At 70.9% G+C, this 112,342-nt stretch carries 110 protein-coding genes, 1 tRNA gene and 1 pseudogene (2 of these 112 cut by a window edge); 69 read left to right on the top strand and 43 right to left on the bottom strand.

The annotated features are described in order from the left end of the window. Together ACIG5F_RS14205 and ACIG5F_RS14200 are read left to right on the top strand one after the other, a co-directional pair. Positions 1-1,095, top strand: partial view of a DUF1800 family protein gene (locus ACIG5F_RS14205; RefSeq protein ID WP_396518080.1) — the 3' portion only. It extends 180 nt beyond the left edge of the window; the window shows 1,095 of its 1,275 coding nt (coding positions 181-1,275); the start codon falls outside the window, past its left edge; it ends in the stop codon at positions 1,093-1,095. Next, positions 1,092-2,276, top strand: a complete 1,185-nt coding sequence (locus ACIG5F_RS14200; RefSeq protein WP_396518078.1) for a DUF1501 domain-containing protein — start codon at positions 1,092-1,094, stop codon at positions 2,274-2,276. Before ACIG5F_RS14205 ends, ACIG5F_RS14200 begins: the two co-directional genes overlap by 4 nt. Positions 2,277-2,807: 531 nt before the next feature. On the opposite strand, the gene ACIG5F_RS14195 is transcribed toward ACIG5F_RS14200, so the two are convergent. The 4 genes from ACIG5F_RS14195 to ACIG5F_RS14180 form a co-directional block, all read right to left on the bottom strand. Next, positions 2,808-3,905, bottom strand: coding sequence for a DUF222 domain-containing protein (locus tag ACIG5F_RS14195; RefSeq protein ID WP_396518076.1), 1,098 nt, complete (start codon positions 3,903-3,905; stop codon positions 2,808-2,810). 502 nt (positions 3,906-4,407) lie between these two features. Next, the gene (gene trpD / locus ACIG5F_RS14190) at positions 4,408-5,451 is read right to left on the bottom strand and encodes an anthranilate phosphoribosyltransferase (RefSeq protein ID WP_396518075.1); all 1,044 of its coding nucleotides are present in this window, start codon (positions 5,449-5,451) and stop codon (positions 4,408-4,410) included. Next, positions 5,448-5,852, bottom strand: coding sequence for a hypothetical protein (locus ACIG5F_RS14185; RefSeq protein ID WP_396518074.1), 405 nt, complete (start codon positions 5,850-5,852; stop codon positions 5,448-5,450). The genes trpD and ACIG5F_RS14185 overlap by 4 nt, the downstream gene beginning before the upstream one ends. 26 nt (positions 5,853-5,878) lie before the next feature. After that, positions 5,879-6,277, bottom strand: a complete 399-nt coding sequence (locus ACIG5F_RS14180) for a hypothetical protein (RefSeq protein ID WP_396518073.1) — start codon at positions 6,275-6,277, stop codon at positions 5,879-5,881. Between the two features lie 60 nt (positions 6,278-6,337). Between ACIG5F_RS14180 and ACIG5F_RS14175 the strand changes: the two genes are divergently transcribed. The 4 genes from ACIG5F_RS14175 to ACIG5F_RS14160 are packed head-to-tail and all read left to right on the top strand — an operon-like array spanning position 6,338 to position 10,632. Further along, the gene (locus ACIG5F_RS14175) at positions 6,338-6,946 is read left to right on the top strand and encodes a heme-copper oxidase subunit III (protein ID WP_396518072.1); all 609 of its coding nucleotides are present in this window, start codon (positions 6,338-6,340) and stop codon (positions 6,944-6,946) included. Positions 6,947-6,980: 34 nt separating this feature from the next. Beyond that, positions 6,981-7,826 carry a c-type cytochrome gene (locus tag ACIG5F_RS14170; RefSeq protein ID WP_396518071.1) on the top strand — a complete coding sequence of 282 codons (846 nt, stop codon included), beginning with the start codon at positions 6,981-6,983 and terminating at the stop codon, positions 7,824-7,826. Beyond that, on the top strand, positions 7,823-8,950 hold the full coding sequence (locus ACIG5F_RS14165; RefSeq protein ID WP_396518069.1) for a ubiquinol-cytochrome c reductase iron-sulfur subunit: 1,128 nt from the start codon (positions 7,823-7,825) through the stop codon (positions 8,948-8,950). The genes ACIG5F_RS14170 and ACIG5F_RS14165 overlap by 4 nt, the downstream gene beginning before the upstream one ends. Beyond that, positions 8,947-10,632 carry a cytochrome bc complex cytochrome b subunit gene (locus ACIG5F_RS14160; protein WP_396518067.1) on the top strand — a complete coding sequence of 562 codons (1,686 nt, stop codon included), beginning with the start codon at positions 8,947-8,949 and terminating at the stop codon, positions 10,630-10,632. Before ACIG5F_RS14165 ends, ACIG5F_RS14160 begins: the two co-directional genes overlap by 4 nt. A 74-nt stretch (positions 10,633-10,706) precedes the next feature. On the opposite strand, the gene ACIG5F_RS14155 is transcribed toward ACIG5F_RS14160, so the two are convergent. After that, on the bottom strand, positions 10,707-10,994 hold the full coding sequence (locus ACIG5F_RS14155) for a hypothetical protein (RefSeq protein ID WP_396518066.1): 288 nt from the start codon (positions 10,992-10,994) through the stop codon (positions 10,707-10,709). A 66-nt stretch (positions 10,995-11,060) separates the two neighbouring features. On the opposite strand from ACIG5F_RS14155, the gene ACIG5F_RS14150 reads away from it, so the two are divergent. After that, the gene (locus ACIG5F_RS14150; RefSeq protein WP_396518065.1) at positions 11,061-12,296 is read left to right on the top strand and encodes an MFS transporter; all 1,236 of its coding nucleotides are present in this window, start codon (positions 11,061-11,063) and stop codon (positions 12,294-12,296) included. On the opposite strand, the gene ACIG5F_RS14145 is transcribed toward ACIG5F_RS14150, so the two are convergent. Next, positions 12,248-12,526 (bottom strand): Lrp/AsnC family transcriptional regulator, encoded by a 279-nt coding sequence (locus ACIG5F_RS14145; RefSeq protein WP_396518064.1) that lies wholly within the window; start codon positions 12,524-12,526, stop codon positions 12,248-12,250. The genes ACIG5F_RS14150 and ACIG5F_RS14145 overlap by 49 nt on opposite strands. A gap of 57 nt (positions 12,527-12,583) precedes the next feature. Here ACIG5F_RS14145 and ACIG5F_RS14140 point away from each other — a divergent pair, with 57 nt between their 5' ends. Then, on the top strand, positions 12,584-13,051 hold the full coding sequence (locus ACIG5F_RS14140) for a GNAT family N-acetyltransferase (protein WP_396518062.1): 468 nt from the start codon (positions 12,584-12,586) through the stop codon (positions 13,049-13,051). Here ACIG5F_RS14140 and ACIG5F_RS14135 read toward each other — a convergent pair. Further along, positions 13,044-14,762 carry a DEDD exonuclease domain-containing protein gene (locus ACIG5F_RS14135; protein WP_396518061.1) on the bottom strand — a complete coding sequence of 573 codons (1,719 nt, stop codon included), beginning with the start codon at positions 14,760-14,762 and terminating at the stop codon, positions 13,044-13,046. The genes ACIG5F_RS14140 and ACIG5F_RS14135 overlap by 8 nt on opposite strands. 214 nt (positions 14,763-14,976) lie before the next feature. On the opposite strand from ACIG5F_RS14135, the gene ACIG5F_RS14130 reads away from it, so the two are divergent. The 5 genes from ACIG5F_RS14130 to ACIG5F_RS14110 all read left to right on the top strand — a co-directional run bounded on the left by ACIG5F_RS14130 (position 14,977) and on the right by ACIG5F_RS14110 (position 21,309). Next, a complete protein-coding gene (locus ACIG5F_RS14130; protein WP_396518060.1) occupies positions 14,977-16,341 on the top strand; it encodes an NYN domain-containing protein in 1,365 nt (454 codons plus the stop codon). Between the two features lie 297 nt (positions 16,342-16,638). Further along, a complete protein-coding gene (locus ACIG5F_RS14125) occupies positions 16,639-17,685 on the top strand; it encodes an NlpC/P60 family protein (protein WP_396518059.1) in 1,047 nt (348 codons plus the stop codon). An 88-nt stretch (positions 17,686-17,773) separates the two neighbouring features. Beyond that, positions 17,774-18,823 carry an NlpC/P60 family protein gene (locus ACIG5F_RS14120; protein ID WP_396518058.1) on the top strand — a complete coding sequence of 350 codons (1,050 nt, stop codon included), beginning with the start codon at positions 17,774-17,776 and terminating at the stop codon, positions 18,821-18,823. A 16-nt stretch (positions 18,824-18,839) separates the two neighbouring features. After that, on the top strand, positions 18,840-20,159 hold the full coding sequence (locus ACIG5F_RS14115; RefSeq protein WP_396518057.1) for a peptidase MA family metallohydrolase: 1,320 nt from the start codon (positions 18,840-18,842) through the stop codon (positions 20,157-20,159). Between the two features lie 34 nt (positions 20,160-20,193). Next, positions 20,194-21,309 (top strand): glycosyltransferase family 4 protein, encoded by a 1,116-nt coding sequence (locus ACIG5F_RS14110; RefSeq protein WP_396518056.1) that lies wholly within the window; start codon positions 20,194-20,196, stop codon positions 21,307-21,309. A gap of 339 nt (positions 21,310-21,648) precedes the next feature. Here ACIG5F_RS14110 and ACIG5F_RS14105 read toward each other — a convergent pair whose 3' ends face one another. Next, on the bottom strand, positions 21,649-23,451 hold the full coding sequence (locus ACIG5F_RS14105) for an AMP-dependent synthetase/ligase (protein ID WP_396518055.1): 1,803 nt from the start codon (positions 23,449-23,451) through the stop codon (positions 21,649-21,651). 87 nt (positions 23,452-23,538) lie between these two features. Between ACIG5F_RS14105 and ACIG5F_RS14100 the strand changes: the two genes are divergently transcribed. The 6 genes from ACIG5F_RS14100 (at position 23,539) to ACIG5F_RS14075 (ending at position 27,864) form a co-directional block, all read left to right on the top strand. Next, positions 23,539-23,913 carry a polyketide cyclase / dehydrase and lipid transport gene (locus tag ACIG5F_RS14100; RefSeq protein WP_396518054.1) on the top strand — a complete coding sequence of 125 codons (375 nt, stop codon included), beginning with the start codon at positions 23,539-23,541 and terminating at the stop codon, positions 23,911-23,913. Positions 23,914-24,143: 230 nt separating this feature from the next. Continuing rightward, positions 24,144-24,938 carry a metallophosphoesterase gene (locus ACIG5F_RS14095; protein WP_396518053.1) on the top strand — a complete coding sequence of 265 codons (795 nt, stop codon included), beginning with the start codon at positions 24,144-24,146 and terminating at the stop codon, positions 24,936-24,938. 19 nt (positions 24,939-24,957) lie between these two features. Beyond that, positions 24,958-25,392, top strand: a complete 435-nt coding sequence (locus ACIG5F_RS14090; RefSeq protein ID WP_396518052.1) for an SRPBCC family protein — start codon at positions 24,958-24,960, stop codon at positions 25,390-25,392. Positions 25,393-25,394: 2 nt separating this feature from the next. Next, positions 25,395-26,591, top strand: coding sequence for an ArsA family ATPase (locus ACIG5F_RS14085; RefSeq protein ID WP_396518051.1), 1,197 nt, complete (start codon positions 25,395-25,397; stop codon positions 26,589-26,591). Next, the gene (locus ACIG5F_RS14080; RefSeq protein WP_396518050.1) at positions 26,588-26,920 is read left to right on the top strand and encodes a hypothetical protein; all 333 of its coding nucleotides are present in this window, start codon (positions 26,588-26,590) and stop codon (positions 26,918-26,920) included. Before ACIG5F_RS14085 ends, ACIG5F_RS14080 begins: the two co-directional genes overlap by 4 nt. An 8-nt stretch (positions 26,921-26,928) precedes the next feature. Further along, positions 26,929-27,864 (top strand): ROK family glucokinase, encoded by a 936-nt coding sequence (locus ACIG5F_RS14075; protein ID WP_396518108.1) that lies wholly within the window; start codon positions 26,929-26,931, stop codon positions 27,862-27,864. Between the two features lie 167 nt (positions 27,865-28,031). On the opposite strand, the gene ACIG5F_RS14070 is transcribed toward ACIG5F_RS14075, so the two are convergent. After that, complete coding sequence (locus tag ACIG5F_RS14070) at positions 28,032-28,526, bottom strand: DUF308 domain-containing protein (RefSeq protein WP_396518049.1); 495 nt, start codon at positions 28,524-28,526, stop codon at positions 28,032-28,034. Positions 28,527-28,702: 176 nt separating this feature from the next. Here ACIG5F_RS14070 and ACIG5F_RS14065 point away from each other — a divergent pair, with 176 nt between their 5' ends. From ACIG5F_RS14065 to ACIG5F_RS14035, 7 genes are all read left to right on the top strand, one after another. Then, positions 28,703-29,440, top strand: a complete 738-nt coding sequence (locus tag ACIG5F_RS14065; RefSeq protein ID WP_396518107.1) for a lysophospholipid acyltransferase family protein — start codon at positions 28,703-28,705, stop codon at positions 29,438-29,440. A gap of 34 nt (positions 29,441-29,474) precedes the next feature. Next, complete coding sequence (locus ACIG5F_RS14060) at positions 29,475-29,978, top strand: polyadenylate-specific 3'-exoribonuclease AS (RefSeq protein ID WP_396518048.1); 504 nt, start codon at positions 29,475-29,477, stop codon at positions 29,976-29,978. Between the two features lie 112 nt (positions 29,979-30,090). Then, positions 30,091-31,116: a 6-phosphofructokinase gene (locus tag ACIG5F_RS14055; RefSeq protein WP_396518047.1), complete on the top strand. Its 1,026-nt coding sequence runs from the start codon at positions 30,091-30,093 to the stop codon at positions 31,114-31,116. Between the two features lie 262 nt (positions 31,117-31,378). Next, a tRNA-Arg gene (locus tag ACIG5F_RS14050) sits at positions 31,379-31,450 on the top strand. A gap of 175 nt (positions 31,451-31,625) precedes the next feature. After that, complete coding sequence (locus ACIG5F_RS14045) at positions 31,626-32,342, top strand: response regulator transcription factor (protein WP_396518046.1); 717 nt, start codon at positions 31,626-31,628, stop codon at positions 32,340-32,342. Continuing rightward, positions 32,339-33,790: a sensor histidine kinase gene (locus tag ACIG5F_RS14040; RefSeq protein ID WP_396518045.1), complete on the top strand. Its 1,452-nt coding sequence runs from the start codon at positions 32,339-32,341 to the stop codon at positions 33,788-33,790. Before ACIG5F_RS14045 ends, ACIG5F_RS14040 begins: the two co-directional genes overlap by 4 nt. An 84-nt stretch (positions 33,791-33,874) precedes the next feature. After that, complete coding sequence (locus ACIG5F_RS14035) at positions 33,875-34,312, top strand: hypothetical protein (RefSeq protein WP_396518044.1); 438 nt, start codon at positions 33,875-33,877, stop codon at positions 34,310-34,312. Here the strand turns inward: ACIG5F_RS14035 and ACIG5F_RS14030 are convergent. Further along, positions 34,302-35,699 carry a class II 3-deoxy-7-phosphoheptulonate synthase gene (locus ACIG5F_RS14030; protein ID WP_396518043.1) on the bottom strand — a complete coding sequence of 466 codons (1,398 nt, stop codon included), beginning with the start codon at positions 35,697-35,699 and terminating at the stop codon, positions 34,302-34,304. The genes ACIG5F_RS14035 and ACIG5F_RS14030 overlap by 11 nt on opposite strands. 92 nt (positions 35,700-35,791) lie before the next feature. On the opposite strand from ACIG5F_RS14030, the gene ACIG5F_RS14025 reads away from it, so the two are divergent. From ACIG5F_RS14025 to ACIG5F_RS14005, 5 genes are read left to right on the top strand one after another with little or no spacing between them, the layout of a single operon-like run. Then, positions 35,792-36,835, top strand: coding sequence for a DUF2891 domain-containing protein (locus tag ACIG5F_RS14025; RefSeq protein ID WP_396518042.1), 1,044 nt, complete (start codon positions 35,792-35,794; stop codon positions 36,833-36,835). A 36-nt stretch (positions 36,836-36,871) separates the two neighbouring features. Further along, positions 36,872-37,633, top strand: coding sequence for a DeoR/GlpR family DNA-binding transcription regulator (locus tag ACIG5F_RS14020; RefSeq protein ID WP_396518041.1), 762 nt, complete (start codon positions 36,872-36,874; stop codon positions 37,631-37,633). Further along, positions 37,630-38,514: a 1-phosphofructokinase family hexose kinase gene (locus tag ACIG5F_RS14015; protein ID WP_396518040.1), complete on the top strand. Its 885-nt coding sequence runs from the start codon at positions 37,630-37,632 to the stop codon at positions 38,512-38,514. Before ACIG5F_RS14020 ends, ACIG5F_RS14015 begins: the two co-directional genes overlap by 4 nt. 11 nt (positions 38,515-38,525) lie before the next feature. Next, positions 38,526-39,518, top strand: coding sequence for a 2-hydroxyacid dehydrogenase (locus tag ACIG5F_RS14010; protein WP_396518039.1), 993 nt, complete (start codon positions 38,526-38,528; stop codon positions 39,516-39,518). Next, positions 39,515-40,993 carry an FGGY-family carbohydrate kinase gene (locus ACIG5F_RS14005; protein ID WP_396518038.1) on the top strand — a complete coding sequence of 493 codons (1,479 nt, stop codon included), beginning with the start codon at positions 39,515-39,517 and terminating at the stop codon, positions 40,991-40,993. The genes ACIG5F_RS14010 and ACIG5F_RS14005 overlap by 4 nt, the downstream gene beginning before the upstream one ends. Before the next feature lie 55 nt (positions 40,994-41,048). Here the strand turns inward: ACIG5F_RS14005 and ACIG5F_RS14000 are convergent. Beyond that, positions 41,049-41,294: pseudogene (locus tag ACIG5F_RS14000) on the bottom strand (transcriptional regulator); the annotation flags it as partial. 30 nt (positions 41,295-41,324) lie between these two features. Here ACIG5F_RS14000 and ACIG5F_RS13995 point away from each other — a divergent pair. Then, a complete protein-coding gene (locus ACIG5F_RS13995) occupies positions 41,325-42,068 on the top strand; it encodes an SDR family NAD(P)-dependent oxidoreductase (protein ID WP_396518037.1) in 744 nt (247 codons plus the stop codon). Positions 42,069-42,092: 24 nt separating this feature from the next. Here the strand turns inward: ACIG5F_RS13995 and ACIG5F_RS13990 are convergent, their stop codons facing one another. After that, positions 42,093-42,224: a hypothetical protein gene (locus ACIG5F_RS13990; RefSeq protein WP_396518036.1), complete on the bottom strand. Its 132-nt coding sequence runs from the start codon at positions 42,222-42,224 to the stop codon at positions 42,093-42,095. Positions 42,225-42,238: 14 nt separating this feature from the next. Here ACIG5F_RS13990 and ACIG5F_RS13985 point away from each other — a divergent pair, with 14 nt between their 5' ends. The 3 genes from ACIG5F_RS13985 (at position 42,239) to ACIG5F_RS13975 (ending at position 44,262) form a co-directional block, all read left to right on the top strand. Then, a complete protein-coding gene (locus tag ACIG5F_RS13985) occupies positions 42,239-42,421 on the top strand; it encodes a hypothetical protein (protein WP_396518035.1) in 183 nt (60 codons plus the stop codon). Positions 42,422-42,495: 74 nt separating this feature from the next. Beyond that, the gene (locus ACIG5F_RS13980) at positions 42,496-43,821 is read left to right on the top strand and encodes a ferric reductase-like transmembrane domain-containing protein (RefSeq protein WP_396518034.1); all 1,326 of its coding nucleotides are present in this window, start codon (positions 42,496-42,498) and stop codon (positions 43,819-43,821) included. Between the two features lie 15 nt (positions 43,822-43,836). Beyond that, on the top strand, positions 43,837-44,262 hold the full coding sequence (locus tag ACIG5F_RS13975) for an FMN-binding protein (protein ID WP_396518033.1): 426 nt from the start codon (positions 43,837-43,839) through the stop codon (positions 44,260-44,262). Positions 44,263-44,283: 21 nt separating this feature from the next. On the opposite strand, the gene ACIG5F_RS13970 is transcribed toward ACIG5F_RS13975, so the two are convergent. The 4 genes from ACIG5F_RS13970 to pknB form a co-directional block, all read right to left on the bottom strand. After that, entirely contained in the window at positions 44,284-45,660 is a 1,377-nt protein-coding gene (locus ACIG5F_RS13970) for an FAD-dependent oxidoreductase (RefSeq protein WP_396518032.1), read from the bottom strand. Positions 45,661-45,678: 18 nt separating this feature from the next. Beyond that, complete coding sequence (locus ACIG5F_RS13965) at positions 45,679-47,163, bottom strand: SPFH domain-containing protein (RefSeq protein ID WP_396518031.1); 1,485 nt, start codon at positions 47,161-47,163, stop codon at positions 45,679-45,681. Between the two features lie 342 nt (positions 47,164-47,505). Continuing rightward, positions 47,506-47,715 carry a hypothetical protein gene (locus tag ACIG5F_RS13960; protein ID WP_396518030.1) on the bottom strand — a complete coding sequence of 70 codons (210 nt, stop codon included), beginning with the start codon at positions 47,713-47,715 and terminating at the stop codon, positions 47,506-47,508. Positions 47,716-47,728: 13 nt separating this feature from the next. Further along, on the bottom strand, positions 47,729-49,762 hold the full coding sequence (gene pknB, locus ACIG5F_RS13955; protein WP_396518029.1) for a Stk1 family PASTA domain-containing Ser/Thr kinase: 2,034 nt from the start codon (positions 49,760-49,762) through the stop codon (positions 47,729-47,731). Between the two features lie 93 nt (positions 49,763-49,855). On the opposite strand from pknB, the gene ACIG5F_RS13950 reads away from it, so the two are divergent. Together ACIG5F_RS13950 and ACIG5F_RS13945 are read left to right on the top strand one after the other, a co-directional pair. Continuing rightward, complete coding sequence (locus tag ACIG5F_RS13950; protein ID WP_396518028.1) at positions 49,856-50,221, top strand: Rv2175c family DNA-binding protein; 366 nt, start codon at positions 49,856-49,858, stop codon at positions 50,219-50,221. Between the two features lie 234 nt (positions 50,222-50,455). Continuing rightward, complete coding sequence (locus ACIG5F_RS13945) at positions 50,456-50,725, top strand: hypothetical protein (protein WP_396518027.1); 270 nt, start codon at positions 50,456-50,458, stop codon at positions 50,723-50,725. Here the strand turns inward: ACIG5F_RS13945 and ACIG5F_RS13940 are convergent. Both ACIG5F_RS13940 and mptB read right to left on the bottom strand, forming a co-directional pair. Then, positions 50,722-51,585 (bottom strand): phytoene/squalene synthase family protein, encoded by an 864-nt coding sequence (locus ACIG5F_RS13940; RefSeq protein ID WP_396518026.1) that lies wholly within the window; start codon positions 51,583-51,585, stop codon positions 50,722-50,724. The genes ACIG5F_RS13945 and ACIG5F_RS13940 overlap by 4 nt on opposite strands. Beyond that, on the bottom strand, positions 51,582-53,189 hold the full coding sequence (gene mptB / locus ACIG5F_RS13935; protein ID WP_396518025.1) for a polyprenol phosphomannose-dependent alpha 1,6 mannosyltransferase MptB: 1,608 nt from the start codon (positions 53,187-53,189) through the stop codon (positions 51,582-51,584). Before mptB ends, ACIG5F_RS13940 begins: the two co-directional genes overlap by 4 nt. 150 nt (positions 53,190-53,339) lie before the next feature. Here mptB and ACIG5F_RS13930 point away from each other — a divergent pair, with 150 nt between their 5' ends. Further along, positions 53,340-54,944 (top strand): long-chain-fatty-acid--CoA ligase, encoded by a 1,605-nt coding sequence (locus ACIG5F_RS13930; RefSeq protein ID WP_396518024.1) that lies wholly within the window; start codon positions 53,340-53,342, stop codon positions 54,942-54,944. Here the strand turns inward: ACIG5F_RS13930 and ACIG5F_RS13925 are convergent. Further along, positions 54,922-55,374: a MarR family winged helix-turn-helix transcriptional regulator gene (locus ACIG5F_RS13925; protein WP_396518023.1), complete on the bottom strand. Its 453-nt coding sequence runs from the start codon at positions 55,372-55,374 to the stop codon at positions 54,922-54,924. The two genes, ACIG5F_RS13930 and ACIG5F_RS13925, sit on opposite strands and share 23 nt — an antisense overlap. A 26-nt stretch (positions 55,375-55,400) precedes the next feature. Between ACIG5F_RS13925 and ACIG5F_RS13920 the strand changes: the two genes are divergently transcribed. Further along, a complete protein-coding gene (locus ACIG5F_RS13920) occupies positions 55,401-56,225 on the top strand; it encodes a p-hydroxycinnamoyl CoA hydratase/lyase (protein WP_396518022.1) in 825 nt (274 codons plus the stop codon). A 76-nt stretch (positions 56,226-56,301) separates the two neighbouring features. On the opposite strand, the gene ACIG5F_RS13915 is transcribed toward ACIG5F_RS13920, so the two are convergent. Continuing rightward, positions 56,302-57,075 (bottom strand): crotonase/enoyl-CoA hydratase family protein, encoded by a 774-nt coding sequence (locus ACIG5F_RS13915; RefSeq protein WP_396518021.1) that lies wholly within the window; start codon positions 57,073-57,075, stop codon positions 56,302-56,304. Between the two features lie 49 nt (positions 57,076-57,124). Between ACIG5F_RS13915 and ACIG5F_RS13910 the strand changes: the two genes are divergently transcribed. From ACIG5F_RS13910 to ACIG5F_RS13875, 8 genes are all read left to right on the top strand, one after another. Beyond that, positions 57,125-57,766, top strand: coding sequence for an HNH endonuclease family protein (locus ACIG5F_RS13910; RefSeq protein WP_396518020.1), 642 nt, complete (start codon positions 57,125-57,127; stop codon positions 57,764-57,766). Between the two features lie 180 nt (positions 57,767-57,946). After that, on the top strand, positions 57,947-58,105 hold the full coding sequence (locus ACIG5F_RS13905) for a hypothetical protein (RefSeq protein WP_396518019.1): 159 nt from the start codon (positions 57,947-57,949) through the stop codon (positions 58,103-58,105). 168 nt (positions 58,106-58,273) lie between these two features. Beyond that, entirely contained in the window at positions 58,274-58,765 is a 492-nt protein-coding gene (locus tag ACIG5F_RS13900) for a helix-turn-helix transcriptional regulator (RefSeq protein WP_396518018.1), read from the top strand. Between the two features lie 72 nt (positions 58,766-58,837). Next, entirely contained in the window at positions 58,838-59,668 is an 831-nt protein-coding gene (locus tag ACIG5F_RS13895) for a lytic transglycosylase domain-containing protein (protein ID WP_396518017.1), read from the top strand. A 24-nt stretch (positions 59,669-59,692) separates the two neighbouring features. Continuing rightward, positions 59,693-60,094, top strand: a complete 402-nt coding sequence (locus ACIG5F_RS13890; protein ID WP_396518016.1) for a hypothetical protein — start codon at positions 59,693-59,695, stop codon at positions 60,092-60,094. 4 nt (positions 60,095-60,098) lie between these two features. Continuing rightward, positions 60,099-60,413, top strand: coding sequence for a DUF3817 domain-containing protein (locus tag ACIG5F_RS13885; RefSeq protein WP_396518015.1), 315 nt, complete (start codon positions 60,099-60,101; stop codon positions 60,411-60,413). 34 nt (positions 60,414-60,447) lie between these two features. Then, entirely contained in the window at positions 60,448-61,767 is a 1,320-nt protein-coding gene (locus tag ACIG5F_RS13880; RefSeq protein WP_396518014.1) for a nucleobase:cation symporter-2 family protein, read from the top strand. Positions 61,768-61,795: 28 nt separating this feature from the next. Then, the gene (locus ACIG5F_RS13875) at positions 61,796-62,401 is read left to right on the top strand and encodes a malonic semialdehyde reductase (protein ID WP_396518013.1); all 606 of its coding nucleotides are present in this window, start codon (positions 61,796-61,798) and stop codon (positions 62,399-62,401) included. Between the two features lie 54 nt (positions 62,402-62,455). Here ACIG5F_RS13875 and ACIG5F_RS13870 read toward each other — a convergent pair whose 3' ends face one another. Further along, positions 62,456-63,187: a hypothetical protein gene (locus ACIG5F_RS13870; protein ID WP_396518012.1), complete on the bottom strand. Its 732-nt coding sequence runs from the start codon at positions 63,185-63,187 to the stop codon at positions 62,456-62,458. 222 nt (positions 63,188-63,409) lie between these two features. Here ACIG5F_RS13870 and ACIG5F_RS13865 point away from each other — a divergent pair, with 222 nt between their 5' ends. Then, positions 63,410-63,613 (top strand): cold-shock protein, encoded by a 204-nt coding sequence (locus ACIG5F_RS13865; RefSeq protein WP_211762478.1) that lies wholly within the window; start codon positions 63,410-63,412, stop codon positions 63,611-63,613. Positions 63,614-63,670: 57 nt separating this feature from the next. On the opposite strand, the gene ACIG5F_RS13860 is transcribed toward ACIG5F_RS13865, so the two are convergent. The 6 genes from ACIG5F_RS13860 to ACIG5F_RS13835 all read right to left on the bottom strand — a co-directional run bounded on the left by ACIG5F_RS13860 (position 63,671) and on the right by ACIG5F_RS13835 (position 68,292). Next, complete coding sequence (locus ACIG5F_RS13860; RefSeq protein ID WP_396518011.1) at positions 63,671-64,225, bottom strand: DUF6292 family protein; 555 nt, start codon at positions 64,223-64,225, stop codon at positions 63,671-63,673. A gap of 159 nt (positions 64,226-64,384) precedes the next feature. Next, complete coding sequence (locus ACIG5F_RS13855; protein ID WP_396518010.1) at positions 64,385-65,326, bottom strand: DUF3152 domain-containing protein; 942 nt, start codon at positions 65,324-65,326, stop codon at positions 64,385-64,387. 36 nt (positions 65,327-65,362) lie between these two features. Beyond that, on the bottom strand, positions 65,363-66,679 hold the full coding sequence (locus tag ACIG5F_RS13850) for an MFS transporter (protein WP_396518009.1): 1,317 nt from the start codon (positions 66,677-66,679) through the stop codon (positions 65,363-65,365). Positions 66,680-66,735: 56 nt separating this feature from the next. Continuing rightward, the gene (locus ACIG5F_RS13845; RefSeq protein ID WP_396518008.1) at positions 66,736-67,290 is read right to left on the bottom strand and encodes a hypothetical protein; all 555 of its coding nucleotides are present in this window, start codon (positions 67,288-67,290) and stop codon (positions 66,736-66,738) included. Positions 67,291-67,377: 87 nt separating this feature from the next. Next, positions 67,378-67,752 (bottom strand): VOC family protein, encoded by a 375-nt coding sequence (locus tag ACIG5F_RS13840; protein ID WP_396518007.1) that lies wholly within the window; start codon positions 67,750-67,752, stop codon positions 67,378-67,380. Positions 67,753-67,761: 9 nt separating this feature from the next. Then, positions 67,762-68,292, bottom strand: coding sequence for an NADPH-dependent FMN reductase (locus tag ACIG5F_RS13835; RefSeq protein WP_396518006.1), 531 nt, complete (start codon positions 68,290-68,292; stop codon positions 67,762-67,764). 145 nt (positions 68,293-68,437) lie between these two features. On the opposite strand from ACIG5F_RS13835, the gene ACIG5F_RS13830 reads away from it, so the two are divergent. Genes ACIG5F_RS13830 through ACIG5F_RS13820 form a run of 3 tightly spaced genes read left to right on the top strand, consistent with a single transcriptional unit; the run spans position 68,438 to position 70,070 of the window. Beyond that, positions 68,438-68,797 (top strand): helix-turn-helix domain-containing protein, encoded by a 360-nt coding sequence (locus ACIG5F_RS13830; RefSeq protein ID WP_396518106.1) that lies wholly within the window; start codon positions 68,438-68,440, stop codon positions 68,795-68,797. 54 nt (positions 68,798-68,851) lie between these two features. Continuing rightward, positions 68,852-69,259, top strand: coding sequence for a VOC family protein (locus ACIG5F_RS13825; protein ID WP_396518005.1), 408 nt, complete (start codon positions 68,852-68,854; stop codon positions 69,257-69,259). Between the two features lie 52 nt (positions 69,260-69,311). Next, positions 69,312-70,070, top strand: a complete 759-nt coding sequence (locus ACIG5F_RS13820; RefSeq protein WP_396518004.1) for a class I SAM-dependent methyltransferase — start codon at positions 69,312-69,314, stop codon at positions 70,068-70,070. Between the two features lie 126 nt (positions 70,071-70,196). On the opposite strand, the gene ACIG5F_RS13815 is transcribed toward ACIG5F_RS13820, so the two are convergent. Beyond that, entirely contained in the window at positions 70,197-71,462 is a 1,266-nt protein-coding gene (locus ACIG5F_RS13815; RefSeq protein WP_396518002.1) for an alginate lyase family protein, read from the bottom strand. A gap of 258 nt (positions 71,463-71,720) precedes the next feature. Between ACIG5F_RS13815 and ACIG5F_RS13810 the strand changes: the two genes are divergently transcribed. The 5 genes from ACIG5F_RS13810 to ACIG5F_RS13790 all read left to right on the top strand — a co-directional run bounded on the left by ACIG5F_RS13810 (position 71,721) and on the right by ACIG5F_RS13790 (position 80,469). Beyond that, positions 71,721-74,378 (top strand): lectin, encoded by a 2,658-nt coding sequence (locus ACIG5F_RS13810; protein WP_396518000.1) that lies wholly within the window; start codon positions 71,721-71,723, stop codon positions 74,376-74,378. 239 nt (positions 74,379-74,617) lie between these two features. Beyond that, complete coding sequence (locus ACIG5F_RS13805) at positions 74,618-76,489, top strand: serine/threonine-protein kinase (protein WP_396517998.1); 1,872 nt, start codon at positions 74,618-74,620, stop codon at positions 76,487-76,489. Positions 76,490-76,609: 120 nt separating this feature from the next. Then, the gene (locus tag ACIG5F_RS13800) at positions 76,610-78,109 is read left to right on the top strand and encodes a PKD domain-containing protein (protein WP_396517997.1); all 1,500 of its coding nucleotides are present in this window, start codon (positions 76,610-76,612) and stop codon (positions 78,107-78,109) included. Positions 78,110-78,130: 21 nt separating this feature from the next. Beyond that, a complete protein-coding gene (locus ACIG5F_RS13795) occupies positions 78,131-79,603 on the top strand; it encodes a PKD domain-containing protein (protein ID WP_396517996.1) in 1,473 nt (490 codons plus the stop codon). Positions 79,604-79,767: 164 nt separating this feature from the next. Beyond that, positions 79,768-80,469 carry a siderophore-interacting protein gene (locus ACIG5F_RS13790; protein WP_396517994.1) on the top strand — a complete coding sequence of 234 codons (702 nt, stop codon included), beginning with the start codon at positions 79,768-79,770 and terminating at the stop codon, positions 80,467-80,469. Between the two features lie 3 nt (positions 80,470-80,472). On the opposite strand, the gene ACIG5F_RS13785 is transcribed toward ACIG5F_RS13790, so the two are convergent. Further along, the gene (locus tag ACIG5F_RS13785; protein WP_396517993.1) at positions 80,473-82,269 is read right to left on the bottom strand and encodes an anthranilate synthase family protein; all 1,797 of its coding nucleotides are present in this window, start codon (positions 82,267-82,269) and stop codon (positions 80,473-80,475) included. A 158-nt stretch (positions 82,270-82,427) separates the two neighbouring features. Beyond that, on the bottom strand, positions 82,428-83,399 hold the full coding sequence (locus ACIG5F_RS13780; RefSeq protein ID WP_396517991.1) for a magnesium transporter CorA family protein: 972 nt from the start codon (positions 83,397-83,399) through the stop codon (positions 82,428-82,430). A gap of 62 nt (positions 83,400-83,461) precedes the next feature. Here ACIG5F_RS13780 and ACIG5F_RS13775 point away from each other — a divergent pair, with 62 nt between their 5' ends. Then, on the top strand, positions 83,462-84,832 hold the full coding sequence (locus tag ACIG5F_RS13775) for a serine hydrolase domain-containing protein (RefSeq protein ID WP_396517990.1): 1,371 nt from the start codon (positions 83,462-83,464) through the stop codon (positions 84,830-84,832). A 43-nt stretch (positions 84,833-84,875) separates the two neighbouring features. Then, positions 84,876-85,172 carry a zinc-ribbon domain-containing protein gene (locus tag ACIG5F_RS13770; RefSeq protein WP_396517989.1) on the top strand — a complete coding sequence of 99 codons (297 nt, stop codon included), beginning with the start codon at positions 84,876-84,878 and terminating at the stop codon, positions 85,170-85,172. A gap of 86 nt (positions 85,173-85,258) precedes the next feature. Here the strand turns inward: ACIG5F_RS13770 and ACIG5F_RS13765 are convergent, their stop codons facing one another. From ACIG5F_RS13765 to ACIG5F_RS13755, 3 genes are read right to left on the bottom strand one after another with little or no spacing between them, the layout of a single operon-like run. Then, on the bottom strand, positions 85,259-86,848 hold the full coding sequence (locus tag ACIG5F_RS13765) for a DUF3558 family protein (protein ID WP_396517988.1): 1,590 nt from the start codon (positions 86,846-86,848) through the stop codon (positions 85,259-85,261). A gap of 27 nt (positions 86,849-86,875) precedes the next feature. Beyond that, a complete protein-coding gene (locus tag ACIG5F_RS13760; RefSeq protein WP_396517986.1) occupies positions 86,876-88,435 on the bottom strand; it encodes a PH domain-containing protein in 1,560 nt (519 codons plus the stop codon). Then, entirely contained in the window at positions 88,432-88,935 is a 504-nt protein-coding gene (locus ACIG5F_RS13755; protein ID WP_396517984.1) for a PH domain-containing protein, read from the bottom strand. Before ACIG5F_RS13755 ends, ACIG5F_RS13760 begins: the two co-directional genes overlap by 4 nt. 172 nt (positions 88,936-89,107) lie before the next feature. On the opposite strand from ACIG5F_RS13755, the gene ACIG5F_RS13750 reads away from it, so the two are divergent. After that, on the top strand, positions 89,108-89,782 hold the full coding sequence (locus tag ACIG5F_RS13750; RefSeq protein ID WP_396517982.1) for a helix-turn-helix domain-containing protein: 675 nt from the start codon (positions 89,108-89,110) through the stop codon (positions 89,780-89,782). Positions 89,783-89,820: 38 nt separating this feature from the next. Beyond that, positions 89,821-91,245 (top strand): amino acid permease, encoded by a 1,425-nt coding sequence (locus tag ACIG5F_RS13745; RefSeq protein WP_396517981.1) that lies wholly within the window; start codon positions 89,821-89,823, stop codon positions 91,243-91,245. An 86-nt stretch (positions 91,246-91,331) separates the two neighbouring features. On the opposite strand, the gene nagA is transcribed toward ACIG5F_RS13745, so the two are convergent. The 3 genes from nagA to ACIG5F_RS13730 form a co-directional block, all read right to left on the bottom strand. Continuing rightward, on the bottom strand, positions 91,332-92,501 hold the full coding sequence (gene nagA / locus ACIG5F_RS13740) for an N-acetylglucosamine-6-phosphate deacetylase (RefSeq protein ID WP_396518105.1): 1,170 nt from the start codon (positions 92,499-92,501) through the stop codon (positions 91,332-91,334). Between the two features lie 121 nt (positions 92,502-92,622). Then, positions 92,623-93,477 carry a hypothetical protein gene (locus tag ACIG5F_RS13735; RefSeq protein WP_396517979.1) on the bottom strand — a complete coding sequence of 285 codons (855 nt, stop codon included), beginning with the start codon at positions 93,475-93,477 and terminating at the stop codon, positions 92,623-92,625. A gap of 159 nt (positions 93,478-93,636) precedes the next feature. Beyond that, positions 93,637-94,371 (bottom strand): ANTAR domain-containing protein, encoded by a 735-nt coding sequence (locus ACIG5F_RS13730; RefSeq protein ID WP_396517978.1) that lies wholly within the window; start codon positions 94,369-94,371, stop codon positions 93,637-93,639. A gap of 261 nt (positions 94,372-94,632) precedes the next feature. On the opposite strand from ACIG5F_RS13730, the gene ACIG5F_RS13725 reads away from it, so the two are divergent. The 3 genes from ACIG5F_RS13725 (at position 94,633) to ACIG5F_RS13715 (ending at position 97,594) form a co-directional block, all read left to right on the top strand. Further along, positions 94,633-95,001: a PadR family transcriptional regulator gene (locus tag ACIG5F_RS13725; protein ID WP_396517977.1), complete on the top strand. Its 369-nt coding sequence runs from the start codon at positions 94,633-94,635 to the stop codon at positions 94,999-95,001. A 358-nt stretch (positions 95,002-95,359) separates the two neighbouring features. Then, positions 95,360-96,172, top strand: coding sequence for a hypothetical protein (locus ACIG5F_RS13720; protein ID WP_396517976.1), 813 nt, complete (start codon positions 95,360-95,362; stop codon positions 96,170-96,172). A gap of 69 nt (positions 96,173-96,241) precedes the next feature. Then, positions 96,242-97,594: an FAD-dependent monooxygenase gene (locus tag ACIG5F_RS13715; protein ID WP_396517975.1), complete on the top strand. Its 1,353-nt coding sequence runs from the start codon at positions 96,242-96,244 to the stop codon at positions 97,592-97,594. A 3-nt stretch (positions 97,595-97,597) separates the two neighbouring features. On the opposite strand, the gene ACIG5F_RS13710 is transcribed toward ACIG5F_RS13715, so the two are convergent. Both ACIG5F_RS13710 and ACIG5F_RS13705 read right to left on the bottom strand, forming a co-directional pair. Further along, positions 97,598-100,255, bottom strand: a complete 2,658-nt coding sequence (locus tag ACIG5F_RS13710; protein ID WP_396517974.1) for a BTAD domain-containing putative transcriptional regulator — start codon at positions 100,253-100,255, stop codon at positions 97,598-97,600. Positions 100,256-100,385: 130 nt separating this feature from the next. Further along, the gene (locus ACIG5F_RS13705; RefSeq protein ID WP_396517973.1) at positions 100,386-100,985 is read right to left on the bottom strand and encodes a TetR/AcrR family transcriptional regulator C-terminal domain-containing protein; all 600 of its coding nucleotides are present in this window, start codon (positions 100,983-100,985) and stop codon (positions 100,386-100,388) included. Positions 100,986-101,085: 100 nt separating this feature from the next. Here ACIG5F_RS13705 and ACIG5F_RS13700 point away from each other — a divergent pair, with 100 nt between their 5' ends. From ACIG5F_RS13700 to ACIG5F_RS13690, 3 genes are read left to right on the top strand one after another with little or no spacing between them, the layout of a single operon-like run. Continuing rightward, entirely contained in the window at positions 101,086-102,210 is a 1,125-nt protein-coding gene (locus tag ACIG5F_RS13700; protein ID WP_396517972.1) for a nucleotide disphospho-sugar-binding domain-containing protein, read from the top strand. Positions 102,211-102,241: 31 nt separating this feature from the next. Continuing rightward, positions 102,242-103,636: an AAA family ATPase gene (locus tag ACIG5F_RS13695; RefSeq protein WP_396517971.1), complete on the top strand. Its 1,395-nt coding sequence runs from the start codon at positions 102,242-102,244 to the stop codon at positions 103,634-103,636. An 18-nt stretch (positions 103,637-103,654) separates the two neighbouring features. Continuing rightward, positions 103,655-104,221: a MarR family winged helix-turn-helix transcriptional regulator gene (locus ACIG5F_RS13690; RefSeq protein ID WP_396517970.1), complete on the top strand. Its 567-nt coding sequence runs from the start codon at positions 103,655-103,657 to the stop codon at positions 104,219-104,221. Positions 104,222-104,333: 112 nt separating this feature from the next. Here the strand turns inward: ACIG5F_RS13690 and ACIG5F_RS13685 are convergent, their stop codons facing one another. Together ACIG5F_RS13685 and ACIG5F_RS13680 are read right to left on the bottom strand one after the other, a co-directional pair. Next, on the bottom strand, positions 104,334-105,179 hold the full coding sequence (locus ACIG5F_RS13685) for a fumarylacetoacetate hydrolase family protein (protein WP_396517969.1): 846 nt from the start codon (positions 105,177-105,179) through the stop codon (positions 104,334-104,336). Continuing rightward, complete coding sequence (locus ACIG5F_RS13680; RefSeq protein WP_396517968.1) at positions 105,176-106,051, bottom strand: catechol 1,2-dioxygenase; 876 nt, start codon at positions 106,049-106,051, stop codon at positions 105,176-105,178. Before ACIG5F_RS13680 ends, ACIG5F_RS13685 begins: the two co-directional genes overlap by 4 nt. Positions 106,052-106,295: 244 nt before the next feature. On the opposite strand from ACIG5F_RS13680, the gene ACIG5F_RS13675 reads away from it, so the two are divergent. The 3 genes from ACIG5F_RS13675 to ACIG5F_RS13665 are packed head-to-tail and all read left to right on the top strand — an operon-like array spanning position 106,296 to position 110,465. After that, on the top strand, positions 106,296-107,612 hold the full coding sequence (locus ACIG5F_RS13675) for a glutamine synthetase family protein (protein WP_396517967.1): 1,317 nt from the start codon (positions 106,296-106,298) through the stop codon (positions 107,610-107,612). Beyond that, on the top strand, positions 107,596-108,957 hold the full coding sequence (locus ACIG5F_RS13670; protein WP_396517966.1) for a pyridoxal phosphate-dependent decarboxylase family protein: 1,362 nt from the start codon (positions 107,596-107,598) through the stop codon (positions 108,955-108,957). The genes ACIG5F_RS13675 and ACIG5F_RS13670 overlap by 17 nt, the downstream gene beginning before the upstream one ends. Before the next feature lie 11 nt (positions 108,958-108,968). Further along, positions 108,969-110,465, top strand: a complete 1,497-nt coding sequence (locus tag ACIG5F_RS13665; RefSeq protein ID WP_396517965.1) for a phytoene desaturase family protein — start codon at positions 108,969-108,971, stop codon at positions 110,463-110,465. Positions 110,466-110,474: 9 nt separating this feature from the next. Here the strand turns inward: ACIG5F_RS13665 and ACIG5F_RS13660 are convergent, their stop codons facing one another. The 3 genes in view from ACIG5F_RS13660 to ACIG5F_RS13650 are tightly spaced (at most 60 nt apart) and all read right to left on the bottom strand, a layout consistent with a single transcriptional unit that may run on beyond the window. Next, positions 110,475-110,903: a very short patch repair endonuclease gene (locus ACIG5F_RS13660; RefSeq protein ID WP_396517964.1), complete on the bottom strand. Its 429-nt coding sequence runs from the start codon at positions 110,901-110,903 to the stop codon at positions 110,475-110,477. A 60-nt stretch (positions 110,904-110,963) separates the two neighbouring features. Continuing rightward, positions 110,964-111,773, bottom strand: coding sequence for a GIY-YIG nuclease family protein (locus ACIG5F_RS13655; protein WP_396517963.1), 810 nt, complete (start codon positions 111,771-111,773; stop codon positions 110,964-110,966). A gap of 12 nt (positions 111,774-111,785) precedes the next feature. Continuing rightward, positions 111,786-112,342 carry the final stretch of a DNA cytosine methyltransferase gene (locus ACIG5F_RS13650; protein ID WP_396517962.1) on the bottom strand. It continues 646 nt past the right edge of the window, so the window shows 557 of its 1,203 coding nt (coding positions 647-1,203); its start codon lies beyond the right edge, outside the window — the gene reads right to left on this strand; it ends in the stop codon at positions 111,786-111,788.

The following is a 112,342-nucleotide window of genomic DNA, read 5'->3' as shown; positions in this document are numbered from 1 at the left end:
GTGAGCAAGAAGGCCAGCGCGGCTGAGCGTAAGCAGCGCCAGAAGACGTTGCGGGGCCAGCAGGTCACGGCCGCCCAGTGGTGGCTGGACCGGATGGCCGGCGCCACGTCGGCGCTGCCGGAGCGGCTGACCTGGTTCTGGCACGGGCATTTCGCCACCAGCGTGCAGAAGGTGCGCAGCGCCCGCCTGATGCTGCGCCAGAACCAGGCGCTGCGGGGCATGGGCGGCGGCGACTTCACCGCGCTGGCCAAGGCGATGGTGGTGGACCCGGCGCTGCTGCTGTGGCTGGACGGCCAGCAGAACAAGGTCGGCGCGGCCAACGAGAACCTGGCCCGCGAGTTCATGGAGCTGTTTACGCTGGGCGTGGGCCACTACAGCGAGAACGACGTGCGCGAGGCCGCCCGGGCGCTGACCGGCTGGACGGTGGACCGGGACGCCATGACCTCATCGTTGGCACCCAAACGACACGACAACGGCGTCAAAACCGTGTTGGGAATCACCGGAAATCTCGACGCCGATGGATTTGTCGACATCGTGCTGAATCGTCAGGACTCGCCGCGCTTTGTGGCGGGCCGGCTGTGGTTCCGGTTGGTCAGCGCCACGCCGCCGGCGGCGGACGTGCTCGACCGGCTGGTCGCGGGCTACGGTCCGCAGCGGTCCATCGGGGGGCTGCTGCGGGCCGTGCTCGCCGAACCGGCGTTCCGGGACCCGGCCACGAGTCTGGTGAAGCAGCCGGTGGAATGGGCGGCCGGCCTGATGCGGGCGTTGGGCGTGCAGCCGTCGACACTGCCGGTCACGCAACTGGAAGCCGGGCTGCGGGGCATGGGCCAGGTGCCGTTCGAGCCGCCGAGCGTGGGTGGTTGGCCGGCGGCGCAGTCCTGGCTGACCACCTCGGCCGGGCTGGCCCGCCTGCACCTGGCGCAGCTGATCGTCGGGCACGTCGACGTGTCGCACATCACGTCCGCAGCGGCCGCCGGCGCGGCCCTGGGCGTCGACACCTGGAGCCAGCGGACCACGGCGGCGCTGGCCGGCCTGCGAGGGGCGCAACTGGCCGCGATGGCCGCCTGTGCGCCGGAATACGTGGTGAGTCAATGAGAATCAGCCGACGGGCCTTCATCCTGGCCAGCGGCGTGGTCGGCGCGAGCGCGCTGGCCGTCGGCGCGACCCAGGTGAACTGGGCCGACCTGATGACTGCCGCCGCCCGGGATCCGCTGCGCCCGGACACCGGCGTGTTGGTCGTCTGCACCCTCTACGGCGGCAACGACGGCCTGAACACCGTGATCCCGGCGGCCGACTCGGCGTACCAGAAGGCTCGGCCCGATCTGGCCTACCAGCCGCACGAGGTGCTCGACCTCGGCGACGGTCTCGGCCTCAACCCGGGCATGACCGGCTTGAAGAAACTGTGGGACGACAAGCGATTGGCCATTGTGCGCGGCGTCGGCTATCCCAAGCCCGACCACAGTCATTTCCGGTCCATGGCCATCTGGCAGACCGCGTCGCCCGACAGCCCGCAGCCGACCGGCTGGTTGGGGCGCTGGCTCGACGTCACCGGCGACGATCCGCTGCGGGCCGTGTCCATCGAGCCCGTGCTGCCGCCGCTGATGGCCGGGCAGCGGACCGCCGGCGCGACCCTGCCCGTGACCGGTCTCAAGCTGCCGACCGGGGCGCTGGGCACGTCGTTTTCGCTTCTCGGGCAACCGGAATCCGGCGAAGCACCCGATCAGGCGAGGGCTGCTCGGTCCATCGCCGACCTGCACACCACCGCCACCAAGCTCGGGCCGGCCGTGAAACCCAGCAGCGACAGCAAAGGCCAGCTCGCGGCTCAACTGGATGTGGTCGCCGGCCTGGTCGAGGCCGGCGTGCCGACCCGGGCGTATTCCGTGTCACTGGGCGGTTTCGACACCCACGCCGACGAGAAGAGCACCCAGCAACGGCTGCTCACCGAGCTCGACCAGGCCCTCTCCGCCTTCGTGGATCGCATGCGGGGCAAGCAGGTCGTCGTGCTCGTCTACTCCGAGTTCGGCCGCCGCGTCGCCGCCAACGCCAGCGACGGCACCGACCACGGCACCGCCGGCCCCGTGTTCGTCATCGGCGACGTCGTCAACGGCGGCTTCTACGGCCAGCAGCCCAGCCTCACCGACCTCGACAACGGCGACCTCCGTGAGCACACCGACTTCCGAGACGTCTACGCCACCATGCTCCGCGACGTCCTCGGCGCCGACCCCGGCGAGGTCCTCGCCGGCCACGACGCGACGGTCAACGGTTTGCTCACCTGAAGCTGCTTGGAAGGGGCATTCCTGGCGGTGGAGGCGGGTGGGTGCGGTTGTGGTTCGGGTGCCCGCGCCGCGCGGTTGCCGGGGGGTGGGTGGATCGTTTGTGGTTGGTGGTGGCGGGGTGGAGTCTGCTTTGTGGGGTTGGGGTTGTTGTGTGGTTGGGGTGGGGTGGGGACGTTGTTCGGCTGAGGGGTGGGGTTTGCTTTGTGAGGTTGGGGTTGTTGCGTGGTTGGGGGTGGGGTGGGACGGTTGGTTGGTGGCTCCGGGTGGATTTTGTGTGGAGGCCTCTGGGCGATGGCGTATCAAGGCGCTATCGGGCAGGCTCCGCCTGCCTCGATACGCAAGAAGCTTATGCCATCGCCCCCCTCCACACAAAATCCACCCTCCGATTGTCAAAGCGGAAAGTCTGTGTTGCCGATCGCTTTCCCGGGTCGCCGACCCCGCTTTGTTGGAGAGGGATTTTCGGTTCGCTCTGGAGTTGTCAAAGAACGGTAGCGCGGTGCGGGCGGCGGGTGGGGCGGGAATGCGTGGTGGTCAGTACTGGTGAGGTTGAGTGGTGTAATGCCGGCCCTGCGGCGTGACCCAGTGAAGCGTTCCGTCCTCGTCGAGGGTGACGGTGTGGTCGCCGTGCTTGATGTGGTGATGGTGTTGGCAGTAGCCCTTGAGCTGGTCCGGGTTCGTCTTGCCTTTCGGCCACGGGATGGTGTGGTCGATTTCCTGGATGGGATTGACACAGCCGGGGGCGCAGCAGGTGCCGCCGTCGCGGAGTTTGGTGAACTCCCGGCAGCGGGCTGGGGGCTTGTAGAGGTGGGTGGCCATCGCGGCGGCCCGCTGGTACTCATCGAGCAGGACGCCGCGCCAGGGGCCGAGCATGGCGAGTTCGCGGGCGGAGTCGGCGCTGATGGGGCCGTAGCCGTCGAGCAGGCCCGGGTCCTCGGTCAAGCCCATCAACGTCTCCATCGACAGCGTGACGTGGACCTGCACCTTCCGATCGATGCCATACCCCAGGAACCGGTCCAGGAAGGCGTCCACCCGCTTCTGGTCAGTCGTGCGGCAGTCCTTGCACAGCGCCCGGGCGTCGGCGGTGGCGATGTCGTAGCACTGCCGGGCGTCGATCGCCGACATGCGGATCCGCAGCTCGGCCATGCCGTTGGGCAGCGGGTAGAACTCGATCCGCCGCTCCTTGTCACGGGCCTTCTGGCGGCGCTGCTCATAGCCCAGCGGATCAGCCTCGGCCACCAGCTTGGTGGTCCGACGCGCGAGTTGGGTGCGGGTGAGCTCGGCGGCGACATCCACCAGCTGGTCTTCGATCTGGGGGATCGTGGCGGGGTCGAGGTGGATCACCCGCTCGTCGACGGTCTCCAGCCGGCGTAGGTCGATCTCCCCGCGCCGTAGCTGCTCACACAGCCGAGGCAGGCGGTCTAGGACTTCGGCGCGCTCCTGCTGGCGGAACAGGGATTGTTCGGACTCGTGGGTGGCCATGGACATCTCGGCCAGGTCGTCGAAATTCCGAAGAATGCACAGCCGAGCGTGGTCGGCAACCGCCGTGATCTTGCGGGCAATGACGAATGCGGTGACCTGTTGCTCAGCGGTGAGGGTGGAGAGATCTGCGCCGAGGAGCAGGTCCAGCATCGCTCCCGAAGGCTCAGCGGACTCTAGCTCTCGGGTGATTTCTGACATACCCCAACGATACCCCTATTGAAGATCAAAATCGAACCACTAACGAGTGAACCTGTGTTTCATGCATAATCGCAACGACCCCACAAACAGCATTACGACCCCACCCGCAGCACCACGGCGACAATCATCTTCACCTTCAGGCTCCGGAGGGTGGATTTTGCGCGGAGGGGGGCGATGGCATAAGCTTGTTGCGTATCGAGGCAGGCGGAGCCTGCCCGATAGCGCCTTGATACGCCATCGCCCAGAGGTCTCCGCGCAAAATCCACCCGGAGTCACTAACCATCCCACCCCGCCCCCTAAACCGAACAACGTCCCCACCCCTCACCGCAAACCCCACCCCCGGCAACCGCGCGGCGCGGGCACAAGAACCACAACCACACAACCCCAGAAGCCCACACCCAAAAACAGCCAGCCCAACGTCAAACGCAGTGAAAGGCCCTTTCACCGCATGACGTCAGGCAGTGGCGAGCTTGCTGGAGAGGCTGATCCACCGGTCAAGGAGTTCTGCTGCCGCCCCCGAGTCTATCGCTTCGGCCGCGACGGAAAGGCCAGCACGGAGATCGGCGTGGAGATCAGAGCCAAGCCCGTTGAACACGGCGACGGCGCCGGCGGCGTTGATGAGCACGGCGTCCCGGACGGGGCCGGTGCGGCCGGCCAGGAGGTCCCGCACGACTTGGGCGTTGTACGGGGCGTCGCCGCCGACGAGGTCGGCGGGCAGAGCCGGGGTGACGCCGAGCCGGGACGGGTCGATGCGGTCGGTGCGGACCGTGCCGTCCTGGGCGATCCACACGGACGTCGTGGTGGTCGTGGTGATCTCGTCCAGCCCGTCGTCCCCGCGCACCAGCAGCACATGCGCGCCCCGGGAGGCGAACACGCCGGCCATCACGGGGGCCATGGGTTCCCGAGCGCAGCCGACCAGGCCGTACTTGGGCTGCGCCGGGTTGGACAGCGGCCCGAGGATGTTGAACGCGGTCGGCACGGCCAGCTCACGCCGGGGCCCGGAGGTGAAGCGCAGCGCCGGGTGGTAGGCGGGGGCGAAGCAGAACCCGATGCCGACCTCGGCCACGCAGCGCTGCACGGCGTCCGGCGGCAGCTCGATGGCCACGCCGAGTTCCTCGAGCACGTCACCGGTGCCGCACTTGGACGACGAGGCGCGGGCCCCGTGCTTGACCACGGGCACGCCGGCGGCGGCGGTGACGATGGCGGTCATGGTCGAGATGTTGACGGTGTGGGCCTGGTCGCCGCCGGTGCCGACGATGTCGATGGCCCGGCCGGCGACGTCGACGGTGCGGGCGTGCCGCAGCATCGAGTCGGCCATGCCGAGCACCTCGTCGGCGGTCTCGCCCTTGGCCCGCAACGCGACCGCGAACCCGGCGATCTGCGCCGGCGTGGCCTCGCCGGACATCACCTGGTCCATCGCCCAGCCGGTCTGCGCCGCCGTCAGGTCGTCCCCGGCGATCAGCGTGCCCAGCAGGTCGGGCCAGGTCAGCGTGCTCATCTCGGCACGGGCGCACCGGACCGCAGCACCTCTGCGACGGTCTCGGCCGCGGTCAGCGGGTCCAGCGGGTGCACGATGACGGCGTCCGCCTGCGACCAGGTGGCCAGCCAGCGGTCGTCCTTGCGCCGCACCGCGATCACGATCGGCGGGCAGTTGGTGATCTCGTTCTTGAGCTGGCGGGACAGGCCCATGCCGCCGGTGGGCTGCGCCTCGCCGTCCAGGATGGCCAGGTCGATGCCGCCGCCGTCCACGTGGTAGAGCACGTCCGCCACCGTGCCGACCTCGACGTACTCCACGCGGCCCAGGTCCGGCGCCGGCCGCCGGCCGACGGCGTTGACGATCGCCTCGCGGACCTCCGGCCGGTGGCTGAAGACCAGGACCTTCCACGTCTGCGTGCTCATACCGTGATGCTATCTGTGTCACACCTTCAGGTCTGCAAGCAGTCCCATCCCAGGGCGTCCCCGCCCAGCCGCTGGGCCAGCCCGGCCATCCGGGACCGCTCCTGCGCGCAGCTCAACGCGGTGATCACCTGGGCGCGCAGCGCGTGCAGGCGCACAGGATCACCCGTTTCGACCACCCGCAGCTCCCAGCCGTCCTGCGCCAGCACGGCCCGGGCCCGCTCCACCTCGTCCGCCGGCAGCACCAGATGGTGGCGCAGCACCGCCTTCTCCTCGACCCTCAGCCGGGGCGACCGGGCCAGCACGGCCGAGTCCGCCTCGGCCGGGTCGAAGGCCTCGGCGACGATCTCCAATGCAGGGTTGTCCAGGTCGAACGGCAATTCCGCCCGCCGCCCGAACATCGACCCCAATCGCCCGAACACGCCCATCGCTCTCGATCTCCCCGTGCACCCCACCCGACCGGGCGGCCTGATCCACCGCAGGCAATAATGCGACCCGTGACAACGGCAGCTCCTCCCATCGCTCAGCGGGTCCACTCGCTGAATCGCCCGAACATGGTCAGCGTGGGCACCATCGTGTGGCTGTCCAGCGAGCTCATGTTCTTCGCCGGCCTCTTCGCGATGTACTTCACCGTGAAGGCCCAGAACGTCGGCGTCTGGCCGCCCGAGCCCACCCATCTCGACCTGGCGTACGCGCTGCCGTTCACGATCATCCTGGTGCTCTCCTCGGTCACCTGTCAGATGGGTGTGTTCGCGGCGGAGCAGGGCGACGTCTTCGGCCTGCGGCGCTGGTACGTGCTCACCTTCGTGATGGGCCTCATCTTCGTGTTGGGCCAGGCCAACGAGTACCGGATGCTGGTCGAGGAGGGGACGACCATCCCCAACTCGGCCTTCGGCACGGTCTTCTTCCTTGCCACCGGGTTCCACGGGCTGCACGTGATCGGCGGCCTGATCGCCTTCATCTTCCTGCTCATCAGGACGAGGTTGAGCAAGTTCACGCCGGCCCAGGCGACCTCGGCGATCGTGGTGTCCTACTACTGGCACTTCGTCGACATCGTCTGGATCGGCCTGTTCGCCGTCATCTACGTCATTCCCTGACCCAGCCCCGAACTGACAGCAAGGGTTGCCCACCATGACCACCAAGCCACCCGCCGACGCGGCGGGCACGTCCGCCCCGGCGGGTAAGCGGGGCCGCTCGCGTTCCAAGCTGAAGCGGCGGGTCTCCGGCCTGTTGGCGCTCGGCGTCGCGCTGCTCGGCGCGGGCGCGCTGTACGCCGTCGTCGTGCCCGCCCCGCAGACCGCTCAGGCGTCGGACTCGTCCTCGCTCATCGAGCAGGGCCGGCAGCTGTTCAACAACAGCTGCGTCACCTGCCACGGCGCCAACCTGGAAGGCGTCAAGGACCGCGGGCCCAGCCTGATCGGCGTCGGCTCCGCCGCGTCCTACTTCCAGCTGTCCACCGGCCGCATGCCGCTGTCCGGCGGCCAGACGGCCGAGGCCGCGCGCAAGCCCCCGGTGTTCACGCCGCAGCAGATCGACGCGCTGGACGCGTTCATCCAGGCCAACGGCGGCGGCAAGGAGAAGCCGACCGCCTCGGACGAGCAGCTGACCAGCGGCGACCCGTCGCGCGGCGGCGAGCTGTTCCGCCTGAACTGCGCCAACTGCCACAGCTTCACCGGCCGTGGCGGCGCGCTGTCCTCCGGCAAGTACGCGCCCGAGCTGGACGGCGTCACGCCGAGCCAGATCTACACGGCGATGCTGACCGGCCCGGAGAACATGCCGGTGTTCGGCGACCGCCAGCTCACGCCGGACGAGAAGAAGGACATCATCACGTACATCAAGTCCGTGACCGATGGCAACAACAACCCCGGCGGCAACGCGCTCGGCGGTCTCGGCCCGATCTCCGAGGGCCTCATCGGATGGATCGTGGGCATCGCCGCGCTGGTCGGCGTGACCCTGTGGATCGGAAGCAAGGCATGAGCGGCGAGCACGACGAGAAGCTGCCCACCGAGGCAGAGCTGGACGGCATGAGCCGGGACGAGCTGGTCAAGCTCGGCACCAAGCTCGACGGCGTCGAGCTGATCAGCTACGAGGACCCGTGGCCGGTCAAGGGCACCAAGGCCGAGAAGCGCGCCGAGCGCGCGGTGGCCTACTGGTTCCTGCTGGCCGCCGTGGCCGGACTGGCCTTCATCGTGGCCTTCCTGTTCTGGCCGTGGGAGTACGCGGCCCCGAACACCGACGGCTACTTCCTGTACAGCCTCTACACCCCGGTCATCGGCGTCACGCTCGGCCTGACCGTGGTCGGCCTGGGCGTGGGCGCGCTGAACTACACCAAGAAGTTCATCCCGCACGAGCTGGCCGTGCAGGACCGCCACGACGGCGGCTCGGCCAAGGTCGACCAGGAGACGATCCTGGCCGAGCTGGCCGACGCCGGCGTGCGCAGCACCATCACTCGCCGCTCCCTGGTCAAGCGGACCGCGGGCGCCGCGGCCGGCGTGATGGGACTGGGTCTGGTGGTGCTGCCGCTGGGCGGCATGCTGAAGAACCCGTTCAAGGACACCAACTCCAAGGACTCGCTCTGGCACACCGGCTGGCAGGCCAGCTTCCCGGGCGAGAAGGTGTACCTGCGCCGCAACACCGGTGACGCCGGCGAGGTCGCGCTGATCCGCCCGGAGGACCTGGACGCCGGCGGCTTCGAGACGGTGTTCCCGTTCCGCGAGTCGGAGCGGGGCAACGAGGAGGCGCTGTCCGCGGCGCTGCACCGCAGCGACAACCCGGTCATGCTGATCCGCCTGCGGCCGGACCAGAACGTGGTCAAGCGGGCGGGCCAGGAGAACTTCAACTTCGGCGACTACTACGCGTACTCGAAGATCTGCACCCACCTGGGCTGCCCGACCTCGCTGTACGAGCAGCAGACCGGCCGTCTGCTGTGCCCGTGCCACCAGTCGCAGTTCGACGTGTTCGAGTACGCCAAGCCGGTCTTCGGCCCGGCCGCCCGCGCGCTGCCGCAGCTTCCGATCGAGGTTGACGAGAGCGGATACTTCGTGGCACGCGGCGACTTCATCGAGCCCATCGGCCCCGCGTTCTGGGAGCGTGACTCATGAGCGGCATCACCACGCCGACCAAACCGGCGAACACGGCGACCCGTGTCGCCGGCGGCGCCGCGAAGTGGGCCGACGACCGGTACCACCTGGCCGCCGGCATGCGTCGCCAGCTGAACAAGGTCTTCCCGTCGCACTGGTCCTTCCTGCTCGGCGAGATCGCCCTGTACAGCTTCATCGTGCTGTTGCTGTCCGGCACGTACCTCGCGCTGTTCTTCGACCCCTCCATGCAGGAGGTCACCTACAACGGTGCGTTCGACAACCTGCGCGGCATCCAGATGTCGCGGGCCTTCGCCTCCACCCTGGACCTGTCGTTCGAGGTGCGCGGCGGCCTGTTCGTGCGGCAGATCCACCACTGGGCGGCGCTGCTGTTCATGTCGGCGATCGTCGCCCACATGTTCCGGATCTTCTTCACCGGCGCGTTCCGGCGCCCGCGTGAGGTGAACTGGGTCATCGGCGTCGTGCTGTTCATGATCGGCTCGCTCGAGGGCTTCTTCGGCTACTCGCTGCCCGACGACCTGCTGTCCGGCACCGGCCTGCGCGTCATGTTCGGCCTGATCGAGTCGATCCCGGTGCTGGGCACCTGGGTGGACTGGATCCTGTTCGGCGGCGAGTTCCCGGGCAACGTGATCCTGCCGCGCGTCTACACGCTGCACATCCTGCTGCTGCCCGGCGTCATCCTGGCGCTGATCGCCGTGCACCTGGGTCTGGTGTGGTACCAGAAGCACACGCAGTTCCCCGGCCCGCGCCGGACCGAGAAGAACGTCGTCGGCGTGCGCATCATGCCGGTGTTCGCGGCCAAGGGCGGCGGCTTCTTCGCCCTCGTCGCCGGCCTGCTGGCGCTGATGAGCGGCCTGTTCCAGATCAACCCCATCTGGAACTTCGGCCCGTACAACCCGGCCCAGGTCTCCTCCGGCTCGCAGCCGGACTGGTACATGGGCTGGACCGACGGTCTGGTGCGTCTGTGGCCGGCGTGGGAGGCCTACATCCACCTCCCGTGGGGCCTGAACTTCACCATTCCGGCGCCGTTCCTGCCGTTCATGCTGGGCCTGCCCCTGCTCACCGGCATCGCCGCGGTCTACCCGTGGATCGAGCGCCGGATGACCAAGGACACCGCGCACCACAACCTGCTGCAGCGGCCGCGGGACGTGCCGGTGCGGACCAGCCTGGGCATGATGGCGATCACGTTCTTCATGGTCTGCCTGCTGTCCGGCGGCAACGACATCATCGCCGACAAGTTCGACATCTCGTTGAACGCGACGACGTGGATCGGCCGCATCGGCCTGCTGGTGCTGCCGCCGCTGGTGTACTACGTCACCTACCGGATCTGCATCGGCCTGCAGCGGGGCGACCGCGAGGTGCTGGAGCACGGCATCGAGACCGGCATCATCAAGCGGCTGCCGCACGGTGAGTTCATCGAGCTGCACCAGCCGCTGGGCCCGGTCGACGAGCACGGCCACCCGCACGCGCTGCCGTACCAGGGCGCCCCGGTGCCCAAGAAGATGAACAAGCTGGGTTCGGCCGGCGCCCCGGTGGCCGGCGGCTTCCTCACGCCGGACCCGGCCGAGGAGGTCACCGCCCTGGCCAACGCCCGCGCCGAGGCGCACGCCGAGTCGGCGGCGGCCGAGGCCGAGTCGAAGCGGCAGAAGGAGCTGGCCGGCAAGCCCCAGCAGCCCGAAGCCTGACCGCGGTTTCAGTGTCATGAAGGGCCCCATCCTGACGTTGAACGTCAGGATGGGGCCCTTCATGACGTTCGGGGTCAGGCCTGGGCGGCGAGGTCGTCCTCGACGGTCTGGGTCAGGCCCTGGGGCGTGGGCACGACCAGCGACGCGCCGCCGGTGAGCGACTGCAGGGCCTGCACCGCGCGGAAGGCCGGATCCTGGCGCAGCCGGTGGTACGACGGCGTGATCCGGGTCAGCCAGGGCGTGGGCAGCCGGCGTGAGGGCAGGCCGCCCAGCGAACGGATCAGCCCGTCCAGCTCGAACAGCGGCGACAGCGCGAACCGGCTGCGGGCTAGGTCCTCGCCGCCGACCTCGAACCTGAGCATGCCCCGACCTTACGTCCCTGCACGTAACTGTGGCTCGTGGCCGTGGCCGGATCCCAAGCTCGGTCCATGACCTACGGCGGCGTGTTGTCCGACACTTCGTTCCGGGTGCTGTTCACCACCCGCACCCTGGCCATCAGCGCCGACACAGTGCGCATGGTGGCGTTGTCGGTGCTGGTGTTCAGCATGACCGGCTCGCCGCTGCTGGCCGCGGTGGCGTACGGGATCTCGTTCCTGCCGCAGCTGATCGGCGGCAGCCTGCTCGGCGCCGTGGCCGACCTGCTGCCGCCGAAGCGGCTGATCGCCCTCGGCTACGGCGTGGAGTTCGGCAGCGGGCTGCTGCTGGGCCTGATGCGCCTGCCGGTGTGGCAGGGCATGGCCCTGGTCGCCGCCGTGTCGATGGTCACGCCGCTGGTCAACGGGGCGGTGGGCCGGGTGGTGGCCGATGTGCTGGACGGCGAGAGTTACGTCCTCGGCCGTTCCCTGCTCAACCTGGCCTCGTCGGCGGCGCAGCTGATCGGCATGGCCGGGGCGGGCGCGGCGGTGGCGGTGCTCGGCCCGCAGCACGCCATGTTGGTCACCGCGTTCCTGCACCTCATCGCCTCCGCCTGGGTGCGGCTGCGGTTGCCTGATCGGCAGGTTTCGCCGGGGGAGCGCGGTGCGGTGGCGGCCGTGCGCCGCAGTTGGACCGGCAACCGGGAGTTGTTGCGGGACAACACGATCCGGACGCTGGTGCTGGCCCAGTGGCTGCCGCCGGCCTGCGTGACCGGGGCGGAGAGCCTGATCGTGCCGTACGTCGCCGCGCGCGACCTGCCGGCCCAGACCGGCGGTCTGCTGCTGGCCTGCCTGCCGGTCGGGATGATGCTGGGCAGTCTGGTGGTCGGCCGGGCCGTGCGGCCGGAGACCCGGCGGCGACTGCTGGTGCCGATGATGGCGGTGGTCGGCCTGCCACTGCTCGGCTTCGCCATCGCCGACCTGCCGGTCGTGCTGTGTGGGGCGCTGCTGGTCATCTCCGGCGTCGGCTTCGCCTACGGATTGCCGCTCCAGCAGCGGTTCCGCGACGTCGTGCCGGCCGACGCCCGTGGTCAGGCGTTCGGCCTGCTGTCCACCGGTCTGATGACCGCGCAGGGAATCAGCCCCGTCGTGGCCGGGGCGCTGGCCGGCGCGGCCCCGGCGTCGAACGTCATCGCCCTGTGCGGCGCCGGCGCGGTGCTGACCGTGCTGCTGTTCCGGCTGCGGGCGGTGGACGTGATGGCTCAGTCCAGGCCGGCGGAGAAGGAATCCTCGGCGTCGCGGCGGGAGTAGGAGCGGAAGGCGATGTGGGTGTCGGTGTTGAGCACGCCCGGCACCTTGCTGATCCGGCCCGGCACCAGCTCGGCCAGGTCCTCGTGCTTGGCCACCTTGACGTGCGCGATCAGGTCGACGTCGCCGGCGCAGGAGTAGACCTCCTGCACGCCGTCGATGTCGGCGATCGACTGCGCGGCCTCCGGGATGGACTCGGCGGTGGCCTGGATCAACACGATCGCCGTGATCACGACGGGACCTCCTGTAATGGTTCGACGACGTGCCGATCGTAAGGCAAGGATCGGCCCATGAACTGGACCGTTCGCCCTGCCGTCCCCGCCGACGCCGAGGAGCTGACGCGCCTGCGGGTGGTGATGTTCGAGGCCATGGGCCGCGACATCTCGAACACCGACTGGGAGCGCCCCTGCGTGGATGTGTTCCGGCGCGACCTCGGCGGCCCCGGCCTTGTCGCGACCGTCGTGGACGCCCCGGGTGGCGGCCTGGCCAGCTGCGCCGCCGCCTTCATCCGCCCGGACATGCCCCGGCCCGGCGACCTCGGGACGGCCAGCGCGCACGTGCACAACGTCTGCACCGACCCGGCCTGGAGGCGGCGCGGTCTGGCCCGGCTCGTCGTCGAGGCCCTGGTCGACCAGCTCGACGCCCTCGGCGTGACGAAGTCCGACCTGCACGCCACCGAGGAGGGCCGCGGGTTGTACGAGAGCCTCGGCTACAAGCCCCGCGACGGCGGCGTGGAGATGGTGAGGCATCTCAGTTGAGGCCGGCGTATACCTCCCGCCCGGCGACCGCGCGATCCACCCAGGCCCGCCAGCCGGCGGCCGACTTCGCCGGCTCCGACCAGGGCGTGTCGCAGTAGACCAGCCGCGTGCCGGGGCGGTTGAGCCAGCGCAGCACCACCCCCGTCTCCTCGGCCGGCGCGCCGCGCAGCGGGCCCTCGCCGGGAATGACCGTCTCGGCCGAGGCGACGAGGGCATCGACCACGGGCATCGGCCGCACGCCGCGACGGGCCACCCCGGCCGAGGCCAGACGGCCGTGGCGGACCACGGAGAACTCCCAGCCGCCGCTGCCGTCGGGCCGGGCGGCGACCAGCTCCGGCAGTGCGGCCAACGCGGCCAGCCGCTGGCCCCGGTCGACCGCCCGGACCAGGTCGGCCAGGCGGTCGCGGCGGATGGCGGCCTCCTCGAACCGTTCGGCCAGGGCCAGCTCCTCCAGCTGCGAGGCCAACCGATCGAACGGCGCGAGATCCCGGCCGGCGATGAGGTCCCGGACGGCCGCCGGCGCGTGGCCATAGTCGTCGACGTCCTGCCGCCCGGCACAAGGCGCGCGGCAGCGGCCGAGCTCCGCCAACGCGCACGGCGTGCCGTTGGCCCCCTTCGCCGGAATCCGTTGGCTGCATGTGCGCAGGCCGGTGGCGTCGCTCAGCGCCGTGGCCGCGGTGTCGGCCGACACCCGTGACCGGAACGGCCCCAGCGCGCCGTCGCGAGGCCGGCGCACCACCGACAGCCGTGGGAACGCCTCGTCGGTCAGCGTCACCCACCAGCCGCCCTGCTGGTTGCGGGAACGCCGGTTGTACTGCGGCTTGTGCGCCGTCAGCAGGCGCAGCTCCCGGACCTCCGCCTCCAGGGAATGGGCGCACACCACGGAATCCACGCGGGTCGCCAGCGCCACCATCTCCCGGATACGGCCCCGGCTCTCGCTGCCAGTGAAGTACTGCCGCACCCGTCGCCGCAGGTCCGAGGCCGTGCCGACGTACAGCACCTCCTCCGACGGGCCGCGGAACAGGTACACCCCCGGCTCCGACGGCAGATGCTGGGCCAGGGTCCGCTTGCGCCGCTGCGCCGGCGTGATGTCGGGGAGGTAGTCGAACAGCTCCTCCAGCGACTGCACGCCCATCGGGCCGACCCGCTCCAGCAGGCCGTGCAGCACGTCCACCGTCGCCTTGGCGTCGTCCAGCGCACGGTGGTTCGGCGTCGTGTCCGTGCTGAACAGCTCGGCCAACGCCGACAGCCGGCAGCTCGGGGCCTCGTCCCGGGTCAGCACCCGCCGCGCCAGCCGGACCGTGCACAGCACCGCCGGCTTCGGCCAGGCGTAGCCGTGCTGCGTGCACGCCGCCTTCAGGAAGCCGGTGTCGAACGCCGAGTTGTGGGCCACCAGCACCGCCCCGGCCGCGAACTCCAGGAACGCCGGCAGCACCTCTTCTATAGGCGGCGCCGTGTACACCATCGCCTCGGTGATCCCGGTCAGCCGCACGATCTCCGGCGGGATGCCCCGGCGGGGGTTGACCAGCGTGCCGAACTCGCCCAGCACCACCCCGCCCCGCACCTTCACCGCCCCGATCTCGGTGATCGCGTCCTCGCCGGCCCGGCCCCCGGTGGTCTCCAGGTCGACGACCACGAACGTGGTCTCCCGCAACGGCGTGCCCAGCTCGTCGAACGTCAACTGGCCGAGATCGTCAGCAGTGGCAGTCATGGTGATCGGGATGCTGCCACCCACCCCTGACAGTTCCCGCCCGCCCACCCCGCCTCCGGCGCTTGGAAGGGGGCTTTCCTCCACTCCGAGTGGAGGAAAGCCCCCTTCCAAGCATGGCGGGGTGGGCCAAGTGGGTGACCTGGGTGTTGGCGCCGGCGGCGTGTGGGTCGGTTCCCCGTCAGCCGGGGCGGGCCGCACCTACTAGCCTGTGAGGGTGTCCGCGTCAGCCGAAGCCGATGAGCCGGGTCAGGGGCCCGAGCTGTCCGCCGTGGACGGTGGCGATGATCAGTCCACTGTGGACTGGTCGGCGCTGCCCGACCCGGTGCGGGCCCGGCTGGCCGAGATCAGCGCGGACGCGGTGGGCGTGTTGGCCCGGGTGGACATCCCGCAGCAGGTGAAGGCGGTGGCCCGGTTCGCGCCGGCCAAGCGGGCCCGGCTGGGCGGGGCGGCGCTGATCGCGGGCCTGCGCGACGTGCCGGCGTTCCGCACGGCGGTGGTGGAGTGGTGCCGCGAGCACCGGCCGGCGGCGCTGGACGCGACCGCGCCGGACCCGGTGGCGGCGGCAGCGGCGTCGGTGCTGCTGGGCGAGCCGGCGGCGGTGCATTTCGTGGAGCTGGTGGCCAGACGGGTCGGCGAGGCGCAGCTGCGCGCGGAGCGGGACGCGGCGGTGTCCAAGGCCCAGCGCGCGGACGCGGAGCTGCGCCGGGTGCAGGGCGAGCTGGACGCGAACCAGGGGGCGGAGGCGAAGGTCCTCCAGGAGCGCGACGCCGAGTTGGAGCGGCTGCGCAAGCGGCTGCGGGAACAGGGCGTGAAGCTGCGCGAGGCCCGGGACCGGGCGGACAACGCGATGGCCGAGGCGGAGAAGGTCCGCACGGAGGCGTTGGCCGAGGTCAAGGCCCTGATCGCGGAGCGGGACCGGGAACGCGAGCGGGCCGAGACGGAGCGGGCCAAGGCCCGCCGCGCGGAGAACGACGCGGAGATCGCCCGCCAGTCGGCGCGGGAGGCCCGCCAGGCCGACGAGGTCCGGCTGGCGCTGTTGGTGGACACGCTGGACGGCGCGGTCACCGGCCTGCGCCGCGAGCTGGCCATCGGCGGCGGCACGGGCCCGCGCCCGGCGGACATGGTGCGCGGCGCGACGGCGGCGCAGGGCACGGTCGGCCGCGTGGAGGATCCGGCGGCGCTGGACCGGCTGCTGGCCCTGCCGACGGTGCACATGGTCGTGGACGGCTACAACGTGACCAAGACCGGCTATCCGGAGCTGCCGCTGTCCGACCAGCGGGACCGGCTGGTGCACCAGATGGCGGTGCTCGCGGCCAGGACCGGGGCGGAGGTCACGGTGGTGTTCGACGGCGCGGGCGTGGTGGCGGTGCCCTCGGCGGCCCCGCGCGGTGTCCGTGTCCTGTTCTCCGACCCGGGCGTGCTTGCCGACGACGTGATCAGGGCCTTGGTGACCGCCGAGCCCGAGGGACGGCCTGTGGTTGTTGTCACGTCCGACCGCGCGGTGGCGGACTCGGTGCGCCGCCGTGGCGCGCACCCGGTGCCGTCGGCGGTGCTGCTGGCCCGGCTGGTCCGGGTGTGAAGAGTTAAACCCCCGCGACCTGCCGATTCGGTGAACGGGTCGCCGTCCGCGCCGAACGGGATTCACGCCAGGTCAACCTGCCCGGCGGTGTGATGCTCCGAACGAGTGAGCACGACCGTTCATCGGTCGCCGTCGTCACGCCGGGTGGACGGACCGACCCTCCTTTCGTAACCTACCCGAGACCTTGCGGCGACCAGCCGGCCGACCAGGCCGGCGACGCGGGGTCACCGTCCGTGTCGGCCCGTCGGGGGACCGACCGCCCATGACGGGCTCTACCTCGAAGGAGACACCACCGACGTGGCGTCGAACCGACTCAAGCACGTGGTGCGGGGTGCCATCGCCCTCACGGCCGTGGCCACCGTCGTCGGCCTGAACCCCGGGTCCGCCGTCGCCGATCCGCCGTCCAACCTCCAGGACGCGAAGTCCCAGCTGGACGCGGCCAGCAAGGCCGCGGAGGTCGCCGACCAGGCCTATCTGGCCGCGCAGGACGACCTGAAGGCCAAGCAGGCCGAGGTCGCCAAGGCCGCCGCCGACATCCAGACCTACACCCAGCAGGCCAAGGACGCGCAGGCCAAGCAGGACCAGTACCGCGGGCAGGTCGACCAGCTCGCCTCCGCGGCCTACTCCGGTGTGCAGTTCACCCAGCTGTCCGCGCTGCTGACCGGCAAGTCCGCCCAGGACTTCCTGGACCAGTCCAGCGAGCTGCAGTTCCTGGCGCAGCAGAACGCCATCGTCATGGACGGCTACGACAACGCGATCAAGACGGCCGACAGCGCCAAGGCCAAGGCCGCCGACTCGCAGGTCAAGTCGCAGGCCGCGGCGGACGCGGCGCAGAAGATCCTGGCCGACCTGGACCAGAAGAAGAAGGACGCGGACACCGCCAAGGAGAAGTCCCAGTCCGCCTACAACCAGCTCGACGCGGCGGCCAAGGGCCTGCTGGCCGGGGCCGGCGACATGGGCGTCTTCCTGGGCCCGCCCGGCGCGGCCGGCACCGCCATGGACGCGGCGGTCGGCGAGCGCGGCGTGCCCTACGTCTGGGGCGGCACCACGCCGGCCGGCTTCGACTGCTCCGGCCTGATGCTGTGGTCCTACGCCAAGGCCGGCATCACGCTGCCGCGCTCGGCGGCCGCGCAGTACACGGTGGGCAAGGCGGTCTCGCTGAACGCGCTCATCCCGGGCGACCTGATCTTCTACGGCAGCACCGCGTCCAACATCCACCACGTCTCGATGTACGTCGGCGGCGGCAAGGTGGTGCACGCCCCGACCGAGGGCGAGGTCGTCAAGATCGTGCCGATCGGCAACTCGGGCTCGGACATCTTCGGCGCCAAGCGCATCGTGGGCTGATCCCGACAAGCTGGGCCAACGCGCACGAGGCCGGCACCCGGACGGGGTGCCGGCCTCGTGCGTTCACCCGGTCGGTACCCTGCCTGGCGTGGTGGCCAACAAACTCAGACATGCAGTGCGTGGTGCGGTGGCCCTCTCGGCCGTGACCGCGGTGGTGAGCCTCAACCCCGGCGCAGCGGTCGCGGATCCCACCCCCGGCAACGCCCAGGACGCTCAGAAGCAGGTCGAGCAGCAGACCGCGCAGGCCGACCAGATCGGCCAGCAGTACCTCGCGGCCAAGGACGACCTGGCGGCCAAGCAGGCCGACCTGGCCAAGGCCAACGCCGACATCCAGACCTACGGCAAGCAGCTCGCCGACGCCCAGGCCAAGGAGGAGCAGTTCCGCGGCCAGGTCGACCAGGTCGCGGCGGCCGCGTTCGATGGCGCGCAGTTCACCCAGCTCTCCGCCCTGCTGACCGGCAAGTCCGCCCAGGACTTCCTGGACCAGTCCAGCGCGTTGCAGATGCTGGCCCAGCAGAACGCCTCGGTGCTCGACACCTACGAGGGCGCGGTCAAGCAGGCCTCGGACGCCAAGGCCAAGGCCGCCGAGGCGCAGAAGAAGGCCCAGGACGCCTCCGACGCGGCGGCGAAGATCCTGGCCGACCTGCAGACCAAGAAGGACGCCGCGGACAAGGCCGTCGTCGACGCCAAGGCCGCCGTGGCCAAGCTGAGCGCCGCCGCCAAGGCCGCCCTCGGCGCGGCCGGCGACATGGGCACGTTCATCGGCCCGGCCGGCGCGGCCGGCGCGGCCATGGACGCCGCCCTCGGCCAGCGCGGCACGCCGTACCAGTGGGGCGGCGAAACGCCGAACGTCGGCTTCGACTGCTCGGGCCTCATGCAGTGGGCGTGGCGGCAGGCCGGTGTCAGCCTCCCGCGCTCGGCCGCGGCCCAGTACTCCGTCGGCAAGTCGGTGTCCAAGGGCGCGCTCCAGGCCGGCGACCTGGTGTTCTTCGGCAGCACGGCGTCGAACATCTACCACGTCGGCATGATGGTCAGCCCGACCCAGATGGTGCACGCCCCGACCGAGGGCGAGGTCGTCCAGGTCGTCTCGCTGTCCGTGATGTCGGACTACTTCGGCGCGAAGCGCCTCGTCGGCTGAGGTCTACTCTGTCGCGGTGACCGGAGCAGCCCGGTTCAGGGCATGGCTGGTCGCGGCGATCGCCGCGACCCTGCTCGGTGGCGTGGTCCTGCTTGTCGGGCAGCCCGCCACCGGGCCGGGGACGGCCGCCCGCCTGTCCATCGGCTCCCCGGCGGGGCCGACCGGGCAGGGCGCGCCGACGCTGCCCGAGGCGCGGCTCACCGAGGTCACGGCGCTGCTGCGCGATCGTGCGACGGCGGTGTTGCACAGGGATCGCGCGGCCTTCCTGGCCTCGGTCGACCCGTCGGCGTCCGAGCAGTTCCGGGACGCCCAGGCGGCGATGTTCGACAACCTCGCCGACGTGCCGCTGTCGTCCTGGTCGTACGACGTCGATCCGACCGATTCCACCGCCGTGCCGGCGAACGCGTTCCTGGCCGACGAGCTGTGGGCGCCCGACGTGCAGCTGGACTACGCCCTGGACGCCGTGGACCGTGATCCGACCGGCAAGCCGATGGGCTACCTGTTCGCGCGGCACGGCTCGAAGTGGTACCTCGCGTCGGACACGCTGACCACGCGGCAGACCTGGCGCGGGCCGTGGGACTTCGGCCCCGTGACGGCGTTGCGCAGCAAGTCCGGGCTGGTGCTGGCCCATCCGGCGGAGAACGACCTGGCCACCAAGATCTCCCGCGAGCTGGATTCCGACGTCGCCGCCGTGAGCGCGGTGTGGGACCAGCCGTGGCCACGTCAGGTCGCGGTGCTGGTGCCGGATTCCGAGGACGAGCTGAAGGCCTTCGTGGGCCCCGAGTTCGCCGTCGACGCCATCGCCGCGGTGGCCGTCGCCGATCGGGTGGACAACACCGGCCACACCGCCGTCGGGCAGCGGGTGGTGCTCAACCCCGACAACGCCGACAAGATGCCGACGGCGTCGCTGCGGGTGGTGCTGCGGCACGAGATGACCCACATCGCCGCCCGTGGCTACACCGTGGACGGCACGGCCATGTGGATGCTGGAGGGCTTCGCCAACTACGTCGGCTACCGAGACAGCGGCATCCCGCTGTCGGTGGGCGCGGCCGACGTGGCCGACCTGGTCAAGGACGGCACGCCGCCGACCGACCTGCCGGCCAACGGCGACTTCGCGGCCAGCGGCGAGAAGATCAACCTGGCCTACGACGAGGCGTGGACGCTGACCTCGTTCATCGCCGACACCTTCGGCCAGCACGCGCTGGTCACGCTGTACCTGCGGATCGCCGGTGGCAGCCCGGACGCCCCCGTCGACCAGGCGCTGCACGACGTGCTGGGCGTGGACAAGGCCGGGCTGGTCGCCGGCTGGCAGGACTACCTGCGCCGCAACATCTGATCTTGCCCACAGGTCGGCCGGGTAACGTGTCCCGGTGCGCAGGACGTTGCTGGTGACCAACGACTTCCCGCCGCGCCCGGGTGGCATCCAGTACTACCTGCACGCGCTGGCCGGGCTGCTCGGCGGCGACCTCGTGGTGTACGCCCCGGCGTGGCCGGGCAGCGAGGCGTTCGACGCCCGGCAGCCGTTCCCGGTGGTGCGCCACCCCGATCCGCTGCTGCTGCCCTCGCCCGATGTGCACCGGCGGGTGGCCGGCGTGCTGCGGTCCGAGCGCTGCGACGCCGTCTGGTTCGGCGCGGCCGCCCCGCTGGGGCTGCTGGGGCCGCACCTGCCGGTCGACCGGATCGTGGCCAGCACGCACGGCCACGAGGTCGGCTGGGCCATGGTGCCCGGCGCGCGGCAGGCGCTGCGCCGTATCGGCGACACGGCCGACGTAGTCACCTTCGTCAGCCGCTTCACCCGCGCCCGCATCGCCGCCGCCCTCGGGCCTCGGGCCGCCCTGGAGCACCTGGCCGCCGGCGTCGACATCTCCGTGTTCAAGCCCGACGCCGCCGCCCGGGAGTTCATCCGCGCCCGGCACGGCCTGTCCGACCGGCCGGTGATCCTGTGCGTGTCCAGGCTCGTGCGGCGCAAGGGGCAGGACGACCTGATCCGGGCCATGCCGAAGATCCGGGAACGGGTGCCCGACGCCATGCTCGTGCTGGTCGGCGACGGCCCCGACGGCGGCCGCCTCAGCACCCTGGCCGACGCCGTCGGCCGCAGCGTCGTGTTCGTCGGCGAGGTGCACGCCGAGGAGCTGCCGGCCTACTACGCCGCCGGCGACGTGTTCGCCATGCCGTGCCGGACCTTGGGCCGTGGCCTCGACGTCGAGGGCCTCGGCCTGGTCTACCTGGAGGCCGCCGCCGCCGGCCTACCCGTCGTCGCCGGCCCCGCCGGCGGCGCTCCCGAGGCCGTCCGCGAGGGCGTCACCGGCCACGTCGCCTCCCGTGACGAACTCGCCCACACCCTCGCCGACCTGCTGCTCAACCGCGACCTCGCCGCCAAGATGGGCGTCGCCGGGCGGGAGTGGATGGCCACCTCGTGGCGCTGGGACGACCGCGCCACCAAGCTCTCCGCCCTCATCGACGGCCGCCGCCCGCCAAGCCCCTGAACCGGCCCTCCCGGCGGCGCCGGCGGCGACAGTGAAACGTGAGCGGCTTGGTGAAGGCTGGAGCGAGTGCTGGTCTGGGGCAGGACCGGCACGAGTGGCGCGAGCCGGTGACGCGTGGGGAAGCGCGCATCGAGCTGCGACTCTGGGGGTCGGGTGGCCCGCGCGATGCGCGGGCCACCCGTCACAGTATTTGTGGCGCCGCCTTCGGCGTCGCGGCTCGGCCCCCGGGTAGCCGGTGCTGTGCTCATGCGCCGCGTGCCGCGGCGAGCTTGGTCCCCGGATAGCCGGTGCCTCGCCCAGGGCGAGGCACCGGCGGGGCCCCGCTGCTGCTTCGGTCTGCTACTTGGCGTAGATCAGGGCGATGTCCTCGGCGTAGGTCTTGGCGACGACGTTGCGGCGCAGCTTGAGGCTGGGCGTCATCTCGCCGCCGGCCTCGGTGAAGTCCACCGGCAGGATCCGGTACTTGCGGATCGACTCGGCCTTGGAGACCGCCTTGTTGGCCTCGTCCACCGCGGACTGGATCTCGCGGTTGAGGTCGGGGTCGTCGATCATGCTGGCCACGGTGGCGCCGGCCGGCTTGTTGTTGGCGGCCAGCCAGTCCGGGAAGAACTCGGGGTCGATGGTGACCAGCACGCCGATGAACGGCTGCTTGTCGCCGACCACCATGCACTGGCTGATCAGCGGGTGCACCCGCAGCCGGTCCTCCAGCACCGCGGGCGAGACGTTCTTGCCGCCGGCGGTGACGATGATCTCCTTCTTCCGGCCGGTGATCTTGAGGTAGCCCTCGCTGTCCAGCTCGCCGATGTCGCCGGTGTGGAACCACCCGTCGGTCAGGGCCTGGCCGGTGGCCTCCGGGTTGTTCCAGTAGCCCCGGAACACGATGGAGCCCTTGATCAGGATCTCGCCGTCGTCGGCGATGCGGACGGCGGTGCCGGCGACCGGGCGGCCGACCGTGCCGACCTTGGAGGCGGCGCGGGTGTTCACGCAGGCCGCCGCGCTGGTCTCGGTCAGGCCGTAGCCCTCCAACACGGGCACGCCGATGCCGCGGAAGAAGTGGGCCAGCCGCTCGCCCAGCGGCGCGCCGCCGGAGACCGCCGCGTCGCAGCGGCCGCCCAGCGCCGCCCGCAGCCGGGTGAAGACCAGCCGGTCGAACACCGCGTGCTTGATGCGCAGGCTCAGGCCGGGGCCGCCGGCGTCGAGGGCCTGGCTGTAGGCCACCGCCGTCTGCTCGGCGGCGTCGAAGATGCGGCCCTTGCCCTCGGCGTGGGCGCGCTGCTTGGCCGTGTTGTAGACCTTCTCGAACACGCGCGGCACCGCCAGCACGAAGTCCGGGCGGAACGAGGCCAGGTCCGGCACCAGGTTGCGGACGTCCGGGGTGTGGCCGAGGGTGACGCGGGCGTAGATCGAGCTCAGCGCGATGACCCGGGCCAGCACGTGGGCCAGCGGCAGGAACAGCAGCACCGAGTGGCCCGGCTGCATCAGCTCCGGGAACGCCGCCATCGCCGAGCGCAGCTCCGAGAGCAGGTTGGCGTGGGTGAGCTCGCAGCCCTTCGGGCGGCCCGTGGTGCCCGAGGTGTAGATCAGGGTGGCGGTGTCCGAGGCCTTCACGCCCTTGCGGGCCGCGCGCAGCTGGTCGTCGGTGATGTCCCGGCCCTTGGCCGTCAGCTCGTCCACCGCGTCGTGACCGGAGTCACTGTCGATCTGCCAGATGTTGCCCAGCTCCGGCAGGTTCGCCGTCACGCTGTCCAGCGCCGCGCGGTGAGCCGTGGTCTCCACGATCGCGGCCTTGGCGGCCGAGTCGGACAGGATCCACTCCACCTGCTCGGCCGAGGACGTCTCGTAGATCGGCACCGAGACCAGGCCGGCCGACCAGATCGCGAAGTCCAGCAGCGACCACTCGTAGCGGGTCTTGGACATCAGGCCGATCCGGTCGCCGGGCCGCAGACCCGCCGCGATCAGGCCTTTGGCCACCGCCGACACCTCGTCGGCGAACTGCCGGGTGGTCACGTCCACCCAGGCGCCGTCCACGCGCCGCCGGAGCCCGATCGCCGTCGCGAAGCGCTCGGCGTTCGCCTGCACCATGTCGGTGAGGTTCTCGTCGTCGGCCACCGCGGCGGTGGCGGGGACGCTGAACTCGCGCACGATCAACCTCCGGAACTCCGATGTTACTGGCGAGGAACCTACCGGGCTGTTTGGTGTCGACACCAGCCCAGTGGCACGCTGCCCGCCATGCCCGCGGTTGACGTGGTCGACGAGACCTTCCTGGTAGTGCCCCCGGCGGCCCTGGCCGCCGTCTTCTCCGACCCCGCCAACTGGCCGCGCTTCTGGCCTGACCTGCGCCTTTCAGTCTACGTCGACCGCGGCGACGACGGCATCCGCTGGACCGTGCAGGGAGCCATGACCGGCACCATGGAGGTCTGGCTCGAACCCGTGCTGGACGGCACCCTCCTGCACTACTTCCTCCGCGCCGACCCGCCCACCCCGTTCAAGCGGCTCAAGGACCAGTTGGCGGCGATCCGCGCCCGTCAGATGGCGGCCAAGGCGGTGGCGCTGGACCTGAAGATGCAGCTGGAGGCTGGTCGCGCTCCGGGGGTCGCCCCGTAAGTCCGTGTGCCGTGCACCTTGGGTGTGTCCGGCGTGGGCACCCGAACCACAACCACATCAAGCCAGCAACCCCCACGCCCCGCCCACCTCCGGGGGCTGACCGCCGCACCCACCCTACCGCCGCTCAAGCCAAGACGATCTTGAACCAGCCTCTGCTGTGGACAGCGCTCGAGTTGTCCACAGTGCGGTGAAGGGGGCTTGACATGGGCACTACCCCGTAGGGTTGTGGGGTGCGGGTTCACGTGGTGTCAGACGTCCATGGCAATGCCGAGGCCCTGGCCCGTGCCGCTGTCGGCGCGGATGCCCTGATCGTGCTCGGCGACCTGCTCGACTTCGTCGACTACCACGACCACGGGTCGGGGATCATGGGGGCGGTCTTCGGGGCGGAGAAGGTCGGGGAGTTCGCCAAGTACCGCCGGGGTCCGCGCACGCCGGAGTCGATCGCGTTCGTGCGGACCATGTGGCGGGATCTGGGCACGGACGCGGCAGGCGTGGTCCGGGAGGCGATCCGGGACCAGTACAAGAAGCTGTTCACGGCCATGACCGTCCCCACGTACGCGACGCCAGGCAATGTCGACGCGCCGGAGCTGTGGCCGGAGTTCGCCAACGACGGTGTCCACATCCTGGACGGTGAGACAACCGACATCGGCGGCCTGAAGGCGGCGTTCGTGGGCGGGGCGCTGCTGCCGGACGACGCGGTGCTGCGCAGCAACGGGGTCTGGCGGCCGTACCTGCGCTACGAGCGGGACCTGGAGGCGGCGACCGAGGGCCTGCCGGACGATGTCGACATCCTCTGCTCGCACGTGCCGCCGGCGGCCCCGGAATTGACCTACGACGTGGTGGCGCGGCGGCCGGAGCTGGGGTCGACGAGCCTGCTGGCGTTGATCCACCGGGCCCGTCCCCGCTGGTCGCTGTTCGGTCACGTGCACCAACCCCTGGCCCGCCGGATGCGGATCGGCCGCACGGAGTGCGTGAACGTCGGCCACTTCCAGCGGACGGGCACGCCGTACGTGCTGCGGTTCTGAGTGCGGGTAACCTGCGCGCATGGCCGACGAGTCCACCCAGTCCATCGTGATCGACGCCGAGCCGGCGCGGATCCTGGATGTGATCGCGGATTTCGCCGCGTACCCGCAATGGGCGAACGCGATGAAGGCGACCGAGGTGCTGTCCACCGGCGCCGACGGTCGCGCCGAGCAGGTGCGCTTCCAGCTGGACCAGGGTGTGATCAAGGACGAGTACACGCTCGAGTACAAGTGGGCGGACAGCTCGGTCAGCTGGCGCCTGGTCAAGGGGCAGATGCAGAAGTCGCAGCGCGGCAGCTACGTCCTGGAGCCGGGCTCGGGCGGCACCAAGGTGACCTACACGCTCTCGGTCGAGCTGGGCATCCCCATGATCGGCATGCTGCGCCGCAAGGCGGAGAAGGTGGTCATGGACACCGCCCTCAAGGAGCTCAAGCGTCGCGTCGAGGGCCTGAGCTGAGCGTGCGGGTACTGCTGTTCACCGGCAAGGGCGGGGTCGGCAAGACAACCCTGGCCGCGGCCACGGCCGCCGCGACGGTGGCGGCCGGCCGCAAGGCGCTGGTGGTGTCCACGGACCCGGCGCACTCGCTGGCCGACGCCTTCGGTCACGAGCTGGGCTCGCGACCGTCCGAACTGGACACCGGCCTGTACGGCGCGCAGATCGACACCCGGCGGCTGGTCGACGGCGCCTGGGAGGACATGCGCGGCCATCTGCGCACGCTGCTGGCCGGCGCGGGCATCGACGAGCTGGCGGCCGAGGAGCTGACGGCGCTGCCGGGCGTCGAGGAGCTGTTGGCGCTGGCCGAGGTGCACCGCCTGGCCACCACCGGCCCCTGGGACGCGGTGATCGTCGACTGTGGACCGACGGCCGAGACGCTCCGCCTGCTGGCATTGCCGGAGGCAGTCGGCAACTACCTGGAGCGCCTCTTCCCAACACACCGCCGCGTGGTTCGCGGCCTGCTGGCCGGGGTCGCGGGCAGTGCCGCGCCGGCCCGATGGGACGCGGCGGCGGACGCGATCGGACGGCTGGCCGAGCACCTGGAGGCGGTGCGCTCGCTGCTGGTCGACCACGAGCGGACCAGCGTCCGGCTGGTGCTCACGCCGGAACGGGTCGTTGCCGCCGAAACCCGCCGCACGCTGACTGCCCTTGCCCTGCAAGGGATTCGCGTCGACGGCCTGGTCGCCAACCGGCTGCTGCCCGACCCGGGCGCCGGGCGGGGCGCGGCGGCGAACTGGCTGCGTACGCGCCGAGCCGAGCAGGAGACGGTGCTGGCGGAACTGCGGGCGGCCGAGGTGCCGGTGCAGACGGTCGGCTACCGCGCCTGCGAGCCGGTCGGCGTGCCGGCGCTGCTGGAGCTGGCCCGCGAGCTCTATCCGGAGGGCGATCCGCTGGCCGTGTCCACGACCACCACCGAACCGCTGCTGTCGGTGCGGGCCTCGGAGACTGGCTACCAGCTGCGGGTGTCGTTCCCGCTGGACGTCGACGCGGACCTGGACCTGGCCCGGGTCGACGACGAGCTGGCGATCACCGTGGACGGCCGGCGGCGGCTGGTCGCGCTGCCGGCGGCGCTGCGCCGGTGCGAGGTGACCGGGGCCGAGATCGTCGAGGGCGGCCTGCTCGTCGACTTCGAACCGGATCCAAGGTTGTGGATGCGGTGAGCCAGGACCGGATCGCCGAGGAGCTGCGGCTGCTGATCGACGCCGTGGCCGAGAAGGCCGAGCCGTGGCTGGCCCGGATCGCCGCCGACGGCGCGGACCACGACCCCATGACGTGCGACTGGTGCCCGGTGTGCGCGGTCGCGGCCGTGGTCCGGGGCGAACGGTCGGAGATGGCGGCCAAGGCCGCCGAGCATGCCGCCGGCCTGCTGGCCGTGCTGCGCATGGCCTTGCAGCAGCAGCGGCCCGAGCCGGCCCGGGCCGACGAGCCGCCGGCCCCGCCGCGGGTGCAGAAGATCACCGTCCGCCGCCGTGGGCAGGACCCTTGCTGACCGTCGGCATCGACGTCGGCGGGACCAGTGTTCGAGCGGGCGTCGTGGATCCCCGGGGCGCCGTGCTCGACACCACCCGCGCGCCCACGCCCGCCGGCGGTGCGCCGCTGGAGGACGCGATCGCCTGCGCCGTCGAGGAACTGGGCGCACGGCACAAGATCGACGCGGTCGGCCTGGCCGTCGCCGGCTTCGTCACCGAGGACCGGATGTCGGTGCGGTTCGCGCCGCACCTGGCCTGGCGGGACTCGCCGGTGGCCAAGGCGATGACGCAGCGGTTGGGGCTGCCGGTCGTGCTCGAGCACGACGCGAACGCCGCCGCCCTGGCCGAGCACCGGTTCGGGGCGGCCCGTGGGGCCAAGGTCGCGGTCATGGTCGCCCTCGGCACCGGCATCGGCGGCGCACTGCTGATCGACGGCGAGGTCTTCCGCGGCGCCTACGGCGTCGCCCCCGAGCTGGGCCACCTGCGGGTCGTGCCCAACGGCCGGCCCTGCCCGTGCGGCAAGAAGGGCTGCTGGGAGCGGTACTGCAGCGGCACCGCGCTGAGCGCCACCGCCGTCGAGCTGATGGCCAAGCATCCCGGCGCGTCCACCGTGCTGGCCAGGGAGGCCGCCGGCGACCCGCAGCGGGTGACCGGCCGCAAGGTGTCCGGGGCCGCCCGCGACGGCGACCCCATCGCCCAGCGGGCCCTGGCCGAGCTGGCCAAGTGGCTGGGGGAGGGGCTGGCCCTGGTCGCCGACGTCTACGACCCCGAGGTCGTGGTGATCGGCGGCGGCGTGTCCGAGTCGGCCCCGCTGTTCCTCGACGACGCCCGCGAGCACTACGCCGCCGTGGTCACCGGCTCCGGCTACCGCCCGCTGGCCCGCATCCGCACCGCCCAGCTCGGCGACGACGCCGGCATCGTCGGCGCCGCGACCATGGCCCGGGAGCTGCTGACCAAGCGCTGACTGCCCGAAAGTGCCGGGAAGCCGGGGCACATCCGGACACATCGCCAAGATCAAGGGACCGATCCTGACGTTCAATGCCAGGAAGGGCCCCTTCATGACGTTGAGCAAGATCAAGGGACCGATCCTCTCGTTCAACGAGAGCATGGGGCCCTTCATGACACAAAAAGTCAGAGCTGGGCGCCGGAGCCGTCGTCGGAGCCGGGGGGCGGGCCGTGGCGCATGCGCAGCAGGAGCCAGCCGACGCCGCTGGTCAGCGCGATGATGGCCAGCGGGGTGGCGACTTGCGACTCCAGGCCGATCAGCGCCGGCACGGCCAGCAGGCCGATGCCGAGCACGATCAGCACCACCGCCAGCACGGTCAGCGGGCGCGGGCGGGGGAACGGCGGCGGATCGGGCGGGACGTAGTGCTCCTCGTCCGAGGCGGCGGCCCAGTCCCATTCCCGGTCGGCGGTGCGCCAGCCGGGGGGCGGCGGCGCGGCCGCGGGGGGCGGCTGCGGTGGCTCGATCGGCCGCGTCTCCTCGACGGCGGCGGTGTCCTGTCTGGTCGCGGGCTGGTCGGAGGGCCAGCGCATGCCCACGCCGTCCCGCTCCAGGCCCGCGACGATCTCGGCGAACGCCGCGTCGACGTCCTCCGGCCCATCGGCATTGCCTCGCCCAGTCAAACCCGGCCTCCACACGCACGTGGTCCCCCCATCCTCGCACGAGTGCGCGTGAAACAGCCGTTCCCTCGATCACTATCTGCCCGGGTGGCCGAGCCGGGCGTTGCTCGTTGTGCCGAGCGGCCGCCGCTCCGTAGGCTGATCCGCTCAGGATGCGGCATGAGGAGGCGCACGCCGAGGTGCTGTACTGGCTGATCAAGTACGTCCTGCTGGGGCCGCTGCTGCGGCTGTTCTTCCGGCCGAGGATCGAGGGCCTGGAGAACATCCCGGAGACCGGCGGCGCGCTGCTGGCCAGCAACCATCTCGCCGTGTCGGACTCGTTCTTCCTGCCGCTGATGGTGCCGCGCCGGGTCACCTTTCCGGCCAAGAGCGACTACTTCACCCAGAAGGGCGTCAAGGGCACGCTGAAGCGGCTGTTCTTCACCGGCGTCGGCCAGGTGCCGATCGACCGCTCCGGCGCGGCCGCCGCCCAGAGCGCGCTGGACACGCTGGTCCGGCTGCTCAAGGACGGCCAGCTGGTGGGCATCTACCCGGAGGGCACGCGCTCCCCGGACGGCCGGCTCTACAAGGGCAAGACCGGCATGGCCCGGATGGCCCTGGAGGCCGGGGTGCCGATCATCCCGGTGGCCATGTTCGGCACCGACAAGGCCAATCCGATCGGCTCCAAGATGTGGTACCCGCACCCGATCCGGATCAAGGTCGGCAAGCCGCTGGACTTCTCCCGCTACCACGGCCTCGACGGGGACCGGTTCGTCGAGCGGTCCATCACCGATGAGGTGATGTACGACCTGATGGAGCTGTCCGGCCAGGAGTACGTGGACATCTATGCGGCCAAGCTCAAGGAGGCCAAGCCGGCCGTGACCCCGGCGCCGCGGTCCCCGGTGGAGCCCGCGCCCGCCGACAAGGTGCCCAGCTGAGGGTCCTTCGGGCAAACCGCCTACCCTGCACGGCGTGCGGTTTTTCTACGACTGTGAGTTCATCGAGGACGGGCGCACCATCGACCTGGTGTCGATCGGTGTGGTCGACGAGGAAGGCCGCGAGTTCTACGCCGTGTCCACCGAGTTCGACCCTGAGCGGGCCGGCCAGTGGGTCCGCCAGAACGTGCTGCCCAAGCTGCCGCCGCCGGCCAGCCCGGTGTGGATGAGCCGTGGCCGGATGCGCCAGGAGCTGCTGAACTTCGTCAGCCCCAACGGCGAGAACGCGGAGCTGTGGGCCTGGTTCGCCGCCTACGACCACGTGGCCCTGGCCCAGCTGTGGGGGTCCATGCCGGACCTGCCCCGCGAGTTGCCCCGGTTCACCCGCGACCTGCGCCAGCGCTGGGACGACCTGGGCCGGCCCAAGCTGCCGCAGCCCCCGTCGGACGCCCATGACGCGCTGGCTGACGCCCGGCACAACCTGGCCCGGTGGAAGGCGATGGAGGCCGAGCGGCTGCGCCGCGGGCACGTCGTGCGCTGAGTAACGGGGGGTGCCTTGCTGCACCGATACAGGGCATGACACGCTCTCGTAACACGAGGGTCGCCAGTGACGCCGGCCACATCCTGTGGGAACTGTTGAGAGAGGCAAGCAGATGCGCATCGGTGTGCTGACCGGCGGTGGTGACTGCCCGGGTCTGAACGCGGTGATCAGGGCCGTGGTCCGCAAGGGCATCGAGGCCCACGGCTGGGAGGTCATCGGCTTCCGCAACGGCTGGCGTGGCCCGATGGAAGGCCTGACCAAGGCCCTGGGCCTGGACGAGGTCGAGGAGATCCTCACTCGCGGCGGCACGATTCTCGGCTCCTCGCGCACCAACCCCTACAAGGAGGAGGGTGGTGTCGAGAAGATCCGCGAGGTGCTGGCCCAGCACAAGGTGGACGCCTTGGTGGCGATCGGCGGCGAGGACACGCTGGGCGTGGCCAAGCGGCTGACCGACGACGGCATCCCGGTGGTGGGCGTGCCCAAGACGATCGACAACGACCTGGGCGCCACCGACTACACCTTCGGCTTCGACACCGCGGTGCACATCGCCACCGAGGCCCTGGACCGGCTGCGCACCACCGCCGAGTCGCACCACCGGGCCCTGGTCGTCGAGGTCATGGGCCGGCACGCCGGCTGGATCGCCCTGCACGCCGGCCTGGCCGGCGGCGCCAACGTGATCCTGGTGCCGGAGAAGCCGTTCAGCGTGGAGAAGGTGGTCGAGTGGACGCAGCGCCGCTTCGAGCGCCAGTACGCGCCGATCATCGTGGTGGCCGAGGGCGCGATGCCCGAGGGCGGCGCCGAGCTGCTGCACAACGGTGAGAAGGACGCCTTCGGCCACGTCCGCCTGGGCGGCGTCGGCCAGTGGCTGGCCGAGGAGATCGCCGAGCGGACCGGCAAGGAGTCCCGCGCGGTCGTGCTGGGCCACGTGCAGCGCGGGGGCACCCCCACCGCCTACGACCGCGTCCTGGCGACCCGGTTCGGCCTGCACGCGGTGGACGCCGTGCACGACGGCGACTTCGGTGTGATGGTGGCCCTGCGCGGCACCGACATCGTCCGGGTGAAGCTGTCCGAGGCGACCGCCGAGCTCAAGACCGTGCCGGACGAGCGTTTGCAGGAGGCCGAGGTCTTCTTCGGCTAAAAACAGCTGACAGCGTAATTCGATTGCCCGGGTCGCGAGACCCGGGCATTCTTGTGTTCATGGCGAGCAACGGATTCTCCCGAGTGCTCGGCCGATGGGAGGCCTGCGCACCGTCCCGGTGACGCGGCCCTGGTCGGTCGGGTCACGTGACGTGCATGGCAGTGCCGGCCGGAGCGCCGGCCGCAGCGGTGACGGCCGCGCCCTCTTGCCCCACGGCGCTGTCCCACGCGACCCGACCGATTCCCTTCATCCTCTCTCTTTCCCGCCTGTGGTCCAACGGACACGACACCGGCCTACGAAGCCGGTAATGCAGGTTCGATTCCTGCCGGGCGGACATGTGCCCAGATCCGCTGAAAGGAGGAACAACGATGACGTTTTTCACGTGGGGCGCGCGGTTCCTCCGCGGAGAGCCGACCCCCAAGCCCTGGCCGGTCAACAAGTGAACCTGTGAGTGGCCCCGGAGTCTCGACTCCGGGGCCACTCGCGACGGGTCCTGCTCTAATGGAGGGGTGTCCACCCCACCAGCCCAGCACCGCATCCTGGTCGTCGACGACGAGCACAACATCGTCAACCTGCTGACGACGGCGCTGAAGTTCGTCGGCTTCGACGTGGTCTCGGCGACCAACGGCCGGCAGGCGCTGGAGCAGGCGACCGCCACCCGCCCGGACGTGATCGTGCTCGACGTGATGCTGCCCGACCTGGACGGCTTCGGCGTGTGCACCCGACTGCGCGAGGCCGGCATCGACGCGCCGGTGCTGTTCCTGACCGCGCGGGACGCCAGCGAGGACAAGGTGCACGGCCTGACCCTGGGCGGCGACGACTACGTGACCAAGCCGTTCGACCTGGACGAGCTGGTGGCGCGGGTGAACGTGCTGCTCAAGCGGGGCCGCACCGAGCGGGCCCCGAGCAATCGGCTGCGGGTCGGGCACGTGGAGCTGGACCAGGACACGCACGAGGTGTGGCGCAACGGGGAGCTGGTGCGGCTGTCGGCCACCGAGTTCCAGCTGCTGCGCTACCTGATGACCAACGCGGGCCGGGTGCTTTCCCGGGCCCAGATCCTCGACCAGGTGTGGAACTACGACTTCCAGGGCGACTCCAGCATCGTCGAGACCTACGTCTACTACCTGCGGCGCAAGCTCGACGACCAGGACAACCCGCTGATCCACACCGTCCGCGGCGTCGGCTACCTGCTGCGGGCATCGACCGTGCCGGCGGGCGGGCGATGATCAGACTGCTGCACTGGCTGCGCCTGCGCTCGCTGCGCTCCCGGCTGCTGGCCGGGGTGCTGGCGGTGACCGCGGCCGGCCTGCTCACCGCCGACGTGGTCGGCGTGTTCGCGCTGAGCAACTACCTGCTCAAGCGCACCGACACGCAGGTCGCCGACGCGCTGTCCGCCAACGTGAACAAGGTCAGCCCGGCCGGCACGCTGCCGGTCGGCCAGTCCAACGACGACCTGTGCGCGATGACCGTGATCGATCCGAGCGGGCGGGTGCTGCACCAGTACGGCGCGGCCAACGGCCTGCCGATCCCGCCGCTGAGCACCCTGCAGTCCATCGCCAACTCCCGCGGCACGGTCACGATCAGCGGCGCCGACGACTTCCGGATCATGGTCGGCGCGCTGCCCGAGGGCCGCTACCTGATGGTGTCGCAGTCGCTGCGGCTGTCGGCGGCCACCATCTACCAGCTGGTGGCCATCGAGGCCGTGGTGACGGCGCTGGCGCTGGCCCTGGCCGCGGTGCTGGCGCTGCGGGTGAGCCGGTTCGTGATGCGCCCGCTTGACCGGATGACCGACACCGCGGAGCTGATCGCCGAGGGCGAGATGTCGCACCGGGTGCGGGTGGACGACTCGCCGACCGAGGTGGCCCGGCTGGGCACCTCCCTGAACCAGATGCTGGGGCGGCTGGAGCACTCGTTCACCCAGCGGCAGGCCGCCGAGGAGGGCCTGCGGCAGTTCGTCGCCGACGCCAGCCACGAGCTGCGCACCCCGCTCACCTCGATCACCGGCTACGCCCAGCTGGTCCGGCACGGCGCGCTGGCCGACCCCGACGACCTGGCCGACGCCATGCGCCGGGTCGAGGAGGAGGCCAAGCGGATGGCCGCCCTGGTCGACGAGCTGCTCCTGCTGGCCCGGCTGGACCAGGGCCGTCCGCTGGAGTCCAGCCCGGTCGACCTGGTGGCGCTGGCCGAGGCCGCGGTCGGCGACGCCCGGGCCGCCGACTGCTCCCGCACGGTCCGGCTCGCCGTCGCCGACGACGGCGAGCACCTGGTCCGCGGCGACCGGTCGCGGCTGCACCAGCTGCTGGCCAACCTGCTGGGCAACGTCCGCGCCCACACCCCGCCGGGCACGGCGGCCGAGGTGCGGATCAGCCGGGACGGCGAGCACGAGGTCATCGACGTGCTGGACGAGGGGCCGGGCATCGCCGCCGAGCAGCGGGACAAGGTGTTCGAGCGGTTCTTCCGCGGCGACGCGTCGCGGTCCCGCACGGCCGGGCCGGCCGACGGCAGCGGGCTGGGGCTGAGCATCGTCGCCGCGATCGCCGCCGCGCACGGCGGTCACGCCGGCGTGCAGCCGAGCGAACACGGCGCGTGGCTGCGGGTCACGCTGCCCGCCACGGTGGCCAAATCCGCCCCGGATCTGGCGCTGACCAGGCAGGAAGTTCCCAGCGGACTCTAAGCCGACATCAACATCTTTCCGAGTCTGATGGGTTTCCCTTGTCGTAGCGTGACTTGCGCCAGCCGCCGCAGGGGGAGCACCGCCATGTCCACCAAGTCGCCTACCGGCACGTCCGGACGGGTCAGCCCGCTCCGGTTGCTGGCGGCGTTCTTGCTGTCCCTGGTGGTGATCTCGGCCAGCAACTACGGGCTGACGCTGATCGGGACCGCGATCTTCTCCGCGCCCGACGACTTCTGCGCCTTCCAGCCCCGGTACTCGGTGCCGATGACCCTGGAATGGGTCGCGCTGGCCACCGTCGTGTGGGGGGCGCTTGTCCACTACAACCGCCGGCCGGCGTGGTGGTTCTACCAGCTCAGCCGGGGGTTCGTGGCCGCCGCGGTGCTGTCCAGCCTGTTCGCCCTGGCCACCTGGCGGTCGGTGCTGGGCGTGGTGACGCTGGACATCATGGTGGTGGTCGGCGCGACCGTGACCTACCTGGCGCTGACCAGGATCGCGCCGACCAGTCAGCTCGCTACTGCCTGAGCATCTCGGCGACGAGGAAGGCCAGCTCCAGCGACTGCTGCGTGTTCAGCCGCGGGTCGCAGGCCGTCTCGTAGCGGCCGGCCAGGTCGTCGTCGGAGATCTCCTGCGCGCCGCCCAGGCACTCGGTGACGTCCTCGCCGGTCAGCTCGATGTGGATGCCGCCGGGGTGGGTGCCCAGCTGGCGGTGCACCTCGAAGAAGCCCTGCACCTCGTCGACGATGCGGTCGAAGTGGCGGGTCTTGTAGCCGGTGGTCGACTCGTGGGTGTTGCCGTGCATCGGGTCGCACTGCCAGACCACCAGGTGGCCCGACGCGGTGACCTTCTCCACGATGGCCGGCAGCACGTCGCGGACCTTGTGGTTGCCCATCCGGGAGATCAGCGTCAGCCGGCCCGGCACGTTGTTCGGGTCCAGCCGCTCCACGTACTCCACGGCCATCTCGGGCGTGGTGGTCGGGCCGATCTTCAGGCCGATCGGGTTGGCGATCAGCTCGGCCAGCGCCACGTGCGCGCCGTCCAGCTGGCGGGTGCGCTCGCCGACCCACAGGAAGTGCGAGGACAGGTCGTACAGCTTGGTGTGCTCGCCGTCGCGGTGGTCAAGGTCCAGCCGCAGCATGGCCCGCTCGTAGTCCAGCAGCAGGGCCTCGTGGCTGGCGAAGATCTCCACCGTGTGCAGCGAGGTGTCGGTCACGCCGCAGGCCGACATGAAGCGCAGGCCGCGGTCGATCTCACTGGCCAGCTTCTCGTAGCGCTCGCCGGCCCGGGAGGTGCGGACGAAGTCCTTGTTCCAGTCGTGCACCTTGGTCAGGTCGGCCATGCCGGTCGCGGTGGAGGCCCGCAGCAGGTTCATCGCCGCGCTGGCGTTGGCGTACGCGCGGATCATGCGCGACGGGTCCGGCACGCGGGCCTCGGGCGTCGCGACCAGGGAGTTGACGATGTCGCCGCGGTAGACCGGCAGGCCCAGCGAGTCCACGCCCTGGGAGCGGGGCTTGGCGTACTGGCCGGCGATGCGGGCCACCTTCACCACCGGCAGGCTCGCGCCGTAGGTGAGCACGACGGCCATCTGCAACAGGGTGCGGACGTTGGCGCGGATGTGGGGTTCGGTGTTGCTGGCGAAGGTCTCGGCGCAGTCGCCGCCCTGGAGCAGGAAGGCCTCGCCGCGGGCCACCTCGGCCAGGCGCGAGCGCAGCAGGTCCACCTCGGCCGGCACGGTGATCGGCGGCACGCTCTCCAGCACGGTGCGGGCCATCTTGGTCTGTTCGGCGTCGGGCCACTCGGGTTGCTGTGCGGCCGGGCGGGCCAGCGCCTCGTCGAGTCTCCGGCGCAGCGTCGGGGGCAGCGGCGGCAGCTCGGGCAGCGTGTCCACCGGCACGTCCACGGTCCAGTTCACGGTCTCAAGCGTAAGGGGTGACCTTTCTTGATCGGTGACGATCCGCCCTTCTCACGCTCCGGGGCCGCTCGACCGTGAGCGAGGATGGCCCGATGACCTTCTCCCCTGTCCCCGCGCGCGATCCGTCGGGATTGAGCGCCCACGACGCGCTCGCCCTGCTCCGGACGGCCGTCGACAACGTCCGACGGGACTATCCGGGGCACTGGACCCATGTCGTCGCGGGCGAGGCCGACCTGGTGCCGCAGCGGGCCGTGCACCCGGCGTTCGCCGGCTCCTTCGACTGGCACTCGTGCGTGCACCAGACCTGGCTCATCGTTCGCCTGCGGCGGCTGCTGCCGTCGCTGCCGATCGACGGCGGCGCGGTGCTCGACGAGCTGCTGACGCCGGAGAACTGCCAGGTCGAGGCCGATTTCTTCGCCTCAGACCGCGGGCGCAGCTGGGAGCGTCCGTACGGCTGGGCGTGGCTGCTGACCCTGGACGCCGAGCTGCGGACGGCCGAGTTCCCGTGGGCCGCCGCCCTGCGGCCGCTGGCCGAGGTCCTGCGCTCGCGGTGGCTGGCGTGGATCAACTCCTGCCGGCTGCCGATCCGGGAGGGCGCGCACCAGAACACCGCCTTCGCCGCCGGGCTGGTGCTGGACGCGGCCCGGGCCGTCGGCGACGAGGAGTTGGCGGCCAGCTGCGTGGCGGCGGCCCGCCGCTGGTATCTCGGTGACGTTGCTTACGGGGCGTACGAGCCGGGGGCCTACGACTTCCTCTCGCCGGCCCTGATCGAGGCCGACCTCATGCGCCGGGCCCTGCCAGCCGCCGAGTTCTCGGCCTGGTTCGAGGGTTTCCTGCCCGATCTCGACACCCCGCGCTGGCAGGTGCTGCGGTCGCCGGTCGTCGTCGACGACCCGACCGACCCGTTCCAGTCGCACCTGGCCGGCCTGGCCCTGAGCCGCTCGTGGTGCTGGCGCGACCTCGCCCCGGCCCTGCCGGCGCGGTTCGCGTCGCTGGCCGAGCCGGCCGCGGCCGCGCACCGGACCGCCGGCTGGAGCCACGTCTTCGGCAACGGCTACGGGTCCGACCATTGGCTGGGCACCTTCGCCGCGTACCTGGACCTGGGCGCGCTTGACTCCGGGCCGAAACAGAAGTAAACAGAAGCATCCGGACAGGAAAGCGGGTGCATTCGGGTGTACGCACGGGAGCGGCAGCAGCGCATCGCCGCGCGGGCGCGTTCCCTCGGCAAGGTCGACGTGATGACCCTGTCGGCCGACCTGGGCGTGACCCCCGAGACCATCCGCCGCGACCTGACCGCCCTCGAGGAGCACGGCGTCGTGCGGCGAGTGCACGGCGGCGCCATCCCGGCCGACCGCTGGGGCCTGGAACCCCAGCTGGCCGCCCGGGAAACCGTGATGACCGACGAGAAGGAACGCATCGCCCTGGCCGCGATGGAGCACCTCCCGCCAGAGGGCTCCATCCTCATCGAGTCCGGCTCCACCCCGGCCAAGCTCGCCTCGCTGCTGCCGCACGACCGCGCCCTCACCGTGATCACCCCGGCCCTGCCGGTGGCCCTCGCCCTGGCCGCCCATCCGTTGCTCACGGTGTTGACCCTCGGCGGCCGCGTCCGGGCCACCACCCTGGCCGAGGTCGACTCGTGGGCGGCCGCCCGCCTGCGTGACGTCTACGCCGATGTGGCGTTCCTCGGCACCAACGGCCTGTCGGTCGGGCGGGGCCTCACCACCCCCGACCACGCCGAGGCCGAGCTCAAGGCCCTGATGATCAGGGCCGCCCGCAAGACCGTGCTGCTGGCCGACCACACCAAGATCGGCGCCGTCTGCCTGCACCGGTACGCCGACCTGGCCGATGTCGACGTGCTGATCACCGACGACGGGCTGGCCCCGGAGCTGGCGGCGGAGATCGAGGCGGCGGGGCCGGAGGTGATCCGGGCATGATCGTCACCCTCACCCCCAACCCCGCGGTCGACCGGACCGTCGCCGTTCCCGCCCTGCTGCGCGGCGAGATCCTGCGGGCGTCGGCCCCGATGGTCGAGGCCAGCGGCAAGGGCGTGAACGTCGCCAAGGCCCTGCTGGGCAACGGCTACGCGGCCAAGGCGGTCCTGGTGGCGGACCGGGCGCTGCGGGAGCTGCTGTCCGAGGCGGCGGTGCCGTTCGAGGCGATCGACGGCCCGGTGCGGACCAACGTGAGCCTGCTGGAGCCGGACGGCACGGTGACCAAGGTCAACGAGCCCGGGATGGAACTGTCCGAAGCGGACCGTGAACGGCTGCTGGCGATGACCCTGGCCGCCGGGGGAGACGTGATCGCGGCCAGCGGGAGCCTGCCGCCGGGCACGCCCGGCGACTTCTACGCCGAGCTGGTGGACCGCGCCGCGGCGCCGGTCGCCGTGGACACCTCCGGTTCGGCGCTGAAGGCCGTCATCGCCGCCCGGCCGCTGCTGGTCAAGCCGAACCTGGACGAGCTGGCCGAGCTGGTCGGCCGGCGCCCGCAAACGCTTGCCGACGCGGTGGAAGCGGCCGACGCGGTCCGGGCCGATGGCGCCCGGGCGGTGCTGGTCAGCCTGGGCGCGGACGGCGCCGTGCTGGTCGACGCCAGCGGAGCCACCCACGGCGAGTCCGTTGTGGACCGTCCGAGGAACACGGTCGGCGCCGGCGACGCGCTGCTGGCCGGCTTCCTCGCCGGCGGCCTGCCCGAGGCGTTGGCCTACGCCGCGGCGGCGGTCCGGCACCTGGGCACGCACGCCCCGCCGGTCACGGCCGAGGACCGGGCCGCGGTCCGGGTGCACGAGCAGATCGACGGCAGCCGACGGTTGGGATGAAGGAGACTCAGATGCGCACGGTGGTGGTAGGGGACCACTTCATCCCCGCCGAGTACTACGTGACGGCGCTGCGGGAGGTCTGCGGTCCCGAGTTCGGGCCGGTGACCACGGTGGAGTGGGCCGGCGACAAGAAGGCCCAGCACACCGACCAGCAGCGGATGGAGTGGGACGGGCCGGAGTCGGTGCCGGCCCCGCGGGAGATCATCGACGCGGTGGCCGAGGCCGAGGTGCTGGCCCTGCACTTCGCCCCGGTGCCGAAGGCGGTGCTGGACGCGGCCCCGGCGCTCAAGGCGGTCGTGGTGGCGCGGGCGGGCCTGGAGAACGTGGACCGGGCGGCGGCCGAGGAACGCGGCATCGAGGTGTTCGGGGTGGCCGGCCGCAACGCCAGCGCGGTCGCGGAGCTGGCGATCGGCCTGATGCTGTCGGAGGCCCGGGACATCGCCCGCGCGGACGCGTCGATCAAGGCCGGCGGCTGGCGCAAGGAGTTCCCGTCGCCGGGACAGGAGATCGGCTCGGCCACGGTCGGCCTGGTCGGCTTCGGGCACGTCGGCCGGCAGCTGGCCGGCAAGCTCCGGGGCTTCGGGCCGCGCCTGCTGGTGCACGATCCCTTCGTCTACGACGAGGAGTTGGCGGAGTTCGGGGCCGAGCGGGCCGAGCTGCGGGACGTCTTCGCCGCGTCGGACTTCCTCAGCCTGCAGGCCCGGGTCACCCCGGAGAACGAGCGCTTCATCGGGGCCGAGCTGCTGGGCCTGATGAAGCCCACGGCCTACTTCCTCAACGTCGGCCGGAGTCGGCTGCTCGACTACGACGCCCTGTACCGGGTGCTGGCCGAGGGCCGCATCGCCGGCGCGGCGCTCGACGTGTACGACGAGGAGCCGCTGCCGGCCGACTCCCCGTGGCGCACGCTCGACAACGTCACCCTGACCCCGCACTACGCCGGCGACACGCTGGACACCAACCGCACCTCGGCCCGCCTGGTCGCCGAACGGATCGCCTCGCTGTGAGTGGCTACCTACTGGGCGTGGACGCCGGCCAGACCGCGACCAAGGCGGTGCTGTTCGACCTCGCCGGCCGGCCCGTCGCGGTCGGCTCGACCCGGTGCCCCACCGTGAATCCGCACCCGCGCTGGGTGGAGCGGGACATGGACGACGTCTGGACGGCCGCCGCCGACGCGATCCGCCAGTGCCTAGACAATCTGGGCCTCGACAATCTGGGCATCGACAGTGTGGGCAGTCCGGGCGAGATCCTGGCCGTCGGCGTGGTCGGCCACAACGACGGCATGTACGCCGTGGACGCCGCCGGGCGGCCGGTGCGGCCGGGCATCACCGCCATGGATTCCCGGGCCTACCAGGAGGTCGAGCGCTGGCGGCCGGTGTTCGACGAGGTGCTGGCGCTGACCGGCCAGGTGCCCTTCGAGGCCTCGCCGGCCGCCCTGACCGCCCACCTGCTGCGGCACGAGCCGGAAGTGATGGCCGAGGCCCGGTGGCTGCTGTTCTGCAAGGACTGGCTGCGGCTGCGGCTGACCGGCGAGGTCGCGACCGACCGAACCGAGGCCAGCGCCTCATTCTGCGATGTGCGGGCGGGGGAGTACAGCGACCGTGCCCTGGAGTTGTTGGGGCTCAGCGGTGTTCGGGACAAGCTGCCGCCGATTCGGGGCTGCGCCGAGGTTGTCGGGGCCGTGACGGCCGAGGCCGCCGAGCGCACCGGCCTGGCCGTCGGCACCCCGGTCGTCGGCGGCGCGCACGACGTCGACGCCGCCGCGATCGGCGACGGTGTCCTGCACGCGGGCCAGCTTTCCTTGGTGGCCGGCACTTTCAGCATCAACCAGGTGATCTCCGACGCGGTGTCGACCGACACCCGCTGGCAGGCCCGGGGCTGGCTCACCCCCGGCCGCTGGCTCAACATGTCCACCTCGCCGGCCTCGGCCACCAACCTGGACTGGCTGCTGCGCACCGTCACCGGTCCCGTCCCGCACGACGAGATCGACGCCGAGATCCTGGCCGTGGCCGGCGATTCCTCCGATGTCGTCTTCCACCCGTTCCTCTACGGCTCCCCGCACGGGCCCGGGGCCTCGGCCTCGTTCCTCGGCCTGCGCGGCTGGCACTCTCGCGGGCATCTGCTGCGTGCCCTGTACGAGGGCGTGGTGTGCAACCACCGCACCCACGTCGAGGCGCTGCGGGAGGCGTTCCCGATGGGCTCCGTGGCCAGGCTGTCCGGCGGCGGGGCGCGGAGCTCGGTCTGGCCCCAGATGTTCGCCGACGGCCTCGGCGTCGACATCGAGATCACCGACACCGCCGAGGCCGGCGCCCGTGGGGCCGCCGTCTTAGCCGGCATCGGCGTCGGCGTCTGGCCCGACCTGCCCGCCGCCGTCGCCGACACCGTGCGCGTCGACCGCCGCTACGCCCAGGATCCCCTTGGCGTGCAACGGTTCGACGACATCTACCGCCGCTACCTCGACCTCGTGCACGCCCTCGGCTAGCCGCATTTTCCGCGGTGAACAGCACCACCTGCTGGTCGCGCTCGGGCACGACGAGGATGTCGCAGCCCAGGACGATCGGCCCGAGCTGCGGGTGGTCGACGGTCTTGGTCAGGTGCCGCTGAGCCGAGACCTCGGCGCTGGGCCACCGGGCCGCGAACTCGGGGCTCAGCCGCAGCAGGTCGCGGACGATCTCCTGGGTGGCCGGGTCGTCGGGGTAGCGGGCGGCGGCCGCGCGCAGGTGGCCGACGGCGAACGCGCCGAAGTCGCCGCCGGTCAGCCAGGTGTCGCCAGGGCCTGCCATGGGCCGCCCCGGCCGGGGCATTGTGGTGTCATGACCGAGAAATTGCTGGACGGCAAGATCGCGCTCGTCACCGGGGCCAGCCGGGGCATCGGGGCCGCGGCGGCCCGGCTGTTCGCCCGCGAGGGGGCGACCGTGGTGCTCGCCGCGCGCACCGAGAGCGCGTTGAAGGAGCTGGCCGAGGAGATTCCCGGCGCGTCCCCTGTGGTCACCGACCTCGGCGACGTCGCCAGCATCGACCACGCCGTGGCGACCGTGATCGAGCGGCACGGCCGGCTCGACGTGGCCTTCAACAACGGCGCCATCGGGGTGCCGCCGCACCCGATCGCCGACTTTCCCGAGGACGACTTCGACCGGGTCGTGCAGGTCAACTTCAAGGGCGTCTTCTACGCCGTGTCGGCCGAGGTCAAGGTCATGACCCGGGGCGGCGCGATCGTCAACACCAGCAGCGTGGGCAGCCTTCGCGGCAATCCACCGCTGCCCGCCTACGGCGCCGCCAAGCGGGCCGTCAACAGCATCACCGAGTCCGCCGCCGTCACCTACGGGCCGCAGGGCATCCGGGTCAACGCCATCGCCCCCGGCCTCACCATGACCGAGATGGTCGAGGACTGGAACCGCCACGACCCCGGCGTCCTCGACCAGATCATCGCCGGCACCCCGCTCGGCCGCGCCGCCACCCCCGAGGAGATCGCCGAGGCCGCCGCCTGGCTGCTCAGCGACCGCGCCTCCTTCGTGACCGGTGTCGTGCTCCCCGTCACCGGCGGCGCCTCGGTTTAGGCCGTCAAGCTGCCCGGCGTCGGGCTAGTGCGGCGGGGTGACGCCGTCGCGGACGAAGGCCTCGTCGGGCTGGCAGGTGAGTTCCCCCGGCTTGAGCTCGACGCTGGCCGGCCGCCACACCTGGACCCTGCCGCCCTGCCGAGGCCGAACACGCACTGGTAGCCGGCGTAGTGGTCGCCGCCGCGAATGGCTACCGCGATATCGGTGCCGCGATCCCGGTCGCTCTCGTCGTCGCCGGGGCCGCGCTGGAGGAGGAACCAGCCGCCGACGGCCAGCACGGCGACGATGGCGACGATCACAAGCAGGGGCCGCATGTCGCCGACCGTAGCGGCGGGTGGACGCTGCGCGCATGAGTAGTTCCACCCGCACAGCTCTCCGACAGGTTCCCCGGAGGGAGCTCTGACCTGGCGCGGCAAGACTCGGTTGCGTGACCGCGATCCCGACCGCCGCTCGACCCAGGGGGCTGACGACGGCCCAGTGGCTGCTGGCCCTGCTCGGCCTCAACGCCATGTGGGTCACCGACCTGCTCGTGATGGACGGTGGCCTCAACGACAATCTGCTGACGGTGCTCGGCCGGGCCACCGGCCTGTACGGGGCGCTGCTGCTGGTGTTCCAGCTGTTCCTGATCGCCCGCGTGCCCTGGCTGGAACGGGCGCTGGGCATGGACTCGATGACGCGCTGGCACCGCTGGACCGGGTTCTGGGTGCTGTGGCTGCTGTTGGCCCACGTCGTGTTCATCACGCTGGGCTATGCCGCCGCCGACGGCAGTTCGCTGGTCGACGAGTTCGGCTCGCTGGTGTTCAACACCGACGACGTGCTCAAGGCGACGGTGGCGACGATCCTGCTGGTGGTCGTGGCCGTCACCTCGGCCCGCGCCGCCCGCCGCCGAATGCGTTACGAGACTTGGCATTTTGTGCATCTGTACGCCTATCTGGCGGTGATTCTCGGTTTCCTGCACCAGGTCACCGTCGGCCGCGACTTCGTGGGCTCGCCGGTCGCCACCGCCTACTGGTGGACCCTGTACGGCGCTTCGCTGGCGGCGATCCTGCTCGCTCGCGTGCTGATTCCGTTGTGGCGCAACGCAAGGCATCAGCTTCGGGTGCACTCCGTCGTCTACGAGTCGCCGAACGTGGTGTCGGTCCACATGACCGGCCGGCGGTTGAACGAGTTGCCGGCACGGGCGGGCCAGTTCTTCCTGTGGCGGTTCCTGACCCGGGATCGGTGGTGGGAGGCGCATCCGTACTCGCTGTCGGCCATGCCCAACGGCCGCGGCCTGCGGATCACCGTCAAGGCCCTGGGTGACGGCAGCGCCTGGCTGCGCACGATTCGGCCCGGCACAAGGGTTTTCGCCGAGGGCCCGTACGGCTCGTTCACGTCCGCCAAGAGCGGCCGGCGGGGTGTGCTGCTGATCGGCGGCGGTGTCGGCATCACGCCGATCCGCGCGCTGATGGAGGAGCTGCGCGGCGACGTCGTCGCCGTCTATCGCGCCAACCAGTGGGAAGACGCCGTGCTGGCCAACGAGTTGCGGCAGCTGGCCCAGCGCGCCCGGGCCCATCTGCACATGGTTGTCGGCCCCGTCGACGACCGCCTGCTCAGCGCCGGCCACCTGGCCTCGCTCGTGCCCGACATCCGCCAGCGGGACGTGTTCGTGTGCGGTCCGCCCGGCATGACCGAGGCCGTGCTGGCCACCCTGCGGGCGCTGGACGTGCCCGCCGACCAATGCCACGCCGAACGCTTCGCGTTCGCCGCCTGAGAAAGGGTTTCTCCCATGCGCCGTGCCGCCATCGCCCTGGTGCTCACCGCCGCCGGCCTCGTGCCGCTGCTGCGCTACCACCCGAGCACGACGACCGCCGCCGTCGCTGTCACCGCCACCACGCCCACCCCCGGCGCCGCCGCCCCGTCGACCTCGTCGTCTTCCGGCAGCGGCACCAGAACCGTCACCGGCTCCGAGGTTCAGACGGAGTTCGGTCCCTACCAGGTGCAGGCCACGTTCAACGGCGCCACCATCACCGACGTGCAGCTGGTGATCACGCCGTCGGACCGCCGCAGCCAGCTCATCGCCAGCTCCGCCGCCCCCACCCTCCGCCAGGAGGCGCTACAGGCCCAGAGCGCCAAGATCGACACCGTGTCCGGCGCCACCGCCACCAGCGAGGCCTACGCCCAGTCCCTCCAGGCCGCCATCGACGCCGCCTGACGACCTCCACACCGGCGTCCGCTACCGCAAGTCGTTCTGGGCCAACGCCCGCTGCTCCGCCGGCGTGAACGGCGGGGCCAGCAGCGGTGGATCGGCCGGCCCGAGCAGGGTGGCCAGCACGGCTTGCGGGGAGAACACCCGGCTGGCGGGGGACGTGAGGGTGTAGACATCCAGTTGCAGCGCGAAGAGATCCTGCCGCCGGCGGGCGACGCGGGCCATGCGGTCGGAGTAGGCGTAGAGGAGCCGGGACCGAAGGTCTGGCCGAACCCCGTCCAGGAGTTGTTGGCTGCGGACGTCCTGACCGACGGCGAGCTGCCAGGCGTCGAGGCCGCCGCTGGTGACGGAGGCCTGGATGATCTGGGCGGTGCCGGCGATCGGCCCGTGGCGGCGCAGGCCGTTGCGGATGGACAGGGCGTTGCGGGCGGCGACGGTCATGCCGTGCCCGTACACGGGGTTGAAGGCGCTGGAGGCGTCGCCGACGACGACAAAACCCTCGGGCCACGGGTGGATGGTGTCGTAGCGCCGCCGGCGGTTGTCGGCGGTGCGGTGGCCGGCGATGGGCCCGAGGGGCTCGGCGCTGGCCATCAGGTCGGCGAGCAGAGGGTGGCTCAGGTTCCGGGCGAAGGCCATGAACCCGTCCTCGTCGGTGGGCGGTTCGCCGCCGGGCAGGCCGCCGAAGGTGACCATCCACTTGCCGTCCTCGACCGGCATGAGCACGCCGCCGCGGGAGTACCGGTCCTCGATGCCGGCGACGTTGACCACCGGAAACTCGGGGTCGGTGTCGGGCGGCGACTGGAAGGTCCGGCTGGCGTAGGCGATCCCGTACCCGAACCGCTCCTCGGGCACGGCCGGCAGCCCCAGGTCGGTGAGCCAGCCGGGCGTCGCCGACGAGCGTCCCATGGCGTCGACCACGAAGTCGGCGGTCAGCTCCCGTTCGCCCCGGCTGTCCCGGTCCCGCACGAGGGCGCCGGTCACGCGGTCGGCGCCGCCGGTCAGGCCGATCACGTCGGCGCCTTCGATGTACTCGACGTTCGCGGGAATCCGTTGGCGCACCGTGAAGTCCAGCAGCGGCCGGCTGGCCGACACGAACGTCTGGTTGCTGGGGTAGCGCCGGTTCCAGATGCCCAAGGTCATCCCGACGAGCCGGCGCGGCACGTCGATCCGCTGCCCGCCGGCGGCGACCAGGGCGTCGATGGCGCCGGGCAGCAGGTCGTCGATGGCCCGGGCCCCGGACGACATCAGGTTGTGCACGTGCCGGCTCTGCGGCACCCCCTTGCGCGGTTCGGGACCGGCGGGCAGCCGGTCCCGTTCCACGATGGTCACGCTGTCGCAGTGTTCGGCGAGGGCGGCGGCGGCCAGCGTGCCGGCCAGTCCGCCGCCCAGTACGAGTCCCTTCACGGAACCCGAAGCTACCGCCTACTTCTCCGGCTTCGGCAGGGAAAGCCCGAAGTCGTCGTCCACTACTCCATTGGTGGCGGGCTTGGCCTCGGTCGCCTTGGCCAGTTGCATGCTGTCCATCAGCTGGCGGGCCATGCCGAAGCCGGCGCCGCCCAGCGACAGGGCCTTGGTGAACAGCTCGGTGACGCCCTCGGCGCCGTTGAGCACCACCATGTTGTCGACGCCTGCGAACGCCTGCGCGCCGGCGGCCACGATGGCCGGCCAGTTCTCGGCGAGCTCCTGCGCCACAACGGCTTCCTGGTTCTCGGCCAGCGCCGCCGCGCGGGCCTTGATCGCCTCGGCCTCGGCCAGGCCCTTGGCGCGGGCGGCTTCCGCCTCGGCCAGACCCTGGGCCTTGGCCGCCGCGGCCTCCGCCTCACCGGTGGCCCGGGTGGCGGCCGCCTCGGCCTCACCGCGGGCCTTGGTCGCCTCGGCCTCGGCCGACGCCGCCGCCTTCACCCGGGTGGCGTCCGCCGCCGCGCGCAGCTCGGTCTCCTTGGCCTGCGCCTGGGCGCGGGCGATCTGCGCGTCGCGGTCGGCGTCGGCCAGGGTCCTGGTCTCGTACGCCTTGGCGTCGGCCGGCTTGCGGACCTGCGACTGGAGCCGCTGCTCGGACAGGGCGGCCTCCAGCTGGGCGGCCTTGGTCTCCTGCACGACGACCTCCTGGCGGGAGGTCGCCTCGGCCAGCGGGCCGGCCTGCTTGGTGCGGGCCGAGGCCTGGTCGATCTCGGCCTGGAACGCCGACTGCTTGATCTGGCTGTCGCGCCAGGCCGAGGCCTTGTTGGCCGCGGCGACCTGCTCGGCCTCGGTGGCCTCCTGGTCCCGCTGGGCCTCGGCGATGCGGGCCTGCGCGGCGACGGCGGCGGCGTGCGGCTTGCCCAGGTTGGCGATGTAGCCGGACGCGTCGTCGATCTCCTGGATCTGCAACGAGTCGACGACCAGGCCCAGCTTGCTCATCTCGTTGGCCGACGAGCTGCGCACCTCGGCGGTGAGCCGCTCGCGGTCCCGGATCAGCTCCTCGACGGTCAGCGCGCCGATGATCGAGCGCAGGTGGCCGGCGAACACGCTGTGGATCCGGGTGTCCATGGCGTTCTGCTGGTCGAGGAAGCGGCGCGCGGCGTTGGCGATGGACACGAAGTCGTCGCCCACCTTGTAGATCACCGCGCCCTGCACCCGGACCGGGATGCCCTGCTTGGTGACGCAGGAGACCACGATCTCGGCCGACCGCGTGTCCAGCGACAGCCGCCGCGCGGTCTGGAAGCCGGGCAGGACCAGCGTGCCCTTGCCCGTGACGATCTTGAACCCGAGGCTGTCCTCGCCGACCTGGACCTTCTTCGCGCCCAGCCCGGAGATGATCATGGCCTCGTTGGGCTCGGCCACGCGCCACAGCACTCGCAGGATGATGAACAGCACGATCAGCGCGACGACAACGCCGCCCACAATGACCAGTATGCCCGCGTTCATCTCGTTCTAACGCCCCCTCATGGCGCGTGGGGCACGCCGGTGCGCCCCACGCCCTCTGTCGTGGATGCCGACCAGACTTCCCGGCGCACCTTGGAGCACTGACGCTATGCCTCGGTTCCCTCCTCGTACATGTCACCTGACACACACTGTGCTTGTGGCGCCGCCTTCGGCGTCGCGGCTCGGCCCCCGGGTAGCCGCCGCCTCGCCCTAGCCGGATTTTTCCGGGCCGCATCGAGCGGTGGTGGGGCGCGTTGGGTGGCGGCCCGAAAAAATCCGGCAACCGGGCGAAGCGGCGGCGGGGCCTCGCGACTCTCTGGGTCAGCGACTCTCTGGGTCAGCGGGTCAGCGGGTGAGAGGGCGCCAGCGTTCCACGTAGACGGTGCGCGGGGGCTCGAAGTCCACCACGAGCACCTGCACGCCGGGCTCGATCGTCTCGTCCGGCTCGATCGGGTGCGCGTAGAACGCCTCCGACCCGCCGCGGACGGCGATCATCACCTCCCCGACGAGCCCCGGCCCGATGCGGCCGGTGACGCGTCCCCTCGTCCCGATCATCACGCGAGTCTAGCTACGGGAACACCTGCACGGTGATCTTCGTGCCCGGCTTGACCCGGGTGCCCGGCGGCGTGTCCTGGCTGAACACCCGGCCCCGCTTGCTGCCGAAGATGCCCTGCACGTCGATGGTCAGGCCGAGGCCCTTGAGCGTGTTGGTGGCGTCCTCGGCGCTCGCACCGGTCAGGTCGGGCACCGTCACCGCGTTGGACACGATCACGGTGACCTGCTTGTTGCCGTCGCCGGCGATGCTGGAGCCGGCGTCCGGGCTGGTGCTGATCACCTTGCCCTTGTCCACCTGGTCGCTGAACTGGGCCGGGCCGTCGACCGGCTGGAAACCGGCCTGTTGCAGGGTCTGGAACGCCTGGTCGCGGGTCAGGCCGACGACCGGGGGCACCTTCTTGGGGGCCGGGCCCTTGCTCATCACGACCACCACGGCCGAGTTCACCGGCACCACGGTGCCCGGGGCCGGCAGCGCGGTCAGCACCTTGCCGGCCGGCACCGTGTCGCTGAAGTTGTCCTTGCTGGCGTCCTGCAACGCCTGCAACCCCAGGTCCGTGATCAGCTTCTGGGCGGCGGCGAAGTCCGAGCCCGGCTGCACGGCCGGCACCTTGGGCTTGCCGATGGACACGCTCAGCACCACCGACGAGCCCCGCTGCACCTGCTGCTGCTCGCCCGGCGCCACGTCCACGACCAGACCCGGCTGCACGTCGTTGCTGCCCACCTGGCGGACGGTGAACTGGAGGTTGGCGTCCCGGATCTTCTGCTCGGCCGTCTGCTCCTGCAAGCCCTTCACGGTCGGCACCAGCGACCACTGGCCGGTGCCCAGCCACCACGCCGCGGTGGCCACGACCGCCGCGAGCACGACGATCACCGACATCCAGATGATGAACGCCCGGCGGCTCTTGGTCCGCTGCTGCTGGTACGGGTTGACCGGCACCTGGGCGCGGATCGGCGCGTGCCGGGCCGTGACCGCGTTGGCGTCCAGGTCGGCCCGGGACATCGCCCGCGTGCCCATCGGCCCGATCGAAGGCTGGGCCAGCGGCGGGGCCGGCGGGGCCATCAGCGTCGGCGCCGGCGTGGCCGCCGTGATCGGGCTGAACTTCTCGGTCGGCGGGCCGTCGTCACGGACCCGGATCGTCGAGTCCGGCTGCGGGCTGGCCGCCACCATCGGCACCGGCGCCAGCTGGATGCCCAGGCCCAGGGCGGTGCGCTGGGCCTCGGCCAGGAACGCGTCGGCGTCCAGCGGGCGCAGCGCCGGGTCCCGGCGGGTCGCCCGCAGCACCAGGTCGTCCAGGGCCGGCGGGATGCTGCCGGTGGCGGCCTCGCTCGGCGGCGGCACGTCGTCGTTCACGTGCCGATAGGCCACCGAGATCGGCGTGTCGCCGCTGTACGGGGGCTGCCCGGTCAGCATCTCGTACAGCAGGATGCCGGCCGAGTACACGTCGCTGCGCGGGTCGGAGGCCCCGGTGGCCACCTGCTCGGGCGACAGGTACGCCACCGTGCCGAGGATCATGTCGTCGCTGGTGGTATTGGCGCTGGCCATGGCCCGGACCAGGCCGAAGTCGGCGACCTTGACCGCGCCGCCGCGGCCGATCAGCACGTTCTCCGGCTTCACGTCCCGGTGCACCAGGCCGGCCCGGTGCGCCGCGCCCAGCGCCGAGAGCACCTGTTCCAGCACGCTCAGGGCCAGCGCCGGGGTCAGCGCGCCGCGCTCGCGCAGCAGGTCACGCAGGGTGCCGCCGTCCACCAGCTCCATCACCAGGAAGACGTGGTCGCCTTCCGGCGACCGGTCCACGCCCTGGTCGTACACGCCGACAACGCCAGGGTGGTGCAGCTGGGCCGCGGTGCGGGCCTCTCTGACGAACCGGTCGATGAACGACTGGTCGTCGGAGAACCTCGGATCCATCACCTTGATGGCCACCGGCCGTTCCAGTCGGGTGTCGACACCCCGGTAGACCGTGGACATCCCGCCGCGCGCCAGCAGGGTGTTGACCCGGTACCGCTGCTCCAGCAGCCCCCCGATCAGGTTCGCGCTCTGGGTTCCCACGGGTCACGATGGTAGGCGAGAGGCCAGTCGGTTCCCGTAAGGAGGCGAAATCGGACTCGGCATCGGGGCCCGGGCTGTGGCATCGTGACCGCCGTGAGCGCCATACCTGTCGCGGCCGACGTGCTCGACCCTGAGCTGGAAGTCCTGCCCCTGCCCGATGTCGCCGAGCGGCTCGGCGTGCCCATCACCCGGGTGCACCAGATGCTGCGCGACGGTCAGCTGCTGGCCTGCCGCCGGAACGGGATCCTGATCGTGCCCGCCCTGTTCGTCCACGAGGACGCCATCGTGAAGGGCCTGTCCGGCACCATCACGGTGCTCAAGGACTCCGGCTACAGCGAGGACGAGATCCTGACCTGGCTGTTCACCGCCGACGACACGCTGCCCGGCACCCCGGTGGAGGCCCTGCGGGGCGACCGCGGCCGCGAGGTCAAGCGCCGCGCCCAAGCCTCCGCCTTCTAACCCCCCACCCGCACCACCCGGCAAGCCTTCCGGCGCCTTTGGCGCTTGGAAGGGGGCTTTCCTGCACTCGGAGTGGAGGAAAGCCCCCTTCCAAGCGTTGAGGGGTGGGAGGGGGAGGGGGTGCACGGGTGGGTGAGGGGGGTCGCCTGATGGGGTGGGTGGGGTTGAACGGGATGGGGCGGCGGCGGTGGGGTGGCCGGCAGCACCCCCTCCGAGAGGATCCCCATGTCACGGATGGCCCGTACCGCCGGCATCGCCGCCGCCCTGCTGACCGCGACGGCGGCCCCGCTGCTGACCGCGGCCCCGGCGCAGGCGGCGGCCCAGGACTGCATCAAGTACCTGGCCGACCACTACGAGAAGCCGTCCCAGCAGGCGGTGACCGGCTGCGCCTTCGGCGCGGTGCTGGCCAAGGCGACGTGCGTGAGCTACATGACCACGAACGGCGTCACGGCGGCCGACGCCAAGCAGGCCTGCAAGTTGGCGGGAGAGCCCAGCCAGAACTAGCGGGCGGCCAGTGCCCGGACCAGCCCCGGCAGCGCGACGGCGAGCCGGCGGCTGGTCGGCACGACGGCCCGGCGAGCGAAGACGTCGTAGTCGATCGCGGCGAGCTCGTCGAGGATGCCCTGGTACAGGGTGAAGGCCACGGACACGCACGGCCGCGCGGACGGGGCCAGCAGCGGGATGCCCAGCGCGGCGTGCCGGTAGACGGACCGCGTGCGGGCGGCCAGGTGGGCCAGGGCGGCCCGAACCCGGCGATCCCGACCTCCGGACAGCCGGCACCACTCCAGTAGCGCCCGGTCCACGCCGAAGGCGGCCAGCTCGTCGGCCGGCAGGTAGACGCGGCCCCGGTCGAGGTCCTCGCCGACGTCCCGGAGGAAGTTGGTCAGCTGGAACGCCTCGCCCAGCGCGGCGGCGTACGGCTCGGCGTCGGCGGACACGGCCCCGAGCACCGGCAGCATCTGTAGGCCGATGACCTCGGCCGAGCCCCGCATGTAGGTCCGCAGCTCGGCGTACGAGGCGTACTCGCGCACGTCCAGGTCCATCCGCATGGACGCCAGGAACTCGTCGAACAGCGTGGGCTCGATGCCGTGCCGGGCCACGGTGTCGGCGAGCGCCGCCAGCACCGGATGCTCGGCCGGCTCGCCGGCCAGGGCGGCCTTGAGCTGCCGTTCCAGCTCCGACAGCTCCAACGCCGGCGATGTGCCGGGGTTGTCCACGACCTCGTCGGCCAGCCGGGCGAAGCCGTACAGGGCGTGCACGGCCGGCCGGCGGTCGGCGGGCAGCAGCAGGGTCGCCAGGAAGAACGTCTTGCCGTGCTGGGCGTTGAGCCGCCGGCACTCGGCGTACGCGGCCTCAAGGCTCACGAGTGGTGCCCCAGCGCCCTCTCCGGGACGTCCTTGATGGTCCGCAGCGACAGGTTGAGCGGATCGGGCTTGAGCAGCGACAGGGCGGCCAGCACCGACACCCCGAAGATGACGAACATGTAGCCCCAGTCGTACAGGGCCGTCGCGCCGGACGGATAGGTGATCAGCAGCAGCCACACCGAGCCGCACGCCGCCATGGTCAGGCCGGCGGTGCTCCACGCGAAGCCGACGGCCAGCACCAGCGCCCAGCTGAAGTACCAGGGCAGCGTGGTCGGGGCCAGCAGGGCGAACGCGGCCATGCAGATCGCGGCCCGGCGGATGGCGTCGTTGCCGCCGTCGCGGGCCAGCCACCACTGCTTGGCCAGGATGTAGACCAGCAGCAGCGAGCCCAGGGTCCGGGTCACGGTGACGAACGGCTGGAGGTCGCCGAAGCCGACGAACCAGTTCAGCACGGTGTAGGCGGCCTGCCCGAGCCCGGACGGCAGGGACAGCCAGTTGATCACGATCGAGGACCCGCTCAGCGCCGAGATCCAGCCCAGGTCCACGCCGGCCAGCAGGGTGCACAGCACGAACACGCCGCCGAAGATCCCGACGGCCGGGCCGGCGGCCTTGACGAACCGGTAGCTCCTGGTGCCGTACGGGATGTGGCCCATCCAGATCCACACCAGGAACGGCAGCGCCAGCACGGCGGTGGCCTTCACCGAGAACGCCAGCGCCAGCAGGGCGATGCCGGCCACGTGCTTGCGGTCGAGCACGAACACCACGCCGACGGCCATCAGGCCGATCATCAGCATGTCGTTGTGGGCCCCGCCGATCAGGTGCACCACCAGCAGCGGGTTGGCCCCGACCAGCCACAGCGCCACCGAGGAGTCCCCGCCGAGCTTGGCGCACAGCCGGGGCAGCGCCCACCACAGCAGGGCGAAGCCGACCGCCAGCACCAGCCGCATCAGGATGACGCCGCTGATCAGGCTGACCAGGCCGTCGCCGGTGATGGCGACGATGCCCTTGGCCAGCAGCACGAACAGCGGCCCGTAGGGCGAGGGCGTGTTCTGCCAGACGATGCTGACGTTGTCCGACAGCGCGCTGGGCAGGGCCGACGGGCCCACGCCGTAGGGGTCGAGGCCGTGCAGGGCCAGGTCGCCCTGGGCGAGGTAGCTGTAGACGTCCTTGCTGAACAGCGGCGGCGCGATCAGCAGCGGCGCGATCCACATGACGATGACCCGGATCATGTACGCGTGGTTCACGCGGCCGGCTCTGGCGTGCCGCCCGAGCCGGATCCAGGCCCAGATGGACAGGGCCAGGCCGACGTAGAGGATCCAGGTGGCCAGCAGTTGGCCGTGGCCGTAGCGGATCCAGTTGAACGCGCCGTTGGCCAGCACCGGGTCGTGGATCAGCGTCGCGCCCGCGCCCATGCCGCCGGCCGCGATCAGCACCATGCCGGCCAGGCCGAGCAGCGCGGTGCGGATCGGGAACGGCCACTCGCGCGCCGGATCGGCCGGCGTGGCGGCGGCCGTCGCCGTGACCACCGGCGTCGGGCGGGTAGGGCCGAGCGGCACCGGTGCAGGGTCGGCGCTGGAGCGGGGAATGGAAGGCGTCGCGGGCATCGCGCCGTCCATCGTCCCACAACCGGCGACCGGGTGAGCGCGCAGCGGCCCCCTCGTCACAGGCTGTTCACGTCACAGTCCTGGTTGAATATCAGGTAACCTGATATTATCGGCATCGCAGGCCACCTGACACCGGGCCGGAGGACAGCCGTGAAATCGTTGATGCAGGACGTGCCGCTCACGCTGGACGTGGTGCTGCGCCGCTGCCTGGAGACCGGGGCGAACGTCGAGGTCGTGTCGGTGACGCCGGCCGGTGTGACCCGTACGACATGGGGGCGGATCGGCCGCCGGGCCACCGCCCTGGCCGGGGTGCTGGCCGAACTCGGCGTGCACCCGGGTGGCCGAGTCGCCACCTTCGCCTGGAACACACACCGTCACCTGGAGTTGTTCCTGGGCGTGCCCTGTGCCGGGCGCGTCGTGCACGGCGTCAACGTGCGGCTGACCGAGGAGGAGATCCGCTACCAGTTGCGCAACGCCGGCGACGAGGTGCTGTTCGTCGACGCCTCCCTCACCGACCGGCTGGCCGACTTCGCCGAGAAGTTGCCGGTCCGGGAAGTCGTGGTGCTGGACGACGGCGGGCCGGTGCACGAGGCGTTCGCCGGGGCGCGGCGGTACGAGGACCTGCTCGCCGCCGTGCCGGAAACAGAGCCGGTGTCGCGCGCGGCGCCCGATGACGCCGCCTGGATCTGTTACACGAGCGGCACTACGGGACTGCCCAAGGGTGTGGTGTCCTCACATCTCGCGTGCGTGCTGCACTCGTTGTCCTCCATGACGGTCGACTCGCACGCCGTGTCCCGTGAGGACACCCTGCTCGCCGTCACGCCGCTGTTCCACGTCAACTCGTGGGGCCTGACCTACACGACCGCCCTGGCCAACGCCAAGCTCGTGCTGCCCGGCCGGGACGCCAGCGGCGCCGCGCTGGCGGCGCTGGTCGAGGCCGAGCGAGTGACCGTCGCCGCGGCCGTGCCGACGGTGTGGATCGACCTGCTCGGCCCGGCCTCCGAGCCGTACGACATGAGCTCGTTGCGGCGCGCGCTCTGCGGCGGCGCGCCCGCGACCCGGGCCCTGCTGGACGAGGTCGCCCGGCGCGGCATGGTGTTCCACAAGGGCTGGGGCATGACCGAGATGCTGCCCAGCGGCACCATGCAGGTGCAGTCGCCGGACCTGGACCTGGACAGCCCGGCCGGCGCGCTGACCAGGGTCGGCAAGCCGTCCGCGGGCGTGCGGGTGCGGCTGGTCGGCCCGGACGGCGAGGTGCTGCCGTGGGACGGCAGGACCACCGGCGAGCTGGAGACCAGCGGGCCGTGGGTGATCAAGGCCTACCTGGAGCCGGACGACGACTCCAACGACAGCCGCTTCCACGACGGCTGGCTGCGCACCGGCGACCTGGCCGTGATCCACCCGGACTCGACCGTGGAGATCGTCGACCGGGTCAAGGACGTGATCAAGTCCGGCGGGGAGTGGATCAGCTCGCTGGCCCTGGAACAGGCCCTGGCCGCCCATCCCGGGGTGGCCCGGTGCGCGGTGGTGGCGGTGCCGCACGAGCGGTGGGGCGAGCGGCCGGCGGCGGCCGTCGTCGCGGCCGACGGCTCGTCGCCGTGTGCCGAGGAGCTGGCCGCGTTCCTGGCCGACCGGGTGCCGCGGTGGTGGCTGCCGGAGCTGATCGTGGTGGTGGACGAGCTGCCGCTGACCACGGTCGGCAAGTACGACAAGAAGGCCTTGCGGGCCCGGCTCAGCTCTCCGAACCGGAGTTGAGCATGCGCACGCAGCTCCGCAGCAGCAGCGGCAGCCGGTCGCGGTCGCCGACGGAGAGCTCGGCCAGCATGCGGGCCTCGATCTCGGTGATCAGCGGCTCGCACCTGGCCAGCACGTCCAGGCCGGCCGGGGTGAGCTCGGTGCGCATGATCCGGCCGTGGGCCGGGTCGGCCTCGCGGCGGATCAGCCCGGCCTTGGTCAGCGCGGCGATGACCTCGCTCATCGACTGCGGCGTGGTCATGGCCCGCCGGGCCAGCTGCGCGTTGGACAGCCCGGCCTGCCGCTGCAACACCGACAGTGCCGTGTACTGCGGCACGGTCAGGCCGTGCGGGCGCACTGCCTCCTCGATCAGCAGCCGCAGTGCCCTGTCCAGCCGGCCGACCAGATAGCTCAGCCGCGGTTCCGGCGCTTGCTGGGAAGAAGCGGACACGAAGTGAAAGGTACCTGGAGGTTGTCATGGGTGACTGGAAGACCGTGCGCGTCGAGGTGGTCGACGGGATCGGCTGGGTGGAGCTGAACCGCCCGGACAAGCGCAACGCGATGAACCCGACGCTCAACGCCGAGATGATCGACGTGCTGCACACGCTGGAGGCCGACCGCTCGTGCGGGGTCGTGGTCATCAGCGGCGCGGGGGAGGCGTGGTCGGCCGGCATGGACCTCAAGGAGTACTTCCGCGAGGTCGACGAGTCCGGCGACGAGGCGTTGCAGATCCGGGTGCGGCGCGACTCGTTCGAGTGGCACTGGCGGCTGCTGCGCAACTACGCCAAGCCCACCATCGCCATGGTCAACGGCTGGTGCTTCGGCGGCGCGTTCGTGCCGCTGATCGGCTGCGACCTGGCCATCGCCGCCGACGAGGCCCAGTTCGGGCTGTCCGAGATCAACTGGGGTATCCCGCCCGGCGGCCTGGTCTCCAAGGCCCTGGCCGAGACCGTGGGCTCGCGGGAGGCGCTGTTCTACATCATGACCGGCCGCCTGTTCGACGGTCAGCAGGCCGCGCGCATGGGCCTGGTCAACCAGAGCGTGCCGCTGGCCTCGCTGCGTGCCGAGGTCGAGCAGCTCGCGCGCGAGCTGCTCGACAAGAACCCCGTCGTGCTGCGCGCCGCCAAGATCGGCTTCCGCAACTGCCGCACCATGGACACCGACGGAGCCCTGGACTACCTGTACGCCAAGCTGGAGCAGTCCCAGTTCCTGGACAAGACCCAGGGCCGGCAGGAGGGCCTGCACCAGTTCCTGGACGAGAAGACCATCCGCCCGGGCTTGCAGGCCTACAGTCGCTCGTGAGCCGGCGCACCCGCTTGGAAGGGGGCTTTCCTCCACTCCGAGTGGAGGAAAGCCCCCTTCCAAGCGTCACTGCATGTCAGGACGCCTCGAACTGGCCGTGGCGGCCGGCGCCGGAGGCGAAGCGGGCGGCGCCGGCGAGAGCGTCGGCGGCCAGGGATTGCCTGCCGTAGCGGAACTCCGTCGCCATGGCGTCCACTTCGGACAGTTCGTGCTGCGCCCGGGCCGACAGCCGGTCGTTGCGCAGGCAGGTCTGCGGGAACGCGGCGATCTGCTCGGCCAGGGCCACGGCGGCGGCCAGCGCCTGGCCGGCCGGCACGACCCGGTTGGCCAGGCCCATGGCCAGGGCCTCGGCCGCGTCGACCGGCCGGCCGGTCAGGATGAGGTCCATGGCCCGGCTCTCGCCGATCAGCCGGGGCAGCCGCACGGTGCCGCCGTCGATCAGCGGCACGCCCCAGCGCCGGCAGAAGACCCCGAACACGGCCGTCTCGTCGGCGACCCGCAGGTCGCACCACAGGGCCAGCTCCAGCCCGCCGGCGACGGCGTGGCCGCTGACGGCGGCGATGACGGGTTTGCCCAGGCGCATCCGGGTCGGACCCATGGGCCCGTCGCCGTCGTCGGACAGCAGGTTGCCGCGGTCGGTGCCGACGGCCTTGAGGTCGGCGCCGGCGCAGAACGTGCCGCCGGTCCCGGTCAGCACGGCGACGGCGGCGTCGGGGTCGGCGTCGAAGGCGCGGAAGGCGTCGGCCAGCGCGGCGGCGGTGGCGCCGTCCACCGCATTACGCGCGGCCGGCCGGTCGATCGACACAATCGTGACCGGCCCCCGGGTTTCCACCAGAACTTCTTCAGCCATGCCGGCCAGGTTCCCATGAAATTGCATGGCGACAGGAAATGATCTCGGGATGCGTGCTCGAAGGTGGTTGCTGACTCTTGCCGGAGTTGTCGTTCTCGTGATAGCGGCGTTCGTCGCCAAGGAAGTCGCCGGGCCGGCGACGCCCACCGCCAGCGGCTCTTCCCCGGCCCAGGTCCAGCTGGCCGAGCTGCCGATCGGCAGCTGGCACTCGATGGCCGGCTATTCGCGCGACCGGTTCAAGCACTGGGTCACGCAGGGTGACGGCTGTGACACCCGGGAGGTGGTCATCGAGCGCGACGGCCAGGACGTGCGCAAGGACGCCTCCTGCCGGGCGACCAGCGGCAAGTGGGTCAGCCCGTACGACAACAAGGCCATCAGCAAGGCCGGCGACCTGGACATCGACCACATGGTGCCGCTGGCCGACGCCTGGCGGACCGGGGCCGACAAGTGGACCGACGAGCGCCGCTCCCAGTTCGCCAACGACCTGACCGCGCCCCAGCTGCTGGCCGTGTCGGCCTCGAGCAACCGCGGCAAGGGAGATCAGGACCCGGCCTCGTGGAAGCCCGCCAACCAGGCCTTCTGGTGCACGTACGCGACCAACTGGGTGATCGTCAAGCACACCTACCAGCTGTTCGTCACCCAGGCCGAGCACGACGCGCTCGTGTCGATGCTGGCAACGTGCCCGAGTTGACACCTTTGTGCAGTCTGACCTGCGATCACGCCTGCGTACGCTACGGTCATGTCACACCCCGACGGAGTTACCCCGAACCGGGAATGACGACACACCCGCCCGCGCTGGGCGACGTCGGCCGGCGCATGGTCGATCATGGTGCTGACGGGCGTGTCCGCGGACGAAGAAGGTGCACGAGGGATGAAACGGATACTCATCATCGCCGGCGTGGCGCTGGTGCTCTTCGCGCTGATCGCCCAGCCGGCGGCTTCCGCCAACTGGGTGAGGGAGATAGTCGGCGGCCTCGGTTACGGAGCGCAGGCGATCATCACGTTCGTGCGCAACCTCATCCCCTCATGACACCGGACTGGCCGATTGCGCAAAGTAGTCGGCACAGGCACAGTTCCACCGACCGGGTGCATTAACCCCGATCACGCCCTGGTAACGGGAATCGGGTCTAGCGGTGCTCCGGCGGAACGCAATACGGTTCGCAGGCGTTGGGTGATCATCAGCCATGAGGAGGCACGGATGGTCGAAGACTCCGGGGTCGACGAGCTCGTCAGGCAGTGGACTGCCGAGCGGTCGCAGGACGCCGAGATGCAAGAGGTGAATCGGATCAAGTCCCAGTGGCTGGCCGAGACGCCGACCGTTCCGCGCCAGCGGCCCGGGATTCCCGCCCAGCGGGGCGGCCGAGGCAGCGCTCGGGGCTTGTTCGAGGTGGACGCCGTCGACCCGGCCTACCTGGCGGCCATGCGCAAGCGGCTGCCCGGGGTGCCGGACGAGCTGCTCACCGAGGTCGCCACCTGCTGGCAGCTGGCCGGCGCGGTGGAGGAGGCCGAAGCCTGGTGGGACGCCGGCATCAGCCCGCTCGACCAGCGTGCGCTTGACTACCGCGCGGCCGGTCTCGCGCCGTCCGACCTGGCGCGCCGTCTCGGCCCGCTCACCGTGCTGGAGCACCTGCGTCGGGGCAGTGCGGCAGCGTGGTGCGTGGCCCGGCTCAACCGGCAGCAGCGTCCCTGAATCGGGCGAACCGGCGGTGACTCGCCGCCGGTAGCCAGTGGTTTTGAGGCTACTTGTGAGTAGCCTGTGGTGATGGCGATCCAGCAGTCCGAGCCGGCGGCCCCGCCGTCCGCTCGCCCACCGAGGGTGGTGTTCCGGCTGCTGGTTGTCCTTGTGGTGCTCGCGGTGGCGGGCGCGGCGCTGTGGCTGGTCCAACGGGCCAGCACGCCCACTCCCCATCCCGTGGCCCAGGACTTCCCCGCGTTGCACGTCACGCCCGCGCCGGTGCAGGTCGGTGCGGCGGCCCCGGCCGCCGACGCCGCCCAACCCTCGGCGCAGGCCGCCGCGGCGGGAAGGTCGGAAACGGCCGAGGACTGGCTGGCCCGGGTCTCCGCGGCCACCGGCATCCCGGCCCGTGCGCTGCGCGCGTACGCCAATGCCGACCTGACTCTGGCCAAGGTGCAGCCGTCCTGCCACCTGCCGTGGACCATGCTGGCCGGCATCGGCCGCATCGAGTCCGACCACGGCCGTTTCGGCGGGGCCACCCTGCTGCCCAACGGCGACGAATCCAAGCCGATCATCGGCGTGCCGCTGGACGGCTCGGGCGTGGCCAACATCTCCGACACCGACGGCGGCGCCCTCGACGGCGACCCGGTGCACGACCGCGCGGTCGGCCCCATGCAGTTCATCCCGTCCACCTGGCGGAAGTGGGCCTCCGACGGCAACGGCGACGGGGTGGCCAATCCGCAGAACATCGACGACGCCACCGTCGCCGCCGGGCGCTACCTGTGCGCCGGCGGCCGGGACCTGGCCACCGCGGCCGGCTGGTGGGCGGCGGTGCTGTCGTACAACAACTCGGTGGAATACGGACAGAAGGTCTTCAGCGTGGCCGACGCCGCGGCCAAGGCCAGTGCGGGCCACTGACCCGGCGGTGTTACCGTCGACGGCGTGGGTCTTCGCGGACTGCTAGCCCCCCGCTGGCTACTGGTGCACCTGGTCGCGCTCGCGGCCATGCTGACCTGCTTCCGGCTCGGCGTGTGGCAGTGGGACCGGTCGCAGGAGTCGTCCGGCACCCTCCAGAATCTCGGCTACGCCTTGCAGTGGCCGCTGTTCGGCCTGTTCATCCCGTTCATGTACTGGCGGATGTGGCAGCTGGAGAAGGACCGCCGGCCGGCCGAGGACGCTCCCGTCCAGGAGGTTCCGGCCGTCGTCGAGGAGGCGCCCGCGGCCCCGGCCCGGCCCCGCCGGTCGCCGACCGAGTGGCGCGCCGCGGCCAGCGAGCCGGTGGACGACGCGATGGCGCAGTACAACAGCTACCTCGCGGCGCTGAGCGCGAGAGACGGAGAGTAAGTCGATGAAGGGCTCCCTCGCCCGGTACCGGTTCATGGCCTACGTGACCGGTATCGGCCTGCTCGTGCTGACGGTCGGCGTCGTGCTGAAGTACGCCTTCAACTCGCCCGGGCTGGTCGCCGTCGTCGGCGTGGTGCACGGCTTCCTGTTCATGATCTACGTGGTGTGCGCCTTCGACCTGTCGCTGAAGTCCAAGTGGCAGCCGCTGTACACGCTCGGCGTGCTGCTGTCGGGCACCATCCCGTTCCTGTCCTTCTACACCGAGCGCAAGGTCACCCAGCGGGTCACCGCGCAGCTGGAGTCGCCGGCCGCCGCGTGACGCGGTGGTAACGCGGCGGACCTAGACTCCGCCGATGACCAGCACCGTTCACCCTGTCGACCAGCGGCTTCCCGCCGGTCAGCTGCTCACGTTCGGCCTTCAGCACGTCCTGGCCATGTACGCGGGCGCGGTCGCCGTGCCGCTCATCGTCGGCGGCGCGATGCATCTGTCCACTGCGGACATCGGTTACCTGGTCAACGCCGACCTGCTGGTGTCCGGGGTGGCGACCCTGTTGCAGTGCCTGGGAGTCTGGGTGTTCGGGGCCCGGCTGCCGATCATGCAGGGCTGCACGTTCGCCGCGGTGACGCCGATGGTGATGATCGGCACCACCGGCGGCGGGCTGCCGGCCGGCTACGGGGCGATCATCGTGTCCGGGTTGATGGTGGTGCTGATCGCGCCGTACTTCGCCAAGCTGACCCGGTTTTTCCCGCCGGTGGTGACCGGCACGATCATCCTGGTGATCGGCGTGTCCCTGCTGCCGGTGGCGGTCGGCTGGGCCGCCGGCGGCACCGGCTCGCCCGGCTTCGGCCAGCCGCTCAACCTGGCGGTGGCCTTCGGCGTGCTGGTGCTTGTCGTGCTGGTGCACCGGTTCGTGCCCGGGCTGATCGGCCGGATCGCCGTGCTGGTCGGCATCGTGGTCGGCACCCTGGTGGCGATTCCCTTGGGGCTGGCCGATTTCTCGCATGTGGGCGGGTCGCCGGCGATCGAGATCAGCACGCCGTTCCACTTCGGACTGCCGACCTTCGAGCCCGGCGCGATCGTGGCGTTCGTGATCGTGATGCTGGTGACCATGACCGAGACCAGCGGCAGCGTGCTGGCCATCGGGGAGATCGTGGACCGGCCGGTGGACACCGTGACGCTGACCAGGGCGCTGCGCGCGGACGGGTTCTCCAGTCTGCTCGGCGGCGTGTTCAACACCTTCCCGTACACCGCTTTCGGGCAGAACGTCGGGCTGGTCGCGCTGACCCGGGTGCGCAGCCGGTACGTGGTGGCCACCGCCGGCGGGATCCTGGTGCTGCTGGGGCTGTTCCCGGTGCTGGGGGAGATCGTCGCCTCGGTGCCCATGCCGGTGCTGGGCGGGGCCGGCATCGTCATGTTCGGCTCGGTGGCGGCCGGCGGCGTGCGGATGCTCAAGAACGTGTCGTTCGAGGGCAACTCCAACCTCATGGTGGTGGCCGTCGCCCTGGGCATCGGTCTGGTCCCGGTGGCCGCGCCCACGGTGTACGCCCAGTTCCCTGGCTGGTTCCAGACCATCATGAACTCCGGCATCAGCGCCGGCAGCATCGCCGCCGTGCTGCTGAACCTGCTCTTCAACGGTGTGACCGTGAACACTCAACCTTCCGAGCAGAAATAGTTGAGAGTTCATCTGAGTTGACCGGGACATGACCTCGACACTCGACGTCCTCGAACTGGAGCGCTCCGCGCAGGAGCTGCTGTTCCAGGAGGCGCGCACCGCCAACACCTTCTCCGACGAGCCCGTCTCCGACGAGCAGCTGCGGGCCATCTACGACCTGGTCAAGTGGGCCCCGACCAGCATGAACATCCAGCCCCTGCGGATCACGTTCGTGCGCTCCGACGAGGCCAGGGCGCGGCTGCTGCCGCACATGGCCGAGGGCAACCGGGCCAAGACCGGCGCCGCCCCGGTCGTGGCCATCCTGTCCGCCGACAGCGACTTCCACGAGCACCTGCCCAAGACCTTCCCGCACGTGCCCAACGCCAAGGACCGCTTCCCCGAGCTCTCCCAGCGTGAGCAGATGGCCCGGTTCAACGGCCTGCTCCAGGTCGGCTACTTCATCCTCGGCGTCCGCGCCGCCGGCTTCGCCGCCGGCCCCATGACCGGCTTCGACGCCGCCGGTGTGCGCCAGGAGTTCTTCGCCGACGGCACCCAGGAGCCCCTGGTCGTCGTCAACATCGGCAAGCCCGGCCCCGACGCCTGGTTCCCCCGCCTGCCCCGCCTCGACTTCGACGAGGCCGTCGAGGTCATCTGACCCCGCGAACGCGCCAGGGCCCTTCCCCTCCAGGGAAGGGCCCTTTTTCACTCGCTAGAGCCGGATCGGGACCGGGACGATCCAGCGCTCGATGGTGGTCCTGGCCAGCTCCTTGGCCACGAGGGTGTCCTGGATGCGGGCGTCGGGCTCGGCGGCGCGGGCCATGACGGCGGCCTTGGCGGCGATCTCGCTGCGAAGGGCCTCCTCGGCTTCGGCCCGGGTGAGGTAGACGGCGACCGGGACGGTGATCTCCCGCCCGCCGTCGTCGGTGCGCACGACAACGACGTGCACGTGCCGGAAACCGGCCGGCGGGTCCGGAGTTTCGCTGGTCACGGCGTCGATGAGGTCGCCGAGGGGGATGACCGGGCCGGTGGGCTCCCAGCCGGGCCGCCGGCCGCCGTGGATCCAGAGCGGCTCGAACGGCAGCGGCAGCATCCGTGCGGCCATCGAACTCGTGCTGAAGTCGGTCTCCTCCTCAGCCTGCCAGAAGAAGACCCGGGCGCACACGTGGTCGCGGATGTCGCCGGACTCCAGGACGAACGCGTCGGCCGGGAAATCCTCGTCGGCGTGGGGAAAACGCACCACCAGGCCGTCGTACGAGGAGCGGATGCACTGCCGGTCCACGACCTTGAACAGCAGGTCCAGCCGGGTCGGGCCGCCGTCGACGGCGCTGAGCATCAGCTGGTTGTGGCTCACGGTCTGGAGCCAGATCTTGACCCGCTGGTCCGTCTGGAACAGCACCTGGCCCGGGGTCCGGTTGTCGTGGTCGAAGGCGTGCTCACGCATGCCGCCCATGCTGGCAGGGGGAGTGGCACGTGCGACACGGGTTTTGTCGGGCGGGGCGGGATGTGGTTGACTGACGGTGGTCGTTGTTTTTGTGTTCGTGTTTTCACGCGCTCGCGAAACAGTGTCGCGGGCGTAGGAATTCCTCCAGGAAAGCTCTCCCGCCGCAAGCGGCTCGGTCCGTGGCAGCCGCGGCGGACCGGAGAAACCTGTCGAGGAGACAACATGGCGCAGGGCACCGTGAAGTGGTTCAACTCGGAGAAGGGCTTCGGCTTCATCTCCCCCGACGGCGGCGGCGCCGACCTGTTCGTGCACTACTCGGAGATCCAGGGCAACGGCTTCAAGTCGCTCGAGGAGAACCAGCGCGTGCAGTTCGAGGTCGGCCAGGGCCAGAAGGGCCCGCAGGCCCAGGCGGTCAGCGCGGTCTGAGCAGGACCCCGTGAACTCCGCGCCCGGTGGCAGCTGCCGCCGGGCGCGGAGTCGTGTCTAGGCGAACTCGGCCGGCACGGCGTAGGCGGCGAGCCGGTCGGCCAGCTGCTGCCGGTTCTGCCGGTGGTGGGCCCGGGCCTGAGGCTGGCTTGGCACGTCGGTCAGCGTGTCGGTGACGAAGCGCGAGACCACCCACGGCGGCGGGGCGGGATCGTCCCCGCCCAGCCGGGAGACCACGATCGACGCCTCGGACGGATCGGTCTCGACGAGCACGGCCCAGCCGTCGCGTTCGCTCCACACCAGCATGAGGTCCCGGCCGTAGCGCGGGCCCTTCCTGGTCAGCCCGATGTACGCGGTCGCGGTGTCGCTGACCTCGCACGACGTGCCGGCGGTCGATTCGCCGACCGCCCCGGCCACGGCCCGCAGATAGCCGGTGAGCCCGAGGGTGAGCGCCCTCGTGACGTCCTCCCGCCCCTCGTCGTCGACCAGGCCCAGCATCTCCAGCAGGGTCCCGCGGTCCGCCTCGTCGAGGCAGTGCCCGGCCACGGTGCGGGCGGCCATGGCCTGCTGTGTCCGTAACGTCTGCTGGGCGTCCGCGTGGACCTTGGACATTCGGGCGCCATCACCTGTGGGCACGCGATCCGACGGCATGTCGGCGCTCCCGTCTCCGGCCGGATCGAGCGGCCAGTCGGATGTCGCCGGGACCGACGCCCGCTCGAACGCGGACGTGCGAGGTACCCCCGACTCGGTCACCGTACCCCAGACCCGGCATCACCGACCCTGGCCGGCGACCGGAAACGGCCAGGGATTGGGCTGGCAGACCTTGCCGTCGTGGGGAATCACGACGCCCTGCGGATTCTGGGTGGTGAGCTCGGCGAGGTCGTCGTCGGCGGTGCTGAGGGTCTGCTGCATCATCACCGGGGCCAGGCCGCCGTTGTCGGCGCAGGGCTGGTGGTTGCCGCCGAAGAAGTGGCCGACCTCGTGGTTCACGGCGTACTGCTGGTACAGCAGGATGTTGCCCTGGAAGGCCACCGCGCCGCGTTCCCAGCGGGCGTCGTTGAGGTAGACGGACTCGCCCAGACGGCAGGACGTGTCGTACGGGATGTCGAAGCCGCACACCTGGGGGCTGCGGGCGGTCTGCTGCGAGGCGAGCCGGATCCGCAGGTCGGGTTGGCCGGACTCGACGCGCTTGAGGGCGATCTGCCCGCCGCCGATCCAGCTCTTGGGGTTGGACAGGGTGGCCTGCACGGTGCGCGCGAACTCGGCGTCCCCGCCGACCGGCTCGAAACCGTCCTCGACCTCGATGGTGTACGTCGTCAGCTTGCCCTTGCCGACCTGGTCGGAGGCGCCGGGCACGACGTGGAAGGTGCCCTTGCCGGCGGCCGGCAGCGGGCCGCCGTCGGGCAGCTCGGCCGAGGCCAGCTGCTGGGCGAACTTCGCGCCGGGCGGGGCCTCGCCGATGGAGACCGGCGCGGAGGTGCCGGCGGCGGGGGTGGGCGTCGGCTCCGGTTCGGACGGCGGCTCCTTCACGATCCGGAACGCCGTGATCGCGGTCAGGGCGATGACCAGCGGAAACACGTACACCAGCCAGCCCGCCCCTGGCCGCTTCCGGCCCGGACGCGGCGGCTGGGCCGGCGCGGCCAGGGGCTGCGCCGCCCGCCGCGTGTGCTGCCGGGCCGCCCGCAGTCGTCCACTCGCCCTCAGTCGTGCCACGGTGATAACTACGCGCCGGTAGCCCGACGGGTTTCCTCAAATGTTGACCAATTCCAGATCCCGGCCGGTGGTGCGCGGCCCGAGCAGGCCCACGTCCACCGCCACGACCACCATGGCCGCGGCGACCACGGCGAACAGCACCGCCGAGTTGGTCGCGTGCAGCAGCGGCACCAGCACGAACGGCATGGCCGCGCTGGACAGCCTGGACAGCGAGTAGGTGGAGCCGGCGGCGGTGGAGCGCAGCCCGGTCGGGAAGATCTCGGCCTGGTAGACGTGGAAGGCGTTGCTGAAGACGTTGCTGACGGCCGTGTAGAGGAAGCCGAAGGTCAGGATCAGCGCCTCGGACGAGGCGAAGCCGAAGGCCAGCCCGCAGGCGGCCATGGCAAGGCCGGAGGCGACGACCAGGTACTTGCGCTCGACCCGTTCGATGATCGGCAGCGACAGCGCCGCCCCGACCGGGTAGCCGATGAAGGTGATGCCGCTGAACAGCAGCGACTGCACGATCGGGTAGCCCTTGGCCGCCAGCACGGTCGGCACCAGCGTGCCGAAGCCGTAGTAGCCGAACGTCTGGAGCAGGTGGAACACCGCCATCATGATCGTGCGACGGCGGTAGGGCGGCCGCAGCAGCGCCCCGACCGAGGCCGTGGTGTTCGGCGTCTCGTCGGCCACCGGCTCCGGCAGGTCCCTGCCGGCCTCGGCCTCGAACCGGGCCACGATCTTCTCGGCCTCCTCGCGCCGGCCCACCGACTCCAGCCAGCGCGGCGACTCCGGCAGCCCGGTCCGCAGCAGGAACACGATCACCGCCCCGGCCGCGCCGATCACGAACAGCCAGCGCCACGCGTCCGGCCCCGTCGGCACCAGCCAGGCGGCCAGGAACCCCACCGCCGGCACGCCGAAGAACGACAGCGTGTACGCGATTCCCGTGTACAGGCCCCGTTTCTTCGGCGGCAGCAGGTCGCCGAGGTACGTGTCCGACACCGCCGGCTCCGCGCCGATGCCCACCCCGGCGCAGAACCGGCTCAGCATCAGCGTCCACGGCCCCACACTGGCCGCCCCGGCCAGCGAGAACAGCGAGTACACGCCCAGGCTGAGCAGGAACGCCCGCCGCCGCCCGATCTTGTCGGCCAGCCGTCCCAGCAGGATCGCGCCCACGAACATGCCGACGAACGTCGAGGCCAGCACCGCCGGCAGGATCGCCTTGTCCAGATGGAACTCCGCGACCAGCACGTTGGCCAAGGTGCCGGCCAGGAAGATCTCGTAGATGTCGAAGAACAGACCCAGGCCCACGGCGACCGTGGCCAGCCGGTGCGATCGGGTGATCGGCAACCGGTTCATGCGCGCTGCGACGGACACCTGTGCAACCTAGCGGGAACGATCTCGCAAGGCCGACCGGGACGGTCGGGCGGCGGTCAGATCTTGCCGGCGAAGTAGACCGGCTTGGTGCTGTAGATCAGCCCGACCTGCACGGTGAGGTCGCCCGGGGCCGTCGGCACGCTGTAGGCCAGCTTCCACTTGAGCGTCTGGCCGGGCGCGATGGACCCCTGCGGCATACCGACGCCGTTGGCCGGGTCGCTGAGCTGCTCGGCCTTCGCCTGGCCGGCGGTGACCTGGAAGGTGATGGCCGGGGCCGGCATGGGCGGCGAGCCGGCGGGGTTGGCGACCTCGATGTCCAGCACGACCGCGCGGGGGATAGAGCCGGGCGCGAAGGCGCTGCTCGGCGTATAAGCCGCCGGGGCGCCGACGGTGATGGACAGGGTGCCGGGCCCGCCCCAGGTGTGCCCGAACGCGAACGGATGCGCGGCGCTGCCGTCGGGGGCGGCCTGGGCGGTCGTCGTCGGCGATGTGGTCGTCGGACTCGGGGTTGTGGTCGTGGTGGTGGTCGTCGGCGCGGCGGTGGGCGTCGAGCAGGCGGTGAGCAGGCCGAGCCCGGTGACGGCGGCGGCCAGCAGCAGAGTGGATCTCACAGCGGTTTCTCCCCCTTGGCAGTTGAGCGCCGCCGATCCTACGGTCGGACAGCCGCGCACAAATGCCTTTTATCCACCTTCGCGTCGCTACGCCTCGTTCGGGCCTTCCAGGGCGACGCGGTAGCCGCTGGGCGACTGGAGGATCAGGCGCCGGTAGCTCCAGCCCGGCGCCGGGTTGTTGTGTTCGACGGTGAAGGCGAGCGCGGCGGCCCGGCACTGCTCGGCGGCCGCGTCGATGTCGGCGACGCCGAGCTGCCAGGTCAGGACGCTGGGGGGATCGTTCTGCTCGGCCGCGGCCTGGATCCCGAAATCGATGGTCGCGGTGCCGAAGGCGATGAAGTCGGGGTATTCGGGCCCTTCGTAGGTCACCGGGAGGCCGAGTTTCTCGTAGAAGGCTCGTTCCGCCGGCAGGTCGCGCACGTTGAGCACGGGGGCCAGCTTGGTGAAGTTGTCGGCGGGCATGCCCCCAGGTTATTGCGCGAGCAGGGCCCGCAGCGCGTTCGCGGTGCCAGTGGACTCGAGCTCCTCGGCCAGCTCCTTGACCAGGGCGTCGCGGTCGCCGGCCAGGCGGGCCTCGTTCACGAAGACGCCGGGACCGGGCACGGTGGCGCCGAGTTCGACGAGCACGGGGCGCAGGTGCAGGTCGACGGCCAGGGCGTGCTTGTCGGAGGCGGCGACCTGGAGGGGCACGGCGACGACGCCCTTGAGCCAGCCGCCGGGGGCCTGGTCGAGCACGGCCTTGAGCAGACCGGTGTAGGTGGCCTTGTAGGTGGGGGAGGCGACGACGAGCACCTTGGCGGCGGCCAGCGCTGCCAAGGCGTCCTTGACGGCGGTGGCGTCGGGGGCGAACACCTGCTGGGCCAGTTCGGCCGCGTCGACCACGGGGCCGGCGGTGGCGTCGCCGAGCACGAGGTGCACGGCGTCGCGCAGCGCCACGGCGGCGCCGAGGGTGCGGGAAGCGGGACGGGGGTTGCCGACGAGCACGCCGCTGGTGATGGACATGCCCCGAGCATCCTCACCGGGCCGGTCCGCCCGCAACCGTTCCCATCATCTGGCCGGGGTGGCGGCGACCGGTGGGATCTCGACCGTCACCGTGATGTGGTGTCATCTGCGGGTGAGCCGTGCCGTGGAGGACACGAACCGCCGGATGCTGCGGGCCCGCGACGCCATGGACCGGCACTACGCGGAGCCGCTGGACGTGCCGGCGCTGGCCCGTATCGCGCACGTGTCGCCGGCTCATTTCAGCCGCACCTTCCGGGCCACGTTCGGGGAGACGCCGCACCGCTATCTCCAGCGCCGGCGGGTGGAGCGGGCGATGTTCCTGCTGCGGTGCGGCGATCGCAGCGTCACCGACATCTGCCTGGAGGTGGGCTTCACCAGCCTGGGCACGTTCAGCCGCACCTTCCGGGACATCGTCGGCGAATCGCCGACGGAATACCGGGCTCGAGGGCCGCTCGCGGCGGTGCCGACCTGTTTCGCCATGTCGTGGATGCGACCGCGAGGGTGAACCCAGCAGTTTTGGATAAGCGGCGGCCGACCCGCCGGCACTAGCGTCTGCGGCATGTTCACCGGAATCAAGATTTCCCAGATCTTCGTGCTCGACCAGGACGAGGCGCTCGACTTCTACGTCGGCAAGCTCGGCCTGGAGGTCAACACCGACGCCGACCTCGGCTTCATGCGGTGGCTGACGGTCAACGTGCCGGGCGAGCCCGACCGCGAGATCCTGCTGGAGAAGCCGGGCCCGCCGCGGATGGACGAGGCGACCGCGGCCCAGGTGCGGGAGCTGCTGACCAAGGGCGCGATGGCCGGCACCCTGTTCTTCACCACCGACGACTGCCAGAAGACCTATGAGACGCTGCTGGCCAAGGGAGTGGAGTTCACCGACCAGCCGACCAAGCGGGACTACGGCATCGACTGCGGCCTGCGCGACCCGTTCGGCAACGCCATCCGCTTCAGCCAGCCGCTCTGACACCCCGTAAAGGCCGGGCATCGGCGGCGCGGGCTGTGCCACGATGCCCGGTATGCCTGGGCGTGCCTTGAGTTTCGGAGCGGTGGCGGAGAACTACGAGCGATTCCGGCCGGGCTATCCGGACGAGGTGGCCGACACCGTGCTGGCCTACGCCGGCCGTCCTATCGGGACGGCGCTGGAGATCGGCGCCGGCACCGGCAAGGCCACCCGGCTGTTCGCGGAACGCGGGATCGCCGTCACCGCAACGGATCCCGACGAGGACATGCTGGTCGAGCTGCGCAAGCACCTGCCGTCCAACGTCCGGACGGCCCGGGGCGCGCTCGAGGACCTGCCGCCCGGCGGCGACTACGCAATGGTGTACGCGGCATCGTCTCTGCACTGGACCGAGCCGGTCGACCGATGGCCGCGAGTGGCCTCGATGCTGGTGCCGGGCGGGGTGTTCGCCTCGTTCGGCGGCCGGACCCTGCTGACCGATCCGGCGCTGCTGGACGCCGTGAACGCGGCCCGCAAGCCGTTCCTGGACAGCGACGAGATTCCCTCGCCGGACGGCACGCCGCCGGAGCAGGACATGCAGTGGCCGGGCACCGAACTCCAGCAGTCCGAACTGTTCACCGACGTCCGGCAGGAGGTGGTCGCCCGCCGCTCGACGATGACCGCCGAGGACTACATCGGCCTGCTCTCCACCATCTCGGCCTACCTCGAACTGCCGCCCTCGACGCGGCAGCGCGTGTACGGCCGGATCCTCGCCGTCCTGCCCGCGACGGTCAAGGTCAACGCCGACCTCATGATCCACCTCGCCCGCCGGATCTGACGTCATGAAGGGCCCCTTACTGACGTTCAACGTCAGTAAGGGGCCCTTCATGACACCAAAAACGCCAGGAACGGCCCTTTCACTGCACCAGGCGCCAGTATCGGGCCTCCTGGCATCAGATCCGCGTCACTTCAGGGGCGGGTCGAGGGAGGTGACGCCGGGGCGGATCGGCCAGAGATCGCCCAGAGTCGGCGCCGGGGTCTTGGCGATCGCCGCGGCGGCCGCCTTGTCGTGGGCCTGGTCGGCGGCGGCGTGGAAGATGTCCACGGCGATCGACTGGTCGAACACGTTGATCTGCTGGTACGGCCAGACGCTCTGGCCCTGCTCGGCCGCCGGGATCAGGAAGTCGACGGCCTTGAGGATGCTGCCGCCGCCCGGGCCGGTGTAGTGCCACAGGTCGATGCCGAGGTTCTTGCCGATCTCGGCCAGCCGGCCCAGCGCCACCAGGTTGAAGTTGGCGTAGTGCCAGGACATCGTGCGCGACAGCTCCAGCGGCTGGCTGCCGTCGGCCTTGATCTGCTTGTCGATCCGGTTCAGCTTCACCGACTCGACGATGGACCTGGCCAGCGTGGTGTTGCCGATGTAGAGCGCCATCGCGGCGTTCTGCTGGTCGATGAAGCTGCCGTGGTTGTTGGTGGCGGCCAGCTCCAGCTTGGCCTGCGGGCTGGTCTGCATCCAGTCCAGGAACTTGCCGAACCAGGCCTTGAGGCCGGTGCTGTCCTGGGCCTTCCAGCCGGGCGCCCCGGACTCCAGCACGGTGATCGCGTCCAGCACCTGGGTCAGGCTCTGCGAGGAGTCGATGATGCCGGTGCCGGAGATCTTGGTGCTGCACGGGATGATCTGCGCGAAGTTCAGGTTCGGGTTCATCGCCGTGGCCGGGTTCAGGAACCAGGTGCGGATGTCCAGCTCGGCCCGCGCGGCGTAGCGGGCGTCACCGGTGTAGTACCAGGCCAGCGCCAGGTCGCGGATCGCGTCCCAGGCCACCATCCGGTAGGTGTGGTCGGTGATCGCGTCGGCCTCGGGATTGCGCTGGCCGTCCTTGTTGACGTACGGGCAGCCCATCGGGTTGTCGGCGGTCTTGGGCCCGGCCCACCAGTAGGGCGCCTGGCTCATGTAGTCGTGCTTGTCACCGCTGGGCGGGGTCTGCGGCTTGTCCAACACCGACCACGGACCGGCCTTCAGGTCGGCGTCGGCCGTCTTGACCAGCAGGTTGTACGCGGTGCGGGTCGCCTTGGGCGCGGTCCCCGTCACCAGCTGCACCTTGGTGGCGGCCAGGGCCTGGCCGTCCATCACCACGGTGTGCGGGGCTTTCACTGCGGCCGCGTCATGGCATAACGGGGCCAGCACCAGGCCCATCGTTGTCACCAGCGCCGCACCGAGCTGACCGATCACCAATGCACGTCCTCACGAGGAACGAGCCGCACCCGTGTGGAACGGACGCGGCGTGGCGGTGGCGCGGCAGTGACTTTCTACGCGTGCGAACGGCCCAGGTCAACAGCGTGGCGAAGGGTCCGATTCGTCCCTGGGCCGCTTGGCCGACGTGACTGATCGGGCGCGGGGGGCCGCACGGCGGTGCGTGGGACCACCGGAGCCGCCGATGTTCACAACGGTGGATATGACAACGATGTCAGAGCGGAAAGGGTGAACTTGATGGCCTTGTCCCCGACACTGGCGTTGGCCGCGCTGGTGACCCTGCTCCTCCCCGCGACACCCGCGGTTCCGGCGCAGCCCGCGCTGGTGGCCGACCCTGCCTCGATCGTGTATCCGTTCATCGGCACCAGCAACGCCGCCGATGACTTCCCGGGCGCGGACGTGCCGTTCGGCATGGTCCAGTGGAGCCCGGACACGCCCAGCCGCCCCGACGGCGGCGGCTACGAGTACAACGACTCCTCGATCACCGGCTTCAGCCTCACCCACATCGCCGGCCCCGGCTGCGGGGCCATGGGCGACGTGCCGTTCCTGCCCACGACCGGCGCGGTCAACGGCGGCGCGACCGCGGCCTTCTCGCACGCAAACGAGCAGGCCGACGCCGGCTACTACAAGGTCAAGCTCAACTCGGGCATCACCACCGAGCTGACCACGACCACCAGATCCGGCATGGGCCGCTTCACCTTCCCGGCGACCAAGCAGGCCAACCTGCTGATCAAGCTGGCCGGCAGCCAGACCGCCGTCAGCAACACCACGGTGTCGGTGGTCAACAACACCGAGGTCGTCGGATCGGTCACCACCGGCCATTTCTGTGGCGCGGCCGCGACCTACACGGTGTACTTCGCCGCCAAGTTCGACCATCCCTTCACGGTGAACGGCACCTTCGCCACCAGCTCCGGCCCCGCGCCCGACACCACCCGCCCGGGCGCGCCGGCCCAGCCGCAGACCGCCACCCCGCAGCTGGTCGGGCCGTCCGGGGAGTACCTGACCTTCGACACCACGGCCAACCAGGTCGTGCAGGCCAAGGTCGGCGTCTCGTACGTGTCGACGGCCAACGCCCAGGGCAACCGGGACACCGAGAACCCCAACTGGGACTTCGACTCGGTGCACCAGGCCGCCCACTCGGCCTGGAACGCCATGCTCGGCCGGATCGCCGTCGCCGGCGGCACCGCGGCCCAGCAGCAGACCTTCTACACGGCGCTGTATCACGCCCTGCTGCATCCGAACGTGTTCTCCGACGTGAACGGGCAGTACATCGGATTCGACAACAAAACGCACTCCGTCGGCAGCGGTCATGCCCAGTACGCCAATTTCTCCGGCTGGGACATATATCGGGCCCAGGCCCAGCTGTCGGCGATGGTCGCCCCGGACATCGTCAGCGACATCGCCCAGTCGATGGTCAACGACTACGCGCAGAGCGGGATGCTGCCCAAGTGGGCGTTGAACAACGGTGAGACCTATGTGATGGTCGGCGATCCCGGAACGGCCATTCTCGCCGACTACTACGCCTTCGGCGCCCGCAATTTCGACACCGCGACCGCGTTGACCGCGATGGTGCGCGAGGCGTCCGTGCAGAACAACATCCGCCCAGGTCAGAACTACCTGACCACGCCGGGATACCTGCCGGCCGACGGGCAGTGGAACTGCTGCAACTTCTACGGTCCGGTGTCCACGCAGCTGGAGTACAACACCGCCGACTTCGCCCTGTCGGCCTTCGCCGGGGCGCTCGGCGACACCGCGAACCAGACCCGGTTCGCCAATCGTGCCCAGGAATGGGTGAACCTGTTCAACACCTCCAGCAAGTTCATGCAGCCGCGACAGGCCGACGGTTCCTGGACGGGCGGTTTCACTGCCACCAGCGGCAGCAACTTCGTCGAGGGCACCTCGTGGCAGTACACCGGAATGGTGCCGTTCAACATTCACGGCCTGGCCACCGCCTTCGGTGGCAACGCGGCGTACCAGTCGTATCTGAACAGCGTGCTGTCCGGCTACAACGGGGCCGGCGGCAGCAAGTCCGACCTGGGCAACGAGCCCAGCATCGAGCTGCCGTGGGAGTACGACTACGTCGGGCAGCCGTACCGGACGCAGCAGGTGGTGCGGCAGGTCCAGGACCAGATCTGGACCAACAAGCCCAACGGCCTGGCCGGCAACGACGACCTCGGCACCATGAGCGCCTGGTACGTGTGGTCGGCGCTGGGCATGTTCCCGGAGACCCCGGGCACCGCCGACCTGGCCCTGGGCAGCCCGATGTTCACCCAGGCCGTGGTCACCCTGCCCGGCGGGCACACGCTGACCGTCGACGCGCCCCAGGCGGCCGACAACGCGCCGTACGTGCAGTCGTTGTCGCTCAATGGATCCACGTGGAACAACGCGTTTCTCCCACCGTCAATCGTCAACACCGGTGGGACGCTTGACTACGTGCTCGGCGCCACCGCCAACACCGCGTGGGCCGCGTCCTCCTCGCCGCCCTCCTATCCCGGAACCGGCGCTCCGTACGTGAAATCCGGGCCCATCACGTCAGCAATCGCTGGCAAATGCGTCGACGACAACCACAGCGGCGTCGGCAACAACACCGCGATCCAGCTCTACGACTGCAACGGCTCCAACGCCCAGCGCTTCGCCGCCCCCGGCGACGGCAGCCTCCAGGTCATGGGCAAGTGCGTGGACGTGATCAATTCCGGCACCGCCAACGGCGTGAAGGTGCAGCTCTACGACTGCAACAACACCGGCGCCCAGCAGTGGCGGGTGCAGGGATCCGGCCTGGTCAACCCCCAGTCCGGGCGCTGCCTGGACGACCCCAACAGCACCACCGCCAACGGCGCCCAGCTCCAGATCTACGACTGCAACAACAGCAACGCCCAGGTCTGGCACCTCCCCTGACCGGTTGCCACATGCGCTTCCTACTTGGCGTCCGACGCCACATGGGAAGCGCATGTGGCGCTAACCCCGGGGCTTCCGCCACATGCGCTTCCCACTTGCGTTCAGATGCCACATAGGAAGCGCATGTGGCGTTCCCCGAGGGGCGAGGGGGTTTGCGCAAACGGGCCGGTCGGCGACGCGTGGGTCTCGGTTGTGGGCTGTACGGGCTATCGGCGACAGCTCGGCGATACAGTGGCGTGGTGGATGGTGTCGGCGCGCTGGTGATCGGCCTGCTGTCTGGACTGCACAGCGCGTTCGGACTGCGGGTCTGCAATGGCGACTGGCTGCTGACGACGGTGCTCGCCGGCGGCTTCTTCGCGCTGGCCCCGATCGCGGCGGCCATGGTCGTGGCGGTCATCCGCAAGGTCAGCGGCAACAACTACAACCCGGTGATGGTGATCCTGTTCACCGCCGTCGGCGTGGTCGGCAACCTGCTGCTGCCGTTCTCGGCCTTCTCGGGGGCGGCCTACGCCCTGGGCGTCGGCGCGCAGGAGCTGAACGGGAACCAGAGCCTGGGCGACCACTTCTGCTACGTGCTGGCCACCCAGAACAACCTGATCGGGAACACCCCGCCGGGGGCCGAGGCGATCAGCGGCTACTTATCGGGCCCGGAGCGGTGGCTGTCCATCGCCGCCCTGGTCGTGGTGCCGGTCTTCGTGCTGTTCTGGATCACCAAGCAGGCCAAGAACGCCTTCCGGGGCGGGGCCCGCTGGCCGGCCCGGCTGTTCTACGCCCCGTACATCATCTTCGTGTTCGCCACCCTCAGCCTGCCGGTCGGCGTGGTCGGGCTGCTGTGGCTGGGTTTCCTGCCGGTCAGCGCGGTCGGCGTGCTGGCGGTGAAGCTGCTGGGCACGCCCAGCGACGCCGTGCTGCATCCCTCGAAGCAGGCCGACGAGCCGGGAGCCAAGGCCCTGGGTGAGCAGCGGCCGATGCCGCCCTCACTGCCGCCGGCCAAGCCCCAGACCCAGGCGGCCATGCCCCGGCAGAACCCGCCGACCAAGATGTACACCCAGGCCCAGCCCCAACCGCAGCCGCCGCGTCCCCAGGTCCAGCCGCCGCGCCCCCAGCCCCGGCCCCTGCCGCCGCCCACTCGCGTGCAGCAGCCGCCCTCGGTCGCCGCCGGTGGCCTGGCCATGACCCCCGGCCCGCTGCCGTGGGCGACCCCGCCGCCGCCCGACCCGGACAAGACCGTTTTCAACCCGCTGGACGCCCCGACCAAGCACGACAGCACCGGCGACTCGTTCGGCGGCCGGTTCCGCCGCATCCGCCAGCTCGGGGCCGGCGGCTTCGGCAAGGTGTGGCTGGCCAAGGACGCCAACCTGAACCGCCAGGTCGCCATCAAGATCGCGCACACCTCCGACGCCGACACCCAGGAGCGCATGTACCGCGAGGCCCGCGCCCTGGCCGCCGTCCGGCACGAGAACTGCGTGCACGTCTACGACATCCTCGAGGACGAGGACGGCATCGCCATCGTCATGGAGTACGTCGAGGGCATGTCGCTGGCCCAGACCATGCAGCGCAACGGCCTGCTCGACGACGTCGCCGCCGCCCGCCTGTGGTCCACCCTCGCCGGCGCCCTCGGGGCCGCCCACGAGAAGTCCGTGCTGCACCGGGACCTCAAGCCCTCCAACGTGATCATCGACCCCGAGGGCATGCCGCACCTCATCGACTTCGGCCTGGCCCGGCGGCGGGGCGACTCCACCCTGACCGCCACCGGCATGATGATGGGCACCCCCGACTACCTGGCCCCCGAGGTCGCGCGCGGCGAGAGCGCCAGCCCCGCCTCCGACGCCTGGCAGCTCGCCGCCACCGTCAGCTACGCGCTGACCGGCCACCCGCCGCGCGGCACCCGGGAGAACCCCATGGCCGCCCTGCTCGCCGGGGCCAACGCCGAGCCCAACACCAAGCTGCCCGAGCGGTCCGTGCACCGCCGGCTGCTGATGGCCTCCCTCGACAAGGACCCCGGCCGCCGGCCCACCCTGGGCCGTGTCCAGCAGCAGCTCGACGGCTGGCTGGCCAACTCCGGCGTCTCCCAGCGCGGCCCGGTCACCACGGTCACTCGGCGTATCTGACCCCGTACGACAAACGGTCCAATTCGCTCGGGAACGGTCACAGCGGGCCGGCCGCTTCCGATGTAGTGGGCGGGGAGCCACCGCCCGAGGTGGCGCACAACTGTGCGGGGGGATGATTCGATGCTGCTCTCGCGGCGATTACTGACGCATGCCCGGATCACGGCGGTCGCTGTGGTGGCCGTCGTCCTGGCGGTGCTGGCGCCCGGCCTGGCCCATGCGGCGACGCCACCGGCCAATGACGACTTCGACCATCCGACGACCATCTCCGCCCTGCCGTACACCGTGCAGGAGGACACCAGCGGGGCCACCAAGGCGGCCGACGATCCGTATTGGTGCCAGAGCAGCGACGTGGTCGGCACGGTCTGGTTCCAGTACACCGCCACCGAGGACGGGCTGGTGCGCGCCACCTCGGCCGGCAGCGACCGCTCGATGATCCTCTCCGCCTTCACCGGCCTGCGCGGTGACCTGAGGGCGGTGGACAACTCCTGCGGCACCGGCGTCAACGCCAAGATGACGATACGGGTGACCGCCGGCACGACGTACTACTTCATGGTCGCCGGCTACGACGTCCCCGGCGGCGCGCTGTCCTTCGCGGTGGACCGGATTCCGCCTGCGGCCAACGACAACTTCGCGGACGCCCAGCCACTGGCCACGCTGCCGCAGACCCTGCAGCCGGACCTGTCGACCGCCTCCTACGAGGCCGACGAGCCGACCTCGACGGGCTGCTACGAGTCCCGGGCCGTGCCGTCGGTCTGGTACTCCTACCGCACGGACGGCCCGGCGACCTCGATCACCGCGAAGATCGAGGGGTACACGGCGGTGGTCTCCGTGTACAGCGGGGACTCGCTGCCGGAGCTCAAGCAGCTGGCCTGCACGTCGAACTACGGCCAGCCCACGGTGTTCCGCGCCAACCCCGGCGTGACCTACCACATCCGGGTCACCGGGGCGCCGTACGACGCCTACCCGCCGCTCAAGCTGACCGTGGCCGAGGCGCCGGCGCTGGATCCGCAGCTCAACATCTCGCCGTCCTTCCCGACGGTCTTCGACAACGTCAGCTTCTCCACCTCCTCGTGGAACTCGATCGACCAACCGCTGACCGCCGCGTGGGACTTCGGCGACGGCACGACCGCGCCGGCCGGCACCGCCTCCGTGTCCCACCACTACGCCGTCGACGGCGACTACACGGTCACCGTGCACGCCTCCTCCCCGGACGGCCGCACAGTCACCAAGACCACGACGGTCACGGTGAACACGCACGACGTGGGGATCACCAAGTTCGACGTGCCCAGCACGGCCCGCGACGGCCAGCAGAAGTCGATTACCGTGCACGTCGCCAACACGCGCTACCCGGAGCAGGCGACGGTCGTGCTGTACAAGAGCGGCGACCCGTACTGGGTCGAGGTCGGCCGGCTCACGCTGAACGTGCCCGCACGGGCCAAGGGCACCGTGGCGTTCCCCTTCGCCTACACGTTCACCTCCGATGACGCGGCGGTGGGCAAGGTGAGCTTCCGGGCCGTGGTCCAGCTGCCGTATCCGGAGCGGGACGCCCGGGCGGCCGACAACGAGGTGATCGCCATCGCCACCACCGTGAATCCGAAGACCGTGCGCCAGGCCAGCTGAAAGTCCAAGGGGGACAACGAGATGACGCTTTCCGTTCGACGCCTGTGCTTACCGGTCCTCGGCTTCGTGGCCGCCGTGACCGTGCTGCTGACACCCGGCGTGGCCAACGCCGCGACGCCGTCCAACGACGACTTCGACTCCGCGACCGCCGTCACCGCCCTGCCGTTCACCAGCGCGCAGGACAACACCCAGGCCACCACAGCCGCCGACGACCCGACCTCGTGCTACCCGTCGATCAGGGCGAGCGTCTGGTACGACTACACCCCGGCCGCCGATGGGATCGTGCTGGCGACCGTGGCCTCGTCGGGGAGCACGCCGCTGATCGCCGCGTACACTGGAACCCGCGGCGCGCTGACCCCGGTTCCGGGCGCCTGCACCAACTTCAACACCGGCTCGTCGGCCACCTTCCACGTCACGGCCGGCACGACCTATCACATCATGCTGCTGTTCCCCTACTACGGCACCCAGGTCTCCTTCGGCCTCGCCACGGTTGCGCCGTCGCCCAACGACGACTTCGCGGCGGCGACGGTGGCCGGTTTTCCCTCGGAGCAGAGCGGGGATCTGGCCAGGGCGTCGGCCGAGCCGGGGGAGCCGACCCCGAGCTGTGACGCCACCGCCGACCATTCCGTCTGGTACCGGTACACGCCCGACCGCACCCGTTCGGTGAGCGTGGAGAAGGTCGCCTACTACGTGTCGCCGGCGATCACCGTGTACCGGGGCGACCAGCTGGGCGATCTGTCCGAAGTGGACTGCGCGCCCTCGATGTCGGTGGCCAACTCGGTGTTCACGGCCACCGCCGGGCAGACCTACTACATCCGGCTGGGCGCCTCCGTGCTCAACACGACCCGGTTCGACGTGCGCATCTCGACCGCGCCCACACTGGCCCCCAAGGTCTACGCCTTTCCCGAACGCCCCTCGGTCTACAACGACGTCGAGTTCTCCACGTATGCCGGCGATCCCCTCGGCCGGCCGCTGGTCACCGGCGAGGTGAGCTTCGGCGACGGCACGTCCGCGCCCGTCACCGGCGACCCGATCCACCACCAGTACACAAAGGACGGTCAGTACCAGGTCGTGCTGACCGGGGCGACCGCCGACGGGCGCACCGGGACCGGCTCCCTGACGGTGCCGGTCGTCACCCACGACGTGTCCGTGTCCGACTTCGTCGTGCCGGCATCGGCCCGCGTCGACCAGACCAAGTCGATCAGCGTGTCGGTCGCCGACACCCGCTACGACGAGGACGTCTCGGTCGAGCTGTTCCGCCTGTCGGAGAACGGCTACTACCAGAGCGTCGGCGTACTCACCCAGCACGTGGTGGCCGGCGCCGGCCGCAAGGTCGTCTTCCCGTTCGCCTACACCTACACCGCCGCCGACGCCGCCGCCGGCAAGGTGAGCTTCCAGGCCAAGGCCACGTTGAAGACCGGCTACTACGACGACGCCCACCCGCAGGACAACACCATCACCGCCGTGACCGCCACCGTCCGCCCCAAGTCCTGATCCGCAGTCTCGGTACGTGAGTGGCTCATTTCGCTTCTGGTGCGAAATGAGCCACTCACGTGCCCCCTGAGCGCAAGTAAGCCACTCACGTGCCGGGGGGTGGGGCGGTGGTGGGTAGGATCGGCGAGAGGGTGTCGCTTCAGCTTGTGACCACGGGAGAATCCATGCCCAGCCTCTCCGAGCGCCTGGTCGATCTGGCCGGCAACGCGTTCCTGCGGACGGCGGAGGTGACGGTGGCGCAGCCGTGCGCGCCGGGATTCGTCCGCGTCGAACTGCGGGCCGAGGCGTTGCGGGGCGCGGAGTGGGCGCCGGGCATGAAAACGCAGATCCGGACCCAGCGGGGAACGCTGAAGCTGCGGGCCTACACCCCGATCCGGTGGGACGGCGACACGACGGAGCTGATCGCCTGCACGCACGCCGACGGTCCGGCGGCCGAGTGGTTCCGCACCGTGGCGGCCGGGGACATGTGCGATGTGTTCGGCCCCCGCAAATCCATCGACCTGCGCGGGATCGACCGGGCCGTGTTCGTCGGCGACGAGTCGAGCATCGCCCTGGCGATCGCCCTGAGCGGCGTCACCTCCCGGGTCGACCACGTCATCGAGGCAGCCGATCCTGATGCCGCCACGGCGGTGCTCGCCGCGCACGGGCTCGACCGGTCGAGCCGTGTGGTGGCCAAACCGGCCGATCCCCGCGCGCTGCTGGACCACGTGCGCGGTGTGACGCCGGACGAGCCGTTCGTCCTGGTCGTGACCGGGAATGCCAAGACGGTGCACGAGGTTCGCCGCGACACGAGGAACTGGTCGCTGCGACCCGTCGAGATCAAGGGCAAGGCCTACTGGGCCGAGGGCCGCACCGGCCTCGACTGAGCGCTACCGGGCCGGCAGGAGATCGGTGAGCAGCCGCGCCAGGATGTCGATGCCGTGTTCGGTCAGCACGGACTCGGGGTGGAACTGGGTGGAGGCGAAGCCGGGGGAGCGCAGGGCGTGGACCTCGCCGCTGGCCGGGTCGGCGGAGATCTCGACGCCGGGCACGGCGCCGACGGCGACGAAGGTGCTGTAGAAGCCGACCCGCTCGGGCCGGCCGAACAGCGAGATGGCGCGCTGCATGCCTTGGTACGGCTGGGGTTTGCGGATGAGCTCCAGGCCGAGCAGCGAGCACAGGACCTGGTGGCCGAGGCAGATGGCCAGCAGCGGAGTGCCGGATTCCAGGACGTCGCGGACGACGCCGCGCAGGGCGGCGATCTTGGGGCTGGTGTGCTCGCGCGGATCGCCGGGGCCGGGGCCGGCGATCACGAGGTCGTAGCCGGACAGCGCCGGCGCGCTGTCGTGGCCGACGATGGTGACGGCGAAACCCAGGGCCTGGAGGAGATGGGAGAGCATGGCGGTGAACGTGTCCTCGCCGTCGACGATCAGGACCCGCCGGCCGGTGAACGGCCCGGCGGTGAGTTCCCGCGGCTCCAGCCAGAACCGGGCCAGGCGGTCGTTGCGGGCGGCCAGGGCGGCGAGAACCTGGACGTCATCGGCGAAGGAGGAGCCGGCAGAGTCCGGTGTGGACAGACCGTGCAGGGCGGACAGGACGCCGGCGGCCTTGGCGTGGGTCTCGGCGATCTCGGCCGAGGGCACGGAATCACGCACGAGGGTGGCGCCGACGGAGACCTGGAGCGAGCCATCCATGCCGATCTCGGCGGTGCGGATGAGGATGGGAGCGTCCAAAGAGGACCCGTGCGGGCCGATGAGGGCCAGCACGCCGGCGTAGTAGCCGCGGCCGCGCTGCTCGTGGCGGGCGATCACCCGGCAGGCGTTCTCCAGCGGGCTGCCGGTCACGGTCGGGGCGAACATGGTCTCCCGCAACACCTCCCGAACGTCCACGGTGGTCTGTCCGGCCAGCAGGTACTCGGTGTGGGTGAGCCGGGACATCTCCTTCAGGTACGGCCCGAGCACCCGACCGCCCCGCGCGGCGACCCGGGCCATCATCTTCAACTCCTCGTCGACGACCATGTAGAGCTCGTCGGTCTCTTTGCCGTCGGCCAGAAAGGCCAGCAGCTCGGCCCGGTCGGCGACGCCGGAGGGATGGCGGTAGGTGCCGCTGATGGGGTTCATCATGGCGATGCCGTCCTCGACCGACACGTGCCGCTCGGGGGTGGCGCCGACGAAGGTGCGCTCACCGGTGTGCACGAGGAACGTCCAGTACGCGCCCCGCTCGGCCAGCAGCAGCCGCCGGAACACGGCCAGCCCGGTCGCCGCGCTGTAGTCGGGAATCGTCGCGGTGTAAGTGCGTTTGATGACGAAGTTGGCCCCGGCCCCCTGGCCGATCTCCTCGGCCAGCACCTTGCGCACGATCTCCCCGTAGGCCTCGTCGTCCACGTCGAAGCCGGCGTCGGCCAGCGTGAACGGCACGTCCTCGATGCGGGCCAGCACGTCGTCCAGCGGCACGGATTCCCGTTCCCGCACAAGCAATGCCAGCAGCGGGGCCCCGTCGTCGACGCACTCGAAGCCCCGCTCGGCGATCTGCCGGTACGGCACGATCGCCAGCACTTCGTTGTCGGACAAGGGAATATCGGTCAGGCGGTCGAGCTCGACGATGTCGCCGACGAGCACGTCGACGACGTCGGGGGAGCGGCGCAGCAGGGCGTGGGGCGTTGCGGCGGCGATGCGGTCCAGCAGCACGGTCGGGGTCCTTTCCAGCGAAAGGGCCGCCACAACCGAAGCGGGCAAACAAAAAGGCCGCCTCGGATGAGACGGCCGCGGGGTGCGCGCAGGAGGTGGGCCGTCTAGGAGACGGGCCACCAGTTCATGGTCTGACGCGCGGACACGCCGACACCGTACTACAGCCAGCCGCGCTTGCGGAAGGACCACCACAGCCCGACCGAGGCCACCGCGATCACCAGCGTGGACACCCAGAAGCCCCACTCGGTGTTGATGCCGGGATAGTTGACGTTCTGCCCGTAGAAACCGGTGATCAGCGTGGGCACCGCGATGACCGCGGCCCAGCTGGTCACCTGCTTCATGATCACGTTGAGCTGGTTGCTCTGCACGGTCAGCTCGGTCTCCCGCAGCGTCGCGGCCAGGTCCCGCAGCGCCTCGATGCGGCCGCTGGACTTGAGCACGTGGTCCTGCACGTCCGCGTAGTACGGCCGCATGGTGTTGTCCACCAGGTGCGAACCGTGCCTCTGCACGCCCTCCAGCACCTCCCGCATGGGCCCGGCGACCTTGCGCAGGCCCATCAGGGCGCGCCGCAGCCGGTACGAGCGGCGCTGCAACGGCTTGAGGTCGACGTGCTCGGCGAACAGCGCCTCCTCGATCTGCTCGATCTTCTCGTCGAGCTGCTGGACGGCGTCGATGTGGGTGTCCACGACGTAGTCGAGCAGCCCGTGCAGCAGGAAGCCGACGCCGCTCTTGGCCAGGTCGGCGTTGTTGTCCCAGCGGGCCACCACCTGGTCGATGTCGAAGCTGGGCTCCTTGCGCACGGTGACCAGGCAGGTCGGCGTGATGAACACCGAGATCTCGCTGGTGTTGAGCCGTTCGCTGTAGGGGTGCACGAAGGCGACATAGGCGGCCAGGAACAGGTGCGACTCGTAGTGGTCCAGCTTGGGCCGCTGGTGCTCGTGCACCGCGTCCTCCACGGCCAACCGGTGCAGCCCCAGCTCCTCGGTGATGGTGGCCAGGTCCGCTTCGTCCGGTTCGCACATGTCCAGCCACATCGCCACCCCCGGCTCGTCCAGGTGGTCGGAGATGTCCGCGGGGTTGAAGTCCTCGGAGACCAGGACGCCGTTACGGTAGAGCCGGGTGCGAGCCATGCCTGCCAGGCTACGGCCCGCCCTCCGCCGCTCAGCCGACACACGGGGAAAGGACCAGGCGCGTGCCCACAGAACCACTGCTGCCGACCACCGAACGCGCGCTGTTGCAGCGCGTGGCCACCGAGCAGGCCGCCAAGCGGGCGCCGTCACTGGCCGCGGCCGTGGTGCGCGACGGCGGCCTGGTCTGGAGCGGCGGCCGCGGCCGGGTCGACGGCCAGGCGCCCACCGTGGACACGCAATACCGCATCGGCTCCATCACCAAGACCTTCATCGCCGCGCTGGTGATGCGCCTGCGCGACGAGGGCAAGGTCGAGCTGAACGCCCCGTACGGCAAGTACGTGCCCGGCACCGCGTTCGCCGACGTGACCGTGGCTCAGCTGCTGGCCCACGCCGGCGGCCTGACCGCCGAGTCCCCGGGCCTGTGGTGGGAGCGCACGCCCGGCGTGGAGTGGACCGAGCTGTCCGACCGGGTCACCGAGGAGGAGCTCAAGCACCGCCCCGGCCGCAAGTTCCACTACACCAACCTCGGCTACGGCGCCCTCGGCGAGCTGGTGGCCCGGCTGCGCGGCATGAGCTGGATGGACGCCGTGCGCGCCGAGCTCCTCCAGCCGCTGGGCATGACCCGCACCACCCCGATGCCCGAGCGGCCGCACGCCGAGGGCTTCGCCGTACACCCGTGGGCCGACGTGCTGCTGCCCGAGCCGGCGCACGACGCGGTCGCCATGGCCCCGGCCGGCCAGCTGTGGTCCACGCTCACCGACCTGGGCCGTTGGGCCCGGTTCGTCGGCGGCGACACCGGCGGGGTGCTGCACCCCGACACCGTGGCCGAGATGCGGGAGCCGGCCGTCGTCGAGGACGGCGACCAGTGGACCAGCGGCTACGGCCTCGGGTTCCAGCTGGCCCGCAACCGCAACCGGCGGCTGGCCGGGCACACCGGCTCCATGCCCGGCTTCGTGGCCACCGTGTGGACCGACCCGGCGACCGGCACCGCCGGCATCGCGATGGCCAACTCCACCTCCGGCGTGGACGTGCCGGGCCTGTGCGCGGACCTGATCGACATCATCTCCACGCTGGAGCCGCGGCTGCCGGCCGAGTGGCGCCCGCTGGCCGAGGTGGACCAGGAGCTGCTGGCCATGACCGGCACCTGGTACTGGGGCCCGGCCCCGCGTTCGCTGCGGCTGCTGTCCGACCGGTGGATCAGCATCACGCCCATCGCCGCCGGCGGCCGCGGGTCGCGGTTCCGGCCGACCGGGCCGGACACCTGGATCGGCCTGGACGGCTACTACGACGGGGAGACGCTGCGGATCGTCCGCCGGGCCGACGGCTCGATCAGCCACCTCGACCTGGCCACGTTCATCTTCAGCCGGGAGCCCTACGACGTCACCGCCGAGATTCCCGGCGGAGTGGACCCGAACGGGTGGCGGGCGCTGTAAGCTCCCCGTCCGTCTGGTTTCGACCAATTAGGGGTGGAGAAACGTGTTCCTGTTGATCTGGGGTACCCGCAGATACGTGCAGCAGCTGCTGATGACCATGCTCGTCTGCAACAACTGCCACAACCCGGCGGCGCACGCGCTGCGGAAGTTCACCACCAAGTTCACGCTGTTCTTCATCCCGCTGTTCCCGGTCAGCAGCCGCTACCAGCTCCAGTGCACCTACTGCGGCTACGCCAGCGAGCTGGCCAAGGAGCAGGCCCAGGCCCTGGTCGAGCAGAACACCGCCGCCCAGCAGCCGGCCGCCCCCGACCACCAGCACCTCCCCCAAAACCAGGGCTGACGCTCTTCTTTCGCGCTTGGAAGGGGGCTTTCCTACACTCGGAGTGGAGGAAAGCCCCCTTCCAAGCGTCGAAGCGATGGTTCGGGTCAGGGCACGTACTTGGCGATGATCTTGGCCATGACCTGGTCGAGGTCCTTGAGCCGGCTGATGTCCGGCTTGACGTCGCCGCTGCTGCCGCTGCCGCGGGGCCGGTCGGCCTTGATGAGGCCGGCGATCATGCCGGGCTGGTTGATGTTGTCGGACGGCGACACGTAGACGTCGTACTCGCCGTAGGCCGGCTCGCCGGGCTTGGCCCCGCGCACGGTGTCGGTGAACGTCTTGGCCTGCTTGCCGGACACGGTCGTGGTCCGGATGTTGGAGTACAGCGACGGATCGGACCCGTAGCGCGCCGGCGCGTACACCGTGGCCACGTCGATGGTGATGGTCAGCGCGTGCGTCGGCTCCACGAAGAAGCAGTGCTGGCCCCACACCACGGGTGCGAAGGTGTCGCCGAACACCGCCTTGACCGCGTCCACGGCGATGGCGCAGCCGATCGACGGCTGGGTGTCGGTCTCCGGGAACCAGTCCGCGAACGAGGCCGGCAGCGTGAACGGTCGGTACGGCACGCAATTGCCGTCGTGCACGGAGAAGTCGAGGCATGCCCCGACTCCCACGCTGTCCGGGTCGTCGGGCCCGTAGAGCAGCGGCCGCTGCGGCTTGTCGCCGGACGGCGCCGGGCCGGCCAGCACCTTCTGGATCTTCACGGCCAGCGCCTTGGCCGAGTCGCAGTCCTTCATCTTCACGTCGACGACGGTGGTGTCGTTCAACTTCTCCGGCGAGCCCGAGGGGCCAAGACCCCATGACACGTCACAGAAGTTGCCACCGTCGAAGACGTTGGCGGTCTTGTCGCCGACCGGCTCGGGCTTGCGGTTCGCGCCGCTGAGCGGATCCGAGCCGTACTTCAGGTCAACCTGGCCGACCTTGTCCGAGACGTCCTTGCTGTCGGCCGGCCTGGCCAGGCAGCCGTCGAGCGGCGCGAGCGAGTCGCTGTGCTCCAGCTTGACCTTCTTCGGGTCGAGATCGCCCAGCGCCCTGGTCAGCAGCGAGCAGCCGTCCCAGTTGGCCAGCGGCCGCGACGCCGGCACGGTCACCGCGTCCGGGTTGCCCAGCTTGCCGATGACCGTGGCGGCGGCGGTCTTGGCCTGGGCGCAGGAGTTGGTCCTGGACTGGTAGCCGGCCCGGGACCGGACCTGCACGGCCATGCCGAAGCTGACCGGGATGTCGATCGTGCAGTCGGAGTGCCCGGCCGAGCTGTTGTCGTACCGGTAGGCCTTGGCGCCGGCGATGGTCAGCGGTGCCTCGATGTACGCGGCCCCGGAACTCCAGTCCGAGCCGGTGACGACCTCGACGCTGTCGTCCAGCAAGCGGTCCACCGTGAACGAGCACGAGTGCGGGGCCGTCGGCGTCGGCCGCGAGTTCGCCGGCAGGCCGGCCGCCGCCATGCCCGGGCCGTCCATCAATGCGCAGGCGTCCAGCTGCCGCATGGCCGTGAACACCGCGCCGCCGTCACGGTCCGGCGGCGGCTTCGCCGGACCGGGCTGCGCGCCCAGTTGCGGCGAGGCCTGCCCCGCTATGCCCCCGCAGCCGCCCAGCGCCAACACCGCCAGGACGGCGGCAATCCCCCTGCTCCAAGCCATGGTTCGGACCCTAACACCGGCGTTGTCCTATGTGGCCGGTTCCAGGAACTGGGCCACCAGATCGGGGACGACGTCGTCGGCGAAGGCCAGCGCCTGGCTGATGCCGGCGTCGGTCACGTGATAGCCGCCCCGCCCGGCGGCGGTGGTGGCGACCAGGGTGGCCAGACCGGCGCGGCGTTGGAAGTAGGAGGAATGCAGCCGCCAGCCGATGATGCCGTCACTGCGCAGCGCCACGGTTTCCCTGACCAGGGAGCCGGATCGCGTGATCAGGTAGCCGTGGGTGAGGGTGTGTCCGAGGCTGCGGTAGCGGTCGAAGCCGACCCAGACTGACAGTGGCGTCAGCACCAGGAACACGATCGTCACCCAGAACGGCAGGATGTCCAGCAGGGAGCCGATCCACGCGATCGCGGCCAGCGCCAGCACGGACAGGACGGCCCGGGTGAGCCGACGGCGCAGCGCCGCCCTCGGGTGCGCGGTCAGCGGCGCGGTGGTGGGGTCGGTGGGCTCGCGCAATGCCTTGGCCGCCACCAGATGCGCCTCGGCCAGCGGGGCGGCGGGCAGCAGCAGGCCGCCGGCGCGCTCGTCGCCGCGGCCGTGGCGCAGGCCGCTGACCACGGCGGTCGCCCGGCCGCCGTGCACCAGACGCAGCGGCAGCGTCTCCTTCACCTCGACGCCGCGCAGCCGGGCCTCCTCGATCGACACCGAGCGGGTGTTGAGCAGGCCGTGCCGGATGTGCAGGGTGCCGCTGCTGGGCTCCCGCGTCACCGTGAAGTTCCAGTAGGACAGGATGTAGCCGAGCACCGAGGCGATGGTGGCGATCACCAGCAGCGCCACCGCGATCGCCGGGATCAGCAGCCACAGCGAGGACGTGCCGACCAGGTCGACGACGGTGTGCAGGAGCTGGATGTCGTCCGGCCGCAGGTGCAGCTCGTTGGCGAAGTGCCAGAGCGCGCCGAAGGCCGCGGCGACCACGGCGATGCCGGACAGCGTGAACGGCGCGTACCAGGTCCAGCGGCGGTCCACCCGCACCAGCTCGGTCTCCGCGGGCGCGGGAGCCGGGCCGGCGGTGTCCACATCGGACTGTCCAACCGGGACGGCCGTGGTCTTGGTGAGCAGCAGGGTGCGCAGCCGCTCGGCCTCGTCCTTGGTGATGGCGTCCAGGATCAGCTCGTCGTCCTTGCCCTTGTCATGACGACCCGTGCCGATCTTCAACGCGCTCAGCCCGGCCAGCCGGTGCTGCCACTCCGAGGTGATGTCCACGGTCCGGATCCGGTCCCGCGGCACCGCCCGCGTCCGGCGGTTGAACAGACCCGAGCGCAGCTCGACCTGCGCGTCGGTGATGCGGTAGCGAGCCGTGGCCCAGTGCGTGATGCCCCGTGCGATCAGGAACGCCACGCCGAGCAGGCTCACCCAGCGCCACGGGGTGTTGGTGGTGGTGCCGGCGACGAACACGACGATCAGCGGCACCGCCGCGCCGACGATCTCCTTGAGCGGCTTGATGAGCACCATCCAGCCGTTGAGCCGCAACCACTCCGGCGGCTCGTTCAGCGGCGGCGCCGGCGCGACGTCCAGGGAGTGCTCGCTCACGTCGCATCACCCTTGCTGGCCGCGGTCGCGGTTGCCAGCTCGTCCACCAGCTGCCGGGCCACCTCCAGGTCCAGCCCGATGATGTGCAGCGGGCCGGCCGCCGACGCGGTCGTCACGGTGACCTTGGCCAGTCCGAACAGCTGCTCGAACGGCCCGCGCTCGGTGTCCACGGTCTGGATCCGGCTCAGCGGCGCGACCCGCCACTCCTGGTCGAACCAGCCGGACTGGGTGTAGACGGCGGTCGGCGTGACCTCCCAGCGGTGCACCCGGTAGCGCCAGCTCGGCATCACCGCCAGGTGCGCCACCGCGGCCACCGCCGTCACCACGATCACCGCCACCAGCCAGGGCCCCGGCGAGGTGCTGGGCAGGATCAGCCCCGCCACCTCGACCGCCAGCAGCACGATCCACCCCGGCAGCGCCCGCACCGTCCAGTAGGGAATCGCCTTCCGGCTGATCCGGTGCTGTGGCGCCCGCAGGCGCACGCCCGTCGTCTCACTCACGTCCACGAGCAAACCATGCACCACCGACAACCCGCTCACCCGGGACAGATGTCACGGGCGCCCGTGACGGATCCCTGGTCGGAGGCAGGTGCGCGAGGTCGCCTTCGCCACGTGGGAGTGAGCAGCTCGAACACTGTCACAATCAGTCATGGATCAATGACATGATGTCGTCGTGCAGCTCCGGTACAACTATCGGGTCTATCCGACGCTCGGCCAGCAGGGGGCGCTGGCACGTGCGTTCGGGTGCGCGCGGGTGGTGTTCAACGACGGGCTGCGGATCAGACAGGAAGCCCGCACCGAAGGCCTGCCTCACATTTCGGATGGCGAGTTGTCCAAGCGGGTCATCACCCACGCCAAGACCAGGCCGGAGCGGGCGTGGCTGGGTGAGGTGTCCGCAGTGGTGCTGCAACAGGCTCTGGCTGATCTGAACGCGGCCTACCACGACTTTTTCGCCTCGATCAGCGGCAATCGCGCAGGCCGCACGGTCGCGCCGCCGCGGTTCCGCTCGCGTGAGGACAACCGGCAGGCGATTCGCTTCACCCGCGACGCCCGGTTCGTGGTGCTGGACAACGGCAGTCTGCGGCTGCCGAAGATCGGCGACGTGCCGTGCTCGCGGTGCGAACGCCTCGACGGGCCCAAGCCGCTGTCGGTCCGGTCGTGGACGTGCCGGTGCGGCGCTGTCCACGACCGGGACGTCAATGCGGCTCGCAACGTGCTCGCGCGGGGACACCGGGAGAGTCGAAACGACCGTGGAGCGCAGGTAAGACCGGCATCCGTGCTGGCACCGCGCGGGGAAGCGGTAACCCACCCGGACACCGCAAGGCCGAAGGGGATCTTCGTCCGGTAGGGCGGAGTGGACGTCAAAAACGGCGCCGAAGGGGTCACATGTCGCACAGCACGGAGGCCGTCACCGTCGACGACGGGGACGCCGGCTACCACAAGGGGCTCAAGAGCCGTCAGGTGCAGATGATCGCCATGGGCGGCGCCATCGGCACGGGACTGTTCCTCGGCGCGAGCGGGCGGCTGGTCACGGCCGGCCCGTCGCTGGCCATCGTCTACGCCATCGCCGGCGTGTTCGCGTTCTTCGTGGTGCGGGCCATGGGCGAACTGGTCATGCACCGTCCCAGCTCCGGCTCGTTCGTGTCGTACTCGCGGGAGTTCCTGGGCGAGCGGTCGGCCTTCTTCGTGGGCTGGATGTACTTCCTGAACTGGGCGTGCAGCGGCGTGGCCGACGTGACCGCGGCGGCGAAGTACGTGCAGTTCTTCTGGCCCGACGTGCCGCAGTGGATTCCGGCCCTGGGCGCGCTGGTGCTCGTGCTGGCGGTGAACATGGTGTCGGTGACCCTGTTCGGGGAGCTGGAGTTCTGGTTCGCCGCGATCAAGGTGCTGGCCCTGGTCGGGTTCATGGTCACGGCGATCGTGGTGCTGGTCTCCCGAACTCCGGTCGACGGGCACGTGACCGGGCCGCAGCTGATCACCGACAACGGCGGCTTCTTCCCGCACGGCCTGCTGCCGGCGGTGCTGATCCTGCAAGGCGTGGTGTTCGCCTACGCGGCGATCGAGATGGTCGGCGTGGCCGCGGGCGAGACGGCCGAGCCGCGCAAGGTGATCCCCAAGGCGGTCAACTCGGTCGGCTGGCGCATCGCGATCTTCTACGTCGGCTCGGTGCTGCTGCTGGTGATGCTCATGCCGTCCAGCTCGTACGACAAGGACGTCAGCCCATTCGTCACCTTCCTGTCCTCGCTGGGCGTGCCCGGCGCGGCCGGCATCATGGACATCGTCGTGCTGACCGCGGCCCTGTCCAGCGTCAACTCGGGTCTGTACTCGACCGGCCGGATCCTGCGGTCGCTGTCCACGTCCGGCTCCGCGCCGAAGTTCCTGGGCGTGATGAGCCGCAGCGGCGTGCCGTACGGGGGCGTGCTGCTGACCGCCTGCGTGTACGTGCTGGGCGTGGTGCTCAACCTGGTGGTGCCGGGCGAGTCCTTCGAGATCGCGCTGAACTTCTCGGCGCTGGGCATCCTCAGCATGTGGTCGATGATCATGATCTGCAACCTGGCCCTGCAACGGAAGGCCCGGCGCGGGGAGCTCGAGCGGCCGGCCTACCGGCTGCCGTGGGCCCCGGCCACCAACTACCTGACGCTGGCCTTCCTGGTGCTGGTGCTGGCCCTGAGCTACTGGGACGTGCCGGCCGGCCGCATCATGATCTACGGCATCCCCGGCGTGGCGCTGCTGCTGGTGATCGGCTGGTTCGCCGTGCGCAAACGGGTCCGCGAGATCGCCGCGGCCACCAAACCCGGCCACCTACCCTGACGCCCCATCACGGCCTTCGCGCTTGGAAGGGGGCTTTCCTCCACTCCGAGTGTAGGAAAGCCCCCTTCCAAGCGGAAAAAGGGGGGTTATGGGGCGTCGGCGGTGGTGAGGGGGGTGGGGACCTCGGTGACCCAGCGGCCGCGGGACATCACGCCGACCACGTGCAGGCTCTCGTCCAGCACCACCAGGTCGGCCCGCTTGCCGACCTCCAGGGAGCCGACGAGGTCGCCGATGCCCAGCACCCGGGCCGGGGTGGTGGCCGCGGCGGCGGCGGCCCGCTCCAGGGCGATGCCGTTCACGAGGACTGCTCGGCGGAAGGCGGCGTCCATGGTCAGGGTGGAGCCGGCGATGGAGCCGTTGTCGGCCAGCCGGGCCACGCCGTCGGTCACCTGCACGGCCAGCTGGCCCAGTTCGTAGCGGCCGTCGCCGGCGCCGGCGGCGCTCATCGCGTCGGTGATCAGCGAGACGCGGTCGTGCCCTGCCGCCTGGAAGGCCAGTTCCACGGCGGCGTCGTGCAGATGGTGGCCGTCGTTGACCAGTTCGACGGCCACGGTCTCGGACTCCAGCATCGCGGCGATCGGCCCGGGCTCGCGGTGGTGCAGGCCGCGCATGGCGTTGAACAGGTGGGTGGCCACGGTGACGCCGGCGTCGATGGCCTCGCGGGCCTGCTCGTAGCTGGAATCGGTGTGCCCCAAGGCGGCGATCACGCCGTTGTCGGTCAGCTGCCGCACCGCGCGCAGGCCGCCGGTGAGCTCGGTCGCCAGCGTCACCATCTTCACGGCCCCGTGCCCGCGCTTGAGCAGCCGGGCCACGACCTGCTCCTCGGGTTCGCGCAGCAGCGCCGGATCGTGCGCGCCGCAGCGGGCCTTGCTGATGAACGGGCCCTCCAGGTGGATGCCGGCCAGCAGCCCGTCCTGCACCAGCCCGGACAGCCCTTCCACCGCGCGTTCCAGGTCGGGCAGCGCCATCGTCACGGTGCTGGCGATGGTGGTGGTGGTGCCGTGCGCGCGGTGGAAGTCGACGACGTGGCGCGCCTGGTCGAGGTCCACGCCGAAGGAGGCGCCGCCGCCGCCGTGCACGTGGGTGTCGACAAAGCCCGGCGCCACCACGTATCCGGTGAGGTCGACGACCTGGATGCCGGGGTGCGGGCCGCCGTTGGCGCCGGACCCCAGCTCGGTTATCCATTCGCCGTCGACGGCGAGGCGGCCGTCGTCGACGACTCCCCCCGGCAACACGAGCCGGGCGTGGCGCAGCAGGTACACGGTGCCTCCTGGACTAGGCGTCAGGGTCCGACTGCCGCCACGGCAGCTTGGCGGTATTGGTATAGACCTTATCGGACGCGACGGTCCGCACACGAGCACTATGTGCGACGGCGCGTCAGCCGGGACCGACCAGACGCAGCGTGGCCTCCCGGTGGCCGATCAACGCCGTGGACCGGGTCCGCTCCAGCGTCACCGCCCCGGCCAGGCCGATCTCCGGCCCGGTCAGCGCCCCGCACAGCCCGGTCACGGTGGCCCGGTCCCGGCAGGCCAGCTGCCAGTGCCGGCCCCGGCCCCACAGCGAGCGCAGCGGCGAGGGCGCGCCCCGGTTGTGCGCACGGGCCAACGTCGCGCCCACGTGCCACCGCCCGTCCGGCTCGTCCGTGCCCAAACGGACCACCACCGCGGCCAGCAGCTGCTCGGCGTCCACGTGCATCGGCGGCACCGAGCGCAGCGCGGTGTCCTCCTCGGCCAGGATCTCCCAGCTGCGGCTGGCGATCTCCCACGCGATCGGCACCTGCGGATGCACCGCCGCGCCCTCGGATTCGACGGCTTCGATGCGCAGCAGCGTGCGGGTCGGCACGTGCCGCATCCGGAACCACAGCCCGTCCGGGTGCGCGTTGAGCGGCCGCAGGCCGGGCAACCCCTGACGCCGCACCGGGTCCGGATGCACCAGGGCGGCCGAGGCGAGCAGGTGCGGAATGGGCGTGAGCACCACCAGCGCGTGCTGCTCGGGGGAGTAGGTGATGCGCCCGGCCACCGACCAGTCGAGTTGCCAGCGCGTCAACTGGTTCTCGCCGCCGGTGTCGGTGTTGCAGGCCAACAGGGCCAGCAGGGCCCGGAACCGCCGCTGCCCCGCGGAGCAGAAGTCGAGCCCGTGGCCCGCCAGGTCACCGACCGCGGTGCTGGCCCGACTCAACGGCTCACCGGTGTACGCGGACCGCCGGGCCGAGACGGACACCCACCCGGACAAGGCGCACCTCCCCTGGTACTTCTCACGACAAGTGGTGTGATCCGCCAGGGTCCGGAGCGGTGCGATGGGCGAGTGCCGGCGACAATGCACGGTGAATTCGGCCATTCAGGGTCAACTTTGCACCCGGAAAATTAGTGCCGCAACCCATCAGGACGAAGATCACTTCGTTGCCGGCGGCAGCGGCGGCACCTGCTCCGATCCGGTGACCACCGCGTTCGCGAGGTCGGCCAGCCGGAGGTTGCGCCGCCTGGCGTACTCGCGAAGTGCGCCGAATGCGCCGTCCACCGAGCTGCCGTGCCGTTCGGCCAGCACGCCTTTGGCTTGTTCGATCACTATTCGGCTGCTGAACGCGGTCTGCAGCTGCGCGGCCAGCGTTTGCGCCTGGGTCAGGTCGTCAAGTCTTCGCACGCCAGCGGCGGCGGCCAGGGCCATCGCCTCGACGATTCGGTTGTCCTGATCCGACAGCGTTCCGCGCTCGGCCCGCAGCACTGTCAAGGCCCCGATCGTGGTTTCTCGGACCCGTAACGGCACGGCGGCCAGCGAGCCGAAGCCAGATGCACGTGCTTCTGCAAGGAAACGGTTCCACCGGTTGTTTCGCTGCTCGGTGTCGGGCACCACGATCGCGGTGCCGGTGCGGTGGCACTCCATGCTCGGCCCGTCGCCGCGCAGCAGCGGCCACAATGGCGAGGCGGCGAGCCGATCGGGTCCGGAGTGCCCGATGTGGGCCTGGCCCCGATGATCGACGAGAACCGCGCCGACGGCGGGAACGAGCAACGTTTCCCGTGCTCGGGCGGCCAGGAATCGCGCGAACTCGGCATGGTCGAAGTTGTCGACGAGGGTATCGGCGATGCGGGCGAACGTTTCCGCCAGCCGCGCCGGGGAGATCGCGGTCATCGTTGAACCGTACCTGTGCCGCGCCGGGCTCCCGCAGGTTATCAGGCCAAATGGGTAGCGGTTGTTCCGGTCGGACCAGAGCACACTCTACCTTTCGGCGGCTGCCTACCCGATTATGCCGGTGAACGGGGCTCCGGCGGTACCCGATTGGACGCTGCGGTCTCCCTGTGCGGGGCAGTCTTTCGGTTTTATCCTTGGTCGGGGTCACGGCCGAGAATTCGACGTGGAGGACGGCATGAATTCAGTGGACCGGGTCGCCTGATGCGCGAGGGGGAACCGCGCAACTTCGTCCAGCCATGCCTGCTGCTGTTGCTCGACGAGCGGCCGGACCACGGCTACGAGCTCATCGAGCGGCTGCGCCTGTTGTGCGGCGTGGACAACGACGCCAGTGGCATCTACCGGGCGCTGCGCAACCTGGAGCGGGCCGGGCTGGTCTGTTCCAGCTGGACCACCGCCACCCCGGGGCCGGCCCGGCGGATGTACCACCTGACCGCCAACGGGGCCACGGTGCTGGCCGAGTCCGCCGCCGCGCTCACCCGCACCCGCGCGTCGATCGACGCCTTCCTGCACCGGTACGCCCGCCGCGCCGAGAACACCCGGGGCGCGGCGGTCTATCGGTTCCAGCGCTGAGAGTTCGTTGACAATAAACACCGAATGCCCTTGGCTTAGCCCGGTTGGCAGCCTGGCTGACGTCCGACGCCGGCACCTGTGTCCACTGTGGAGTCAATACCGGGTGACCGAACCGTGAGCGGATCGGTGCCGGCCGGTGACCGAACACGCACCGTGTGTGGTCCTCTTCCCCGGTTGGGTCAACAGTTTCTTAAGTTTCGGCGTGACCGGCCACACTAGACAGTCTCGGTGAGCTGGGTGTTCACCAAGATCGGCTGGTCGGCGGCAGTGGTTCGCCCGATGTGACGACAAGAGCACCCATTCGGGGCGGATACGATTTTCGGGCGCTGTCTTGTCTTGCGATCGGGGAGTCGTTCTGGTGTACGCCCGTAGTGTGATGACCGACACCTGCGCGCCGGTCGCGCCGGGAGCGGTCCCGCGCGTCCGCAGAGCCCCGGCGCGCCCGCTCGGCCTCACCCTCGCCGAGCTGGACCACATGCATGTGGCCGACCGGCTGGACTTTCTGCGCGACGTGCAGGCCGACTGGGTCGTGCGACTGGGCGTTGACCCAGCTCGGTGGCGCAATATCGAAGGTGTGCTCGAATTCTTCCGGGACGGCGAGCTGGCCCGCCCGGGCAGTTGGATGTCCATTGTGGACGCGTCCATTCTGGAGGGTCTGGAGCGCGGCACGGCCATCGCGCTCGGCCTGTCCGAGGACACCTACGGCAATCCCGGGTCGGCCGAATGGGCCAGCTACTTACGCCGCCTCGGCGACGGCGAGCTGGACCGGCGCAGCGTGCACGACGCGGCGTGGAGCCGGGCCGAGCAGGCCGCCACCGAGCACGGCGTGGCCCTGGCCCGCACGCTCGGCGTCGCCCCCTCCGCCGCCGAGTGGCGGTTCTACCAGTTCTCCCAGGTGTACCGCTGGGCCATGCGCAACGAGCCGACCGCGCTGCTGGCCTTGGCCGGCCCGGTGGTCAATCCGCGCATCCGCGAGCTGCGCGTGCCGTTCCTGACCTGGTTCACCGACGTCTCCACGCCCGTGCCGGCCTACCGCGGCTGCGCCTTCGCGTGGGCGCTGTCCCGGCTCAACCCCGTCGGCGGCGCCTTCTCCGCGCTGGGGCTGCTGCTGGCCTACCTGCCCAACCTGTTCGACGACTTCCTCGTCGACACCGGGCGACGAGAGCGCTGACAGCGCCGCACCGATGGCCGGCAGCAGCCTGTCGGTCGCCTGACAGCGGGCGCTGCCAGCTTGTCCGCCATGGACACCGAAATCCTCATCGTCGGGGCCGGCCCGACCGGCCTCACCCTCGCCGTCGAACTCGCCCGCCGCGGGGTGGCGCACCGCATCGTGGACCACGACCCCGGCGACTTCGCCGGCTCCCGCGGCAAGGGCATCCAGCCCCGCACCCTCGAGGTGTTCGCCGACCTCGGCGTGATCGACGCCGCGTTGGCCCACGGCGGGCCGTATCCGCCGATGCGGGCGTACCAGGACGGGCAGGTCGTGTGGGAGCGGGTGATGGGCCCGACCGTCGAGCCGCGACCCGATGTGCCGTACCCGAATCCGTTGATGCTGCCGCAGTGGCGGACCGCCGCGATCCTGCGGGACCGGCTCACCGAACTCGGCGGCCACGTCGAGACCGGCGTGGAGTTCCAGGGCTTCACCCAGGACGACGAGGGCGTCACCGCCGTGCTCGACGGCCGGCCGGTGCGGGCCCGCTATCTCGTCGGGGCCGACGGCGGTCGCAGCGGCGTGCGCAAGGCCGCCGGCGTCGATTTCATTGGTGAGACCTTTGAGCAGCACCGGCTCCAGATCGCCGACGTGAAGATCGACGGCCTCGATCGGGACCACTGGCACATCTGGACCACCGCCGAGGGGCCGGTGCTGGCGCTGTGCCCGATGGCCGGCACCGACACCTTCCAGCTCACCACCACCCGCTACGACGAGACCGACCTGACCTCGCTGGTTCGTTCGGTCACCGGGCACACGCTCACCGACGTCGGGTGGTTAAGCCGGTGGCGGGCCAACGTGCGGATGGTCGACCGCTACCGCATCGGCCGCGTGTTCCTGGCCGGCGACGCCGCCCACGTGCACACTCCCGCCGGCGGGCAGGGGCTCAACACCGGCGTGCAGGACGCGTACAACCTCGGCTGGAAGCTGGCTTCCGGCTCCGAGGAGCTGCTCGACAGCTACGAGGACGAGCGCCTGCCCATCGCCGCCGAGGTGCTCGGCATCAGCAACAAGCTGTTCGACCGGGGCATCGCCCGCAGCGGGGACGCCATGGACCGCAGCGATCCCGTGCTGCGGCAACTCGGTCTGCACTACCGCGACAGCAAGCTCTCCGTCGACACCCGGCCGTCCCCCGGCGCCCTGCGCGCCGGCGACCGCGCCCCCGACGGCCTCGCCGGTGCCCTCCGCATCCACGATGCCCTGCGCGGCCCCCACTTCACGGTGTTGACCTTCGGCGACGCCTCGTACCCCGGCGGCATCGCCGTCACCGACGCCCCCGCCTACGACATCGACCACGGCTACGCCGTCGTCCGCCCCGACGGCTACCTCGGCCTGATCGCCACCGACCCGGCGGATGTCCGCCAGTACCTGGACCGCTGGTAGCCCTCAGCCCCTCAGCTCGGCCGCCCTTGCCCGCAGCGCCGCCGCCTGCTCCGGCTCACCGCCCTCCTCGAACCACGCCGCCTGGGCCTCCAGCACCACGGCCCGGGCCGGCGCGTCCTTGGTGCGCATGGCCAACTCGACGGCGAGTTCGTGCTGGCGGCCGGCTTCCTCCCGGTCGCCGAGGGCGGTGAGGGTGAGGGCGTAGTTCATCCGCAGCAGCGCCAGGAACTGATCGGGGGCGTTGGCATGGTCGATGGCCAGGGCGGCACGGTGCCAGGACAGTGCCTCGGGGAGCCGGCCTTCGAGACGGGCGAGCTCGGCCAGGGCGTTGCGGATCCGGGTCAGGGACACGGGATCGTCGGCGGGGGTGGACTGCTCGGCCCGCTCCAGCAGGCGGCGAGCGCCGGCGGTGTCGCCGGTGCGGGCCTGGAGCTGGGCCGACTGGACCTGGAGCAGCGTGGGCACGTGCACGCCCATGCCCAGCGCCTCGGTGATGGCGGCGAGGGCGGCCTCGTTGTCGCTCCGGCTGGCCTGGGAGATGGACAGGAAGGTCAGCGCGTAGGTGAGCCCGACCTGGTCGCCGAGCGCACGGAAACTCGTCACGGCGGCGGCGAAGTGGCGCTCGGCGCGGGGGATGCCGCCGTCGCTGAGCTCGGAGGCGACGTACCCGTGCAGCAGCTCGCCGGCGGCCCGCCGCCACGGGTCGTCGGACGCGGTCAGCCGGTCGGCGATGCCGCCGATGCGCCGACTGTTGCTGCCGCTGCGCACGACGACCAGGGCCAGCGTGGCCGGGCCGTCCTCCAGGGCCAGCCGGTCCAGCAGCTCCTCGGTGGGCCGGCGCAGCAGCCGGGCCTCGTCGGTGTCGACGGTTTCGGCCCAGTGCAAGGGATCCTGTAGCTGCGCCAACACCAGCCACAGCCAGAGCCGGGCGGTGAACATGCGCGGGGACATCGCCTGGTCCAGGTTGGCCCGCTCGGCGGTGAGCCGGGTCAGCCAGGCCGCCTGCTCGGGGCCGCGCAGCAGCGGCTCGGCCCGCTCCACCAGCTCGGTGTAGTACTCGGCGTGGCGTCGCCGGATCTCGCCGGCATTGTCCAGTTTGGACGAAGCGTATTCGCGGATCGTCTCCAGCAGGCGGTAACGCTCGTCGGCCGCCACCACCAGCGACTTGTCCACAAGGGACGTCAGCTGGTCCAGGGTGCCCTCGGTGACCTGCTCGACGGCCTGAAGGTCGGCCCCGCCGGCGAACGCCGACAGTCGGCTCAGCAGCGTCCGCTCGGCCTCGTCGAGCAGGTCCCAGCTCCAGTCGATCACTGCCCGCAGCGTGCGGTGTCGCTGAGGAGCGGCGCGGGTTCCCTTGTCCAGCAGGCCGATCCGGTCGCCGAGACGCTCGGTGAGCTGGGCCGGCGTGAGCGACCGCATCCGGGCCGCGGCCAGTTCGATGGCCAGCGGCAAGCCGTCCAACGCCTGGCAGACGTCCACAATGGACTCGGTCGGCCGGAAGCCGGGGCTGACCGCGCGGGCCCGGTCGGTGAACAGGGCGACGGCCTGGTTGTCGGGCAACGGTCGCAGCGGGCACAGGGTCTCGCCGGTGACGCTCAGCGGCTCCCGGCTGGTGGCGAGGACCTTCAGCCGGGGGCACCGGACCAGCAGGTCGGTCGCGAAGTCGGCGGCCGCGTCGATCACGTGCTCACAGTTGTCCAGCACCAGCAGGGAATTCCGCGTCGCCAGGTAGTCGCTCGGATGGTCGGCGGTGGCCAGCGCCTCCCGGGTGGCCGCCGTTATGTCCACTGTGGACGCCAGGTCGACCAGCCATACGCCGTCGGGGAAATCCGGTAGCAGCCGCTGCGCCGTCTCGACCGCCAGCCGCGTCTTGCCCGCGCCGCCGGTGCCGGTCAGCGTCACCAGCCGGGCCCCGGCCAGCGCTCGCGTCACCTGCTCCATCTCCAGGTCCCGGCCGACGAAGCTGGTCAGCCGGGCCGGCAGGTTGCTGAGGGTCGACGGCGTGCGCAGGGCCGCCAGGTGCGCCTCCCGCAACGCCGGACCCGGATCCACGCCCAGCTGATCGGCCAGCAGCTTGCGCACCCGGTCGTACGCCGCGAGCGCGTCGGCCGGCCGGCCTTGGGCCGTCAGGGCTCGGATCAGCCGAGCGTGCAGGCCTTCGCGTAGCGGCTGCGACGCCGCCAGCTCCTCGATCTCCGCGATCACGTCCCGCCCGGCGGCGATGTCCTCGTCGATCCGCGCCTCGATCGCCGTCGCTCGCAACTCCTCCAGCCGGGCGATCGGCGCGCGGACGAACTCCGCGTCACCGGCGTCGGCGTAGGGACTGCCCCGCCACAGCGCCAGCGCCTCCCCGGGCCGGCCCTCGGCCACGGCCCGCTCGAACTCGACGGCGTCCACCACCGTCGGCGGGACCTCCAGCCGGTAGCCGGTCGGGTGCGAGCCGACGGCCTCCCGCCCGATGGCCCGACGCAGCCGTGCCACCAGCGACTGGAGCGCCGCCCCCGGTTCCGCCGGCGCGGACTCCGGCCACAGGTCGGCGATCAGCCGGTCGGTCGTGACGATCCGCCCCGCGTCCACCGCCAGCCGCACCAGCAGCAGCCGCAGCATCGCCCCGCCGACCTCGACCCGCTCCCCGCCCCGCTGAACCTCCAGCTCCCCCAACACCCCCACCCACACCACGCACCCCCGCGAGTCCCGCTCTCCGACATACCGAATGTAGGTTTCGTGCAGACCCTGGACCGGGTCCAAGTTCTGCCGGAAACCTACATTCGGTGTGTCGCCCGGTGGTGACTCAGCCTGGGTGACTCGCGGGGGTGAGACTGGCGGCTTCGGCGCGCATGCCCAGGACGATGGTGGCCACGGAGTCGGCGAACGTCTCGGCGCTGCTGGGGTGGCCGTCGGGGAACCACGGCTCGGCGTCGGCCGGCGGGGTTCCGGCCGGCGCGGTCTGCTCCTGGAGCACGTAGCCGGTCACGTAGCTGGAGATGATGTCGCCCCAGCGGGCGGCGACGGGCACGGGAATGCCCTGGCTGGTGTACCGCTCCAGGGCGCGGGCCAGCTGCTCGACCCCGGACCGGTTGACGGTCACGTGCGCGGCGACCAGCCGGGCCCCGTCGCGGTGGGCGAGCATGGCGTCGCGCAGGCGGTGCGCGTATTCGACCAGGTCATCGGCCCAGTCCCCGCCCTCGCGGCCGTCATCGGCGAACACCGGCCGCAGCACCAGTTCGGTCACCGCGGCCAGCAGCTCCTGCTTGCTCTTGACGTGCCAGTACAGGGCGCCGCGCTGCACGCCGAGCCGGTCGGTCAGCGCCCGCGTGGTGAAGCCGTCCAGCCCCACCTCGTCCAGCAGCTCCAGCGCGGCCTCGACCACCTGTTCCCGTCGCAGCGGCATGCGCGTCCCCTTCCCGCCTCTTGACGAGAGCAGTCTACCCACCGTAGCTTGAGCAGCGCTCAATTGAGCGCCGCTCAAGACGATCGAGGGGGAGTGGACGATGCGAGTGCTGTGCACGGCTGTGCCCGGAGCCGGGCTGTTCCTGCCGACGGTGCCGCTGGCCTGGGCCTTGCGGGCCGCCGGCCACGAGGTGCTGCTGCTCAACAACGGCGCCGGGGCCCGCGCGGCCGCCGGGGCCGGACTGCCGGTGGTGGACCCGCTGCCGGAGCGCGACCTGTGGGCCGAGTTCATGGCCGCGGTCGCCGGGATGATGAAGGAGGGCAACGCCAAGGCCGAGCGGGGCGGCTTCGGCTGGTTCGCCGAGCAGATGATCGACGGCATGCTGCCGGTGGCCCGGGCCTTCCGGCCGGATCTGGTGATCACCACCGTCGAGCAGGGCGCGGGCCGGCTGATCGCCGCCGACCTGGGCGTGCCGCTGGTCGAGCAGGGTATCCGGCTGGGCTGGGCCGGCCTGGACGAGCACGCGGCGCAGTCGCGCCAGGACATCGCCGACTACCTCGAGCCGACCAGGGGGCGGCTCGGGCTGGTCGAGGCCCCGGTCACCCCGGTGGCCACCGTCGACGTCCGCCCGCCGAGCATGGGCGGCGTCGCCACCGACACCCAGTTCCTCATGCGGTACGTCCCGTACAACGAGTCCCGGGTGATCCCGGGCTGGGTGACGCTGCCGCCGAGCCGGCCCCGGGTCTGCGTCACCCTCGGCAGCGTGCTGCCGGCGCTGGGCGGCGTCTTCGCGCTGCGGGCCATCCTGGCCAGCCTGTCCACAATGGACGTCGAGGTGCTGTTGGCCCTTGGCGACATCGACGTCGCGCAACTGGGGGAGATCCCGGCCAACGTGCGGCCGCTGGGCTGGATGCCGCTGGGCGCTCTGATGCCCACCTGCGACGCGATCGTGCACCACGGCGGCTCGGCCACCGTGATGACCCCGCTGGCCTACGGCGTTCCGCAGGTGTCCCTGCCCAAGTTCGCCGACCAGCCGCTCAACGCCAAGCTCATGGCCGACCGCGGCGTCGGCCTCACCGTGGACGAGCCCGACCAGGTCGCCGACGCGCTGGCCGAGGTGTTGGGGCAGCTCAAGTTCCAGGAGACCGCCACCGAGGTGCGGGACGAGATCGCCTGGCAGCCCAGCCCGGCCGAGGTGGCGCACCGGCTGGCGAGACTGGTGTAGTCCACGGCCGGGTCGTGCCACACTCGACGGTGTGGGGGAGAACACACTCGAGTCGGCCGACGCGTGGCGGCTGGCCTCGGCGCTGGTGGAACTGGTCGAAACGGCCAAGGACCGCATACGCGCCGAGGGCCGGTCCACGCTCGTCGCCAAGATCAGCGCACACGTCGGCTGCCCGCTGGCCGAGATCCTGACCGTCGGCATGGAAGCCGGCTCCTGGGAACACGTCAACCTGCAACGCGGCATCGACGCCTACCTGGCCGAGCACAGTCCCGACGCCGAGTGGTTCGGGATGGCCGGCCCGGGGCGCGGGCACCAGGACGTCATCGAGATGCTGGCCGCCGCCGAGCGGATGGGCACTTATCAACTCGGCGCGGTCGACTACACCACTGTGGCCATCGGTCCGGACGCCGTCACCGAGGCGGTGCAACTGGGCCTGGTGGCCACGGTCGCCCCGGACGGCTCGCCCGTGGTGTTGTCGCTGCGGGGGCCGAGCGAACGGCACCCGATGCCCAACTGCTCGATGCAGATCCTTGCCGCGCAACGGGAATCGGCCACCGCCGTGCGGGACCGGGTGGACGTGTTGATGCGACAACACAACGCCTTCCGCGGCGCGGTGCTGCAACTGGACATGAACGAGCACCGCGGCAACGAGCTGCTGTCCTTCCTGGTGCGTCCGGAGCTGACCGCCGATCAGGTCGTGCTGCCCGACGGTGTGCTGGAGACCGTGGAACGGCACGTGGTCCGCAGCCGCGAGCACAACGAGCGGCTGATCGCGCACGGCCAGCACCTCAAACGCGGCTTGCTGCTGTACGGGCCGCCCGGCACCGGCAAGACCCACACCGTGCGCTATCTGCTGTCGCGGCTGACCGACGCCACCGTGGTCGTGCTGTCCGGCCGGGCCCTGCGGCTGCTGCCGGCCGCCGCGGCCATGGTTCGCCGGCAGCAGCCGTCGGTGCTGGTGATCGAGGACGTCGACCTGATCGCCCAGGACCGCTCCCTCGGGCCGGCCGGCAGCGGCCCGCTGCTGTTCGAGCTGCTCAACCGGATCGACGGGGTCGACGCCGACGCCGACGTCACCTTCGTGCTCACCACCAACCGCGTCGACGTGCTGGAGCAGGCCCTGGCCGACCGGCCCGGCCGCATCGACCTGGCCGTGCAGATCCCCAAGCCCGGGCCTGGCGAACGTTTGCGGCTGCTGCGTCTCTACGCCGCCGGCGTCGAGTTGGACCTGCCCGACCCGACCGCGCTGGTCGAGGCCCTGGACGGCGTCACCGCGTCGTTCGTACGCGAACTGATCCGGCGGGCCGTGCTCGACCAGATCCACAACGATCGCATCGTGCTGACCGAGGCCGTGCTGCGCTCCACCCTGGACGAGCTGGCCTCGCAGCGAAACGAACTCACCAGCCGCATCCTCGGCCGGGCCTGATCGGGCTACGCTGACGCCGTGACCGGCTACTACACGCTGCGCGAGACCGAGAAGGCCGTCGGCGAACGCCTCGGCGGCCTGGAGATCGACGTCGAGGCCATGATGGCGCTGTCCAACCTGCACCGGACGGCACTGGTGGTGCGCAACCACTTCGAGCAGTCCGTGCTGCGCGACGTGGACCTGTCGTGGACCGGTTTTGTGGTGCTGTGGGTGGTGTGGATCTGGGGCGACATCGAGACCCGCCACGTCGCCGAGGAGAGCGGCATCTCCAAGGGCACCCTCACCGGCGTCGCCCGCACCCTGGCCAACCGGGGGCTGCTGACCCGCACCACGCCCGCCGACGACCGGCGGCTGAGCGTGTTGTCCCTGACCGACAAGGGCAAGGCGCTGATGACCGAGCTGTTCCCCCGGTTCAACGCCGAGGAGGTCTACAGCCTGGAAGGCCTGTCCCCGCGCCGCGTCGCCGAGCTGACCCGCGTGCTGCGGCACATGCTCAACCACTTCGAGCAGACCTCGACCGCCCGGCAGGCCGAGGTGCGCCAGGAGGTCCAGGCCAGCCCCCTGCCCAACCTCGCCACCGGCTGAGCCCGCCCGCCCCCCGACCCACCCTCGGTAGCCGTTTCCGTGATTGGAAGGGGGCCTTCCTCCACTCCGAGTGGAGGAAGGCCCCCTTCCTGCACTTGAGGGTCACGTTGCGTCAGCGGCGGGGCGGGCGGATGCCGCGAAACTCCCAGTCGCCGCCGAGCGCCGTCGACAGCACCTCCTCGGACTCCGTCGGCTGCGCGCCCACGTCGGCGCGGATCGCGACCGGCCCGGTGACGATGTGGTTGCGCAGCACGCCGAGGCCCTCGACCTCCACCTCCACCACGTCTCCCGGCTGCACGGGCCGGGAGTTGGCCGGCGTGCCCGACAGCAGCACGTCGCCGGGGAACAGGGTGATGGTCCGCGCGATGTCGGCGACGAGGTAGTGCATGTCCCACTCCATCTCGTCGGTGCTGCCGCGCTGCGCTACCTCGCCGTTGACCCGGGTGGTGAGCGTCTTGCCGCGGAAGTCCCAGTCGGTCACGAGCCCGGGACCCAAGGGGCACAACGTGTCCGAGCCCTTGACCCGCAGCATCGACCCGGCGTCGGTGTCGCGGAAGTCGTGCAGGCCGTAGTCGTTGGCCACGGTGTAGCCGCGGATGTGGTCGCCCGCTTCAGCCGGCGCGATGTTGCGACAGGTGCGGCCGATGACGATGGCGACCTCGCCCTCGTAGTTCAGCCACTGGCAGCCCTCGGGCCGCACGACCGCCCCGTCGTGTCCGTTCAGGGCCGAGGTCGGCTTGTGGAAGTAGGTCGGCGCGGCCGGCAGCCTGGTCTGGAACTCCTCGACCCGGCTGCGGTGGTTGAGGTGCACCGCGATGATCTTGGACGGTTGACACGGCGGCAGGTGTACCGCCGCGTTCACCTCGACGGCCCGTCCGTCCGGGGCGACCAGCCGATCGTCCACCCGGGTCACCTCGACCACGGCGCCGTCGAGCAGGATCCTGCGGTACTCGGTCACGTCCATCCCTTCGCCGGCCGGTCGAACCAGATGTGCACCTGGCCGGTCCCGATCGCGTTCTCGTACTCGCTGAACAGCCGCCCCGGCGCCCGCCAGGCCCGCTCGCCCAGCGCGCCGGCCATGATCAGGTAGTGGCCGAAACCGGCCTCGGGCTTGAACACCGCGAACTCGGCCATGGTGTCCAGCACGCTGGCGTGGTCGCCGTTGCGCAACCAGTCGACGCGCACCAAGTCCGCCTTGGCGGCCTCCGGCGTGCGGATGTGCTCGATGCCGCTGGCCTCGTGCTGCCGAAGTTCGCGCAACGGCCAGAACCGATGGCTGAGCGCGCCCGAGGCGATCAGCAGCACCTTCCGGTCGCTGTCGGCGATGCCGGCCGCCAGCGCCCGGCCCAGCCGCAGGTTGTCCTCGACGTCGGCGGTCTGGCAGACGCCGATGGACACCCAGCGCTTGTCCGGCACGCCCAGATAGCGCCACAGGTTCACGGTGGCGTAGTAGATCGGCAGGTACTGGTCGTCGATCGGGGTGATCCACGTGCCCTGCTTCTCGCCGTGCGCCGCGATCGCGTGCGCCAGCTCCGGGTCGCCCGGGAAGTCGTAGGGGATGCGGCACATCCCGCGCGGCAGCTCCTCGGACGTGAACAGCCCGGCCCGGCGGTTCTGGGCCGTGACAACGAATTCCACGGTGGTGGCCCAGTGCGAGTCGAGCACCACCACCGTGTCGTAGTCCAGCCGCTCGAACACCTCGGCGCGCAGCCGCTCCAGGCCGGCGACCAGGGTGGTGTCCTTGCCCTCGTTGAGCTCCCGGCGCTCGTGCGCCGGAAGCATGATCGTCGGCACGTGGGAGAGCAGACCGGCCCCGACGACTTCACCCATGCTGCCACCCCGTGACTGTGTTGCTTGTGTCGCAATGGAAACCGAAGAGCCGGCGGCCCGCGTCGGCTGATCGTAGACGCTGCCGGGCCGACGGGTCGACCGCCGGCCGCAACCCCTGGTCGGCCGGCCCGTCTCCTGTTATCGTTTGTATCCAAACGGTACCGACGTGACGTGGCCGGGTCAACGCCTTGTTGGCCGCTGGGGCCGGCGCTATGGTTCGCAGTCAAACGAGGGAGGGTGGGCGATGGCAGCGCAGACCGACCGCGTGGTGGCCGAACTGACCGCCAAGGGAGTCGACGTGGTCCGCGTCGTCTTCCCCGACCTGATGGGCACCGAGCGCTCCAAGGAGCTGCTGGTCGAGCAGCTGCCCGCCGCCGTCGGCCGGGGCGTCGCGTTCTGCCGGGCCGTCTACCACACCAGCCCGCTCGGCGACACCGTGCCGGTGCCCGGCGGCCTGGACGCCGGCCTGCCCGACATCGACCTCGTGCCCGATCTGGACACCCTGGCCGTGGTGCCGTGGGAGCCGGGCGTGGCGACCTGCATCGGCGACCAGCGCGGCGGCGGCGAGTCGCCGCGAGCCGTGCTCCGGCGTGTCGTCGACGGCCTGGCCGAGGCCGGGCAGGTGCCGGTGGTCGGCCCGGAGCTGGAGTACTACCTGTGCGTGCCGGACGGGGCCGGGTTCACGCCGTACTCGCCCGAACCCGGCAACGTCTACGTCAGCGGCACCCGCGGCGACCCCGGCCTGCACCTGATCCGCACCATTCGGCAGCTGCGCGACTTCGGGCTCGGCGTGCTCGGCGGCAACCACGAGTACTTCCCGGGCCAGTTCGAAATCAACCTCGGGCACTCCGAGGCGGTCGACGCCGCCGATCGGGCGTTCCGCTTCAAGGCCGCGGTCAAGGACCTGGCCCGCCGCGACGGCCAGCTCGCCACCTTCATGGCCAAGCCGTTCAACGACCACGGCGCGTCCGGCTTCCACGTCCACGTGTCGCTGGTCGACGCCGCCGGCGCGAACCTCGGCGCCGACGAGTCGAGCCCGCACGGCATCAGCCCGCTGCTGCGGCACGCCTTGGCCGGCGTGCTCCGGCACGCGCCGGCCCTGACCGCCCTGACCAACCCGACCGTCAACTCCTACAAGCGTTTCGGCCCCGACACGCTCGCGCCGTGGCTGATCGACTGGGGTCTGGACAACCGCAGCGCGATGGTCCGCGTGCCGCCCGACCGCGGCGCCGGCGCCCGCATCGAGGTGCGGCTGCCCGACGCCTCGGCCAATCCCTATCTCGTCAACGCCGGCGTGCTGGCCGCCATGCGCCTGGGCATCGAGGACGGGCTGGAGCCGCCCGAGCCGTTGGAGGGCTACGGCTACGACGCCGCGCGCGCCGCCGTGCTGCCGATGTCGCTGACCGCCGCGCTGGACGCCCTCGACGCCGACGCCGAGCTGCAGTCGTTGCTGGGCAAGGAGTTCGTGACCTCGTACAGCGTGCTCAAGCGGGCCGAGATCGCCCGGTTCGAGCAGTGGGTGACCGATTGGGAGTTCCGCGAGTATGCCTACCACATCTGAGCAGTTGCGGCCGTGGCTGGAGCGGGTGCTGGCCAACCACGAGTCGTGGGCCGCCGAGTTCGGCTCCTTCGCCCAGCACGACTCGCTGGTGGTCAAGGACGGCGACGTGCTCGCCGCGCTCGACGAGCTGGCCGTGCGGCTGCGCGACAACTACCCGTTCTTCCATCCCCGCTACGCCGGGCAGATGCTCAAGCCGCCGCATCCGGTGGCCATCGCCGGCTACGCCGCCGCGATGCTCATCAACCCCAACAACCACGCCCTGGACGGCGGTCCGGCCACCGCTAAACTGGAACGGGAGGTCGTCCGGCAGCTGGCCGACATGTTCGGCTACGGCGAGCACCTCGGGCACCTGACCTCCAGCGGCACCATCGCCAATCTCGAAGCCCTCTATGTGGCAAGGGAAATCCACCCCTCGCGCGGGATCGCCTACAGCGCGGAGAGCCACTACACGCATGCCCGGATGTGCAAGCTGATCGGCGTCACCGGCCACCCCGTTCCGGTCGACGGCACCGGCAAGATGGACCTTGATGCCCTGGAGTCCTTGCTGCGCACCGGAAAGGTCGGCACCGTCGTCGTCACCGCCGGCACCACCGGGCTCGGCGTCGTCGAGCCCGTGCACGAGGTCGTCGCCCTGCGTTCCCGTTACGACTTCCGCATCCACATCGACGCCGCCTATGGCGGGTTCTTCAGTCTCATCGCCGGCACCGAGGGCATCGATCCCTTGCCGTGGCAGGCGATCCGGCAATGTGACTCCATTGTGGTCGATCCGCACAAGCATGGCCTTCAGCCCTACGGCTGCGGGGCCGTCCTGTTCGCCGATCCCTCCGTCGGCCGCTTCTACGTGCACGATTCGCCGTACACCTACTTCACTTCCGACGAGCTGCACCTCGGCGAGATCAGCCTGGAGTGCTCCCGCCCCGGCGCCGCCGCCGCGGCCCTGTGGCTCACGCTCAAGATGCTGCCCCTTCGGGCCGACGGTCTCGGCGCCGTCCTCGCCGCCGGCCGTCGGGCCGCCGTCCGCTGGCACGAGCTCATCGAGCAGTCCGACCGTCTCGTCCCGTATCAGCGGCCCGAACTCGACATCGTCACCTACTTTCCCGCCGAGCCAACGCTTTCCGCCATCGACGCCGGCTCAGAGCGCATGATGCGGGAAGGCATGTCCGACGCCGACGACCCCGTCTTCCTCAGTGTCCTGCGGGCCAGCTCCGAGGCCTTCGCCCGCCGTGGCATCGCCGCCGAGGTCGACGTCGACGGCGCCCGGGTCGTGCGCAGCGTGCTGATGAAGCCCGAGTCCGAGAGCTATCTGGGTAGGCTGCACGAAAGGGTTGTCGCTTTGGCCGGATAGGGGAGTCGCCCGTGGTGGACGTCGTCATCGTCGGTGGTGGGCACAACGGTCTCGTCGCCGCCGCCTACCTGGCCCGGGCCGGCAAGTCCGTGCTGGTGCTGGAACGCCTCGACTCCGTCGGCGGCGCCGCCGTCTCCTTCCAGGCCTTCCCCGGCGTCGACGTGCGTCTCTCGCGCTACTCCTACCTGGTGAGCCTCCTGCCCCGCAAGATAATCACCGACCTCAACCTGCCCATCACCCTGCTGCGCCGCCGGATGTCCTCCTATACCCCTGTCGGCGCCCAGGGCCTGCTCATCGACACCGAGGACTCCGACCGCACTTCTCAGTCCTTTGTGGACCCTGCCGACTTCGCGGCCTGGCAACGCTTCTACGCCATGACCACCCGTGTCGCCGAGCGCGTCTTCCCCACCTTGACCGAACCCTTGCCCAGCAAGGCTTCCCTACGCTCCCTCATCGACGACGACCAGGCTTGGCACGCTCTGTTCGAGGAGCCCATCAGCCAGGTCATCGAACGCACCTTCCGTGACGACACCGTCCGTGGCGTCGTGCTCACCGACGCCCTCATCGGCACCTTCGCCTCCGCCGATGACCTTTCCCTGCGACAGAACCGTTGCTTCCTCTACCACGTCATCGGCAACGGCACCGGCGACTGGGACGTCCCCGTCGGCGGCATGGGCTCCGTCACCTCCGCCCTCGCCGCCGCCGCCCTCTCCTCCGGCGCACAGATCCTCACCCGCGCCACCGTCACCGCCATCACCCCCGACGGCGATGTCTCTTACACCGTCGGCGATTCCGCCCACACCGTGCATGCTTCCCATGTCCTCGTCAACGCTTCCCCCACCGAGCTCTCCCGCCTCCTCGGCACCCCGCCCCCGCCGTCCCCCGAAGGCGCCCAGCTCAAGGTCAACATGATCCTCCGCCGCCTGCCCCGTCTCCTCGACTCCACCGTCGACCCCCGCGACGCCTTCGGCGGCACCTTCCACGTCAACGAGTCCTATTCCCAACTCGCTCACGCCTTCTCCGAGGCCTCCTCCGGCCGCATCCCCTCCCTCCCGCCGTGCGAGATCTACTGCCATTCCCTCACCGACCCCTCCATCATCGGTGAGCCCGGCCTCCACACCCTCACCCTCTTCGGGCTCCACATGCCCGCCCGCCTCTTCACCGCCGACAACCCCGCTGCCCGTGCTCAGGCCCTCTCCGCCACCCTCGCGTCCCTCAACCGTGTCCTCGCCGAGCCCATCGAGTCGTGCCTGCACACCGCCCCCGACGGCACCCCCTGCATCGAAGCCAAATCCCCCGTAGACCTCGAAGACTCCCTGGGCCTGCCCGGCGGCCACATCTTCCACCGCGACCTCTCGTGGCCCTACTCCGACGATTCCCCCGGCTCCTGGGGCGTCGAAACCCCTCACCCCCGCATCCTCCTCTGCGGCGCCGGCGCCCCCCGCGGCGGCGGCGTCAGCGGCATCCCCGGCCACAACGCCGCCATGAAAATCCTCACCGGAGGGTGACTGCCTCACTCACAGGCCAACACGCCGCTGCGCGACCGTTGCCGCGATGCGGTGTGCGGCCTCGCCGAGATCCTCATGCTCCCAAACGACTTCGAGCACCCAGCCGGCCTCGTTGAGACGTTCTTCGGTGTCTTGGTCCCGCCGCATGTTGCGGTCGACCTTCTCCGCCCAGTACTTGCCGTTGGCTGACGGCGCTCGATAGTGCGTCGGGCAGCCGTGCCAGAAGCAGCCGCGGAGCTCGACAGCTACCCGCGCCGGCCGGAAGACCACGTCAACGGTCCGGCGAACCTCAGGCAGGGGCCGCGCGCACACCCGGTACCTCAGGCCGAGTGCGTGCAACGCTCGCCGGAGCGTCAACTCCGGCTTGGTGTCCCTGCTCTTGTTCGACTGCATGGACTTGCGTGTCGCCGCCGTGGTCGCCCAAGACTCACTCGTCACGACCGCGCAGCCTATACGAGCGACCAGGGCCTCTAGCCGCGCGCCAGCAGCGGGAGATGCCTATTCCTCGAAGTCCAGTTCCTCGGTCTCGCCCACCGCCGCGTCGGACGGCTCGGTCAGGGAACTTCCCACCAGCTCGTGCACGTTGATCGCGGCGGGGCTGGGCTTCTCCCGTCCCTGCACATAAGCCAAACGCTCGGCCGACAGATAGGTGAGTCGGACTGCTTGGATCACCAGCACGCGGCGAAGACCGTCCGACACCTCACCTCGCTCATGTGCCACCGCGGCAAGGCGGGAGATGGTCTCAGCCCGTCGGGCGATCCGGACGTCCGGATGGCCGCGTTCTTCGCGGGTCTGTTTGTTGATGAGGGGCCGCCTAATAGAAGGCGGCAGTTCGATGCGCGGCGAGCGCGGGGGGATCTTCTCGTTGAGAATGGCTTTGAACCGGCTGTCGTCGATTGCCTGGAGGTACGCGGAGTGCTCAACGGCGTTGAGTCGATCCTGTGCGACCTGCTTCATCAACTTGCGGGTCGCCAGATCCTTGCCCCTGAGCTGCTCGTCGAGCTGCTGAAACTCCCATAGCGGCCACATCTCAATCTCGGCGACTTCGAACACGTCGAGAATTCGCATGGCAACCGCGTCGGTGCGCTGGTTCGTGAGATGGCGCTTGACGCGGACACGGAGTGACTCATTGGTCTGCCCGACGTAGATGGGCTCGCCGTCGTAGTCGTAGAACGCGTAGCATCCCCATTTCGCCGACGACCATGCGCGTCCCTCGTCGTCGGTTTCGTCCAGCGCTAGGTTGAGCAGGCTGCGGAAGTCGCGAACCGAATCCGCTGGCAGTTTGTTCTTCGGCGGGCGCTGCGGCATGGCGGCTTGTCCTCAGGCGCTGACGACGGTCAATGCCTTGGCATTGGAGGAGGCGGGCCGCATCCGCCCGTCGACAAGCGGCATGAGGTAGTTCTCGGCGAGCCATCCGACGGCGGGCACGCACACGGCGTCGCCGAACCCGAACAGCACCTGGTTGTCCCGCAAGCCGGGCGGAAGCGCGTAGTCGCCGGCGCCCATCAGCCGCGCGTACTCCACACCCGTCATCCACCGGACTCGAAGGCGGCCGAAGCCGACCTCGACCAGGGCCTGCTTCGACGACCCACCCCGTGCGGTGCGCAGGCAGCCGGCGATGTCGTCGGAGCGGATCTCCCACATCGGCACGCCCTGGCGGGTGCGGCGATACGCCGTTCGATGCGAGACGGCCTCCGCTTCCCGCAGCACAGCCAAGCGCTCGGCCTGCACCGGGGAGAGGGACTGCTCGAACTTGGCGGTGCGCTCGTCATCCCACCAGGTGACCGCGTCGGAGTCGCCGTCCTCGACGATGTCCGAAAGGGTGCCGACATCGGAGATGTCGATGTCCGGCAACAACGCCTGATGCGTCTTCAAGG

This window comes from Kutzneria sp. NPDC052558 (genome assembly GCF_044547355.1).
In the GTDB taxonomy this organism is placed as follows: Bacteria; Actinomycetota; Actinomycetes; order Mycobacteriales; family Pseudonocardiaceae; genus Kutzneria.
This window is presented reverse-complemented; position numbering and strand designations above follow the sequence as displayed.

Excerpts from the sequence above, each read along its gene's own strand:
- ACIG5F_RS14200 (WP_396518078.1), top strand. The coding sequence starts at position 1,092 with ATGAGAATCAGCCGACGGGCCTTCATCCTGGCCAGCGGCGTGGTCGGC.
- ACIG5F_RS14195 (WP_396518076.1), bottom strand. The coding sequence starts at position 3,905 with ATGCTGGACCTGCTCCTCGGCGCAGATCTCTCCACCCTCACCGCTGAG.
- trpD (WP_396518075.1), bottom strand. The coding sequence starts at position 5,451 with ATGAGCACGCTGACCTGGCCCGACCTGCTGGGCACGCTGATCGCCGGG.
- ACIG5F_RS14185 (WP_396518074.1), bottom strand. The coding sequence starts at position 5,852 with ATGAGCACGCAGACGTGGAAGGTCCTGGTCTTCAGCCACCGGCCGGAG.
- ACIG5F_RS14180 (WP_396518073.1), bottom strand. The coding sequence starts at position 6,277 with ATGGGCGTGTTCGGGCGATTGGGGTCGATGTTCGGGCGGCGGGCGGAA.
- ACIG5F_RS14175 (WP_396518072.1), top strand. The coding sequence starts at position 6,338 with ATGCGACCCGTGACAACGGCAGCTCCTCCCATCGCTCAGCGGGTCCAC.
- ACIG5F_RS14170 (WP_396518071.1), top strand. The coding sequence starts at position 6,981 with ATGACCACCAAGCCACCCGCCGACGCGGCGGGCACGTCCGCCCCGGCG.
- ACIG5F_RS14165 (WP_396518069.1), top strand. The coding sequence starts at position 7,823 with ATGAGCGGCGAGCACGACGAGAAGCTGCCCACCGAGGCAGAGCTGGAC.
- ACIG5F_RS14160 (WP_396518067.1), top strand. The coding sequence starts at position 8,947 with ATGAGCGGCATCACCACGCCGACCAAACCGGCGAACACGGCGACCCGT.
- ACIG5F_RS14155 (WP_396518066.1), bottom strand. The coding sequence starts at position 10,994 with ATGCTCAGGTTCGAGGTCGGCGGCGAGGACCTAGCCCGCAGCCGGTTC.
- ACIG5F_RS14150 (WP_396518065.1), top strand. The coding sequence starts at position 11,061 with ATGACCTACGGCGGCGTGTTGTCCGACACTTCGTTCCGGGTGCTGTTC.
- ACIG5F_RS14140 (WP_396518062.1), top strand. The coding sequence starts at position 12,584 with ATGAACTGGACCGTTCGCCCTGCCGTCCCCGCCGACGCCGAGGAGCTG.
- ACIG5F_RS14135 (WP_396518061.1), bottom strand. The coding sequence starts at position 14,762 with ATGACTGCCACTGCTGACGATCTCGGCCAGTTGACGTTCGACGAGCTG.
- ACIG5F_RS14100 (WP_396518054.1), top strand. The coding sequence starts at position 23,539 with ATGCCCGCGGTTGACGTGGTCGACGAGACCTTCCTGGTAGTGCCCCCG.
- ACIG5F_RS14090 (WP_396518052.1), top strand. The coding sequence starts at position 24,958 with ATGGCCGACGAGTCCACCCAGTCCATCGTGATCGACGCCGAGCCGGCG.
- ACIG5F_RS14055 (WP_396518047.1), top strand. The coding sequence starts at position 30,091 with ATGCGCATCGGTGTGCTGACCGGCGGTGGTGACTGCCCGGGTCTGAAC.
- ACIG5F_RS14040 (WP_396518045.1), top strand. The coding sequence starts at position 32,339 with ATGATCAGACTGCTGCACTGGCTGCGCCTGCGCTCGCTGCGCTCCCGG.
- ACIG5F_RS14035 (WP_396518044.1), top strand. The coding sequence starts at position 33,875 with ATGTCCACCAAGTCGCCTACCGGCACGTCCGGACGGGTCAGCCCGCTC.
- ACIG5F_RS14025 (WP_396518042.1), top strand. The coding sequence starts at position 35,792 with ATGACCTTCTCCCCTGTCCCCGCGCGCGATCCGTCGGGATTGAGCGCC.
- ACIG5F_RS14015 (WP_396518040.1), top strand. The coding sequence starts at position 37,630 with ATGATCGTCACCCTCACCCCCAACCCCGCGGTCGACCGGACCGTCGCC.
- ACIG5F_RS14010 (WP_396518039.1), top strand. The coding sequence starts at position 38,526 with ATGCGCACGGTGGTGGTAGGGGACCACTTCATCCCCGCCGAGTACTAC.
- ACIG5F_RS13995 (WP_396518037.1), top strand. The coding sequence starts at position 41,325 with ATGACCGAGAAATTGCTGGACGGCAAGATCGCGCTCGTCACCGGGGCC.
- ACIG5F_RS13975 (WP_396518033.1), top strand. The coding sequence starts at position 43,837 with ATGCGCCGTGCCGCCATCGCCCTGGTGCTCACCGCCGCCGGCCTCGTG.
- ACIG5F_RS13965 (WP_396518031.1), bottom strand. The coding sequence starts at position 47,163 with ATGAACGCGGGCATACTGGTCATTGTGGGCGGCGTTGTCGTCGCGCTG.
- ACIG5F_RS13960 (WP_396518030.1), bottom strand. The coding sequence starts at position 47,715 with ATGATCGGGACGAGGGGACGCGTCACCGGCCGCATCGGGCCGGGGCTC.
- ACIG5F_RS13945 (WP_396518027.1), top strand. The coding sequence starts at position 50,456 with ATGGCCCGTACCGCCGGCATCGCCGCCGCCCTGCTGACCGCGACGGCG.
- mptB (WP_396518025.1), bottom strand. The coding sequence starts at position 53,189 with ATGCCCGCGACGCCTTCCATTCCCCGCTCCAGCGCCGACCCTGCACCG.
- ACIG5F_RS13920 (WP_396518022.1), top strand. The coding sequence starts at position 55,401 with ATGGGTGACTGGAAGACCGTGCGCGTCGAGGTGGTCGACGGGATCGGC.
- ACIG5F_RS13915 (WP_396518021.1), bottom strand. The coding sequence starts at position 57,075 with ATGGCTGAAGAAGTTCTGGTGGAAACCCGGGGGCCGGTCACGATTGTG.
- ACIG5F_RS13910 (WP_396518020.1), top strand. The coding sequence starts at position 57,125 with ATGCGTGCTCGAAGGTGGTTGCTGACTCTTGCCGGAGTTGTCGTTCTC.
- ACIG5F_RS13905 (WP_396518019.1), top strand. The coding sequence starts at position 57,947 with ATGAAACGGATACTCATCATCGCCGGCGTGGCGCTGGTGCTCTTCGCG.
- ACIG5F_RS13900 (WP_396518018.1), top strand. The coding sequence starts at position 58,274 with ATGGTCGAAGACTCCGGGGTCGACGAGCTCGTCAGGCAGTGGACTGCC.
- ACIG5F_RS13895 (WP_396518017.1), top strand. The coding sequence starts at position 58,838 with ATGGCGATCCAGCAGTCCGAGCCGGCGGCCCCGCCGTCCGCTCGCCCA.
- ACIG5F_RS13885 (WP_396518015.1), top strand. The coding sequence starts at position 60,099 with ATGAAGGGCTCCCTCGCCCGGTACCGGTTCATGGCCTACGTGACCGGT.
- ACIG5F_RS13880 (WP_396518014.1), top strand. The coding sequence starts at position 60,448 with ATGACCAGCACCGTTCACCCTGTCGACCAGCGGCTTCCCGCCGGTCAG.
- ACIG5F_RS13875 (WP_396518013.1), top strand. The coding sequence starts at position 61,796 with ATGACCTCGACACTCGACGTCCTCGAACTGGAGCGCTCCGCGCAGGAG.
- ACIG5F_RS13870 (WP_396518012.1), bottom strand. The coding sequence starts at position 63,187 with ATGCGTGAGCACGCCTTCGACCACGACAACCGGACCCCGGGCCAGGTG.
- ACIG5F_RS13865 (WP_211762478.1), top strand. The coding sequence starts at position 63,410 with ATGGCGCAGGGCACCGTGAAGTGGTTCAACTCGGAGAAGGGCTTCGGC.
- ACIG5F_RS13860 (WP_396518011.1), bottom strand. The coding sequence starts at position 64,225 with ATGTCCAAGGTCCACGCGGACGCCCAGCAGACGTTACGGACACAGCAG.
- ACIG5F_RS13840 (WP_396518007.1), bottom strand. The coding sequence starts at position 67,752 with ATGCCCGCCGACAACTTCACCAAGCTGGCCCCCGTGCTCAACGTGCGC.
- ACIG5F_RS13835 (WP_396518006.1), bottom strand. The coding sequence starts at position 68,292 with ATGTCCATCACCAGCGGCGTGCTCGTCGGCAACCCCCGTCCCGCTTCC.
- ACIG5F_RS13830 (WP_396518106.1), top strand. The coding sequence starts at position 68,438 with ATGCTGCGGGCCCGCGACGCCATGGACCGGCACTACGCGGAGCCGCTG.
- ACIG5F_RS13825 (WP_396518005.1), top strand. The coding sequence starts at position 68,852 with ATGTTCACCGGAATCAAGATTTCCCAGATCTTCGTGCTCGACCAGGAC.
- ACIG5F_RS13820 (WP_396518004.1), top strand. The coding sequence starts at position 69,312 with ATGCCTGGGCGTGCCTTGAGTTTCGGAGCGGTGGCGGAGAACTACGAG.
- ACIG5F_RS13810 (WP_396518000.1), top strand. The coding sequence starts at position 71,721 with ATGGCCTTGTCCCCGACACTGGCGTTGGCCGCGCTGGTGACCCTGCTC.
- ACIG5F_RS13800 (WP_396517997.1), top strand. The coding sequence starts at position 76,610 with ATGCTGCTCTCGCGGCGATTACTGACGCATGCCCGGATCACGGCGGTC.
- ACIG5F_RS13795 (WP_396517996.1), top strand. The coding sequence starts at position 78,131 with ATGACGCTTTCCGTTCGACGCCTGTGCTTACCGGTCCTCGGCTTCGTG.
- ACIG5F_RS13790 (WP_396517994.1), top strand. The coding sequence starts at position 79,768 with ATGCCCAGCCTCTCCGAGCGCCTGGTCGATCTGGCCGGCAACGCGTTC.
- ACIG5F_RS13780 (WP_396517991.1), bottom strand. The coding sequence starts at position 83,399 with ATGGCTCGCACCCGGCTCTACCGTAACGGCGTCCTGGTCTCCGAGGAC.
- ACIG5F_RS13765 (WP_396517988.1), bottom strand. The coding sequence starts at position 86,848 with ATGGCTTGGAGCAGGGGGATTGCCGCCGTCCTGGCGGTGTTGGCGCTG.
- ACIG5F_RS13745 (WP_396517981.1), top strand. The coding sequence starts at position 89,821 with ATGTCGCACAGCACGGAGGCCGTCACCGTCGACGACGGGGACGCCGGC.
- ACIG5F_RS13730 (WP_396517978.1), bottom strand. The coding sequence starts at position 94,371 with ATGACCGCGATCTCCCCGGCGCGGCTGGCGGAAACGTTCGCCCGCATC.
- ACIG5F_RS13725 (WP_396517977.1), top strand. The coding sequence starts at position 94,633 with ATGCGCGAGGGGGAACCGCGCAACTTCGTCCAGCCATGCCTGCTGCTG.
- ACIG5F_RS13715 (WP_396517975.1), top strand. The coding sequence starts at position 96,242 with ATGGACACCGAAATCCTCATCGTCGGGGCCGGCCCGACCGGCCTCACC.
- ACIG5F_RS13705 (WP_396517973.1), bottom strand. The coding sequence starts at position 100,985 with ATGCCGCTGCGACGGGAACAGGTGGTCGAGGCCGCGCTGGAGCTGCTG.
- ACIG5F_RS13700 (WP_396517972.1), top strand. The coding sequence starts at position 101,086 with ATGCGAGTGCTGTGCACGGCTGTGCCCGGAGCCGGGCTGTTCCTGCCG.
- ACIG5F_RS13680 (WP_396517968.1), bottom strand. The coding sequence starts at position 106,051 with ATGGGTGAAGTCGTCGGGGCCGGTCTGCTCTCCCACGTGCCGACGATC.
- ACIG5F_RS13675 (WP_396517967.1), top strand. The coding sequence starts at position 106,296 with ATGGCAGCGCAGACCGACCGCGTGGTGGCCGAACTGACCGCCAAGGGA.
- ACIG5F_RS13670 (WP_396517966.1), top strand. The coding sequence starts at position 107,596 with ATGCCTACCACATCTGAGCAGTTGCGGCCGTGGCTGGAGCGGGTGCTG.
- ACIG5F_RS13655 (WP_396517963.1), bottom strand. The coding sequence starts at position 111,773 with ATGCCGCAGCGCCCGCCGAAGAACAAACTGCCAGCGGATTCGGTTCGC.